The sequence below is a fragment of the Candidatus Amarolinea aalborgensis genome (assembly GCF_900491745.1).
GTDB lineage: Bacteria > Chloroflexota > Anaerolineae > SSC4 > Amarolineaceae > Amarolinea > Amarolinea aalborgensis.
This window is the reverse complement of sequence record NZ_UETR01000010.1, coordinates 1-115,343: the sequence shown is the minus strand read 5'-3', so window position 1 is coordinate 115,343 and position 115,343 is coordinate 1. Positions and strand designations below refer to the sequence as shown.

Genomic DNA, 115,343 nt, shown 5'->3' with positions numbered 1-115,343 from the left:
GCGCGCACAATTTCTTCCACAAACAGAGGGTTGCCCTCGGCGCGCGCGAGAATCGCCGCGCTGAAACGCGCCGGCAGCCTGGCTGCGCCCAGGAGCTCCTCGACCAGCGCCAGGCTCTCGTGCGCGGGCAGCGGACGCAGGGCAATTTCGGTGGTGAGATGCGGATGGTCGGCCTCGGTTGCCTGCACAGTGCGCCAGGCTGGGCTCGCGCGATCAGGGCGCAGCGCGACCATGAACAGTACAGCCTCGCGCTCAGCCAGACTAAACAGATGGCCCAGCAGTTCCAACGAGGCGCTGTCGGCCCAATGCAGGTCATCCAAGACCAGGAGCAGCGGACGCTGACGCATCTGCTGCCGCCAGATCAGTTCGACCGCGGCAAAGAGCTGGCGCTTCAAGCCCTCGCCTTCCAGCGGCGGCTGCCCATCAGTCGCGGAAACGCCAAAGAGCGTCTCGATGGCCTGCTGCAGCAGCGCTGGGCTATCTGCGGCGAGTTGGGACACTGTGTCCGCGATGCGGGCGCGCGCTTCGGCCGGCTCGGTCTCGGCTGTGATGTCAAGGGCGCGGCGCATCAACCGCCGCACCAGGCCGTAGGCCTGCATGGATTCGTAAGATAAGGCCGCAATTTCGTAGCAGTTGGATGGCGCCTCCTGCCGCGCCTGCCAGGCCGCAATGGTCTCATGCAGCAGGCGGCTCTTGCCCAGGCCGGCCTCGCCGATCAACGCAACGATCGCGCCGCGGCCGGCCTGCACGGTTTCCACCCGATCAATCAGAGTCGCCAACTCCTGGCCGCGCCCGACCAGGGGAGACAGCACCTCCGGTGCGTTACGGTCGGCGCCGGCAACCGTGCGCCGGCTGAGCACTTGATAGGCGCGCACCGGTTGATCCTTGCCTTTGACCTGCACCTCGCCCAGGTCCTTGAACTCGAAGTGCGCGGCAACCAGCCGATAAGTCGCCTCCGCCACCTGCACCGTGCCTGGCGCGGCGGTCTGCTCCATACGCGCCGCCAGGTTGATGGCGTCCCCCAGGGCGGTGTACTCCACGCGCAGGTCCGAGCCGACCGCGCCCACCACCACGAGGCCAGTGTTGATGCCCACACGCGCATCCAAGTCAATGCCCCACTGGCGCTGAACCTTGTCACGCACGCCAGCCAGGCCGCGCAGAATCTCCAGGCCGGCCAGCACCGCGCGCTGCGGATCGTCCTCATGCGCAATCGGCGCGCCGAAAAAAGCCAGGATGCCGTCGCCCATCAGCCGGGCGACCATGCCTTCGTATTGATACACGGGACGGATCATGAGCTCGAACGCGCCGTTGATGACCTCGCTCCATTCCTCCGGGTCAAGCTCGGCGGCGGCGCGGGTCGAACCTTTGACATCGCAGAAGAGCATGGTGACGATGCGGCGCTCGCCCAACATGGCCCCACGCGCCTGCGCCGCTTCCAGCTTGGCTAACAGCTCTTTGGGAATGTACTGCTGCAAGGCTGGCTGCGCGGCCGTAGGAGTGGGCGCCGCCTCGACAGCCCTGGGCGACGCGGGGCTATCGGTCGAGCGTTCCCACGGCTGGGCCGAGGCGGACGGCCGCTCTAGCCACCAGGTGGCCTGGCTGCGCGGCGAGAGCGGCAGCCCGCAGTGATCGCAGTAGTTCGCGTTGGGTGGCGCGGCGGCGCCACAGCGCGGGCATTGACCGCTCAACAGCGCGCCGCACTGCCGGCAGAAATGCGCGCCGTCGCGGTTAGGAGTCTGGCAAATCGAACAAATCATGGTCAAGGTCGCTCTTTCATCACGGGGCCGCCAGGCGGACGCGTTTCAATTTCAGGGCGTAGCCCCAGAGGGGCTTGCACCTCGTAGCCGGATGGCCTTTGGCCTCCGGCGGGGTTGGTGGCCGCATGGCGTGCGCGCAACCAACGCCGCCCGACCGTGAACGGATCGGGCTACGAGGTGGAAGGCCCTATTGGGCCTGATAGCCCCAGAGGGGCTTGCACCTCGTAGCCGGATGCATTGCAGTTTCGGGGCGTAGCTCACGACGGCTTGGCAGAGGTTGCAGCAATTGCAATCGCCCGACCTGCCCCAGTTTGAAATTCACTTGCCGCCAGGCGGGCGCGGGCGCTGGTCAAGAAACCAGCGCGCAGCGTGGCATCCTGAAAACGGCCGGCAATTTGATCCACGAGCGCGCGGCCGGCCTCTCGTTTCTGGTGTGCCTCTGCGTGGCAGCCCATCTCGCTCAAAACCTGGGCGGCCCCGGCCTGCGCCTGCCAGGCAAAGGGCAGCATCTCCAGCTTCAGCGCTTCGGTCTCGGCGCGCTGGTACTCAAGCAGCGCTGGCTGGCGTTCGCCGCGGCCGGCATGGATGCGCGCGGTGCACAGGGCAATCAGCGGGTAGAGGTGAAGCATCCGGCGCTCCTCCGCATAGGCTCGCGCTTCCTGCGCCAACTTGAGCGCCTCATCCGCGCGGCCGCGACGGAGAGTCACCAGAGCCAGGCCGGCCAGGTGACGCGCACGCTCCAGGCGCATGAACATCGTGGGGACGTTCAAGCCTTTTTGGAACGACGTCTCGGCAATGTCCAGGTCGCCCAGGGTCATCGCGCAAAAACCCACGTCGGCCCAGGCCGTGCCGCCGCCGCCCATGGCGACCGGATTTTCCAACAGCCGCAGCGCGTGCAGATGAAACTGCGAAATCTGGTCGCTGAAATGCGGGCTGATCTCAAGGTACGTTGAGCCGAGCGAGCCTAACGGTTGGACGGTCATGAACGGCATGAACGGTTCCAGCGGCAGCGCGGCCTCCAACGAACGCTGCCCGTAGAGCAAGGCCTGCTCATACTCACCTTGCCAACGTGCGATCTCGGCCAACACCCAGTTGCCGTAGATCAACGCGCCCGATGAGTGGATGCGCTCGGCAATTTCCACCCCCTGGGTCACATGCTCGCGCGCCGAGTCGAACAGGCCGTCACGCAGCAGGCAAATGGGAAAGGTCGTGCAAAGCACCCAGGCTTCATGCTCGCGGTCGCCGATCTCCCGCGCCAACTGCAGCGCCAGCTGTCCCTTTTCCCAGGCTTCATCGAAGCGGGTTAGGAACGCCAGGCTGCTCGCCACATGCTCCAGCCCGGTGACGCGGTGCTCACGGCTGCCCAGGCGTTCGCCAATGGCCACCACTTCTTGCATGTGAGCCACCACGGCGTCGAAATCGGCCTTGGCGGTGCACATCTGGCAGCGGATGACCGCGCCTTCGGCCATGCCCGATGGCTCATCGTACTCATGCGCCAGGCGTTCGGCGCGCGCCAGGAATTGCTCAGCCTCAGGGAATTGACCCAGGCGCAGGGCGTAGACGCCCGCCAGCTTGTTGAGCGCGGAAACCTGCATGGCGACAGCGCCCTGCCTTTCGGCCCACGCCAGCATCGTACGATAGGTCTCTACAGCCTCTGGGAATTGGTTGGCAAAGGCAAGCGCGCCGCCCAGCCCCTCATACGCGCGGCCAATCAGATCGGTTTCTGCCACAGCCGCTTGCACGTCCAGCGCCCTGGTGAAGAACCCGATGGCTTCGGTGGTGGCGTATGAACGCGCGGCCCGATCGCCTGCCTGCACCAGGTAGGGCATGGCCGCGGCCGGCTGGCGCGCTTCCAGGAAGTGGCGGGCGATCTCGGCCGCCTGGTCGGGCAGTTGCAGACGCGCCAGGGCTTGGGCTGCGCGGCGATGGAGATCGCGGCGTTTGCTCAACAAGGAGGACTGGTACGCGGCCTCCTGCGTCAAAACATGCTTGAAGGCATAGATGCGCCGGGGCAGGCGGCTCTTCTCCTGCACCAGGTCGCGGCGCTGCAGCTCCAGAATGCCATCATCCAGCGCGTCTGGCGCGTCGAATAGCTCGGCCAGGACATCATGGGGAAACTCGCGTCCCAACACGGCTGCAGCCTGGGCAAGGTGGCGCGTCGTCTCATCCAGGCGGTCGAGGCGCGCGGTGATGACGCCGTTCAATGTATCGGGTACGGTCAGGTTGATAATCTCGCGCGTGGCCCGCCAATGACCATTGTCGCGCACCACCAACTGCGCGTCGAGCAGGGAACGAATGACTTCTTCGACAAAGAAAGGATTGCCTTCCGCCTTTTCCATGATGAGCTGCCGTACTTTCTCCGGCAAGTCCTCAACGTGCAAGAGGTTCGCCACCAGCGCACGCGATTGGCTTTGATCGAGCGGCTGCAGAGCCAGGGCCGTGTAGCGGCAGCTCGGATCACGCTGGACGGCTTCGTGAAAGCGCCAGGATGGTTCCTGGCGACGCGGCCGGAAGGCGACGAGGATCAAGATAGGCGCGGCCAGCGTCAAGGGCAGCAAGGATTGCAGCAGGTCTAACGAGGTGGGGTCAATCCAATGGACGTCGTCGAAAAACAATACGAGGGGCCGCTGCGCGGCCAGCCGCTCGAAATAGGCGGTGACGTGACCGAAGGTCAGACCGCGCAAGGTGGGTGGATCGAGGTATTTGACTCGTTCGGCGTGGTCGGCCGGCGGTTCGACGCCTAACAGCGTCGCGAAAAAGGGCGCCATTTCAGCGCCGCGGCCCGGAAAGAGGGCCTCGATGCGTGCAAGGATATTGCCATACCTCTGGGCGTCATTGGCGCCCAGCGCGCGGCTTGCAGGCTCAACGGAGAAGCCAGCGGCCAGCATGTCCACGAAGGGCGCGTAGGGCGTTGAAGTTTCGTAGGAGAGGGAGCGACCCTCGATCCACTGCACGGCCTGGTCTTGCGCTGCGGCCAGCGCATCACGTAATTCGGCCACCAGGCGCGATTTACCCAGGCCCGCCTCGCCCATCACCGAGATGATTTGACCGCGGCCGCTGGATAACGCGCGGCCGGCTGCGATCAGGCTTGCCAGTTCATCGTCGCGCGCGACCAGCGGCGACCGCAGTCCGGCGACGCCGCGCACAACGCCGAGACGTCCGGGCAACGTGCGTCGGCCCAGCACGCGATAAGCGGTGACCGGTTCGGTCCGCCCTTTGACCTCGAGGTCGTGCAGGACTTCCATGTCGAACAGCGGCGCGACCAGCCGGTGCGTCGCCTCGGCAACCTGCACCGTGCCGGGCTGCGCGGTTTGCTCCATGCGCGCGGCCAGATTGATGGCGTCGCCCAGCGCGGTGTATTCCATGCGCAGGTCGGAGCCAACCGCGCCCACGACCACCAGGCCGGTGTTGATGCCCACACGCACGTCCAATTCCACTCCCCAGCGCTGCCGAACCTGGGGGCGGTGCCGTTTGATCGCCTCGACGATGTCCAGGCCGGCCAGAATGGCGCGCTGCGGGTCATCCTCGTGCGCAATCGGCGCGCCGAAGAACGCCAACAGACCATCGCCCATCAACCGCGCCACCGTGCCTTCGTAACGGTAAACAGGCTGAATCATGTGCGTGAAGGCGCCGTTGATCAGCTCCGCCCACTCTTCGGGATCGAGCTGGCTGGCCGCGGCCGTTGAGCCTTTGACGTCGCAGAACAGCATCGTCACCACGCGGCGTTCGCCTTCCATGCCGGCGTTTTGCGCCGATTTCAGTTTCGCCAGCAGTTCCTTGGGGATGAACTGATCCAGGCGCGATCCAGGCGCAGCCGGTGGCGGCAACGCGGCCGGTGCAGGCTGCCCGGCCGGCGCATCGCCGACCCGAGTTCCGCAGTTCATGCAGAACTTGGCGCCGGCCGGCAGGGTCGCTCCGCAATGGCTGCATTTCAAGGCGAGGGGCGCGCCGCAATGGAAGCAGAATTTGGCGCCGGCCGGGTTGGCCGTTTGGCACGCAGGACAATTCACGCATCACCTCCTGGGATATGGGCCTTGCGGCGTTCAGCCGGCGCGACCCGCGTGCAAGGGAAAAGTCAAAGTGACAAACCAGCGCGGCGCCTGAGTGAGCAGATGGCCCTGTGCGTCGCTGAGGGGGCGACGCTGGTCAAGCGGCAGGTTTAGGATCGGCACCGCAATCATGCGATGCGCATGATTATCTTCATGTTGGGTCAAAGCGGCAAAACAGGTGGGGCAAAGGTAGAAAACATCCGATGAGTTCATCTCCACGGCTCCTTCGGTGCAAGCACCTCTCGTACATCTCAGCTCAGTATACGGCGCGCGCCTGCTGCTCTGCCAGCCCGAAAGATGCCCATTTCCTGTTCAGATTCAAAAAACCCTGCGGGGGCGTTGATTTCAAGACGCCCCCGTAGGGTCATGGATTAGCCTTTGTGCGGGTGAGACACCTACACTCCCAGGTGCTGCAATCCGGCGGATTGCGCTATAGGGTTATTTTCAAGTCAGGCCATCCGTGGCGATCCGTGTTCATCCGCGGCCTATCTCTACATTAACGCCGTTCGGGCACTGTGGTGATGACTGGCGTCGGGCTGATGATGCCCTGGTTCGGTTGACCCGGCGTAGGCGGCAAGTTGCGGCGCCAGACGCCGGCATCGTCACGACTGTAGCTGGTATCTGGATCAAGCGCCGGGAATGCGACGCTGTCAGCCACGCTGCGGTCCGGTCGCAGCAGGCGCACCATTCCGCCGCGATCGTTGAGCGCCAGGCCCGTGGTCTTGCGGAACAGAACCAGGTAGCCGCCAGCCGGCACATTGGCGGTCCGCGGCAGGCGGTAGCGAGCCGTATTACGCCCTGTGTCCAGGTACCAGCCGCTCAGGTTGACCGCGGTCGCGCCAGGGTTGAACAGCTCGATCCATTCGTCCTGGTCGTTGAGGCGCCCATCCTGGTTCCAGTCCACGCGCCGCGGTATCGCCAGCAGTTCATTGAGCCGGGCCGGCGGCGTGGGCGTCGCCGTTGGTGTAGGTGTGGGCGTACGCGTCGCCGTGGGCGGACGCGGGGTAGGCGTCTCCGTCGGCTCGACCGCAGTTGGCGTGTCCGTGGGCGGGCGCGGGGTAGGCGTGTCTGTCGGCTCGATCGCGGTTGGCGTGTCCGTGGGCGGGCGCGGGGTAGGCGTGTCCGTCGGCTCGACCGCGGTTGGCGTGTCCGTTGGCGCGACGGGTGTCGGGGTTTCCGTTGGCAGCGGCGTTGCGGTGCTCGTTGCCGTCGGGGTTTCGGTCGGCAGCCGCGTCGCGGTCGGCGTTTCGGTCGGCAGCGGCTGCGCCGTGGCGCTGGGCAACGGCGCCATCGTCGGGGTTTGGGTTGGCGGCGGCTCCACGGTCGCACTGGGCAGCGGCGCCATCGTCGGCGTGGGCGTGGGTGTTCGCCGCACCTCAATCGTAGTGCTTGGCAGGGGGCGCGGTGTAGGCGTACGCGTCGGCGTACTGGTGGGACGCCGCGTCGGCGTGGCGGTGGGACGCCGCGTCGGCGTGCTGGTGGGACGCCGCGTCGGCGTGGCGGTCGGCGGCGGCGTGCTGGTGGCGGTCGGCGGCGGCGTGCTGGTGGCGGTCGGCCGCGCCTCCCACCAAACGTTGATCAGGGCATCACCAGTGGCTTCATAGTATTCGACGCGCAAGGCATGGCTGCCCGCAGCCAGCGCATAATCCGCCGTGAGTTCGCGGCGGCTGCCGTCGCGCCACTCATTGATCAGAAACGCGCCATCCACGAACAGGCGTACGCCGTCATCCACCAGAGCATGGAAGCGATAAACGCCAGGCTCGAACTCCAGGTTGCGCGTCCAACGCACGGAGAAATTGTCGCTGGGCAGGCCAGGCGCGACCGCGCCGCTGGCCCAGTTGAAGTTGATACTGACATCGTTACGCACCAGGACCGGGTTGTCCATCAGGTCACGGTTGGCATAATACTCGCCGCGCCAGTAGGAAGGGGAGATGGTCGGTGTGGCCGTAGGCGCCGGCGGCACCGGCGTGAAGGTGCTGGTCGCCGGCGGACGGGTGGGCGTCGCCGTGATGACCCACGGCGTGGGCGTCGCCGTGATGACCCACGGCGTGGGCGTCGCGGTGATGATCCATGGTGTGGGCGTCGAGGTAATGACCCACGGCGTGGGCGTCGCCGTGGCAGTCGTCAGGGGCGGCGGGCCGGTCAGCGTCGGCGCCGCGGTTGGGGTCTCCGTGCTCATAGTCGTTTCCACACGCCACACAATGGAGACGCGCTCGCCGGTGGCCTGCGATTGGGCCACAATCAGGACGCTGGGCAGGCTGGCCCAGGGCATTTCATTCGGGAAGATGAAGGCTGCCAGGAAACGGCCATCATCCTGTACGGTGGCGACCGCCAGGGCCTTGTCCGGGATGCCGCTTTGATCAGGCAGCGGATTTTGCAGGCGAACGAATACGGTGTCGCCTGCGCGCCAGCGCGCGCCGCGCAGGGCAATGCCCGTGCCCGGCGCGCCCGCCCCGGGTTCAATGGTCAACAGCGGCACGGCCGTTGAGGTGGGCTGAACGGTGGGCGTGGGGCTGGGGCGCAGGCGATCACGCAGCGTGGTGCAGCCGGTCAGGCTCAGCGCCAACAGCAAGACGCAGATCCACGGCGCCCAGGAGAAGCGGGAGCATATCTGAAACCTTGCGACGACACGGCTTGCAGAGGCTGGCCTAACGATTTGTGACTCTGGCAGATTCCAACGCATCTTTCCCCCTCCTACCGGTTTGGCGCATGGCAGACGCCGCGGGCTGGCTCTCGCGGCATGCGCACGTCGGTTTTCACTGATGGGACGGATGACCGGCGCGACAAGTTCCCATCGGAATGGGAGGCCCGGGCGCGCCTCAAGCCGGCTCATTTGCCGCGCGGCGGCAACATGCTAGAATCTCGAGGTCGAAGCATTTGTTCTGGAAATTGCCATGAATGAGACCAATTTCGTCAAGCCAAAGGTATACCCATGCTGCCAGCCATCACGCTGACTTCCTGCCAGGCGCCGATTGCCGATGCCCTCGTCGAAGGTGTGGCGGCTTTGCTGCGCGCGCGGCTGGGGCTGACAGTGCACTGCGAGCTGCAAATCCCCTGGCAGGCGCGCGAGGATCGCCTGCAAACCGGGGAGATTCAGGCGGGCTGGATTTGCGGCGCGCCCTATGTGCAGATGATAGATCAAACGCACGCGCCGCTGATCCTGCTGGCCGCGCCAGTCATGGCGGCGCCGCGCTATCTCGACCGCCCGATCTACTTCTCCGACGTGGTGGTGCGCGCCGATCGGCCCTATGCGACGTTCGCCGATCTGCGCGGCGCGGTGTGGACGTACAACGAGCCGCACTCCCATTCGGGATACCATGTCGTGCGCTATCATCTGGCAACCCTGGGCGAAACCAGCGCTTTTTTCGGCCGCGTCTTCGCGTCTGGCGCGCACCAGCGCTCCCTGGCGTTGATCCTTTCCGGAGCGGCGGACGCATCGGCCATTGACAGCACAGTCCTGGACATGCTTACTGCCCAGGAACCGGCCCTGGCTGCGCAGCTGCGCATCATTACCACGCTCGGCCCCAGCCCCATGCCGCCGTGGGTCGTCCACCAGTCCGTTCCACGCGCCCTGCGCCGGGCCATGACCGACGCCCTGATCACCATGCACGCCGATGCCCTGGGCCAAACCATCCTGCGGCAGGCATCCGTGGCGCGCTTTGCCGCCGTCAGCGACAGCGACTACGATCCGATTCGGGCCATGCTGCGCCACGCCGGCCAGCTCCCATTGTGATTTACACAGGCGCCAAGTAGCGCAATCCGGCGGATTGCGTTACAATAGCGCCAGGAGAGCAACCATGAACCATCCAGAGCAAGACGACAGCCAGGCGACAGACGTCGGCGCGGCGGAGTCTCACCAGTCAGGAGAGCTGCGGGATCGCGAGTCTGACGCATTAGTTTTGGTAGCCGAAACGGCTGGTGAACTTACAGCCGAGGTGATCCAGGGTAGACTGGAGAGCGCAGGCATCCCATCGGCTTTACAATATGAAAGCATGGGCACCAGTCTCTTCCCCGTGCCCAGCGTCCCCCTGGGCCGAGTGCGCGTGGTGGTGCCGCGCGACTTCGCCGATGACGCGTTTGCCCTTCTGAGCACCGAGTTTAGCCTGGACGATACGTTCAGCGAGGAAGAGGATGTCAGTGCCGACGCGACCGACGCCGGCTGAGCGACTGGCCGATGCGGCCCAACGCATCAACCGCCATCCCTACCTCACCGCGCTCGCCCTGGGCATCGGCGCGTTCGCGCTTTACCTGGCAACGCTGACCCCCAGTATTCCACCCACCGACAGCGGTGAGTTGATCCTGGCTGCCTGGTTGCCCGGGGTGGCGCATGCGCCAGGTTTTCCCTTGTGGGTCGTGCTGGGCTGGCTGACCAGTCATTTGCTGCCGGTAGGCAGCGTGCCTCAGCGCCTCAACGCCATGTCAGCCTGGTGGGGCGCGGCCGCCGTGGTCATGACTTACCTGCTTCTGCGCGCGGCGCTGCTGAGCGCGCCGCCAGAAGCCAGAGATCAGAAGCCGGGAATCAATGGCGATCTCCGCGTTTCTGGTCTCTGGCTTCCGGCGGTGTGGATTGCCGTCGCGGTCACGATCCTCTTTGCGGTCTCGCGCACGCTCTGGTCATGGAGCGTCGTGGCCGAAGTCTACAGCCTGCATGTTTTCCTGGTCGCGACCATTCTATGGCTCTTGCTGGTCTGGCGCCAGCGTGTACAGCAGGGCGAGTTGGCCGGGCCGCGCGCAGCCGGGCGCTGGCTCATCCTGGCCGCGCTGATCTACGGCCTGGCCCTGGGCAATCACAACCTCACGATCGGCCTGCTGGCCCCCGCCATCCTCTTTTGGCTGTGGATCAACCGCCGCGGTCTGAGCGGGTCGCTGATCGTGCTCAGTGCGCTGGCGCTGGCCCTGGGCGCGCTGATCTACCTCTATTTGCCCTGGCGCGCAGCGCAGGATCCGCTGCTGAATTGGGGCGATCCGCACAACCTGGAGCGCCTGTGGTGGCATGTGACCGGCAAGCAGTACCGCGTCAATTTGTTCAGCGGCACGCCGGCCAGCATGGCGCGGGAGCTGGGCGCGGGCTTGCTCCTGTGGGCGCAGCAGTTCACGCCGCTGGCGGTCCCGCTGCTGCTCGGCGGCGTGTGGGCGCTGTGGCGCCGCGACCGCGCCCTGACAGTCTTTACGCTGCTCATTGCGATTTTCGGCGTCAGCTATGCGGTGATCTACGAAATCGCCGACGATCGCGACGCCTACTACCTGGCTTCCTTCCTGGTGTCCACGCTGTGGCTGGCCGCGGCCTGGCGCTGGCTGAGCGCCTGGGCGATGGGGACGGCGCAGCCCGCAGCCAAAGACAGCGACGCCGCGCGGCTGCACCCAAGCGCCCGCGCCACGGCCGCTCCCAATCGCCCAAAGACCAGTCGCCCCGCACCTGCGCGTGGGGGACGGAGCGCGGATGTGCGCCCCGCGGCGTCCGATGCAGAACGCGCGGCGCGGATGGCGCCGCCGCCGGTCGCCTGGCGCCGCGCCATCCTGGTCAGTCTGCTGGTCTTGCCCTTGCTCACCCTGGCCTGGAATTGGCGCGAGGACGATCATCGCCATTACACCTATCCAACGACCTATGCACAGAACGCGCTGGACGAGGCCGGGCCTAATGGCTTGATCCTGACCGGCGACTGGCAGTTGGTCGCGCCGCTGCTGACGCTGCAGTTCGTGAACCAGCAGCGCCCGGATGTGGCTGTGGTGGATGTGCTGCTTTTCCAGAACCGGCCGTGGTATCACCGCCAGATCGAACTGACGCAACCAACGCTGCTGGCCCCCGTGGCCGCGGAACATGAAGCCTTTCTGGCTAAGCTGCGTCAGTTCGAGTCTGATCAACTGGCAGCCGGCGACACGGAGATCGAACAGCGCTACACCGCGCTGTGGCGGGCGCTGGTGGCGTCCGCACTCGCCACGCGCCCCGTTTACGCCACACCCGATGCCCTCGGGCATTTGCGCCAGTTCGGTGTTGACCTGAGCAGCCAGGCGCTGCCGGGCGGGATCCTCTTGCGCGTGCTGCCCCAGGCGCCCACGCAGCCGCCGGCCCTGGCGCCGCTGACCTGGAACGTGACGCCGTTTCTGGAAGCCACGGCCACCGGGCGCTTCCTGGATGAGCCGGCGCGCAAGATTCGCCGCGCCCACGCCATCATGGCGGTCAACCGGGGCACGTTCCACGCGCGCGCCAACCTCTCGGCGGAGGCGCTGTCCGACCTGCAGTTGGCAACCCACATTGACCCCACCTACACCCTGGCCTACGTGCTGCTGGCCGAGGCCCAGCAAGGCCAGGGCGACGTCGCCGGCGCGCGACGCTCCTTGCAGGCTGCCTTGACCCTAGAGCCGGACAACGTGCAGGTTCAGCAGCGCCTGGCGGCCTTGAAGTAAACGCGACGTGGAGAGAAGAGTGATGAAAATTGATGTGGTTTTGTCGTATGAGCATGGTTTGCAGGACGCAGGCGTTGCCGCGCGCACGGCCGAAGACCTGGGTTTCGATGGCCTGTGGACGGCCGAGACGCAGCATGATGCTTTCTTGCCGCTGGTCCTGGCCGCCGAGCACACGCAGCGCATCGAGATGGGAACGGCCATCGCGGTTGCATTTTCGCGCAGCCCCGCGGAGCTGGCCTACACGGCGTGGGATTTGCAGGCGCTTTCGCACGGGCGCTTCATCCTGGGCCTGGGCACGCAGGTCAAAGCGCACATCGAACGCCGCTTCGGGATGACATGGGATTCACCCACGGCGCGGCTGCGTGAGATGATCCTGGGCATGCGCGCGCTGTGGAACTGCTGGCAGACGGGCGCGCGCCTCAATTTTCGGGGCGAATACTACAAACTGACCTTAATGTCGCCTTTCTTCAATCCCGGCCCGATTGAGCACCCCCGCATCCCGATCTACATTGCCGGCGTCAACAAGGGGTTGTGTCAACTGGCGGGTGAGCTGTGCGAAGGTTTTCATGTCCATCCGTTTCACACCGTCAAGTACCTGCAAGAGGTCACGCTGCCTAACATCGCCATCGGCCTGGAGCGGAGCGGGCGCGCGCGCGGCGACATCAGCCTCTCCAGCTCGATCTTCGTCATTACCGGCCCGGATGCTGAGGCGATGGCCGCCGCCCGCCAGGCGACGCGTTCGCAGATCGCCTTCTATGCGTCCACGCCCAGTTACCACAGCGTGATGGAAATACACGGCTGGCTGGACACCGCGGAAAAGTTGGGGATGCTGGCTGCGCGCCAGCAGTGGCAGGAAATGGCCGCGCTGGTGACGGATGAGATGCTGGATGTCTTCGCGGTGAGCGGCGCGCCGGATGAGCTGGCCGGCCGGATTCAGCAGCGCTATGCCGGCCTGCTCGACCGCATCAATTACTACGTGCCGTTTGTCCCCGGACAGCAGGATGCCTATTGGCGCGGCGTGGCAGACGCGTTTCATCAACTCTGAATTCTGAATGTCAAACCCATCACCATTCCTCATTCAGCGTTCCTCATTCAGCGTTCCTCATTCAGCGTTCAGCATTCAGCGTTCAGCATTTCCGCTTGACCCCCCATGACGTGTCTGATACAATACCGCTCATGGCAAACCACGCAGTCACGAATCCATCCTTCCAACGCATCGGCATCTTGCATCACCCCAAGAAACCGGAGGCGCTTCCGCTGGCCGAGCAAATCGCCGGGGTGCTGCAGCGCCAGGGGTGCCAACCATCGCTCTTTTCGGCCTGGGAAGAACAAGAAATCAGCGCTCATGTGCAGGAGCTCGATCTGCTCGTCACCCTGGGCGGCGACGGCACCATGCTGCGCGCCGCGCGCCTGGGCGCGCGTTTCCACGTGCCCATGATCGGCGTCAAGCTGGGACGCCTGGGTTTTCTAGCCGAAATTCAGCCTGAGCACTGGAACGAGCCGATAGAGCAGCTGCTGGCCGGCAACTACTGGGTTGAAGAACGCATGATGCTTGATGTCTCGGTCAAACACGACGCCAACGACAACCCGCACGATCATCACTACGAAGCGCTGAACGACGCCGTGGTCAGCCGCGGCAGCCTGGCGCGCATCGTGCGCATCGCCACCTCGCTTGATGAGGGCTACGTCACGACCTTTGCCGCCGACGGCCTGATCGTGGCTACGGCTACCGGCTGCACCGGCTACGCCCTCGCCGCCGGCGGGCCGATTCTGCCCCCGGAATTGAAGAACATCCTGCTTGTGCCCATTGCTCCCCATCTTAGCTTCGATCGGCCGATTGTGATGGCGCAGGGAGCGACGGTCAACATGCAGGTCTTCACCGATCATCAGGCCATTCTAACGGTGGATGGGCAGTTCGAGATTGACCTGCGTAACGGGGACATTGTCATGGTCACCTCCAGTCCCAATGTGGCGCGTTTCATCCGCCTGCGGGCGCGTAGCTATTTCTACAAGACGCTGCTCGATCGGCTGAAGTGGAATGTGTAAGTATTATGGGCAATGTGCAAAGTATCGAGTGCGGCAGGAATAGGATGAGCAGTAACGAGTTTCAAGCTGAGTCATAGCAAGGCAGATGATAAAAGGTGAAATGAGTGATGGAGACAGTGGCAGAGAAATTGGCGCGTGCTTCGGCCGCGGCGCGGGTGGGAGAGGGAGATCAGGCGCGCCGGTTGTACGAAGAGGCCCTGGCCGAAGCGCCGGGCAACGTCGAAGCGTGGCTGGGGCTGGCTGGCGTGGTCAGCAGCGCCGAGGACAAGCGCACCTGCTTCATGCAGGCGCTGCGCCTTGACCCGGCCAATGCCGAAGCGCTGGCCGGCATAGACCTCCTGCGCAGGCGCAGCCAAATTCCTGTCAAGCGCGATACGCAGGTTGAGGAGCCGTCTTCCGATGCCGGCCTGGGCCGCTTGATTGCACAGGCCAATCAACGCCTGGCGCCCGTCGCGGCCGCAGTCGGCTCTCAGAGCGCGCCAGCAGTCGTTGAGGCGGACGCGGAAGAGCGGATCTTCTGCACCAACCATCCCCGCGTGGAAACCATGCTGCGCTGTAACAAGTGCAACCGCCCCATGTGCGTAAATTGTGTGCGGCTGACCGATGTGGGGTATCGCTGCAAGGAGTGCATCGCGGGACAGCAGGCAGTCTACTTCAATGCGGAATCGCTCGACTATCCGATTGCGTTTGGCGTCGGCTTCATCGTGTGCGCCATTGCTTCGCCCCTGGCTGGACTTCTGCTGGGGGGCATGGGCTTCTTTGGCCTCTGGATTGCCGTCTTGATCGGTACGGCCGCCGGGAGCGCCCTGGCCGGGTTGATTCGCCGCGCCATCAATCGCCGGCGCGGCCGCTACTTGTGGGCGGTCGCTTTCGGCGGGATTTTGCTCGGCGTGCTCGTGGGCAACGCAACCGTTTTCTTGTTTACCGGCATCTTCCCCCTCTTCAGTCTGGTCACGCTGATCTTCATCGGCCTGGCCTTGAGCACGACCTACGCGCAGCTGCGTTAGCCGCCGGTTGCCTGACCGGCGTGGTCAGAAGGTGATATGGAGATGACATGTTGGGATTCGATCCGGCCATGACATTCGTAGCAACCACACACACGAATGGCGCCTCTGCTCGCCTACCCGACGGTGCGGGAATCGCGGTGGAGGCGATTGGCCTGCGCAAAACGTACGGACCGCTGGAAGCGGTTAAAGGCGTCAATCTGCAGGTGCGTGAAGGCGAGATCATGGGCTTCCTGGGGCCGAATGGCGCGGGCAAGACCACCACGATCAAAATGCTGACCGGTCTCTTGACTCCAACCGCCGGCACCGCGCGCATCTGCGGCTACAACATTCAGGCCCAGCCCATCCAGGCCAAATCGTGCATTGGCTACGTGCCAGACACGCCCAACCTGTACGGCAAGCTCAACGCCTGGGAATTTCTACGCTTCATGGGCCGCCTCTACCGGGTGCCATCGGCGCAGTTAGAGACGCGCGCCGCGGAGCTGCTCAAGCTCTTCGACCTGGAAGAGGCCGCGGGCGATTTACTCGAAGGCTACAGCCACGGCATGCAGCAGAAGATGGCTCTGGCGGGCGCGCTCATCCACAACCCGCAGGTGCTCTTCCTGGATGAGCCGACCGTGGGGCTGGATCCCAAGTCGGCGCGGCTGATCAAGGCCCTGCTGCGGCAAATTGCCGACCGCGGCAACGCTGTCTTTTTCTCCACGCACATCCTGGAAATTGCCGAACGCATGTGTGACCGAGTTGCCATCATCAACAAGGGCGAAATCATCGCTGTGGGCACGATGGAGGAGCTGCGCGCCGGCGGCGCCAGCGGCTCCCTGGAGGACATCTTCCTCGGCCTGACCGGCGGCGCGGATTACGAGGAACTGGCGGCTGTGCTCTCGTAACGCTCACGGGACACAAGAAGAGAAAAGATGATTGCTGATACCGTCCTGCTGCTGCAACTGCGCTGGCAGTTGAACTGGAACAACTGGCGCAAACGCACGCGTTGGCGCAAAATTCTGACGCTCATTGGCATCCTGTGGCTCACAGCCAGCCTGGGCGGCTTCTCCGGCTTGATCGGCTGGGGCAGCGCGGCGGCGGTGCGCCGCTTCCTCGGCGCCGGCCTGGAAGCGCTCGTCCCCGGCCTGATCTTGACAGCCGCCGCGCTGATCTTGCTCATCAGCGCGTTTAGCATCGCCCTGGGCAGCCTCTTTTTCAGCAACGACCTGGAACTGCTGATGGTCGCGCCGGTCAATCGGCGGGCCGTTTTTGTCTCCAAGCTGCTCGACGGCATCGCCTGGTATTACGGAATTCTACTCATCACGGCCGTGCCGGGCCTTTTCGCTTACGGTTGGCGTTTGGGCTACCAGGCCTGGTACTTCTTCTTTGCGTTATTCACCCTGCTGGGCGCGCCGTTGCTCACCACGGGCATTGGCGCGCTGGCCGTGATGCTGGTGGCGCGTTTCGCCCCGGCGCACCGGGTGCGCGAAGTCCTCGGCTTCGTTGCGGCCATCTTCGGCCTCAGTTGCAGCCTGCTCGGCCAAACCTCGCGCCTGTGGGTCGAGCGTTTTGCGCAGTTTGAATCCAACCCGCAGGCCTTGCTGGCGGCCGTCGAACGTCTGACGGCCGTGCCGTTGCCCACGCTGGTCGCCGGTCGCGGCCTGGTCGCCGCCGGCTATGGGCGGATCGGCGCCAGCCTGCTCGACCTGGCCCTTTTTCTGCTCATCACCTTCGGCTTTTTTGCCCTGTGCGTGGTGTTGGCCGATCGCCTGTACACCAGCGGCTGGACGCGCATGCAAAGCGCTGGCTCGGCGCGACGCAGCGCGCGCGACCGCGCCCGCGCCCGACGCGGCGGCGCGCTGGTCACCGCGCCTAGCCTGCTGACGATCGCGCTCAAAGATTGGCGCGTCATCCCACGCGACCTGCGCAACTTCGCCCAAATGCTCTCGCCTCTGCTCCTGGTGCCCTTTATCTACCTCAACATCGTGACTAACAGCGGCCCTCGCGACCGCGCCAATCTCAGCCAGATGCTTGGCCGCCTTGAAGGCGACGGCGCGTTGACTCTGGCCCAAGTCGCCCTCGCCGGCAGCGTCCTTTTCATCGCCTCCCTCGTCTTCACGCGCGTCGCGCTGACCAGCATCAGCATGGAAGGCAAATCGTGGTGGCTGCTCAAAGCAGCGCCGCTCAGCAGTTGGGAGCTGCTGCGCGGCAAATTCCTGTCTGCATATCTCCCCCTTGCCGGCCTGGACATCCTGCTCATGCTGGGCGCAGCGGTCTGGCGTCATTTTAGCATCGTCGCCTTCATCTACACGACCGTTGGCACCTTGATCCTGGGCGTGGGCGTGATCGCGATTTGCGTGGGGTTGAGCGTGCCCTGGGCGCGGCTCGATTGGGATGACCCCCGTCGCATGAGCTCTGGCTGGGGCGGCCTCATCGCGTTCATCGTCCAGTCTCTCTACGCGCTCGTGGGACTGGCTTTTCTGGCCCTACCCGCGCTGGCGGCTATCTGGCTCCCCGATTGGACGCTGGCTGCCTGGCTGATCGGCCCAGCCGGCGCGCTCGTGTTGACCTTTGCTGTTGGCTTTCCCATTTTCAGCTTCGGCGCTCATCGCCTGGCGCGCGTGGGGGAGAGTTAGAACCGTGTAGAAAGCTCATATATGCGTGTCTTGCCGTTTCTCTTCTTGCGCCCGGTTCACTTGCTGCGCACCTACCGGCTTGCCAACCTGCAGCCAGATATGCTGGCCGGACTGACCATCGCGGTGGTGCTGCTTCCCCAAGCCATTGTTTTTTCACTCTTGGCCGGCCTGCCGCCGCAAATGGGAATCTACACAGCCGTCGCCGCCGGCATCGTGGGCGCGCTCTGGGGATCCTCAAGCCACCTCAACACCGGGCCAACCAACTCCGCCTCCGTGCTTGTGCTTTCGATCTTGGCTCCGCTGGCCGCGCCGGGCACGCCGCCCTTCATGGCCGCCGCCGGCATGTTGGCGGTCATGGCCGGCATTTTACGCATCGCCATGGGCCTGGCGCGGCTGGGCATCCTGGTGAACTTCGTTTCCGACTCCGTCATTGTCGGCTTTACGGCCGGCGCCGGGGTGCTCGTTGCCGTGGGCGAGGTGCGCCACCTCCTGCGTCTCGATTTTAGCGCCTCAGGCCTGCTGGATAACCTGGTCAAACTGGCGCAGACCGTGTCGCAGGCGCATCCGGCGAGCATGGCGCTTGGCCTGGGCGCGGCTGGCCTCATCCTGGGCCTCAAGCGGCTCGATCGGCGTCTGCCTGGCCCGCTCATTGCCCTCTTGATGGCAGGCGCCGCGGTGGCCTTGTTCAACCTGGCAGCCAATGGCGTCAAGATCATCGGTCAAATGCCGGGCGGATTTCCGCCGCTGGCCCGACTGCCGCTGCTCGACCTGGATCTGATCGGGCACCTCTCCACCGGCGCTCTCGCGATTGCGGCCATCGGCCTGGTTGAAGCCACCTCCATTGCGCGCTCCATCGCCAGCCAGAGCGGCGAGCGTCTCAACAGCAACCAGGAATTCGTGGGCCAGGGTATGGCGAACATTGCCGCCGGCCTCTTTTCCGGCTATCCCGCCTCCGGCTCGTTCAACCGCTCCGCACTGAACCTGGAAGCGAAGGCGCGCTCCCCCATGTCCAATGTCTTTGGCAGCTTGTTCGTATTGATCGCCACGCTGGCGCTCGGCCCGCTGGTAGCTTTCGTGCCGCGCGCCGCCCTGGCCGGCGTGCTGATCGTCGGCGCCTACGGCATGATTGATCGCAAGGAGATGCAGCGCATCTGGCGCGGCGCGCGCGGCGATACACTCATCATGATTGTGACGCTGTCGGCCACCCTTCTGCTGCCGCTGCAGTTTGCCGTCCTTTCGGGCATCCTGATGTCGCTGGCCTACTATCTCTTGAAGACCAGTATGCCGCAGGTGCGGTCTGTCGTGCCGGATGAACACTTCCGCCATTGGATTTTCCAGCCCGACAAGCCCGTGTGTCCGCAGTTGGGTGTGGTGGACATCTTGGGCGATCTCTACTTTGGCGCGGCCAGTCATATCGAGGAATCGGTGCGGGCTTTACAGGCGCAGCACCCAACCCAGCGTTACCTCATGCTGCGCATGCAGAGCGTGGATCACTGTGACATCAGCGGCATCCATGCGCTGGAGAGCATCCTACGCCTCTACCGGGAGCGCGGCGGCGATGTCTACTTCACGCGGGTGCGCGAGTCGGTGTTGAAGCTGATGAAATCTACCGCTTTCTTCCGTGATGTGGGCGCCGATCATTTCCTGGGTGAAGACAATGCGGTGGAGCATCTCTTCTACCACGTGCTCGACCCCGCCATCTGCATCTATGAGAGCGATGTGCGCGTCTTTCGCGAATGTCAGAATTTACCGCGGCCGGAGTACGGCGTGCCCATTGTTCTGCACACCGACATGCCAGCCGGCCTGTTGACGGAGATCGAGCCGCGCGCCCTGTGGGATCGTCTGCGGGGCCAGGCGCCCCCCGTCGTGGTGGATGTGCGCCAACCGCGTGAGTTCAAGCGGGGGCACATTGCCCAGGCGCAAAACATCCCGCTGGTTGATCTCTTGACGCAGCCGCTGACCCTGCCGCATGACCGCTTGATCGTCCTGGCCTGCCGCGCGGGGCGGCGCAGCGCACGCGCAACCTACGCCTTGCACAACCAAGGCTACAATAACTGCGCGGTGCTCCAGGGCGGGATGCAGGCCTGGGAAGACGCCGGGCTGCTCGAAGCGGTTGATTAGACTTCGGAAGTCTGCGAGACTTCCGAAGTCTTGTTGAAGTCTCAGCGAAAGGTCTTACACATGGCAAATACACCCTCCATGGTCAAAGTCGCCACCTCGCGCAACCTGGGCTTGGATCTGATTCGCGCCACCGAAGCCGCGGCCTTGGCGGCCGGGCGCTACGTAGGCCTTGATCACACCGACGAGGCGGATCAAACGGCTGGTGAAGCGATGCATCATGTCCTCAATTCGCTGGACATGGACGGTTACATCGTTATTGGTGAAGAACTGAAGCTAGGCCTGCATTCGGCGTTTGACACGGGCGCGCGTATTGGCACTGGCAACGGCCCCATGCTCGATGTCGTCACCGATCCGATCGAGGGGCGCAGCCTGCTGGAGTCGGGACGGTCGGGGGCCATCTCGGTCTGCGCCGTGGCCCCGGTGGGCAGCATGTGGGCGCCGCAGCGAGCGGTTTACATGGAAAAGATCATCGTAGATGCAGAGGTGGCGCCGGCGCTGGTGCCTGAATGTATGGATGCGCCTGCGGCCTGGACGCTGGCGTTGGTCGCGCGGCTCAAGAAAAAGGATATTCACGACCTGGTGGTCTTCGTCCTCGATCGGCCGCGCCATGCCGAGCTGGTGGATGAAATTCGCCGCGCGGGCGCGCGTGTCATGCTGCGCGCGGCCGGCGATGTGGCGGGCGCGCTGCTGGTGGTGACCACCCATGGTCGCGCCGATATTCTGATGGGCATTGGCGGGGTTTCCGAAGGCATCATGGCGGCTTGTGCGGTGCGCGCCCTGGGCGGTGGGATGCTGGGACGCCTGGCGCCGCAAACCGACGCCGAACGCCAGGCGGTGGACGCGGCCGGCCTCAGCACACGCCGCATCCTCACCGCACGCGAGATCATCACCAGCGACAATATCTTCTTTGCCGCCACCGGCATTACCGATGGCCCGCTCCTGTCTGGCGTGCGCTATACGGGCAAACGCGCCGAGACCCATTCGTTGATTCTACGCGGCGAAACCGGCACGCGGCGTCTGATTTACGCCGAACACGTGCTGCGCTAATCCCATCAACCAAACACGCGGAGGATTTCCAACTCATCGTGGAACTGTATTTGATCCGTCATGCCCAGTCCACCAACAACGCCTTGCTCGACCAGACTGCGCGCGTGGAAGACCCGCGGCTGACCGAGATGGGCTGGCAGCAAGCGCGGCGCCTGGCGGATTTTCTAACCGCGCAGCGTCTCCCTGCGGCCGCGGCGCGCGAGGGCAATGAATTCAATCAGCAAGGCTACGCCTTCACGCGCCTGCTCGTCAGCCCCATGACGCGCGCGCTGCAAACCGCGCAGGTGCTGGCCGACGCGCTGGCGCTGACGCCAGAAGTGTGGACCGACACGTTCGAGGTGGGCGGCGTCTACCTGGACTATGGCGCGCCCGTCGGCGAGGTGGGGCTGCCTGGCCGCGCCCGCGCCGATCTGCAGGCTGAATTTCCGCGCGCGCGGCTGTCGGATGACATCGGCGCGGAGGGCTGGTGGGGGCGCGACCGCGAGACCAGGCCAGAGAGCTTGCAGCGCGCGCGGCGGGTTGTGGCGCGCCTGGCCGCCCTGGCCAACCATGACGAGTGCATTTGCCTGGTGACGCACGGCGCGTTCAGCGACCGCCTGATCAAAGCCTATTGCCAGCAACCGTTGGATGGTGTATCTTATTTCCTGGTCAACACGGCCATCTCGCGCCTGGATGTGCCGCCCGCGGGGCGCATCGTGGTTCGCTACCTCAACCGCTGCATGCACTTGCCCGCGGATATGATTACGTGAAAGAGCCGTGTACCTGTGGTATACTTGGAATAGAAAATTTCGTGGCCGCGACAGCCGGCAACGGCGCGCGCCAGAGCCTGACGCCCAGGGTAGGGGAGAAATGACACGATGACAACAATTCCTAGACGCATCGGGGTGTTGACCAGCGGCGGCGACGCCCCCGGTATGAATGCAGCGGTCCGCGCGGTAACGCGTGCGGCGCTGGAGCGCGGCGCGGAGGTTTACGCGATTTACGAAGGCTACCAGGGCATGGTGGATGGCGGAGACCGCATTCGCCCGCTCACGTGGGATTCAGTGGGCGGCATCCTGCAGAAGGGCGGCACCATGATCGGCACGGCGCGCTGCCCTGCGTTTCGGACGCGCGAGGGGCGCCGCCAGGCTGCGCGCAACCTGGTGCGCTTTGGCATTGATGGCCTGGTGGTCATTGGCGGGGATGGGAGCTTGACTGGCGCCAATCAATTCCGCCAGGAATGGCCCGAATTGTTGGCCGAGTTGGTCAAGACCGATGAGATCAGCGCGGACAAGGCCGAGCGCTTCAAACACCTGGCAATCGTGGGCCTGGTCGGCTCGATTGACAATGACATGTACGGCACGGACATGACCATCGGCGCCGACACGGCCTTACGCCGCATTACCGACGCGATTGATGCCATTTCCAGCACCGCAGCCAGTCATCAGCGCACCTTCGTCGTCGAGGTGATGGGGCGTCACTGCGGCTACCTGGCGTTGATGGGAACGATTGCGGGAGGCGCCGATTTTGTCCTGATCCCAGAAAGCCCGCCCGACGTGGATAACTGGGAAGACAGCATGTGCGCGCTGATGAAAAGCGGCCGCGAGGCAGGTCGCCGTGACAGCATCGTCATTGTGGCCGAAGGCGCACAGGATCGCAACGGCAAGCCGATCAGCGCAGACTACGTCAGGCAAGTGTTGGAGGAGCGCCTGGGCGAAGATGCGCGCGTCACCATCCTGGGCCACGTGCAGCGCGGCGGATCGCCCACCGCGTTCGATCGCAACCTGGCGACGCTGACCGGGTTTGCGGCCGTGGACGAGGTGCTGGCCATGACGTCAGCGAGCGAACCGCAGGTGATTGGTATCCGCGGCAACCGCATCAACAAAGCGCCGCTGATGCACTGCGTCAAGCAGACGCGGGCCGTGGCCGAAGCCATCGCGGATAAGGACTTCGATCGGGCGATGGATCTGCGCGGGGGAAGTTTCAAGGACTCCTTTCGCATCCTGCGCACGGTCGTGCGCGCGCTGCCGCATCCGCCGCAGCCCAATCAGCGCCGTCTGCGCCTGGCGATGCTGCACGGCGGCGGGCCGGCGCCCGGTATGAACACCGCCATCCGCGCGGCCCTGCGCTTGGGGCTGGATAAAGGGCACATCATGCTGGGTGTGGATCAAGGCTTCGAGGGGCTGATGGCGGGTAAGCTGCGCGAGATGAATTGGATGAGCGCGAACGGCTGGGTGAGCCTGGGCGGCGCGGAACTAGGCACCAATCGCAAGGTGCCGTCCGGTCGCGATCTGTACGCCATCGCACGCACGATTGAGGAGCACAAGCTCGACGGCCTGCTCATGGTCGGCGGCTGGTCTGGTTACCAAGCAGCCTTCAAGCTGGTCAGCGAGCGTAAGAACTATCCCTCGTTCAACATTCCAATCGTCTGTATGCCGGCGAGTATTGACAACGACCTGCCTGGCTCTGAGCTCAGCATCGGCGCGGACACCGCGCTGAACAACATCATCGAAGCGGTGGACAAAATCAAACAGACGGCTGTGGCTTATCGGCGCTGCTTCGTGGTGGAAGTCATGGGGCGCTACTGCGGCTACCTGGCGCTGCTCAGCGGGCTGGCTACGGGCGCAGAGCGGGTCTATCTGCATGAGGAAAGCGTCACCCTGGGCGACTTGGAAAAGGACCTGGCCTATCTGCGCAATGGATTTGAGAAAGGCAAACGCCTGGGCCTACTCATCCGCAACGAATTGGCGCACCAGGTGTACACCACAGGCGTGATGTGCGCGCTGTTGGAGGCCGAAGGCAGAGGGTTGTACGATGTGCGCCAGGCCATCTTGGGCCATTTGCAGCAGGGCGGCGGGCCTACGCCGTTTGATCGCATCCAGGCGACGCGCCTGGCCGCTCGCTGCATCGAATGGCTGATCAGCGAGGCCGAAAATGCGGAACCTGGCGCGGCCTTCATTGGCCTGGAGGCGGGTCAGGTGCGTTTTCACGACCTGATTGATCTGCCGCGCATGGCCGATGATCCGTTCCAGCGCCCCAAGGAACAATGGTGGATGAACCTGCGCCCGATCGTACGCGTCCTTTCGCAGCCCGGCCCGAGCCAGGCGCCCGGTCAACCGGTGAAGGGCGAGTTCTGAGAGCGGAGCCCATGCCGCCCAAATCCAGTTCGCCGGCAGGGTGGCATGGTCTCCCGCTCAGCGGCGCTCGACGACCAGTAGATGCGACAGTCCAAAGCCGCGCGCGGGCGAATTTTCCAGCGCATAGGTGACGCGGCGCAAAAGACGTCCCAGTCCGGGGCGACGCGCGCTCAGCTTGTCGTAGCCGGGGTAGATTTGGCTGTGATAGACCACGCGCACGGGCAGGCCATCGAACAGACGGCGCAGGCCGGCTGCGGTATACGCACGCACATGCGGCGCCAGGCGGTTGCGCAGAGGGTCAGGCAGGTAATTGATGAGCGGGGTGTTGCCAAAATGGTAGCGGCCTCGCCAGTAATGGCCGTGGGTCTCGAACGGGTAAAGGCGGTTGGGCGCAAAAATGACGGCGCGGCCGCCTGACTTGAGCACGCGCACCATCTCCGCCGCGGCCAGGCGGTCGTCCTGCACATGCTCCAGCACTTCATGCGAGAGGACCACATCGAAGGTGCGGTCGCGATAGGGCAAATACTCACACGCGCCCACATGCAGATTGGACGTGATACGGCTGCCTTCACGGATTCGCTCTTCTTCGATGTCAAGCCCAATGACCTGGTCAGCCAACGCCTGCAGCTTGCGCACGTAAGCGCCGATGCCGCAGCCATCCACCAGCACCTGCGCGCCGTCCAGCGCGGCCCACTGCCGGATCATGTCGAGGCGCCGATCTTGCCCAAAACGCCAAACCAGCGACGGCACACCGCGGTCGGCGGCCCTGTCGTACAGCGTCGTCGTGTGTTCCATGCTCATCTACCTTCTGTGTGCGGCCAAATGACCCCGGCGTCAGCCGCTGCCTGTGGTGTCACTTCTTGATCTTGAACAACGAAAACAATTCGTCGCTTGAACCTGCCTGTGACATGTCTGTCATCATTATCCAAATATCTACCTTGATGTCCTTCAGATAAGTCGTGTACTCCCTGATCGCACAGGCTGCGCCAATGCACCGCGTGGTGGATACAAGGTAATAAGTATCTCCAAACTTCTGGAGGCTATAGTTTTGAAAAGGTTCGTGATAATCGCTTAGTTTCCCAAGTGCATCTTTTTGACCAATGTACCTTGCCACATCTGGGTAATCGCCTTCAAAGCATCGAAGCCTTATTGGACATCTCGCCAAGAACTGGCTTATGGACTCTTGCGAGAAGAACTGAATCTCATGGAAATACGGCGGCTCTGCCGGAAAATATGAATCATGTGAAGGGCTGATCACTAACGTCTGGCTGAAGTTATACGAGACAAATGATCCTCTGCGATTTGGTTCTTCATTCTTGACCAGCGCATAGTTGAATGGAATGGATACTATGATTGGAATTTCAGGAATCTCAAACAATTCGGTCGTGACCTTGCTCACGCTGGTTGGAACAGGTGTTGCGGGCGAAGCAAATGTGACGGTCGGCCACGGTGTTGGTGATGGTGTATAAGATGGCGTCGGCCTTAGAGTTGGCGTCGCTGGTATCAACGTTCGCGTTAGTTGCAGTGAAGCAAGTGGCGACTCCAAGGGTGATTCGGCTGACTGTGGCGTTGAGCCGCATGCTACGACCACGAATGACAACGCAAACAAGGCTACAAGGCGTTTCATAGATTAACCTGCATCGGCGCTGTCTGAAGAGACGGCTCAACAACGCCCTAATACGCGCGCTCCTCGCGGTGCCCAAAACCGAGCGTGTTATCAATCAGGCGCATCCAGTCGGTCTCAATCACGTAGAAACGACTGTTCGCCAGCGGGCCAGCCAGTTCCAGCGCCCCATCGGTCGCGCCTCCCTGCGCGGTCGCGACGAACGGATACTTGGTCAAGTACGCCGCAATGGCCTGATCTTCCTCGGCGCCGGGCGCGGCCAGGCGCGCGCGGCCTTCCAACTGCAGGCCGCGAATCTGGCGCCATTCTTGCCCGTCCTGGTAGATGGCCGCGGCGATGCTTGGCTGGTTGTCAAGCGCCAGGCAGTGATTCGAGGTTGGGTTGGAGATGAAATAGAGGCGCAGCGCGGCGTCCCCGTCATCGTCAGTCCCCCACGTGTGCGCAAAAAACAGCGGCGCGGCCTGCGGCCCTTCCGGCGTCCACGTCGCCAGGGTCAGGGTGGTGTGCGCCTGCAGAAACTCGTCAATCCGTTCTTCAAATGACGTTGCCATGAGCATCTCCTGCCCAACCGGGCATCATTCAGACCGTGGCGCGGCGGGCGGGCGCCGATCGTCCTTGGCCGCCTCGCGCATGCCTTGCCAGTGGTAGTACAGTTCATTTTCCAGTCCCACGCGGGCCAGGATGCGGCCCACGGTGCCATTGACGATGTCATCCACGGTTTGCGGCCGGCTGTAGAAGGCAGGCACGGGCGGGAAGATCACACAGCCGATCTCAGCGGCCTGCGCCATCAAGCGCAGATGCCCCACATGCAGCGGCGTCTCGCGCACAACCAGGACAACCGGCCGCCCCTCTTTGAGTTGCACATCCGCCGCGCGCGTCAACAGGTCGGCGTCGTAGGAATTGGCAATGGCCGACAGCGTCTTGATGCTGCACGGGGCAATGATCATGCCGGCCGTGGTGAACGAACCGCTGGCAATCGCCGCGCCAATGTCGCCAGGCCGGTAGACCGTGTGCGCCAGCGCTTCGACATCCTTCGGGTCCCAGTCGGTCTCCTGCGCGATGGTCATGCGCGCCGAGGGACTCAGCACCAGGTGCGTTTCGATGTCCGGCGCCGCGTGCAAAATCTCCAACAGGCGAATGCCGTAGATTTGGCCGCTGGCGCCACTCAAACCGACAATGATCCGTTTCAAGGCCACACTACACCTCGCCCACGTGCAGCGCCACAGTGCCGAGCATCAGGGTTTGGTAGCGTACGCGGCGCAGCCCCACCGACTCCATGATCCCTTGCAGCGCCTGCGGCAGCGGGAAAGCGAGCGTCGAATGAGGCAGGTAGGTGTACGCCTGCGGCTGACCGCTGAGCAGGCTGCCGATCAACGGCACCAGGCGGAAAAAATAGAGACCGAACAGGTCACGCCAGACGGGCGCCTGCGGACGTGTGATTTCCAGGCACACGACGCGGCCGCCCGGTTTGACCACGCGGCGCTGCTCGGCAAACGCGCGCGCGATGTCGGTGACATTGCGCATCAAAAAGCCGGAACAGACCGCGTCGAAAGTGGCATCGGCAAACGGCAGGCTGAGGGTGTCGGCGTCGGCGAAGCGCAGGCGTGAACCATGCACATCGAGCAGCCCTTCGCGGTAGGCTTTACGCTGCCCCACGATCATCATCTCATGCGTAAAATCAACGCCGGTGACGCGCACATCCGGGCGCAGGCGCATGGCCTCGAAGCCAATGTCGCCGGTGCCGGTCGCAACATCCAGCAGGTGGCCGCCGCTGGGCAAATGGCATTGCTTGACAATCAGACGGCGCCACCGCTGATCCTGACCGCCGGTCATCACGCGGTTCATCACATCATAGCGCCCGGCAATCGCAGCGAACATTTGGTTGACGTAGGTCGGCTTTTGCTCCAGGTCGGGCAAGATCGCCGGCGTCGCCATTACATCTATAGGCTTGGTCATGAGCGGGATTGTACCACAGGGAACGATGGGTTCACAAACCATGCGGCCGTAAAGCGAAAATTGACACGCGGTTGAATATATGCTATAAGCATGATAACAATTGAATAGTACTGATGCTCTTATCCAGAGAGGCTGAGGGACCGGCCCTATGAAGCCTCGGCAACCAGACCACTGGTAGGTAGACACGAGCCATGATACGAGTCGCCAATGATGGACGACGCGCATCGTGACCCACCCGTCACCAGCCAGGTTATGGTGCCAAATCCGGCAGATGTAATCTGGAAGATGAGAGGCAGTGGCTGACGCGGCGCCATTCCTCCTCACTTCGAGGAGGATTTTTTTGTTCTCGTCGCTCAGTCGTGCAACGACGCATGCCCTCTTGTCCATATGCCGAGAGGGTTTTTGTTACCCCAAGCTGGCGGGGTACCTGTGAGCAGCGGCGCTCGCCCAAGCATCAGTGCAGTCGGTCTGAACGGCGGCCTGCGCAACCACCGGGAAGACAGTATGAGCCAAATCAACCACCATGCACAGGAGATCCAAACGATGTCAAGCGATAGCAGCAGCCGCGCCTTGGGATTCACCACGCGCCAATTGCACGCCGGACTGGCGCCCGATCCGACCACGGGCGCACGCGCCTTGCCGATTTACCAGACCTCGTCGTACCAGTTCCGCGACGTAGATCACGCCGCGCGCCTCTTTGCCCTGGAAGAGATGGGCAATATCTACACACGCATCATGAATCCCACCACCGATGTCTTCGAGCGTCGCATCGCCGATCTAGAAGGCGGCGTGGGCGCGCTCGCGTTCAGCTCCGGTCAGGCCGCGGAGACGGCCGCTATTCTCACGCTGTGCGAGGCCGGCGACCATGTGGTCAGCAGCAGCACGCTGTACGGCGGCACCTATTCCCTGTTTGCACACACCCTGCGCAAGCTGGGCATCGAGTTTACCTTCGTGGATGCCTCCGACCCGGAAAACTTCCGCCGCGCCGTGCGCGCCAACACGAAGCTCTTCTACGGCGAAACTCTGGGCAATCCCCAAATTGACGTCTTCCCGTTCGAAGAAGTGTCCGCCATCGCGCACGAGGTAGGGATACCGCTGGTCATTGACAGCACCTTCGCCACGCCGTACCTGTGCCGTCCCTTCGATTGGGGCGCAGATATAGTCGTCCATTCCTCCACCAAGTTCATCGGTGGTCATGGCACCAGCATCGGCGGCGTCCTGGTGGACAGCGGCCGCTTCGACTGGGGCGCCAGCGGTCGTTTTCCCAACTTCACCGAGCCGGATCCGAGCTACCACGGCCTCGTCTTCAACAACCTGGCCCCAGCCGCCTACATCCTCAAGGCGCGCTTGCACGTGCTGCGTGACATGGGCGCCTGCCAGGCGCCGTTCAACGCGTGGCTCTTTGTGCAGGGGCTGGAAACCCTCAGCCTGCGTCTGGAGCGTCATGTCGCCAACGCGCAGGCGGTGGCTGAATACCTGCAAGGCCATCCCAAGGTCAGTTGGGTCAACTACCCGGGTCTGCCCAGCCATCCCTCGTATGAACGGGCCAAGCGTTATCTGCCTAAAGGCCCCGGCGCTATCCTGGGTTTTGGCATCCAGGGCGGCCGCGAGGCGGGGCGGCGCTTCATTAACAGCCTGCAGCTATTCTCGCACCTGGCGAACGTGGGCGACGCCAAATCGCTTGCCATTCATCCGGCCACCACGACCCATCAGCAGCTCAGCGACGCGGAACAGCGCGCGGCTGGCGTCACGCCTGACTTCGTGCGCCTGAGCGTGGGCATCGAAGACCTCGATGACCTGCTGTGGGACCTGGACCAGGCCCTGGCGGCCGCGTAAGAGGATCAACCTGGCCGGTTGGGCGGGCGTCCGACGCTCGCTCAACCGGCCCGGCCGTATGCAGGCAACCGGCCATGGACAAATCAACCGGAAGCGTGGGCATCGTCCACACGCAAACCTTTACCTTTGCTGAGCCGCCGCACGAGCTGCCGCTGGAGAGCGGCGTGCGCCTGGGGCCGATCACGCTGGCGTACGAGACGTACGGCGCTTTGAACGCGTCGCACACCAACGCCGTCCTCGTGCTGCACGCGTTGAGCGGCGATGCGCACGCGGCCGGTCTTTTGGACACGGCGGAGGGCCGCGTGGGCTGGTGGGACGACTGCATCGGGCCAGGCAAGGCCTTTGACACCGATCGCCTGTTCGTGATCTGCTCCAATGTTCTGGGCGGCTGCATGGGATCCACGGGGCCGGCGTCCATCAATCCGGCGACGGGGCGCCCGTATGGCCTGGAATTCCCGGTCATTACGATCAAGGACATGGTCGAGGCGCAGCGCCATCTGCTCGATCATCTCGGCATCGAACGCCTGCTGGCGGTGGCGGGCGGCTCTATGGGCGGTATGCAGGCGCTGCAATGGGCCGCCAGTTACCCAGAGCGTATCCGCGCCTGTATTCCGCTTGCAACCACGGCGCGTCTATCCCCGCAGACGATTGCGCTGAGCGAGGTGGGGCGACAGGCCATTTACCGCGACCCGGCCTGGCGTCATGGCGATTACTACAACGGCCCGCGACCTGACGCGGGCCTGGCCTTGGCGCGCATGATCGGCCACATCACCTATCTCAGCGATCAATCCATGCAGCAGAAATTCGGTCGGCGCCTGCAATCGCGTCAGCACTACGGCTACGACTTTGCCACCGAGTTTGCCGTGGAGAGCTACCTGGCGCACAACGGAGATGCCTTCACGCGGCGCTTCGATGCCAACACCTATCTGTATGTCACGAAAGCGATGGACTATTTCGATCTGACCGTCAACGGCGCCGGGGTCAGCCGATCGCTGGCCGATGCCTTCAGCGGCGCCAGGGACGTCTATTTTTTGGTCGTCTCGTTCAAGTCTGACTGGCTCTACCCCTCGTACCAGTCGCAGGAGATCGTCAGGGCGCTGACGCAGGTGGGCGCGGACGTCACCTCGTGCGACATCGAGTCTAGCTGGGGTCACGATGCCTTCTTGCTTGAAGTGGACACGATGACGCACCTGCTGCGCGATTTTTTGCACCGCGTCGAACGGGAATAAGGGGGTTCTTGCATCATGGCTATCCATCTACCGTCTCTTGATTCGCTGCATGTGGGACGTTATGCGCAGAATCCAGGCCAGGAGGCCGGCAGTCTTGGTGAAATCCCTGCGCTGCGCAGGGACCTGCGCGCGATTGCTGATTTCATCACGCCTGGCAGTCGCGTCTTCGACATCGGCTGCGGCAATGGGGACTTGCTGGCTTTTCTCAAAACAGAGCGCCAGGTGATTGGCCGTGGGCTGGAGCTGTCCGAAAGCGGCGTGCTGACCTGTGTGCGCCGTGGGCTGAGCGTGCGCCAGGGGAATCTGGAGGCTTGCCTGCCCGACTATCCTGACCGCGCGTTCGATTACGTCGTTTTGAGCCAGACGATGCCCTTCGTGGATGATCCCGCGCGCACGCTGGCTGAGATTCTGCGCGTGGGCGAGCGCGGCCTGGTCAGTTTTGCGAACTGGGGCCACTGGCGTTACCGCGTCAACCTGCTGCTGACCGGGCGCATGCCCACGGCGCCGACCGATGGTCTTCCCTGGGCCTCGCCGCGCGCCCGCGCCTTGACGATTCGTGATTTCCAGGACTTCTGCGCCAGCCAGGGGATACGCGTCCTGCGCGCGCAGTTCCTGGACGGCCAGCGATTGCTGACAACCGCCTGGGCGAGCAATCTGCTGGCGACGGTGGCCGTGTTCGAACTGGCGCGGAAGAAGGATTAAGGATTGCAGTTTAGAGATTCCCAGTCACTGCTAAGGCTGCCAGGAGCATAGACAGGATTTACAGGATTGGCAGGATAGTCGGTTCTTCATGCGGATTGTTTTGCATACGCTGGGGAAAAATCATGTTCATCCTGTCAATCCTGTCCAAGTTATAGAGAGGTGGAGAAGAAGATTATGTTAGTCATGAAATTTGGCGGCACATCGGTGGGCGGCGCTGAAGCCTTTGCGCAGGTGGCGAAGATCGTGGCGGCCGCGCGGGCGCAGGACGCGCAGGTGGTTGTCGTGACATCGGCCATGAGCGGAGTCACCAACACCTTGATCGCAGCGGCGCGGGCGGCTGCCGTTGGCCAGGAAGAAGCCTACCGCGAGGCGCGGCTCTCACTCCTGGTCAAGCACCAGGTCGTGGCGGGCCAACTGGTGGCCGATGGGGTCGAACGCGCGGCGCTCGGCCGCCTGTTCGATGAGCGCCTGCGCAGCTTCGAGCGGCTTTGTCGCAGCATCGCGGTCCTGGGCGAACTGACCAGCCGCGGGCTGGATGTTGTCTCCGGTCTGGGCGAACGCCTGGCCGCGCCGCTGCTGGCCGCTGTGCTGCGTGCGCATGGCGTGCATGCCGAAGCCGTAGATGCCACCGAAGTGCTCGTCACCGACGGCAATTTTGGCAATGCCAGTCCTCTGCTGGCAGAAACGCGGGCGCACAGCCAGGAGCGCCTGCTTCCACTGCTCGAAGGCGGCGTAGTGCCGGTTGTCACCGGGTTCATCGGCGCCACGGTCGAGGGCATCCCAACGACGTTGGGCCGCGGCGGTTCTGATTACTCAGCCGCGATCTTGGGCGCCGTGCTTGACGCGAACGAAGTGCAAATTTGGACCGATGTGGATGGCGTGCTCACCGCGGACCCGCGCATCGTGCCCACGGCCCGCACCCTGCCGGAGCTTTCCTACAGCGAAGCGGCCGAGCTGTCCTATTTTGGCGCTAAGGTGCTGCATCCCAAGACCATTCTGCCCGCCATCGAACGCGAAATTCCGCTGCGGGTGCTCAACACCTTCAACCCAGAGCATCCCGGCACACGCATCGTCAAAGAACTGTCGCAAGTCGGGCACAGCATCGGCACAGTCAAGGCGATCACGGCGATCAAAAACTTGACGCTGATCAATGTGGCCGGCAAGGGAATGATGGGCGTGCCGGGCATCGCCGCGCGCACCTTTGCCGCGGTGGCTCGCACCGGCGCCAACGTACTGATGATCTCACAGTCGTCGTCGGAACAAAGCATCACCTTCGTGGTGCCGCAGAGCGATTCACCGGCTGTGCTGTCGAGTCTGCGTCATGACCTGGGGAGCGAGCTGCAGCATCATTGGGTGGACGCCATCAGCGGCCGCGATGATATCGTCATCGTAGCGGTGGTCGGCTCAGAGATGGCCGGCACCCCCGGCATTGCGGCGCGCGTGTTTGGCGCGCTGGGCGACGCCGGCATCAACGTCGTGGCGATTGCCCAGGGTTCATCCGAGGTCAACATCTCGTTGGTGGTGATGCAGGGCGACGCCGACACCGCGGTGCGCCGCATTCACGATGCGTTTCACCTGGACAAGTTAGGCGCGGCCTCGTAGCTGGTCAAGGTTCAGCGGATGGGTCGGCAGCGGCGGCTAATCTGCTCACAGCAGATTGAGCGGATCTACATCCACATGCCATCCGGGGGGCAGTGAGAGGGGACGCACGATGGCAGCGGGGTCATGACCGCGCCCGCGCAGCAGGATATGCCAACGGTAGCGATAACGCAAACGGGCAAAGAAACAGGGCGCAGGCCCAATCACGCCCACGTCGCTCATCCCCAGCCGGCTGATCTCAGCTTGAATCAGGCGCGCCACCCGCTGCGTCTCGGTTTCGGCGCGCTCAGCATTGCTGTGGCTATACACCAGCCGCACCAGCCGCGTCAGCGGCGGGTAGTCCAACTGGCGGCGATAATCCAACTCGCGCCGGAAGAAGCTGACATAATCATGCTGACTAGCTGCCTGCACCGTGTAATGGTCGGGCGTGTACGTCTGGATAATCACCCGGCCCTCGCGCGCGCTGCGGCCGGCGCGCCCCGCGACCTGCATCAACACCTGGAAGGTGTGCTCGGCGGCGCGCAGGTCCGGCAAGTACAGCCCCACATCGGCGCTGATCACGCCGACCAGCGTCACCATCGGGAGATCGAGGCCCTTGGCAATCATTTGGGTGCCGATGAGCACATTGGCTTGATGCGTGCTGAAACGCTCCAGGATGTCCGCGTGCGCGCCTTTGTGCTGCGTCGTGTCACGGTCCCAGCGCAAGGGGCGCGCCTGGGGAAACAGGTCACGCACCTCCTGTTCGATGCGCTGCGTGCCTGCGCCCAGGTAGCGGATACGCACGGAACCGCAGGCCGGGCAGGTCGTGGGCACAGGCCGGCGGCGGTTGCACTGATGGCAGAGTAGGAAAGGCGTCATGGGACGCTGCCCCCCAGGCGGCGCTGATTCCAACAGGATTGGCTGTTCCGCCTCGGCCAGGGGGCCATGATAGGTCATTGGCAGCTCGCAGCGGCTGCACTTCTCCACATAGCCGCAGTCACGGCACATTACCACGGTTGCGTTGCCGCGACGATTGAGGAACAGAATGGCCTGCTCACCTGCGTCCAGGGTTTGGCGCAGCGCGTCTTGCAGGGCGCGGCTCAGAACGCTGCGGTTGCCCGCGCGCAGTTCCTGGCGCAAATCCACCACGCTGACCTCGGGCAGCTCAATGGTCAGCGGGCCAGCATCCGGCGTGACCGCGGCCACCTGGTGTCCCATCACGCGACTCGGCATTGCCAGGAGCTGCAGTTGACCACGCTGAGCCGCGTAAAACGTTTCCAGCGAAGGGGTGGCGCTGCCCAGAATGACCGTGGCCCCGGTCAGCTGCGCCAGGCGCAGCGCAACCGCGCGGGCCTGATAGCGAGGCTGCCGCTCGTGCTCTTTGTAGCTGCTGTCATGCTCCTCGTCCACGATGATGACGCCCAGGTTGGGCAGCGGCGCGAAGAGCGCCGAGCGCGGACCAATCACCACCCGCAGTTCACCCCGACGCATCCTCCGCCAGGCGTCGAAGCGCTCCCCAGGAGACAAATCGCTGTGCCAGACGGCAATTTGATTGGGAAAGCGCACCGCGAACCGGTTGATCGTCTGCGGCGTGAGCGCGATTTCTGGCACCAGGACGATGGCCTGTTTCCCGTGCGCCAGCGCCGTGGCAATCGCGCGCAGGTAGATTTCGGTCTTGCCGCTGCCGGTCACCCCGAACAAAAGGAAGAAGCGACCCGCCGCACGGGCTGCCGCGTCGGTCGGTTGATCCACGCCCAGGGTGGCTTCGATGGCTTCCCAGGCGTTCTGTTGTTCGGCCGTCAACAGCGGCGGGCTTTGCTGCTCGAAGGTGCGGCCGGCCAACGGATCGCGCATCACCTCCACCTGCTCCAGCGCGATCAAGCCTGCGGCGGCCAATTCGCGCACGGTGGGTGCATCAACGTCTGCTTCGGCCTGCACGCGGCCGATCCATAACGGCTCGCCAGCCTCCTGCAGCGCCGTCAGCACGCGTTGGTATTTTTCACCCCCGCGCAGACCGACCAGATGGGCGTTGACCTCCGCGGGCGGTAGATTCAACGTCACCAGCCGCGCAGCCGCTTCGGGGCCAGGCGCGATGCTGATCCAGCCGCGCGCGGCCAGGGCTTGCAGCGGCCCCGCGCCGCACCCAGCCAGCTTTTGTAGCGCGTCCATCGTCAGCGCAGGCGGCGTTTGCCGCGCCAGCATCGCCAGGGCATCGGCCTGCTTGCTGCGGCGCCCCAATGTGGGCAACATCTGGCCGATGGTCGCGGCGTCGGCCAGCAGGCGCACCCAGGGCTGCATCTGCGGCCGCACCGTGGGCGAGGTCACCGCGCTGCGCCGGGTGAGCAGACCACGCTGAAGCAGCGGCTGCAGGACGCGGCTCTGGCCCCAGGCCGGATTTTCCTTCTTCAGCACGCGCTGCGCGGCGTCGCTGCGCTGCAAGCGCAGCAGCAGGCTGCGCTGCTCCGCGCTCAAGTCATCGGGCAGCGGCCCGGCGCCCTGGCGGGCCAGCACGACATCCACGCGCTGGGCGACGCCGGCCGGCAGCATCACAAAGAGGCAATCGCGCAGCGGCGCCAGGTAGCGCTGGCTCATCCAGCGCGCCAACTCCAGGTGGGCCGGCGACAGCACCGGCTCCGCCGCGGCCAGCTCATCCAGTGGGCGCAGGGTCACGCCGGGCGGCGCGGCTGCGGCCAGGCCAACGACGATGCCTTGTAAGCGCCGACCGCTGAACGGCGCCCACACCAGGTGTCCTGGCTCAATCTGCCCTTGCCAGAGCGGCGGAATCTCGTAGCTGAAGATATCGCTCGACGCGTCGTAACCGCCCGCGCGGCTGACCGGGGTGTTGACCACGACTTCAGCCACCGGGGAGACGGTCGCCGTGGCAGACGGACCAGCCGCCTTGAGGTCAGCGTGAGGCTCGGCCATGATCAGTCTTGCTCCTCGCCCAGCAGCTCGATCTCCCGCTTGAAAATGCGGCGCAGGATCGCAATCGTCGTGGCATAGGTGGCATCCACGCCGAAATAGGAGAGGCTCTTGGAGAGCAGTTGATGGCGGCGGCTGTAAGGCGTGTCTGACGCATAGTGCAGCACGCCGATGTCGTAGGGCGCGTTGATGAACAGATTGACGAGTTCATTTTGCGGGTAACGCTGCGGGTAAATGTCTTCATACAAAGCGCTCAAGTAAGGCCCGGTCTCCATCTCGATGTCGGTGTAACCCTCACGGTAGAAGATACCCATGAACTCACGGTTTTGCAGGAAAGTCCCGCGTACGGTGATGGCCTTCTGATTGTCGAAGACGCTGCCAAACAAGAGATAGGGCGCGATATCGGCCGCCGTGAAGATGTTTTTGAACAAGAAGGTGTTGCGCGAGTGCTCGTCGTAGACCACGTTGGGAATCATCACATCGCCGACGCGGCCATTCAGCGTAGCGGCTTTGCCCATGAAATAAGCGCCGCGCAGCACCGGCACGTTGCTGGCTACCTGGGCCAGGATGTGATAGGCTGCCATGCCCAACGGATAGTCAATGTTGATGATGATCGCATCGCTCTGCCGCAGCCGCTGCAGGTGGGGCATCTGCAGGCGCAAATCACAGCGCGCCGGGTCAATTCGGCTCAGTTCAATAATGTGACTTGACACATCGAGATACGCGGGGGTGCTGATCGTGCTGACGCCTGACTCGATCTCGGCCTGCCGATACTCCGCCACGCGCTGGCTTTGCCCAGGCTCTCCCAGGTAATGACGCTGGAGGTAATAGAGCAGGTTCTGCAGGCGTCCCGGGGAGCCAAGAGCCAGGGCAGCCTGCGCTTCGGGCCACAAGTTTTCTGGATTGTTCGCCTCCAGGAAGGTCAGGAGCTCGGCTTGATGTTGGCTGGCATAGCCGCACAAGGCGTTGGGAAAGCTGTGGGTATTGCTGGAAACGAAATAGACGGGGCGCCCGGCCAACGCGGCCGCATCGAGATGCCCCTGGCTGGCTTCGGCGGTGCGATCCTCGATGGTGCGCCACCAGCCTTGCACGGCCTTGCGATAGTGGGTGTGCGAGCCGGCCAGCAGATCAACGAACAGGTTCATCTCATACTGGCCTATCTGTTCCAGGCGTTCGGCCAGACTAGCGCCCCAGGCGCTTGCCAGTTTCTCCAAATCCTCGCTGCTCATCTCCAGAATCTCTTGCAGCGCCTCTCGCTCCACATCGCCCAGCGGCTTGCCCTGCACGTGGTGCTGTTTGATGCTCTGTAGGAGCACCGAATTGCGCAGGCGCATGTGCATCTTGTTCCATTCGATTTGGAAAGCGGTCAGGATTGGAATCAGGTCATCAATGTCCGAGACGCTGGCGATGAAGCAAGCCAGGTTTTCGTGGTCATCATAGAACATGCGGCGCCGCCGCGCAGGCGCGCGCACCAGGCGCCAGGTTTCCACCGAACCGTAGCCGCGGCGGGCAAAGACCTCTTCTGATTGGCCGAGCAGGACATAGCGTACGTGCACGATTTCCGGCGGCAGACGCAGCCAGGCGTAGAGAAACGCCGAAATGTCAGGCTCCATTTCCGAGGCCCTGAAGTGCAGGCTGGAATTCATGCCGATGTGGGCTTCTTCCAATGAACGCACGCGGATGGCGCCGCTGCTGCGCAGCAGAGAATAATAGGTGCGCAGGTACAGTTCGATGCCTTCACTGGTGGCAAATGGGACAGCGCGATCCATGCAGTAATCCTTTCTTCTGAGTCCCGGAGTCCCGAAATTGTTCGGGGCAGGCTCTGGACTCCCGAACGTGTTCGGGACAGGCCCAGAGCCAAAGGGGTGGGCGTCAGTCTATTTTAGCACACCCCGCCAGCCCGCCAGGGGCTAGGAAGCCCCTGGCTACCAAATGCAAGGCTCTCTGGGCCTCCGGAGCAGCCCTGCAGGGGCTTCCACGTCGTAGCCAGATGGCTTTAGCCTCTGGCGAGTCTGCCGAAAGCGGTGCACGGGGCGTCGCCGTTGCGATGCGGCGACGCAGTCGGCGTTGCGATGCGGCGACGCAGTCGGCGTCGGAGACGCCTTCTGAAAAAAAGTGACCCCACCACAGCCAAAGCGCCGGCGGCTACGCCTCGCGGCTCGTGGCGCCTTCCAGGTACGCGGTCATGCCGCGCTCTTTGAGCATCTCAGTGATCTTCTTGACCTCTTGCGCACGCTCCCGCGGGCAGATGAGCAGGGCGTCTGCGGTGTCAACGACGATCATGTGGTGCAAACCGATCGCGGCAATCAGGCGATGTTCGCTAAAAACAAAGCTGTCGTGCGTGTCGAGCAGGATGTGAGGGCCTTGCACCACGTTGCCCTGCTCGTTCGCCGGCAGCTCATCGGCGAGCGCGGCCCAACTGCCGACATCGTTCCAACCAATGTCCACCGGCAGCACGACCGTGTCACGCGCGCCCTCCATGACGCCAAAATCAATCGTTTCGCTGCGAATCTGCATCCAGACCTGGGCGTACGTGGCTTGCTCATCCGGCCGGCCCAGGGACGCGGCGATGGCGGCCAACTGCGCACTCAGCTCCGGCATTTGGCGGGCGATCTCATCCAGGATGCTGTCCGCGCGCCAGATGAACATGCCGCTGTTCCAAGAAAAATGGCCGCTTTCTACAAAGCGCGCGGCGGTTTCATGGTTGGGCTTTTCCGTGAAACGCAAGACGCGATAGACGGTCATGCCGTCAAGCGTGACCAGTTCCGGCCCTCGCTCCACATAGCCGTAGCCGGTTTCGGGGTAAGCCGGCGTGATGCCCAGGGTGACGAGGCGCCCTGGCGTATTAGCCACCTGCGCGGCCGCGGCAATGGCGCGGCGGAAGGTTTCCTTGCGCCCAATCAAGTGATCGGCGGTGAGAATCGCCATGATGGCGTTGGGGTCACGCTGGCGCAGAAGCGCCGCGGCCAGCCCAATTGCGGGCGCCGTCCCCCGCCCGACCGGCTCGCCAATGACGTTGGCCCGCGGCAGGGCTGGCGCTTGTTCACACACCAGATCTACATAGCTTTCGTTCGTGATGACCAGCACGCGCTCAGCCGGGATCAACGGCGCAATGCGGGTGTAGGCTTCCTGCAGCATCGTCCCGTCGCCGGTCAAATCAAGGAATTGCTTGGGATGGGCCTTGCGGCTGCGGGGCCACAGGCGGGTGCCGCCGCCGCCCGCCAGGATGACGGCGTACAGATGTTCGTTGCGGTGCATGGGCAAAGACCTCTCTGTCTTGGCGCAACCAGGGCGATTTGTGCAGCCCGGCGTTGCGTATGGGCCAGTATAGCACGGTTGGCGTCCCAATTCCAAATACGCTGTTTCTTGACAAGCCCTCATCGGTATGCTACGCTTTTTTAGCTAACAGGCTAGCCAAGTTCTGGATCGAGCCAATTGGCGTCGCCGTCACGGGAGAATTCAAAAGCCATGAACTTAACGAAATGAGCGGATCATCAGCGAGCGCTACCACGAAATCGTTATTGCGTGGAGGCAAGAGGAAGATAAGCGGCACCATCGCTAAAGTCAGAATCACCATTGATCCCGATTTCAGGCCCTTCGTCCCTGTGCTCATTCCCGACCTGGATGCCGTAAGAGCGTTAGCTGAACAGATTCACCGGCGAAACGAATACTGGCAGGGCGAAGCGTTCGGCTGGGATGTCGAGTATCATCCATCCCGACCGGAGCCGCCGCCGCACTCGAAGATGTTGTTTACACCCGCGGATTTTTGGATGGGGGATGCGACCATTTGGGGATTCTCCATGATGTGGGAGGATGGCGATGACAAGCCCCCCGTGGAAACGGTGTCTGATTGGAACATCGTCGCGGAAATTCAACCTGCCTAACCCTGGTTGGTACTCACTTTGCGTCCTTCCGCCTCTGCGTCTTTGCGTTAAAACATCTTCAGGTCAGTACGGCATCCAACAGCGCCAGCGTCAACTGCCGCGTGCTGAGCGTGCTATCCACGGTTTCCTGGTTGGGGCCAACGCAGGCCGGGCAGCCGCCCTGGCAGCCGCAGGCCATGACCAGGTCACGCGCCGCGTGCAGCAGCGCGGTGTGCAGTTCGAACAGCCGCGCGGCAAAGCCGATACCGCCGGGGATGCGGTCATACAGCGTAATCGTCGGCAGTCCGTTGTGCTGGCTCTTGATGTCGTAGGTCACGCCCAGATCGCGCGGGTCGCACATGAGGTGCAGCGGCGCCACGTTGACCAGCGCATAGGCCAGGCCAGCCAGGCCGCTGCGCACATGCACCAGCGTCTCGACGCGGCGATGGCAGGTCCGGCAGAGGGTGGTCAAGTTTTCCAGGCGGTTGGCTTCCAGGTAGGCCTGGTTGCCTGACGGCGGCGGGCCAGGCGCATAGCCGAAAGTGCGAAAGGGCATGATGTGATGCACATCGTGCTGGCGCTCAGGCGCCTCGGCCGCGCCGCAGACCGTGCAGCGGTAGCCGTCACGCGCGCGCACGCGATCCCGCTGTTCCTGCCAATTGGGGCCGTAGTCCAGTATCGGCTCGCCCCACCAGAGGCCCTGGCTGCGCAGGCTCTCGATCGTTTCCTCAGGCAGACTGAGCCAGTAGGCGGTGGTGTCCATGCTCTGCTCAGGCAGATCAATGACGCCCGTACCCAGCGTTTCCTGCGTATACAGCCTAACCTTGCGATAGGTCGTCGGCTTCGTGGTCACGGTGATGTCGCCATGACAGCGCAGCGTGGTGGGCAGGCGTTCTTGCTGTTCCTCACGCTGCACCAGCACCGTCGTCGTGCTGCTGGCTTCCGTGTAATACTCCAGGCTGGCAGGCTGCACATAGGCTTTGCCCGCCGGCCAGTCCAGCCGCGTCACCAGGTAACTGCTGCCTTCGTGCAAGTAAATGGCCCCTTCGTGCAGCAGCAGCGGCGCGCTGAAACGGTCGAGCACGCCGATGACCGGCGCGGCGGCGTCAGGCTCGGCGGCCGCGTCATCCGCCGCAACCACGATAGTCACGGTGTCATTGCCGGCTGCGCGCAGCGAGACGCTGAGCGACGGCTGGTTCTGGCTCATCCAGTGCCAGGCATCGCCGCTGTGATGCAGCCGCCCCTGCTGCGCCAGGTAGGCCAGCAGTTCCTGCGTGTAGGCCACCTGGCCGAAGGTTTCATCGTTGGCGAACGGCAGCTCGAAAGCTGCGCACTGCAGATGATTCAAGAGAATAACCAGGTTGTCAGGGTTGATGTAGGCGCGTTCCGGGCTGGTTTCAAAGAAGTAGCGCGGGTGGTTGATGACATATTGGTCAAGCGCGCCGGAGCTGGCGATGAGAATCGAGGCGGCAACGCCCTGGCGGCGGCCGGCGCGGCCCATCTGCTGCCAGGCGCTGGCAATCGTGCCCGGAAAGCCGGTCAACACGGCCGCGCCCAGTTGGCCGATGTCCACGCCCAGTTCCAGCGCGTTGGTCGCCACCACCGCACGCACCTGGCCGTTGCGCAGACCGGCTTCGATGGCGCGGCGCTCGGCGGGCAGGTAACCGCCGCGATAGCCGCGCACGGCATCCGGTTCAACCTGGCGCCAGGCCGCGCCAGGCTGCCGCTGCGCCGTGGGTAAGGGCCGCTGCACGCGACGGCGTAGATAGGTCAGCAGGAGCTCGGTGGTCAGCCGGCTGCGGGCAAAGACGATCGTCTGCACCCGGTGCGCCAGGAACGCGGCCGCGACGCGGTCGGCTTCGAGCACGCTGGAGCGGCGCAGACCCAGCGCGCGATCCACGACGGGCGGATTGTACAACACGACGTGGCGCGCGCCTTGCGGCGCGCCGTCACGCGCAATCAGGCGCACCGGCGCGGCGATCAGCTGCTCGGCCAGTTCCTGCGGATTGCCAATCGTGGCGGAGGTGCAGATGAACTGCGGCGCGCTGCCGTAGAACTGGCAAATGCGCTGCACGCGGCGCAGCACATTCGCGACATGGCTGCCGAACACGCCGCGGTAGGTGTGCAGTTCATCGAGCACGATGAAGCGCAGTTGGGCAAACCAGGCGGCCCACTGCGGATGGTTGGGCAAGATGCCGGTGTGCAGCATGTCGGGATTGGTCAACAGAATGCGCGCCCGGCTGCGGATGGCGCGCCGCTGGCCGCGCGGGGTGTCGCCATCGTAAGTGCTGGCGCTGATCGGGCTGCGCGCCAGCCCAACTGCCGCGGCCTGATGGCCGGGTTCTGGCGGCGTCTCGTTGACTGCGGCCAGGAAGACATCCAGTTCAGCCAACTGATCCTGGGCCAGAGCTTTGGTGGGGAAGAGGTACAGCGCGCGCGCCTGGGGCTGGCGCAGCAAGGTATCGAGCACGGGCAAGTTGTAGCAGAGAGTTTTCCCTGAGGCGGTCGCGGTGACAATGACCGGGTTTTCCCCGCGCTGCGCGGCGTCTACCGCCTCGGCCTGGTGGCTGTACAACGCACGAACCCCTCGCTGTTGAAGGGCTTGAACCAGGCGCGGCTCAAGGTTGGGCGGAAACGGCTTGAACATGCCGCCGCGCGCGGGAATTTCCTGCCACGCCGTGACATGACGCATAAAATCTGCATCCTGGCGCAGGTCAATCAGGCACTCCTCGATGCTCATGGGGCTGGCGGATTGGAGGCCGCGCCGCCCATGACCGGCTGGGGCACGGGGGTCGCCGGTTGGATATGCGGCATGGTGTAGAGGCGCGTGTTGAGCTGGATTTGCGCGGCGTTCTGCGCGGTGACGCCGTTGGGCACATCAATGATGCCGTTGGCCCAGAGAAGGAAGTTGACCACCCGCCAATACTGCTCAGGCGTCAAATCGCCGGGCGCGGAGAAGGGCATGGCGTGCGACACGTACGCGTAGAGCGCTTGCGCGTCGGCAAAACGGCGCAGCGCATTGGGGGACACCACGGCCGGCGCGTAGTTGTTGGGCAGATAGAAGCCATCTTCTGGGTGATCTCGGCCGTGGCACTTGGCCGATGAGCAATTCTGGTGCTCTGCGTCCCAGGAGGCGCGCCAGGCCGCGGTCAAGCCTTGGCCCACATCACCATGACAGGTGGAGCAGCGCTGGGCGTAGACCTGGACGCCGGTTTGACCGGCGGGCGTGGGGGAGCCGGCAAAGCGGTACGGCGTCACGCCGGGCGCCTGGGCCAGCCAGGCTGCCACCGCGATGCCGGCTACGATGGCAAGCAAGAGAAAAGCGATGAGACTTATTTTCATAGTTGATGCGTTCAGGCAGAAACGATGATCACGCAGGCAGTCAGAAAGATAGACAGGATTTGCAGGATTCTCGGCGCCGATGGGATGCACCCAACGAGTCGAGAATCCTATTCATCCTGTCAATCCTGTTCAACAAAAAGCCCGGCTGTCACCGCCGGGCTTGATGGACAAGGCTGCCATGACCGCGTCACGGCGTTGGATGTTAGCTGGTGCCCTTCAGGCGTGGGTCGAGCGCGTCGCGCAGGCCGTCGCCCAGGAAGTTGAAGGCGAACATCGTGATCGCCAGGGCCATGGCGGGGAAGATGGCCTGATTCGGATAGGTGCGCAGGATGCGCGACCCGTCAGAGATCATCACCCCCCAGGATGGCGTTGGCGGATTGACCCCCAGACCGATAAAGGAAAGGAAAGCTTCCAGGCTGATGTAACCCGGAATGGCCAGGCTTTCGGCCACGATCAAGGGACCGAGAATGTTGGGCAGGATGTGGCGGAACATGATGCGCACATTGCCGGCGCCGATCGTCCGTGCAGCCTCGATGTACTCTTTCTCGCGCTGCGATAACACCTGGCCGCGCGACAGGCGGGCCATGGTTTCCCAGGCGGTCAGACCAAGGCCCATGAAGATGAACAAGACGCCGCCCGTCGCCGCATCGAGCTGGCTGATCGAGTAGCTAAAGGTGCCAGGCGCTGGTTTGGAAAGCGTCGAGCGGAAGAACGCCATCAGCAGGATGATGAACAGAATCTGGGGGAAGGCGTAGAGCACGTCCACGATGCGCATCATGAAGTTGTCGACGCGGCCGCCGAGGAAGCCGGCAATGCTGCCAAAAACCACGCCGATGATCAAACTGACGAGGGGACCAATGAACGCCACGGTCAGCGAGATGCGCGAGCCGTACACGATGCGACTAAAGAGATCGCGGCCCAGGTCATCGGCGCCCAAGGGGTATTGGTTGCTGTATTTAGCGTACGGCTTCATCGTGGTGAAGACAGCCGGCACCCAACCTGGGACTTTGTTGTTATCAACCGGGATCTGCACCTCGAACGACTTGACTGCAATGATCGGCGCCAGGATGGAAACCAAGACAATAATGAGAATGATCGTCCCGCCAATCACGGCGGCGCGGTTGCGCAGCAGCCGGCGAAAGGCCTCTCCCCAGAGGCTGTCGCCTTTGCGGGCCAGGTTCACCGAGACAGGCGGTGGTGCGGTGCTACTTGAGACAGTCATATGGGCCTTCCTTGTTTATGTATAGCGAATGCGTGGATCCAGGAACCCGTAGAGGATATCTACGAGCAGATTAGCCACCACCAACAGGATAGCGTAGAGCAGAATGGTTCCCATAATCACCGGGTAATCGCGGTTGGTGATGCTGGAAACGAAGTACTTGCCCATGCCAGGGATGCCAAACACCGTCTCCGTGACAAAGGTGCCGGTGACCAGGCCAGCAAACATGGGGCCAAGCACCGTCACCACCGGAATGAGGGAGTTCTTCAAGGCGTGACGCGTGATGACCGTCCGTTCTGCGAGGCCTTTCGCGCGCGCGGTGCGAATGTAATCCTCACGCACCACCTGCAGCAGGCTGGCGCGCGTCAGGCGGGCGATAATGGCCGAGCTGCCGAGGCCCAAGGCCACGGAAGGCATGAGCGCGTAGCGGAAGAAATCCGGCCCGATATTGGACGGGAGGAAGCCCAGCACGTAGGGCGGTTTGGCGCCCCAGCCGGTGGGCGGCAGCCATTTGAGCGAGACGCCAAAAATCCAGATCAGGATCGGCCCCAAGACGATGACCGGCACCGAGACACCAAAGATAGCAACGCCCATGCCAAGATAATCAAAGAAGGTGTTCTGTTTGAGCGCGGCGATGATGCCAAGCGGCATACCGATGATCATCGCGATCAGAAGCGCCATGACCCCCAACTGCGCGGAGACGGGGAACTGATCGCGAAAAACGTCGTTGACCGTGCGGCTGCGCGAGGTGAACGATGGCCCAAAATTCATCCACTTCAGCCACAGCTTGTCGCCCACCTTGATGTTGACCATCGCGTCGTCCAGCAGCGAAACGCCGGGCGGTGTACTGGACAAGTGTGGAATCACGATCGCGGCCAGGTAATCAACGTACTGCCTCCACAGGGGCGCAGTGAGGTTATAGCGCTTGTTCAGGATCTCCTGGATTTCCTTGGGCACGGTCTTTTCTTTATCAAAAGGCCCCCCCGGCACCGCGTGCATGAGGGTAAAGGTGATGCCTGAAATGACGATCAGCGTGACCACCATCCAGATCAAGCGACGCGCAATATACCGTCCCATAGACCTCCTCCTTCGCTAAGTCATGACCTTTTCTGCTCGCAGGCGGTCTGCGACCGCCGTCTCTCCCAACAGGCGGCTGGGTGTATGACCCTGCCGGAGCGAATCACTTTCAGCGTGCAATCGTGTCTGCGTAAGTCAATGTCCGGTCGTGTCATCCTGACTGCGCAGAAACCAGGCTGTTTCATCGCAGTCAGCGTGACGCCACGGGGACCGGGTGGGGGGAAGGTCAACTTCCTCCCACCCGGGAATCGGAGCTTGCGGCATCTTAGTCTCACAGAGAGCTTAGACTACCGCCAGCAGCCCTTTACTTGGTGACGTCCCACTTCTCCAGCGCTTCGTGACCGGAGACGGAGAAGGTGCGCTGCACGTACGGCTTGGTGACCGTGTTGCGCGTGTACCAGTAGATCGGCGCAATCGCCGCATCGGTGTTGACCAGAATATCCTCAGCCTGCGCGTACAGGTCAACACGCTTGGCCGGATCCTGCTCGACAGCCGCCTGCTTCACGAGCTCTTCGAACTTATCGTTCATCCAGCTGATGCCGCCGCCTTCGGTTGGATTGGCGGAGCCGCCCTTGGCAAACACTTCACGATCGAAGTTGTTGGCGTCTGCGTAGTCCATGCACCAGCCGAGGCGGTAGATCTGAGGCGTGCCCTTGACGTCGCGGATCGTCTTCAAGAAGACCTTCCACTCCTGGTTGGCCAGCTTGACATCAATACCGAGATTGGTCTTCCACATCTGCTGGATCGCTTCTGCAATCTTCTGGTGACCTGAGGAGGTGTTGAACATCAGGGTGATGTCCAGCTTGTCCTTGGTCAGGCCCTTCTCGGCCAGGTAGGCGTCGAGGTCCTTGTTGGCTGCGGCGACATCGAACTTGATGCCCAGGTCTGGGTGATCCTTCATCGTCGGCGCGCCAGCGATGCCTGGATAGGCAAACCACTGCGCCGGCTGTTGGCCGCCCTTGAGCACGTTGTCAATCAGGCCCTGGCGATCAATCGCAGCAGAGAGGGCGCGGCGGACGCGTGCGTCATCCACGAATGGGGCCTGGGTGTTGAACCCGTAGTAGTAGGTGCAGGTGTTCGGCGCGACCACAAGCTCCTTAGAAAGGGTCGGATCGGCCTTGACACGATCCAGATCGGTGGAAGGCACACCGGTGGCATCCAGGTTGCCCGCTTCGTACTCGGCGAAGGCCGCCTGCTCATCCAACATGGTGAAGGTCACTTCATCCAGCTTGGCCTGCGGCGTCTCTTCGGTTCCGGGCCAGAAGGGGTTCTTGACGATCGTCATCGTGGAGTCATGGATCCAGCTCTTGAGCGTGAAGGGGCCATAGCTCTGGAAGAAGCCAGGCTCGGTCCAGCGCTCGCCGCGGGCGTCGGTGCAGTCGTCGCCTTCGATGATCCACTTGGGTTGGGCATGCGCCACCCACAGGCCGGCGATGGCGGCGTTGTAGGCCGCCGGCTCGTTGAAGTCAATCTTCAACGTATAGGTGTCAACCACGGTCACGCCTACCTTCGCCGTATCGGTCACGGTGCCGCTGTTGAAGTCGCCAGCGCCGGCGATCACGAAGTTCAGCACGTAGGCATAGTCTGACGCGGTCTTCGGATTGAGTGTGCGCAGGATGCCGTACTGGAAGTCATAGGCGTTGACCATGCGATCGGCGCCGTTGCAGTCCTGCACCTTAACCACGGCGTTCTTGCCGCCGTCGTACTTCACCCACGGCACATCGTTGCGCAGGGAGAAGGTGTAGGTCTTGCCATCGGCAGAAATGTCCCACTTGGTCGCCATGCCGGGCTTCAACAGCGACGTCACTTCGTTCTGGCGGGTCAGACCGACGGTCGTCGCATCAACCACCTGCACAGAGGATGTGTCAGTGGAGATGGCCGGGTCAATCGTCGGCACGTCGCCCGCGCCAAAGTTGATGCGCACCATCTTGGGGCCGGCCGGCTTGGGTTCCGGCGTCGCGACGACCACGACGGTCTTCTCGACTTCTTTGACAACTTCCTTGGTTACTTCAACCACCACGGTCTCTTTGACCGGCGTCGGCGCGGCGCCGCCGCAGGCCGACAGTACCAAACTAGCAACAACCAGGACTGCGAGCAATACAGTCCACTTTGTCGAACGCATGAGTATCTCCTCCTAATAGGGAATACAGAAAAATCGTCGCGCATCACAACCATATTCCGTAATGCGCGTGGCGCTATGTTCAACGCAGCGTGCCAGGCCGTATGAACTAGCAAACGAAAGCCACAGGCCGCAATCACCCCCTTTCGTCATCGAATTACTGGCGGCAGTCATTTAGTAGAGATGGCAGGCCGTGTAATGGTCGCTGCCAACGCTCTTGAACTCTGGTTCCACCTGGCGGCATTTATCCATCACCCGCGGACAGCGGGTGGAGAAGTAGCAGCCCGTGGGTGGATTAGCCGGGCTGGGCACATCGCCCTTCAGAATGATGCGCTTGCGTTTTTCTTCCGCCCGTGGGTCGGGGATCGGTACGGCGGAGAGAAGCGCCTGCGTGTACGGGTGCAGCGGGTTGCGATACAGTTCCGTGCGCTCCGTCAACTCCACGATCTTGCCCAGGTACATGACGGCCACGCGGTTGCTGATGTGGCGCACCATGGACAGGTCATGGGCAATGAAGAGATAGGTGAGGCCGAACTTGGCCTGCAGGTCTTCGAGCAGATTGACAATCTGCGCCTGAATCGAAACGTCCAACGCAGAGATCGGCTCGTCGCACACAATGAACTTCGGGTTGATGGCCAGGGAACGGGCCACGCCGATGCGCTGACGCTGACCGCCCGAAAACTCGTGCGGATAGCGGTTGACGAAATAGGGGTTGAGGCCGACGATCTGCAGCAGTTCCGCCACGCGGTCGCGGCGGCTCTGCTTGTCGCCCATATTGTGCACGTCCAACGGCTCGCCCACGATGTTGCCCACGGTCATGCGTGGATTCAAGGAGGCGTAGGGATCCTGGAAGATCATCTGCATTTGGCGGCGTTGGTGGCGCATCTCCGTGCCGTTGAGTAAGGTGAGGTCCTTATCCTCGAAGAAGACGTGGCCGGCCGTGGGGCGGTAGAGCTGTAGGATCGAGCGCCCGGTCGTGGATTTTCCGCAGCCGCTTTCGCCCACCAGGCCCAGGGTTTCGCCGCGCTTGATGCTAAAAGTCAAGCCATCAACCGCCCTGATCGCGCCCACCTGTTTCTGGAAAAGAATACCCTGGGTGATGGGGAAGTGCATCTTCAGCCCTTCGACGCGCAGGATATAATCGTCTGACTTTACTGAACCGTTCGTACTCATGGCCGCGCTCCTCCGGTGGTGACGTCTACCCAACAGGCCGCCCTGTGCGCCGGGCCAACCGGCTCCATGGGGGGGTTTTCTGTTTCGCACTTGCTGATCTTATAGTCACAACGCGCCGCGAAGGGGCAGCCCGCCGGCAAAGCAACCAGGTCGGGCGGAAAACCTTCGATTGATTTCAGGCGCACCGGCTTGTCTTCGTCCAGGCGGGGCAATGAACCGAGCAAGCCCAAAGTATAGGGATGGCGTGGGTTGTCATACAGATCACGCACGGCCGCCTCTTCCACGATGAACCCGGCGTACATCACGATCACCCGTTCAGCCATGCCGGCGACAACCCCCAGGTCGTGGGTGATCCAGATGACCGCCATGCCAATTTCATCTTTCAGGCGCTGCACCAGGTCCACAATCTGCGCTTGAATGGTCACATCGAGCGCCGTGGTCGGTTCGTCAGCAATGAGCAGCTGTGGGTTGCACGACAGCCCCATCGCAATCATCACACGCTGGCGCATACCGCCAGAAAATTGGTGTGGGTAATCGTCGAGGCGATCAGCAGCCCCGGGAATGCCGACCAGTTCCAGGAGCTCCACACTGCGCTTGCGCGCCTGTTCCTTGTTCATGCCCAGGTGGAGAATGAGCGCTTCGCCGATCTGGAAGCCGATAGTGAGCACCGGATTGAGCGATGTCATCGGATCCTGAAAGATCATGGCAATGCGATTGCCACGAATCTGCCGCAGCTCGTCCGGCTCGAGTTTGAGCAGGTCGCGGCCGTCAAAAATCACCTCACCGGCCACAACCTTGCCGGGGGGCGAGGGAATGAGCCGCGTCAATGACATGACGCCAACGCTCTTACCGCAGCCGCTTTCTCCGACGATCGCCAGGGTTTCCCCTTCATTGAGAGAATACGTAATGCCATTGACGGCCTTGACAATGCCATCTTTCGTGAAAAACTGTGTATACAGTCCACGAACATCAAGCAGGACTCCCATGGGCGCCTCCGTGGTTGGGCATAGTGGAAGGATGAACAATGAACGAACATGAAACCATAAATGCTACCGGTTCAATCCTTTCGCATCAGGTGTCAAGACGGGACATAAACCATACTGGAACGCATTACCTGGAACTAACGCCGGCCCGGACCATCTTGGAGAAAATTTGGGGTCACTGAACGATGGCCTTCACATGGTCGTGACGATCATGAACCGACCAACAAACCGGCGCAATACGAACACCTATAGTTGGCGAGAGTTTAACACATCCATTGATGCTTGTCAAAGCGCCGCTGATAAGGTTCAGAACTCTTTACCGTTTCTTCATGACATTTTCATGTGACCAGATGATCACGCCTTGTCGCCTTGCCCGAATGACCTGGCGCGGGTAAAATCGAACTTGTCCCACGCTGATCCCAGCAAACCAACCTGGAAGCCGAGCAGCCATGAATCAACCATTCCCTTTTGCGTCCATTCGTTCACAGTTTCCGGCCCTTACCCAGCAAATGAACGATTTGCCGGTGATTTTCCTGGACAATCCGGGCGGCACGCAGACCCCGGCGGCCGTCATCGCCGCCATGAGCGATTATCTCGCTCACGACAACGCCAATCGCGGCGGCCCCTTTGCCACCAGCCAGCGCAGCGATGCCATCATCGAAGAGGCGCACGCGGCTGTCGCCGATCTCCTCCACGCGACCTCGCCTGACGAAATCATCTTTGGCCCCAACATGACAACCCTGACCTTCAGTATTAGTCGCGCGCTGGGGCGCGATTGGGGGCCAGGCGATGAGATCATCGTAACCCGGCTGGATCATGACGCTAACATCACGCCGTGGGTGATGATGGCGGCCGACCGCGGCGTCACCGTGCGCTGGGCCGACTTCAACCCGGACGATTGCACCCTGGATATGGAAGGCCTGCATGGGCTGCTCAATGAACGCACCCGGCTGCTCGCCGTGGGCTACGCGTCCAACGCCACCGGCACCATCAACGATGTCGCCACCCTGACGCGCTGGGCGCACGAGGTGGGCGCGCTCATTTTCGTGGATGCCGTGCAGTGTGCGCCGCACGGCCCGCTGGACGTGCAGGCCCTCGGCTGCGATCTGTTGGCTTGTTCGGCGTACAAGTTCTTTGGGCCACACCTGGGCATCCTCTACGGCCGTTATGACCTGCTCGATCGCCTGACTGCTTACAAGGTGCGGCCGGCCAAGAACAAGCCGCCGCATAAATTCGAAACCGGCACTCAAAACCACGAAGGCATTGCCGGCGCCCTGGCCGCCGTCAACTACCTGGCCCAACTCGGTCAGGCCGACGCTGGCTCTTCCGGCTCGCGGCGCCAGCAATTGCAGGCCGGCATGGAGGCCATCCAACGCTATGACCAGGTCTTGAATGCGGCCATTTTGACCGAGATGGAGGGATTGCCCGGCGTCACTGTCCACGGCATTACCGACCCTGACCGCTTGCACTGGCGCGTGCCCACCGTTTCCTTCACCGTGGCTGGGCAGCATCCGGCCGCCATTGCGGCAGCGTTGGCGGAGCGCGGCATTTTCGTTTGGCATGGCAACTATTACGCCCTGGCCGTTACCGAGCGCCTGGGCCTCGAAGAACAAGGCGGCATGGTGCGCGTCGGCGCTGTGCATTACAACACTCTGGATGAAATTGCCCGGCTGGGCGCCGCGCTGCGCCAGATCTTGCATGCGCCGACACATTAGCAGACGGCAAGGCAGGCGCCACCGATCAGGCGTCCGGCGCCGACTACAGCCGCCGAATGAATTCGGGCCGAAAGGGCGTTCCGCCGCAAGGTCGGCCGCCGCCGACCAGCATCGCGTCCACGCTTGCCCTGAGCCTTCGGCGAGCGGCTCGACTGAGCTCGCCGAAGGCTCAGTCGAACGCTTGTCGAAGGGCCGTTGGGCTCCCGGCGGAACGCCCGTCAGGTGCGATTTCAATCGCTCTGCGTCGGCGCGCCGCCTGGGCAGTACTTTGTGCTATGTAAAGTGGGAGAGAAACATGAGCGTACAACGCCCCAAACTGCGCCCCATAGATGCGCGCCCCTTCGTGCAGTATGGGCAGCCGCAGCTCTACCTGCGGGATCCTCTGCAGCTCAGCGATAAGGTGGTCATTCTCCCCCGGCATCTTGGGCCGCTCCTGATGCTGTGCGATGGCACGCGTGAGGCGCAGACCCTGCGCGCGGATCTCCTGCTGCGCTTTGGCTTACCGGTCAGCACAGACACCGTGGCGCGTGTGCTTGGCGCGCTGGATGAAGCCTTGCTGCTGGACAATGATCGCTTTGTCCAGGCGCACAGTCGTCGCCTGCAAGACTACCGCGCCGCGCCCTTCCGCCCGCCGGCCTTGGCCGGCCAGTCCTATCCAGCCGCCGCGCGCGAGCTGTTTCGTCTCCTCAACGATTACCTGGAAGGCGCCAGCGAGGTCGAGCCGGCGCCCCAGCCCGGCCGCGGGCTGCTCAGCCCGCACATTGACTATCCCCGCGGCGGACCTGTCTACGCCCAGGTGTGGAAGCGCGCGACGGAAACGGCCCGCAGCGCCGATCTCGTGATCCTGTTTGGCACGGATCACTTCAGCGATCGGCTGATCAATCTGACGCGCCAGCACTACGCCACCCCCTACGGCGTGCTGCCCACCGATCAAACGATCGTGGATGAGTTGGCCCAGGTCATTGGCCCCGACCTGGCCTTTGGCGGCGAACTGCGCCACCGCACGGAACACTCGCTGGAACTGGTGCTGGTATGGCTCCATCACCTGCGCGTCGGGAAACCAGTCGCCGTCGTGCCCATTCTCACTGGCTCATTTGCCCCCTTTGTCCACGGAGGTCGGCGGCCCCAGGATGATCCTACCCTGGACGCAGTGCTCGCTACGCTGCGCCGCGCCGCGGCTGGGCGGCGCACGATCGTCGTGGCCTCCGGCGATCTGGCGCACATCGGCCCGGCGTTTGGCGGCGATCCGGTAGACGCTGACGGACGCCGCGCGTTGCAGGCGGCCGATACGGAGTTGATGCATTGGATGGGACAGGGCGATGCCGAAGGCTTCTTCGACGCCATTCGCCGCGTACGCGATGGCAACAACGTCTGCGGCGTCTCGCCCATCTATCTTACGCTGCGCTATTTGCAGGCCACAGGTGGGGAAGCGTTTGGCTACGATCAATGCCCGGCCGATGACCAGGGAACATCGCTGGTGTCGGTGTGCGGCATGACGTTTGCCTGATGGGCGGCTTACGGCGTTGGCTGTTTCCTGAGCGTTGAGGAGAAGAGAGGCAGGACGCAGATAAACGCAGCCTGCGCACGCAGATTTAGCAATACTGCTGGATAGCAAATGGAGCCTGTGGGGCGACGGTTGCAGCACGTGCTGCGCTGGGGCCTTTATTCGGTCTTATCTGCGTTTTTCTGCGTGTATCTGCGTCCTACTTCAGAACCTCGTCAACGGTAATGCTGTTTCTTGAGCCAGCGGTAGTTCGACAGACACGGTCGTGCCTGCGCCAACTGAGCTGTCAAGGTGCAGCCAGCCGCCGTGAATTTCGGCCAGGCGCTTGGCAATGATCAAGCCGAGGCCAACGCCGCGGCGCTCGAACGTTTGCCGATCGAACTGCACGTAAGCGCCAATATCTGCCATCTGCTGAGGGGTCATGCCTCGGCCTTGATCGCGGATGGTCAGCCTCAATCGGTTGGCGATGATCTCGGCCGTTACGTTGACCGGCGTGCCAGGCGCCGAATACTTGAAAGCATTGTCAATCAGCTCTTCACACAGTTTGCGGAAGTAGACGCCTGATATCGCCGCCGCACAATCAACGGCCATCACCTCAAGGTCGTGACTGCGCGCAGCGGATTGCGCTTTGCTGACCAAGACTGCCCGCAGCACATTATCCACGCCCGTCGTCCGTTCCTGGCGCAGCGCCATCACCTGGGCGGCGTCGGCGGCCAGAAGCTCCAAGCGGGCATAGATCATAAAATTATCGAGAAGATGCTGCAGCCGCGTGGTTGAGTCATAGATCGCGCGCCCCATTTCCGCCAGTTCGGTCAGTTCCAGGATGTTGCTCTGGGTGCTAATCAACTCCGAAAAGCCCAAGATACCGGTCAGGGCGGTGCGCAGTTCATGCGGCAGCGCCAGGTTGATCGAGGCGCGCAAATCTCTCAATTGGCGTTCTGCCTGCTGCAACAGATCCGCGCGGCGCTGCAGACGAGCGCTGATCGCTTGCAGCAGGTCAAGGCGGCGAAATGGTTTGGCGATATAGTCATCCGCGCCCAATTCCATGCCCTGACGCACATCCGCGCGGTCCACCTTGGCCGTGAGAAAGATCAGGGGAATGGCGTTCGTCCTGGCGTCCTGGCGTAGCGCGCGCAAGATGGCGTAGCCATCCAGTTCTGGCAGCATGATGTCACACAGAATCAGATCGGGCTGTTGGCGCTGAGCCGCTTCCAACCCCACGCGGCCGTTGTCGGCGCCGATGCCGACGTAGCCGCCAGAGTCGAGAATCTGCAGGATATTGGCGCGGACCGCGGTCTCATCTTCGATCACCAAAACTGTCTTCACCAGTTACACTCCTGGCACGGCCGGCTGCGGCAGTATGATCGTGAATGTCGCGCCGCCGCCATCGGCGCTGGCGACCTCGATGTAACCCGCGTGCACATCAACGGCTTTCTTGGCGATGGCCAGTCCAAGCCCGGTGCCGGCCACGCTGCCCACGTTGCGTCCCCGATGGAAAACATCGAAGAGACGGTCGCGGTCCTCAGTCGGAATACCGATGCCCTGATCGCTGATCGCAAACGCAATCTGGTGCTCGGCATAGTCAATCAACAGCCGGATCGGGCCGCCCTGGGGCGAGTATTTGATTGCGTTGGACAAAAGATTGCCCAGGGCCTGGTGCAGCAGCTTTTCGTCAGCCCAAATCGGGCGCGGCGCGCCAGCGGTCTCCAGACTAATCTCCTGGTTGGCGCGGGCATGGACGCGGCCTTCTTCGATCAAATCTCGGCACCAGGCTACCGCATCGAACCAGCGCGGGTTCAATTCCAGCTTGCCGGCGTCCGCGCGTCCTAGCACCAGGATGCTGTTCAGCATCTCCGTTATGTCGAGCACGGCTTGTTGAATTCGGTGCAGGTGTTCCCGTTTCTTGTCAGGCGGCCACTCCTGCAGGTAATACTCCAACAGCTCGGCCGAGGACAGAATCGTGCTCAAGGGGGTGCGAAATTCGTGCGACGTCATGGAGACAAAGCGCGATTTCAGTTCGCTCAGTTCCTTCTCGTGCGCCAACGCACGTCGGATGTCTTCCTCGGCCTGCTTACGTTCGGTCACGTCCACGGCCAGGCCAATCGTGCCCACAATCTGATTGTGAGCATCGCGCAGAGGCTCGATCCGAATGTCGAGATAGCGCTCGTCATGGCGACGTTCGTAACGAGTTGATTCGCCCCCCAGCGCGTGGTGATGCTGGTCAGCGGCCAGTTGGCTGATTTCGGCAGCCGAGACCGATAAGGTCAACTGCGCGTCCTCTGCGCTGAGCAGCGGAGTTCGTGTATTCGTGGAACGCTGCAGCCCAGCGCCCATCGCCGAACTGAGATGCAGATTGGCATCAGTCGTCCACACGATGGCTGGCATCTGCTCCAGGATGAGCCGCAGTTTGATTTCACTGGCGCGTTGTGCGGCTTCGGCCCGCCGGCGTTCGCCAATCTCCGCCAGCAGCTGTTCATTCATGCGCTGCAGCTCGGCCGTGCGCGCGGCCACCCGCAGCTCAAGTTCGTTGGTGTACTGCTGCACCTGGTCATACAGTTGCGCGTTGGCAATGGCGGTGGCGGCCTGGTCGGCCAGGCCGCGCAAGAGGGTCAATTCGTCCTCGCTGAGTGGGCGCGACTTGTTCATCACATGGATGACTCCGATCAGCTGCCCCTCGCGCAACATACTGCTGCCGACCAGAAAACGGATACCGCAGTCAACAAAAAGCGCCGCGTTGGCTAAGTCCGAAGCGGCCGTGATGTCAGTCATAATGAAGTCGCCGTGCCGGTTATCGGCGCTTCGTTGATACACGGCGTAGGGTATGGGGACGCAGCGTTCTCGAAACTCAGGCGGCAGTCCGTAGTCGGCCATGAGCGTGAACACCTGGCGATGTTCATCATACAAGGTGACGGTTGCGCCGTCGGCATTCAAGGCGTGCGCCGCCTCCTGAGAGACAGTCTCCAACACCGCCTTCAGATTGAGTTGCGCGTTCAGGCGCTCTGCCACCCGCACCAAGGCCTCGGCGCGCGCGGCTGTGCGGTGGACGCGTTCCTGCGCTTCTTTGCGTTCGGTAATATCGCGGCCCACCGACTGGATTTCGAGCAAGCGCCCCTCGCGATCAAAGATCGCGTGGTCTGTCCAGTGCTGCCAACGGATGGCAGCATCCGGCGCGATCACCTGGTGTTCATAGGCGATCAGCGGATTGGTTGGCGTCAACTGCGCCAGGTGCCGATCAACGCAATGGTGCTCATCCGCGGGGATCGAGGTCTTGAAACTGCAGCCAATCAACTCCGCCGGCGTCTTGCCGAAGTAGCGGGCATAGGCTTCATTGACAAAGGTGAGTGTACAGTCGGGCAGGAAGCGGCAGATCAGCTCGGTTTGATCCTCAACGATGGCCCGATAACGCGCTTCGCTGAGCCGCTGCGCGTCTTGCGCCTGCTTCTGCGCGGTGATGTCGCGGCTCATCCCGACCAAACCGGTGATTCGCCCGTGCTCGTCGCGCAGAGGGACTTTGGTGGTGGAATTCCAACGCCGTTCTCCAGTGCTCAAATTGATCACCGGCTCCTCGCGGCCAATCAAAGGCAGCCCGGTGTGCAGGACCGTGCGCTCATCGGCCAGATAGGCAGAGGCTAACTCAGGCGGAAAGATGGAAGCATCGGTCTGACCCAGCAGGTCTTGCTGGGAATGCGCGCCTAGCAGATGCAGATGGGCGGGGTTATTGAACACAAAGCGGCTGTTCAGGTCTTTGACATAGATGTAATCGGGCAGATTGGCGATGATCGTGCGTAATAGATTGTTCTCGTCGGTCAGCCTTCTGAGGATTGACCCCACATCTTGGTCCCCATCTCCGTTCGCTGGCGTAAGGCTGTCCGCCTGGGCCAGGTCATCTGCGTCGTGTCGCATCATGCTCATCTCCGCGCCTGGTGAAGCTGCTGGCTTGCGCTATTTTACCAGAGTTCGACGCCGCGCGTAAGTCAGACCCCGACGTCCGGTGCAGGCTGGCGCCCTCCGACTTGCCCTATATCGCTAAACTGGATGATGGTGAGGTAATGGGCGATGCCCATCGTTCACCTGAGCGCTCCGGTCTCCGGTCTCCGATCTCCGCTCAATCGCCCATTCTTGCTTCCAAGAACGCCGCCACTTCCGCCGCGGAGGGCAGCGAGGATTGCGCGCCTGGTCGAGTTACGGCCAACGCGGCCACGGCATTGGCAAAGCGCACAGCGGTCGCCAGCGGCTGGCCCTGCGCCAGGGCCACGGCCAGGCCGCCGTTGAACGCGTCGCCGGCTGCCACGGTGTCCACCGCCGGCACGCGGAAGCTGGGCACGGTGAAAGCCGCATCTGCCACGGTTTTCACCAGGGCGCCGGCTGCGCCGAGCGTAACGACAACGGTCTTGACTCCCAGGCTTTGCAGGCGCGCGGCCGCAGCCGCCGGAGCCGCGTCAGCCGGCAGACCAGAGACCAGCAAGGCCTCGCGTTCGTTGGGGGTCAAGACATCCACCAGGGTCAACAAGGAGGCGGGTAAAGGCTGCGCCGGCGCCGGGTTGAGGATGACCTTGACGCCGGCCGCGTGCGCCAGGCGCGCCGCGCTGAGCACGGTGGTCAGCGGCGTTTCCAGTTGCAGCAGCAGCACGTCCGCCGCCTGGATGACCGGCGCCGCGGCTTCGATATCCGCCGTCGTCAGGCGCAGGTTGGCGCCTGCTGCCACGGCAATCATGTTTTCACCGCTGGCGCCTACGAAAATCAAGGCGACACCCGAAGGCGCCCCGGCAACCACCCGCATTCGGCTGGTATCCATACCCTCGCGGGCATACTGCGCCAGGGAGGCCGCGCCAAAGTCGTCATCGCCCACGCAGCCTACCAGGGTGACCGCGGCGCCCAGGCGCGCGGCGGCCACGGCTTGATTGGCGCCCTTGCCGCCCTGCGCCGTGAGCAGATCGCCGCCCAGCAGCGTCTCGCCTGGCTTGGGCAGCGCAGGCAGCGTCACCACCAGGTCTGTATTACTGCTGCCAACAACCACAATCCGTGGCGCCATCATCCTCTCCCTTGTCCCAGCCAAGTATACACCGTGAATAATGGTGGGTCAAGAGGCATGGAGGGAAGAGGGAAGGAGGGAAGGAGGGAAGGAGGGAACGTCTCGTTTTTCATCGTTGGTTGCGAGCGGAGCACGTTACGAGGTCAGTTGATCCCAGCGCGTAGTCGCTGATATGCTTCAGCGGCCAACCCGGTCGTGACGACTTTCCGAAACGCAGGGTCGTTCATGAAACGCACGAAGATGTTCTCATTATGATCCATACGTTCCACGAAGAGAGTTTCCAACAAGTTCTTGAAGACCAGTTCAAATTTGTCGCTTGGATTGACCGCCGCCGCCTGTTGCAGCCTGGCGTCGCGCACGGCAACTTCCACGATCTGGTCGAAAAACAATTGGTCAGCCTGATTGAAATCGGTGCCGAACTGCTCGTTCACGAGGGCGATTAGGCGCGAAAGTAAGATCGGCTGCTCGTGGACTAGGCCGCTTCCCACTTCCGAGGGGCCATCAAGGCGAGGTGCGTAACCTTCTCGCAAATCAATCGAGCCTTCGCTGATCTTCTGCAGGCGGTAATATTCCAGCCGCACATCCTCGTCGAACTTGTAGGCCGGACCGCTACGCCGTCGCGGTAGTTTGGCGCCGAGATGGCGCAGAAAAACGTATAGCCGCTCCAGGTCCGAGTCCTGGTAGGGAATGATTTGGCTGAGGAAGCCGTAGAGGTTACGAAAGGCCTGCTGCTTGCCGCGCCAAAGCTCAGCCTCAGCTTCATCATTCTCCTGAAGTACGGTAAAGCGCTGCACCGCCGGATCCAGTGCGGCGTTCATGGCCTGGTGATCAGCGGCGGTTTGTCGCTCCCTGGGAGCGAAGTAAACTGCACAGAATCGCTGCACCTCCTCTGCCAGGTAGATGCCTGATGCGTCCAACTCGGCCTGGATCTGGTACAGGCGCGCCGGGTCTACCGCCGCGCCCATCTCGGCGCCCTCGTAGTAAACCTTGAAGGCCTCACGAATCTCGGTGGGGTCATTGACGAAATCGAGGACGAAGGTATCTTCCTTGAGCGGATGGGTGCGATTGAGCCGCGAGAGCGTTTGCACGGCCTGGATGCCAGCCAACCGCTTGTCCACATACATCGTGTGCAGGAGCGGCTGGTCGAAGCCGGTCTGATACTTCTCGGCTACGAGCAGCACCTGATACTCCGTGGTGGCGAACTTCTCAGGCAGTTCCTTCTCACGAATGCCGTGGTTCATGCCCTCTTCGGTGTAGATCACGTCGGGCAGCTTGTCGTCCGGCACCGTGCCGGAGAAGGCCACCAGCGTCTTGATGGCGTAGCCTTTCTCCTGAATATAGCGATCGAAACTCTGCTTGTAGCGCACGGCCGCGAGTCGCGAGTCCGTCACCACCATCGCCTTCGCCCGTCCGCCGATCTTGTGCCGCGTGACTGCCTGGAAATGCTCCACCATCACCTCGGTCTTCTGGGCGATGTTGTGCGGGTGCAACTTCATGAAGCGCGCCAGGGCGCGCGCCGCCTGTTTGCGCTCGACGTTAGGGTCATCCTCGCATGCCTTGAGCAGTTTGTAGTAAGTGGCGTAAGTGGTGTAGTGCTTCAGCACGTCGAGGATGAAGCCTTCCTCGATGGCCTGGCGCATGGTGTAGCGATGGGTCGGCTCCCCATTTTCCGCGAAGACGGCGAAGGTCTTATACTTGGGCGTGGCGGTGAAGGCGAAGAAACTCAGGTTGGCCTGACGGCCGCGTTTGGCCATGCTGCGGAAGAGCTCTGCTATGTCGTCCAGGCCTTCTTCGGCCGCCTGCTGCTGGGCCGCCCGGCGCAACTCTTCGCCGCCCAGCACTTCTTTGAGGTCCGCGGCGCTCTCGCCGCCCTGGGAGCTGTGCGCCTCGTCAATGATCACCGCACAGCGCCGCGTTGGCAGCGCGCCGGCGCTCTGCTCGCCCCGCTCCTCGGCCATTTTGAGCAACTGCTTGGAGACGAAAGGGAATTTCTGCAAGGTGGTGATGATGACAGGCACCGCGCTCTCCAGCGCCTCGGCCAGTTGGCGCGAGCTTTCATCAATCTTCTGCACCACGCCGCGCTTGTGCTCGAACTGGTAGATAGTGTCTTGCAGCTGCTGGTCGAGCACGATGCGGTCCGTCACCACGATCACGCTGTCGAAGACGCGGCGGTTGGCCGCGTCGTGCAGGGATGCCAGACGGTGGGCCAGCCAGCCGATGGTGTTGCTCTTGCCGCTGCCCGCCGAGTGCTCGACCAGGTAGTTGTGTCCCACACCCTGGGTGCGGGCGGCCTCCACCAGGGTGCGCACGGCCTGAAGCTGGTGATAACGGGGAAAGACCAATGTCTCCGTTTTGACCTTGCGGCCCTGATCGTCGCGTTTTTCGTCAACTTGCAGATGGATGAAGCGCGCCAGCAGGTCGAGGAAGCTGTCCCGCTGCAAGACCTCCTCCCACAGATACGCCGTGCGGTAGGTGCGGCCCGCCGGGTCGGGTAGGTTGCCGGCGCCGCCGTCGCAGCCGCGGTTGAAGGGCAGGAAATGGGTCGCCGGGCCGGCCAGCCGCGTGGTCATGAAGACCGCCTCGGTATCCACGGCAAAGTGCACCAGGGTGCGCCGCTTGAACTCGAAGATTGTCTCGCGTGGGTCGCGATCCTGCTGGTATTGTCGGCGCGCATGTTCCATCGTCTGGCCAGTGAACGGGTTCTTGAGCTCGAGAGTAGCGACAGGAACGCCGTTGAGGCTGAGGGTGACATCCACTGATTTCTCGGAGCGCGGCGAGAAGTGAAGCTGGCGCGTGATGCCGAGACGGTTGGCGGCGTAGCGCGCTTCCAGTTCCGGGTTAAGCGCATGCGCGGCCTTAAAGAAAGCCACGCGCAACGTGCGGCCGTAGCACTTGAAGCCGTGGCGCAGGGTCGCCAGGGAGCCGTTGGCGTCCATCCACTTGCACAGGTCGTCGAGGATCTGCTCGCCGGTTTTGTCGCCGTGCAGCGCCTCGAGTTTGGCCCATTCCTTGGGCTGGGTCTCGCGGATGAAGGTCAGCGCCATCTGGGGGAAGATGGCCCGCGTGCGATCGAAGCCGACTCGATCTACGGCCACGTAACCATGGGCGAGGAGGTGGGTTTCGATGGCCGTCTCAAAGGCAGCTTCGGATGTGCGCTCGTCGGACATCACAGGCTCCTGAGACGTTCGAGCAACACGTTGGCGTGCGGACACACGGCTTCGATGGTGGCCGGGGTCAGGCTGGCAAGCAGATCGAACGATACATCGCCTTTCCGGTAGACCTGTTTGCACTCCGCCGTCGCTTTGGCCAGAGCATCGTACACCGTTTGCTTGGGCACCGCTTCCAGCGCGGGCCACGCACGGAAGGGTGTGTTGGAGAAGTGCGGGCCAAAGTATTGACGTAGCGCAGCTTGATCGGCCAGGAACCAGGTTTCCATGACCTGCACCATCAGGAAGGCCTGGTCATCGCCTGCGCCAGGCGGCCGGTCCCAGCCGTCGCGGGCCTTTAGGTGCTGCCAGGAGGTGTGGCCTTCCGTGATAGGCGCTTCCGCGTCTACCAGCAAAAGCGGGATGTCCGATGAGCGGGTTTTGAGTGCGATGCGGAAGCTATCGAAAGCCTCTTGCCGTCCGCCGCACGGTTCCACGCCCGGCCGGTTCTTGACGCCGGCCGCCTCGAAGAACTTGGCGAAGGCCCGGCGGCACTGCGACTGCTGCGCGCGTCGCGGACCCGCGCCCTCCACGTAGAGTTTCGCCGTCACCATCGGTTGCCTCCGATTTCACCCATGCTCCACAACTGGCCGAGAGTGTACTTCTCCAACCAATCCTTCAGTTGATCGGCATCCAGCCGTCGAAACTGCGACTCGCCGTCCACCTTCTCACAGACGATGACACTATCCGGTTGGCGCGTAAGCGCATCTACCAGGACGTCGCTGTGCGTCGTGACCACGAGTTGTGTGCGTTCCGATGCAGCGACGAGGAGCTTCGCCACCTGCGGGATAATGTCCGGATGCAACCCCAGCTCCGGCTCCTCAATCGCAATCAGTGGGGGCGGGTCAGGATGCAGCAAAATAGCCAACAGACAGAGGTAGCGCAGCGTGCCATCCGAGAGACGCGTGGCAGGAATCTCGCGTCCGCCGCGTTCCTCCAAGAAAAGCAGAACATTCCCACCATCGATCTGGAAATTCACGTCCTCGACGCCTTCGTAAAGCTCACGCAACGCCTCGATCAGATCTGGCTTGATGCGTGAGCGAATCTTCGAAAGAACCAGGGCCAGATTTTCGCCTCCATCAACCAGGAAATCTGACCGGCCGTGGGTGCTCTGCTCGCGGCGCAAGGGTGCAGTTGGACCGAAGGTCCAGCTGCGGAACAATCGGATTTGCTCGTAGCGCTCTTGCAGCCACCCCAAGGCTGGGTACCGTTCTGGATCTCGAATCTGTGAAAGCACTGACTGCTCTGGTTTGACATTCTCACGCCGCAGTTGCCGTTCCATAGCTTGAGCCTGCGGTTCGCCTAGCACAGGATTGCCACGTTGGAAGCGATAAAAGACATAGGGGTTGGTGCGGCCGGGGTTGGGTTTTTCATTCTCGATCCACTCATCGACCACTTCAAATCGGCCGCTGTGGTCAGCCATAACCAAGCCATGGCGCAAGGGTTGGCGCGCGCCCACGTATTCGATGATGGCTTCTATCGTCGCCTCCGGCACGGCGGACGCAGGTTTCCACAGCCACTCTCTGACGCCGCCCATTTCCTTCACCGGCGCGGGAAGATTGGTCGGCGCAGCCTTCAACAGCGCGAGCACTTCCAGGAAATTAGATTTGCCGGAGCCGTTTGGTCCGATGAGTGCGTTCAGGTTGCCTAATGGCAGGGTCATGCCCTCCGGCCCAAAGGACAACAGACCAGAAACTTTGAGTTCCTTGATTAGCATGACACCTCTCCTTTTCTTCGTTAAGTACTGCGTCTTGCAACATATCAATCTGCCCCATCACTGCCGCGGCGATGAGCGCGGCGCTCCTTGAGCAAGGCGATGCTGCGCCCGGTCGTTGCGACCAGCGCTTCCAGCCGGGCCGTCTCGGCCGCGATGTGCGCGACGATGGCGCACATTCCGGTTCTGATTTTGGGCATAGCGTCAAATACCCATCAAATAAGAATCCACCAGTTCTCGCCATCAAAACACTATATCTAGTGGTTTGGGCGCTAACCAACCCCATATCTGGGGGGCAACGATCAACCCCATCAAATAACCGTCAAATAACCAACCCTGCTGCGCTCCCGCCCGGGAAAACACATCGCTTGTCACAGCTCGCCGACGCCGACATCCTGTCGCTGATTGACTCATTCGCCGTATTACGCGGCTTCCGAAATCTGCATCCGTCCCGTCACCGCCGCAGCGATGAGCGCGGCGCGGCGCTCCTTGAGCAGAGCGATGCTGCGCTTGGTCGCCGCCGCCAACGCATCCAGCCGGGCCGTCTCCGCCGCGATGTGGGCGACGATGGCGCGCTGCTCTTCATCTGGAGGAACAAGGATTGGCAATTCCTTGATGTTCGTCCCTGAAATTGACGCCAAATTCGTGGACTGTTTCGCTCGACTCTCAAAATAAGCCTTTGCGGTATCAGTCGAGGTCCATGCGTCGAGCCATTCGGACCGGATGAGCTTGGGGCGGACTGCAAAGACATGGTTCTGGTGGAGGCAAGGGTTAATCTCGCCGAGCCAAATGCAACCTCGCCCTAGTTTGTCTGCGTCACCACCTTCATTCATCAAAACATCGCCAGATTGCAGTAGGCAAGACTTAGCTTCATTCTCTGGGACAAGCACTGTGGTGATCTCAGAGAGATCAAGGTAGCCATCCTGAACATTAGCTACTCTCAAGTATGGGTATTCGGCTGTATCTGCTGCTCCGTAGTTTTTTCCAAGCGCCAGACCACCCTGCACATCGGCAACGAACTTCAGCCGAGTAACTTCCCAATGCGCCGGCACCTCCCCCAACCATGGCAGCCCCGACTCGCGCAGGGGCACATCCGAATTGAGGCCACGCGTGACGGCGCGGGTGATCAGCGCTCGTCGCTTCTCCGCCAGCAACGTCAACAGCCGCTCCTTGGCCGCGACCAGGGCATCTATCTGAGCGGTCTCGCGGTCGAGGTAGTTGGCGATGGCGCGTTGTTCATCAAATGGTGGATAGGCGACCCGCAAATTGAAATAGGCGTCCGTGTCGAGGTTTTGTATCCCTGTAGTTTGCTTAATGGCTGGGATATTGAGGCGTCCTGCATAGAGTGCAGCATGCTCGTACGACCAATACCGCGAATGCATTCCGGCGGCAACTACCATCCGTCCGATGAAATTCGAGCAGATGGCGTCATAGCGTTGGTCGAAATACACGACACAACCTACGGGCTGGTTGTCGCCACCGCCTGACTTCTCGATGAGCATATCTCCAGGATGCAGCAGTCGGTTAACTCGGTCCTTGATCTCAACAGCCCGCCGCGTCGGCGGATCGTTCGCTACTTTGAAGTGAGTTCGATCAAAATCTGCAACGCGGACACAAATGATGTCGTCGATGCCGTTAGGCTCATCTCCCCATACGCCATTAAATAGTCCGGCGATTGACCATTTCAACCGGTCAATGCTCCAATGCGACGGGACACCATCGAGCCATATCGCTTCGCTTGACGCGCTGCGTCCATCACCAGTCACTCAGTCACCTCCCGCAGCAGCCGCTCTTGGTCATGCGCGCCTCCCGCGGCGACATCAACGCGCCAGCCGGCGCGCGGTTCTGCGAAATCTTGTGCTCCCAACTGTCGAATTTCGGTCTTGACTTGTGCCATTTTATCGCTTATACTCTGGAAAGATGCCCTGCTGCGAGCGAACGTCGGCGCCATGCCGTGTGTGAGAGGACTGGTTTCCTCGAACCTAGCCCGTCAGAGGGTTTTTTCTTGCCCGGAAAGGGCGGCTTGGGTCTCACTCACTCCGTCACCTCCCGCAGCAGCCGCAGAATCTCCTCCTCGGCCTGCTTCAGATCGGCGTCAATCTCCTCCAGCGGCCGCGGCGCGGTGTACCTGTAGAAGTGCCGGTTGAAGTTGATCTCGTAGCCCACCTTGTCCTTGCCCCGATCCATCCAGGCGTCGGGCACGTGAGGCAGCACCTCGCGGGTGAAGTAGGCGGCGATGTCATCGGTGAGCGGGACGTTCTCGAAGTCGCGCAGGTCGGGGTCAGGTTCGACGCCCTCACCCCCGGCCCCTCTCCCGGAGGGCGAGGGGAGTCTGACCGGCGCGGCGGCGGGATCCTTAACAGTGAAGACGCTGCGGAAGAGTTTCTGTTCGGGGGCTTTCCAGCGCGCGCCGCGTCCTCGCAGGAGCAGCTCGATGGTGGCCCAGGTCACATCCCAATCGGTCTTTGGCTCGCGGCCGAGCGTCTCGTCAATAGCATCCAGATCGTTGCCCAGTTCCGGGCAGGTTTTAAGGAAGCGGGTTTTCGCAGCGCCCGTCATCCGGCAGCACAGGCGCAGCGGCCGCTCGACGGTGACGCGGGTATAACCGAAGTCGGCATTGTCGAATATCTTTGAGGTCTCGCTATCCTCGAAACGACCGTATAGCCGGACGATCTCGCCGATCTGGTCGCGGCCATCCTCTTTCTCGCCGATCTTGCGCCGCTTGTCGCCCAGGCTGCGGCGCATGGGGACATAAAACTCACGCGCGTCCAGCAGTTGGATTTTCCCCTTGCGCCGCGGCTCTTTGCGATTCGTCACGATCCAGACGTAGGTGCCGATGCCGGTGTTGTAAAACATCTGCTCCGGCAGGGCGATGACCGCCTCCAGCCAGTCGTTCTCGATGATCCACTTACGGATGTCGCTCTCGCCTGATCCCGCGCCCCCGGTGAAGAGGGGCGAGCCGCTGAAGACGATCGCCAGCCGCGAGCCGTATTTCTGCTGGTCAGGCAGCAGGGGCTCGAACTTGCTGATCATGTGCTGCAGGAAGAGCAGTGCGCCGTCGTTGACGCGCGGCAGCCCCGCGCCAAAGCGACCGCCGTAGCCCAGCTTATCATGCTCGCGCTCGATCTCGCGCTGCTGCTTCTTCCAATCCACGCCGAAGGGCGGGTTGGCCAGCAGATAGTCGTAACGCTCGCCGCTGAACTGGTCGTCGGTGAAACTGTCGCCGAAACGCACGTTGTCGCCGCCGCCGTTGTGGTCCACCTGCTTCATCAGCATGTCCGAGGCCGCGGTGGCAAAAGCGCGCTTGTTGTAATCCTGGCCGTAGACGTAAAGCCGGGCCGCCGCGTGGTGCTCGCGCAGGTAGTTCTGCGCTTCGGCCAGCATGCCGCCGGTGCCACAGGCCGGGTCCAGCAGCTTGCGCACGGTGCCGGGCGTTGCCAGGAGTTGATCATCGTTGATGAACAGGATGCTCACCATCAATCGGATCACCTCGCGCGGGGTGAAGTGGTCGCCGGCGGTCTCGTTAGCCAGCTCGTTGAAGCGGCGGATCAGGTTCTCGAAGATCAGCCCCATCTGCTCGTTGGGTACGACGTTCGGGTGCAGGTCCACGTCGCAGAACTTGGAGACGACCAGGTAGAGGATGTTCGCCTCGCGCAGCTTCTCGATTTCGGCCTCGAACTCGAAAAAGTCGAAGATGGTGCGCACGTTGGCCGAAAAACCCTTGATGTAGCTGACCAAATGCTTGTCAATATGGTCGGGGTCGCCCTTGAGCTTCTCGAAATCCAGGGGCGAGTGGTTGTGGAAGCGCTGCCCGGCCGCGCGGTTGAGGAGCAGATCGAGGGCGTCGTCGTTCAGCTTGCCGCCCGTGCGCCGGCTGTGCTCGGCCAGCACCTGGGCCTTGGTTGGCGCCAGCACACAGTCGAAGCGGCGCAGTACGGTCATGGGCAGCATGACGCGTTCGTACTGCGGCGGCCGGTAAGGTCCGCGCAGCAGATCGGCAATCTGCCAGATCAGGTTGGCGAAGTAGGTATGGTCAGGCATCAATCACCTAAGCGGTTCGCTGACAAACCGTATGGTCTCGTCCGCCAACACGTAACCAGGATCAAAGGAGAAGCCGGTGCAGGCAGGCGGCATCATTCGTCAAGCAGAACCGACGATGCGGCAGACGGATGTTCAGTCATTTTAACGCCATCTGCCCGCGCTGGCAAGAAAGTCGCTGCGGTTCAGGAAGCTACCCGCTTGTCAAATATCAAAAATTACGCTACAGTATGGTCATCAAGCAAGGAGAACCAACCATGAACACCGTCAAGATTGCCAATCCGCCTGTTGCGCAGCCCGCGCGGCCATCGCCTCCCAGTGTCATGGCTCCACTGGGAAGCCGTAAGGCGCCCAAGGCCGAAATCTATTATCCCGAATCGGATGGTAAACCTATGGGTGAAACTGACTGGCACATTTCTGTTATCATCTACCTGCGTGAAGCATTGCGTTACGCCTTTCGCGCCGATGAGCAAGTCTATGTTGCCGCAGACATGCTGTTCTATTATGTCGAAGGGAAGCCGCGCATCTTCAAAGTCCCAGACGTATTCGTGGTGAAGGGCATTGCCCGCTACGATCGCCGCATCTACAAGTTGTGGGAGGAGCAAGTTGCGCCCTGCGTTATTTTTGAAATCACGTCACGCGACACACGCGATGAGGATGTAGGCGCGAAGCGCGTCCTGTACGAACAGCTGGGCGTCAAGGAGTATTTCCTGTTCGATCCGTTGGGTGAATACCTGCAACCATCCCTGCAAGGGTTCCGTTTGGAAGGTCATTTCTATGCACCGATCCCCCTGCTTGCAGACGGTACGTTGGTAAGCGCCGAGCTGGGGTTGATCTTGCGCCCCGATAAGACGATGCTGCGCCTGGTTGATCCGTCAACACGTCTCGTTATTCCCACAGCAACCGAAGCCATGATGCAAGCCCAAGTCCAAGCGCAGCGCGCGCAGGCTGAGGCGCAGCGCGCGGACCACGCAGAAGCCGAACTGGCAGGCCTGCGCGCGCAGCTGGCCCGTTTGCAAGCGCAAGCACGGGGTGCGGCTGATGCTTCACCTGACCACAAGACTGGCTGAAAGCCACGCTGTTATCGTAGAGATGACTCGATAGAAAAACCAGCAGCTAAAGCCTAAATTCCGTGGGGCATGGAGAATCGCTGATGAGCCTGCTTGTGTCTTGCGCCAAATGTGGCAGGCTAGTATAATCTCGCCCTATGATGAGCACCAGGCCGCGCATCCTTGCCACGTCACCCGCCACATTTGTGGTGATTCCAACCTACAATGAGGCCACCAATCTGCCGGCCATCGTCGCAGCCCTCTTTGCGTTGGCGGTTGATAATCTGCATATCGTCGTGGTGGACGACAACTCGCCCGATCACACCGGGGAGGTGGCCGACCGGCTGCAACAGACCCACCCCCGCCATCTGCACGTCATCCACCGGCCAGGCAAGCAGGGACTCGGCTCCGCGTATCGCGCGGGCTTTCGTTACGCGCTCGACCAGGGCGCAGAGCTGATCGTGCAGATGGACGCCGACTTTTCCCATTCACCCACCTACCTGACAGAATTCTTGCGCACCATCAAGGGCTGTGATGTGGTGGTCGGTTCACGTTACGTCAGCGGCGGTCGCCTCGATCGCCATTGGAGTTGGTGGCGTCATCTGCTGAGCTGGTGGGCCAACGCCATTTACGCACGGGTGATCCTGGGGCTGCACGTCAAGGACGCCACCGCGGGCTTCAAGTGCTGGCGACGCGCCACCCTGGAAGCCATTCTGACCTATCCCATCCGCAGCAATGGTTATGTCTTCCAGGTGGAGATGGCCTACCTGGCCGAGCGTCTCGGTTTTCGCGCGCTGGAGATTCCCATCTATTTCGAAGACCGCCGCGCCGGACACTCCAAGATGTCGAACTCGGTCAAGATTGAAGCGGCCTGGCGCACCTGGCTCCTGCGTTGGCGTTATCGTAACGTCCGCCCGCTGCCTCAACCTGCCTCCACGCGGCCAGCTGCACTCCAGGCAACCGGCGACACGCCTGATCGCCGATGAAAAAGGCCCTTGCTGCGCGGCTGCGCCGCCTGGCCGGACCGCTGCTCATCTTACTTCTGCTGCCGCTGCTGTGGTTTGCGCCGGTTTTATTCAGCGGCCGCACGCTGCTGCCGCTTGACAGTCTCTATACGTTCGAGCCTTGGCGCAGTCTTGCGGCTGCCCACGGCGTCACAACGCCGTACAACGGCTTGATCAGCGACTTGGTGCTGGAGAATCTGGTCTGGAAGACATTCATCCGCCAGTCGCTCGCCAGCGGACAGCTGCCGCTCTGGAATCCGTATCTCTTCAGCGGGGCGCCGTTCCTGGCTGCCGGCCAACATTCGGCGCTCTATCCGCTGAGCCTGCTCTTCTACATCCTGCCACTGCCGCAGGCCTACGACTGGTTCACGGCGCTGCAACTGGCATTGACCGGCCTCAACGTCTACATCCTGGCTCGCGTGCTGCGGCGCTCGCGCGTGGCGGCCACCCTGGCCGGCATCACCTTTGCCTTCAGCGCGTTCAGCATTGCCAGCGTCGTCTTCACCATGATCCTGGCCGCGGCGGCGTGGCTGCCGCTGCTGCTGGCGATCATCGAAAAGGTGATTCAGAAACAGACGGAAAAGGGCAATGTCCCCTTCTCGCCGGTCCCTTACATCACGGGCGGCGCGCTCATCCTCGGCATCCAGGTGCTGGCCGGTCACATCGAGATTACCTATTACACGCTGTTGGTCATGGCCTTTTTTGCGCTCTGGCGGCTGCTGACCATGCAGCGCGCGCTGGGCGCGTGGCGTCCCGTGCTGCGACTGGGCGCATGGCTGATCGTCATGGCGGCGGCCGGCCTGGCGTTGGCTGCGGTGCAACTGTGGCCCCTGGTCGAGCTGGTGCGCAGCAGCTTCCGTGAAGGCTCCGCCTCCTATGCCCAGGTCGTTGGCTGGGCCTGGCCGCTGCGCCAATTGATCACCTTCTTGCTGCCCGATTTCTTCGGCAATCCCACGCACCACGGCTACACCGACCTGTGGGCGCGCACCTGGCAGGCAACGCCCACCATCTTCTGGGGCGTCAAGAATTATGTCGAAGGCGCCAATTATGTCGGCGTGCTGCCAGTGGTCATGGCGGGCATCGGCATGTGGGTCTACGGCCGGCGCGCGCGCCATCCCGCGGCGCGCCCGGTGGATGCCGCCCCGTCCGCACCCGGCCGCGTCGGCCGTTCAGCCGTCCTATTCTTTGCCGTGCTGGCCTTGCTTTCCCTGGCCTTTGCCTTTGGTACGCCGCTCTATGCCATCCTTTTCTACGGCCTGCCCGGTTATCGCCAATTGCACTCCGCGTTTCGGTGGGTCTTCCCACTGACCTTGAGCCTGGCCGTGCTCGCCGCGTTTGGCCTGGACGCGCTGCGTGCGGGGATCGGTCGGCGCTGGCTGACGCGGCTGGCCTGGCTGCTGCTGTTGACCGGCCTGGGCCTGGCGGCGGCGGTCGGCCTCAGCCTGGTGTGGCCCGGCCCGTTCCTGGCCCTCAGCGCGGGTCTGTTGGCCAGGGCTGATCTGGCGCGCGCAGCCTTTGCCGACCGCGCCGCCTTTTGGAGCTACCAGGCGCCCAACCTGCTCAAACTGGCGCTGGCCCTCGTCGCCGCCGGCGCAGTCTTGCGCTGGAGTCAACGGAGCGAGCAACCAGATTCCGCGCAGAAACCTGGCTTCTGGCGCGGCCGCTGGCCGCTGCTGGCGCTGGCGATCGCGGCGCTCGATTTATGGCTGGCGACGGGAACCTTCAACCCCGCCGTAGACCCGGCGCTGCTGGCGGTGGAGCCGCCGGCCATCCGCGTCCTCAAGGCGCAGGCCAGCCAGGAGCTGGGGCGCATCACCTCGTTGGAAGGTGAGACCACCTCCAAGACCCTCAATGCCAACCTGGGCTGGTTGATGGGCCTGCAAGATGTGCGCGGCTACGATTCGATCATCTTGCGCCAATACGTGCAGTACATGCAGGCCATCGAGCCGCAGGGCCAACTGCTCTACAATCGCATCTCGCCCTTCTACGACCCCGCCTCCCTGAACGATCCGCGCACGCAGCTGCTCGGCGTGCGTTGGGTGATCACCGAGCTGCCGCTCAATCTCCCGGGCTGGACGCTGATCTACGAGTCTTCCTCCGACCCGGTCAAGGTCTATCGCAACGAAAATGCCTTTCCACGCGCCTTTATCGCGGCCACAGTCGAGCTGGCCGCGCCTGATCAGGTGCTGTCACGCCTGGCCGAGGTCAATCTGCGCCAGACGGTTGTGGTGGACGATCCTGCTGCGCTAAGCGCCGCGCCCACGGCCGTTACTCCTGCGGCGGAGCCTGCCGCGGCGCCTGTCATTACCAGCTACCAGCCCAACGAGGTTTTCATTGACGTGGACCTGGCCTCGCCCGGCTGGCTGGTGTTGACCGACGCCTATTTCAGCGGGTGGAAGGCGTATACGCGGCCGCAGGGCGGCGCTTCAGAGGACGAACAGGCCCTGACCATCTGGCGCGCGGATGGCAATTTCCGCACGGTGCATCTGGAGGCCGGCAAGCAGACGGTGCGCTTCAAGTATGCGCCGCTGTCGCTGCAGTTGGGCCTGTACACCAGTTTCCTGGCGTTCATGGCCTTGTTCCTGCTGCTCGGCTGGTGGGCATGGGGGCGCTACTACCGCGGCGACCGTGAGTCGCACGAGGTCTCGCGCGTGGCCAAGAACAGCCTGGTGCCGATGGGGTTGGCGCTGCTCAACAAAGGGATTGATTTCGCCTTTGCGCTGGTGCGCCTGCGCATCCTCAGTCCGGCCGGCGAGGGCAGCTACACCTTTGCGATCGGCTTCTACGTCATCTTCGAGATTCTCGTGCGTTTCGGCCTGGGCACCCTGCTCACGCGCGAGGTGGCGCGCGACCGTACGCAGGCCAATCGTTATCTGCTCAATGTCACCGTGCTGCGCGGCTGGCTGTGGCTGGCGTCGCTACCCATCCTGGCCGCGGTCATGCTTGCCTATGGAGCCTGGGGCGGGCTGACGCGTGAAGAGGGGTTGGCGATCGGCTGTTTTGCCCTGGCGTTGCTCTTCGCCGCCATCGCCGACGGCATTAGCGCGGTGTTCAATGCGTTCGAGCAGATGGAGTATCCCTCAGGCATCTCGTCGGCGATTGCGTTGAGCAAGGTGGCGCTGGGCGCGCTGGTGCTGCTGCCGCCGCTCTCTTGGGGTTTCGTGGGCCTGGCCGGCGTCTCGGTGGTCATGAACCTGGTGCAGGTCTTCTGGCTGCTGGCCCTCATGCGCAGCAAGCTGCCGTTGGCGCCGGCCACGCGCCGCGACCTCGATCCGGCCTTGCAGCGCCGCATGGTGACCGATTCGCTGCCGCTGATGCTCAATCACCTGCTGGCGCACATCTTCTTTCGCCTCGACGTTTGGATTCTCAAGCCGCTGGCGGGTGCGGTTGCGGTGGGGCTGTACGGGGCAGCTTACAAGTACATTGACGGCCTCAACGTCATTCCTTCGTATTTCACGCTGGCGATCTTCCCCTTGATGTCGCGCTATGCGCAGGCCGATCAAGGCAACGGCGGGCGCACCACACTGCTGCGTTCCTACGTCGTGGCGCTGCGCCTACTCGGCCTGGTCAGCCTGCCCATCGCCATCATGGTGACCTTCATCGCCACGCCGTTGATCGCTATCCTGGGCGGTGCGGGCTATTTGCCGGGCGCAGCCGTCGCGCTGCAACTGCTCATCTGGTCCATTCCGATCGGCTTCACCAACAGCGTCACCCAGTATGTGCTGATTGCGGTGGACCAGCAGCGTTTCCTGACGCGGGCTTTCATCATTGGCGTGATCTTCAATGTCGCGGCCAATTTGATCCTCATTCCGCGCTTCAGCTTCTACGCCGCGGCCGCCATCACCGGCCTGTCAGAATTGGCGCTGTGCATTCCTTTCATGCTCAGCGTTCATCGGCACGTGGGGCCCCTGCCGTGGGGGCAAATTGCCGGCCGGCCGCTGTTGGCCGGACTCGGCATGGCCGCGACGCTGGCCGGCGCGCAGGCGCTTGACTTGCCCCTGGTGGTAGAGATCATCCTGGGCGCGCTGGCCTACGTTGTGATTCTGATCCTCAGCGGCGCCTTCAACGACCCTGACATGCAGACCGTGCGGCGGGCTTTACCCTTTGGCCGCGCAAGGGCTGCAGATGGGGAGCCGTCGTGAGGATGTCGCGCGGCGTGGATCAGCAGTAGCCTTGCTCCCAGCCAGGGCAGGGTTTGGGCGATGGGGATGGCGAATATCCAGCGCATCGGCGCCGTGAACCTGACCGATCATTCTCGCCAGCGCGCAGCGCGCACGATGCAGCCGACTCTTCACCGCGCTCACCGTGGAGGCGGTCGCCGCGGCAATTTCCTCATAAGACAAGTTGTACCAGTAACGCATCACCAGCACGCTGCGGTCTTGTGCAGAGAGGGCGTTCAGCAGCGCCTGAATGTCGCCTTCTTGCTCGCGGCGCATGGCGCTCTCCTCGGGTGTGGGGGCCGGGCTGCGCCAGGCCGCGGTGTCCAAGGCCGGTTCGTCGTCTAACGAGAGCCAATCCAGCCGCCGGCGGCGCAAGCGGTCAATGCAGTGGTGATGGGCAATCGAGAACAACCAGGTCTTGAACGGCCGCGCGGGGTCGTAGCTGTCCAGCCGTGAATAGGCGCGCAGGAAAGCCTCTTGCGCTGCCTCTTCAGCGTCGTGGGGATTGCCCAGGATGCGATAGCACAGATTAAAGATCGGCGCCTGGTAAGCCTCAACCAGGGGGGAGAAGGCGCGGCAGTCGCCGCTGCGGGCGCGCTCGATGGCGGCAGGATCGGAATCGCCGGACAGGATGGAAAGCATCGCGTAATCCCTTCTCTTGGCAGCCTATGTGGAGCCGTTGGCCGTAGGCTCTCTGGCTGATAGCAGCGTTTTGAGCACAGCCAGGGCTTCCTCGGGGAGCGCGCCTTTGTAGACGAACGTGGCATTGAGTCGCTGAGCCATGACGATGTCATCGGCGTTCACACTCATCAAGGCCAGGCGGACGCCGGTTGAGCGCTCGAACAGGGCTGTGATATCTGCCGTGGTCAGGCCAGGCAGATGACAGTCCAACAGCAGTGCATCAGGTTTGAGCGCAGCCAATTGGCGCTCCAGCGAGACGCGATCCCAGGCTTCGCCCGCGCAATCTACTGCCAATTTGTGCTCGAGCAGCAGCATGAGCGCTTGACGGGTGCGGGAGTCGGCGTCAGCAATCAGGATGTGTGTCATGTGTCACCTCGCTCACGCACGCTGCCAAACCAGCGGCGGCGTCGGCTGTTTCTCCCAGGGGAGCGGACCGCTCACCTCCCAGATGCTGACTTCAGCGTCAATGGTGCTTTCGCCCAGGGCGCGAGCGACCGAGATGCGGTGGTGGCCGTCCTCCACGAAGTAGCGGTCGCCCACGCGCACCAGGTTGACCGGAGGCAGCGGGATGTATTGGCTGCGGGTCATCGCCACGCTGACCCAGCGGTCACGCAAACGGTCGTCCAAAGGATGAAAGTGGCGATCGAAGTCGTTGGCGCGGCCCATACTGCCGCAGATTTGGCTCAAGCTGACGCCCTGGATGCCGCCGTAGCGCCGATGGCGCACCTGATTGGTGGGGATAACGTCCAGGTCGAGCAGACGCCAGGAACAACGGCGAAAAACGCTTTTGACCCGTTCAATCGTGCCGCGCAGCCGGGCTGCGTTGAACATCTGGATTGCGCTTTGGAGCAAGGCAACATGGCTGTTGACGATGGGACGTGCGGTGAAGTAAAAATCGCAACCCGGAGGGTGGACCTCGAACATGGCGTTACTCCTTTTCCAGATGCAGGATTGCTATCTGTGCAAAGTATACGCCTGTTCATGCGGCGCTGCCCCCGCCGCGGGGAGAGTATCGGACTGGTCAAGTGGATAGGAGGGGTGGAACCTGAAACGTGACAACGTGACAACGTGACAACGTGACAACGTCCTAACGCCTCACACCATCCTTCGCTGTATCGCTAACGTCACCGCCGACACGCGATTGTCCACACCCAACTTGCCCAGGATGTTGCTGATGTGATACTTGACGGTGGAAAGACTGACGACCAACCGCTCAGCGATTTCGGCATTGTTCAAGCCCTCGACCATCAGCTTGAGCACTTCGCGCTCGCGTTCGGTCAGGGATTCAGGCTCCTGCGCCTGCTGGTTGGCGCGCACCAACGCCTGGGCGGCTTCGGATGAGAGAGTCATCTTGCCCGCCTTGGCCGACCTGATGGCTGCGGCCAGCTCGCGGGCGGTGACGTTTTTCATCAGATAACCGATCGCACCCGCGCGCAGCGCGTTCTGCACCAGTTCATCTTCTTGGAAGCTGGTCAGCGCGACGATTTGAATCGCGGGGTGCTGACGTTTGATGGCCTGGGTGGCGGCGATGCCATCCATCACCGGCATCATCAAGTCCATCAGGATGACATCTGGCTGCAGGAGGCCTGCGCGCGCCACGGCCTGTTGACCGTTCTCCGCCTCTCCCACCAGCTCCAAATCGGAGTTGACGCTGAGGAAAGCGCTCAGGCCAGAGCGCACAACCGCATGGTCGTCAACGAGCATGACACGAATTTTATTGTTCATGATCTTTCCTTATCCCACACCACCGACACCTGTGTCCCTTCCCCCGGCTCACTGTAAACGCTCAATTTTGCGCCGATGGCTTCGGCCCGTTCGCGCATGATGCGCAGGCCCAGGTGGTCGGCAGCCACCCCGTTGGGGTCGAAGCCTGCGCCGTCATCGGCCACGGTCAGGCGTACCGGCTCTCCCAGGCGCAAGGTGACCACCGCCTGCGTGGCCCTGGCGTGCTTGACCACGTTGTTGAGCGCCTCCTGGGCGATGCGGTACAGCCCCACCTGCACGTCGGGAGGCAACCGACGCTCGCCCTCCGCGCTGAGCTGCACCACGATGCGCGACCGGCCCACCATCGCCTCGGTCAGTTGTCGCAGCAGGGTGGCCAATGGGACTTCCGTCAGCGCGTTGGGTCGCAGTTCCACCAGCAGGGTGCGCATCTCGGCCAACGCGCCGCGCGTGAGTTGGCGCAGCTCCTCCAACCGGCGCCGGCCCTCGGCCGGATTCATGTCCCACAGGTCGGGGATCACCTCAGCGATCAGGGTGGTTGAAAAGAGGGTCTGCGTAACCGCGTCGTGCAGATCGCGGGCCAGACGGGTGCGCTCAGCGGCGACGGCGTCCAAGGCGGCCTTCGCCCGCAGCCGTTCGTTGGCCGCATTCAGCTCCTCGGTGCGCTCGGCAATGCGCTGCTCGAGCTGGCGGCGGTGCTCGGTCGCCTGATTGGCCAGCCGTTCGGCGGCGCGCTTTTGAGCGTCAATGTCGTTAATGAGGCCTACCAGGTAGAGTGGTTTGCCATCCGGGCCGCGCACCAGGCTCATCGAAATCTGCGCCCAAAACACTTCGCCGCCCTTACGCATGTAACGGCGTTCAGTGATGTAGTGGCTGGTCTCGCCGGAGAGCAGCTGCTGGAACTGCTCGGTGGAGGAGGCGAAATCGTCTGGATAGGTCACCAGCGCGGGGCTTTGTCCGATCAACTCCTCGCGTTCATAGCCGAGCATCGCACAAATCGCCGGATTGGCATCAACCACGACGCGGTCGAGCGACATCAACCCCATGCCCACGGCTGAGTTCTCGAACATGGCGCGGAAACGGGCTTCCGACTCGGCCAGCGTCTGCTGCGATTTCTTCTCCTCGTTGATGTCCTCGATCATGCCGACAATGTACTGTGGCTGGCCCTGCTTATCGCGCACCAGCGCGAAGTTGATTCGGCCCCAAAACTGGCTGCCATCCCGACGAAGGTAACGTTTTTCGATCAGGTACTGATCGCGCCTGCCCGCGACCAGATCCAGGAACAACTCCCGATCTATGAGGCGATCTTCCTCGAAAACCATGTCCGAAGGATTGGTGCGGTATATCTCCTCTGGACTGTAGCCGGTGATGCGCGTCGCGGTGGGATTGACCTGCACAATGCGGCGGTCGAGGGTCATCATGGCAATGCCTACGGCCGCGTTGTCGAACACAGCCTTGAAGCGCGCCTCAGAGGCGCGCAGCTCCTCCAGGGCGCGCTTGCGCTCGTCAATATCCTCCGCAATGACGACCAGGTAAAGCACCCGGCCAGCGGCATCTCGCACCGGGGAGATGCTCTGGCGCATCCAGTGGATGCGGCCGTCTCCATGGACGTAGCGCTTTTCGACCTGGTACGCCTTGCGCTCCCCGGCCAGGACTTCCGCAAACTCCCGGCGGCCCACATCCCGATCTTCGGGGTATGTGATGCTCTGGCCGCCCAGCGCTATAAGCTCAGACTCGCTGCGCGCGGAAAGCTCCTGCAGCACCGGGTTGACGGCTAACACCCGGCCATCTGGGGCGATGATGCTGATGCCGATGGCCGCATTCTTGAAGATCGCCTCGAAGCGCGCCTCCGATTCCGCCAATATCGCGTCTTTACGCTTCTGCTCGTCAATGTCCTCCACCATGCCCACCAGGTAGGATGGCTGACCCTGGGCATCGCGCACCAGGGAGAGGGTCAGCCGCGCCCAAAAAATCTCGCCATTCTTGCGCACGTAGCGCCGCTCGACGCTGTAGTAGCCACGCTGACCGGCCAGCATCTCGGCGAAACGATCCATGCCCACCCCAGCGTCGGGCAGATAGACGTTGTCGCGGTCGTTGCGCTGTCGCAATTCCTCCTCGGTGTAGCCGGACATCCGACAGACCGCCGCGTTGGCGGCCAGGATGTCCCCCTCCAGCGACAGCAGGCCTATGCCGATGGCGGAGCTTTCGAACGCCGCGCGGAAGCGCTCCTCCAGCTGCTGGCGCTCGGCCTCGCGCTGCTGCAGGGCGTCAGCCATGCGGTCAAAGGCCTGCGCCAAATCTTGCACCTCGCCCAACCCGCGCACTGCAGAGGCGCGCGCGCTCAGGTCGCCGCTCTGCACGCGCTGCACCGCGGCCATCAGGTCGGCGAGAGGACGCAGAAAGAGACGCTCGCTGCCCTGCCAGGCCAACGCCAACGCGATCATCAGCACCAACCCCATGAACCCCAGCTCCCACAGCGACCAGGCGCCGAAAATCTGCAGCGCCAACACGGGGAGGATGGTCAGCAGCGCCAGCAGTAAGAGCCGGCCCCGCACACTGTTGAGAAAACCGCGCATGGCGAACATCTAGTGCTCCTGATTGTTCGGTATCAAAGGCGCCGCGGGCGCGCACGCAGCCGGGGTGAAGAGGAGCATGATCAATCGGAGGCAAGCACGTCTGAATGGCATGATGGGTCTCTTGCAGAGATTGCAGTCGGGGGAGCGAACCCACAGATTGTAGCAGGGAGGGCGAAGAGCGTCTAATCTGGACCGCCTACTTCCCCTTTTGACGGATATATGCGCTCACATCCACGTTGTAAACCACGTCTTCGAGCGTGAACACGGCCCAGGGCCGGCCCTGATCCAGCCAGGTGGCGGAGCCGGTTGCGCTGAGCGGCGTGCCTTCGATGGCGGGGCCTGGCACGCTGCGGGTGATCCACAGGATCTTCTTGGCCTGGTCGCCCGCATCCCGGTAACGCATCGCCTCCATGCTGTCTAGCAGGCCCGTTTCAGGGTTGAAGCGCATGACGAAATTCTCTGGCTGGTCGCCAAAGGGGACAAACAGCAGAGCGGTGCGGTCGTCAACCGCCTGCCAGCGCGCGCGGCCGTCGGTGAGCCAAATGGCTGGGAACCAGTTCGCCTCCGCCCAGACCGCCAGGTTGGCGCCCTGGTTGATGCTGGCGTCGTTGTCATAGGTCGCGAACGGCAGCTCGAACAGACTTGCCCCGTCAATGTAGCGCTCGTTCACCCTGGCGATGGGCAGCCCGAACCAGGTCGCTTCGAAATAGTGGCGGTAGTCCTTGCCCGTGTTGTGGATGAAGATGAAGCGGGCCGGCAGCGTGACGCCAATGGTCATCTTCGCCCGTCCCTTAATGACGACCGTCTCGATGACCGGAACCTGGTCGCCGTACACCGTCCGGTAGAATCGCTCCACTGGGGCCGGCAGACCGGCGGGCAGGGGCGCGGTCTTCAGCGCGGGCGTTCTTTCCGCGTGAGGTGGAAACGGGCTCGGCCGCACCTGCAAGCCTAGCCAGCCGAGAGCGACAATCGCCGCCAGGACAACAACAACCCACAACCAGATCCTCATACGACTCAGCCTCCTTATTTTTCCTGCGGTTGAGGTGATTGGCCGCAGTATAGACCCTTCGTCGCAAAAACTCCCCCCGCCACAGGGGGAGTTCGCGCCTGGTCAAGTGGATAGGTAGAGAGCTGAGGAGGCTGCGGGTGGGCTTATTGATTGGGCGCCCGCCTACGAGGGGAGCTCAGCCACCAGCTGGTCGAGACACTGCGCGACGCGCCGGGCATCCACCGCCGTGTGGCAGAAACTGGTGGCCACGGTCAGCACCCCTTGAAATGTGCTGAGCGCCAGGAAGAAGCCCGGCGGGTAGAGCACCGGGCCAACGCCGTAGGCGTCGGTCACGGGCGCGTCGCCGAAGTCCACCCCGGCCGGATCGAGCACACCCATGTTCGAGAAGAACGGGTGCGTCTTGCCGGTCTTCGCGCCAGACATGGCGGAGACCGCCAGGCGCTGCGCGAGGACATATGGCAGCGCCAGCGCCGCTTCCAGCGCCAACGCCTGACCCAAGCCGGGCAAGCCTGCGCTTGCGGCGCTGCGCGCGGCGTGGACCTGCGCCAGCGCAGCCTCGAAAGTCGCTCCAGGCTCGCGGGTGATGGTAGGATAGATCGAGGCGGCCAGGTTGCAGATCCCGGCCGCCCTGCCGCCGGGCAGATAGCGCCGCAGGTTGACCGGCTCTTGCACGGGCAACGGCACGCTGGCCGACGGGTCAAGCACATCGAACAGCGCCCGGTAAAACGCAGTCAACAGCACGTCGGAGAAGGAAACGCCGCGATCATGTGCATAGGCGCCGATAGCCTTCACTCGATCCATAGGCACCCGGCGGATAAGCAGCGTCCGGCCGGTCAGATCGTTACTCTGCGCCGGGAAGCCCCAAGCGGGCGTTGGGATCGCACTGTGCCGCAACGCGGCCAGCAGCGCGGGGGGCGCGATGCGCCGAAAGACCTGCCCCAGGCCGCGCGCGCCTGTCAGGTTGGCGCGGGGTACATAGCCTGGATCAGCGCCCAGGGCGCGATAGGTGGCTGCCAACAGCCCGGCGTACTCGATCACTCCACCTCCATCGGCTACCGCGTGGTTGAGTTTGACGCACAGCAGGTCATCAGCGCCGCGGAATAACCGCGCCTGCGCCTGCGGCCCTGCCGCCAGGTCGAGGGGCGTCACGATGTAGTGCGCCAGCGCGGCCTCAGGATCAGCCGGCGTCTCGATGGGGCAGTGATCCCGCTCGTCCAAGCCAGGCAGACGGGTCCAAAACGGCCGCCAGGGATGGACGACAAAGCGACAGCCGAGCACCGGCTCCGCGTCCAGGGTGAGCCGGACTGCCCGCGCCAACCGCGGCGCATCAATGCGGCCGGCAAAGCGAATCACGCAGTGCAGCTGCTGATCGGCAGCAGCCAGAACGAGATGCTCCAGCCGGTCCATCGCCACCGATGGCAAGCGCGGCGGGATTTCATGGCAGGCAGGTGATGCAGGCGGTGCGGCTTTCATCCCGAAACCCTTCCTCTGCTCATGCTAGACAAGTGCGATCAAAACCCGAACAGAAAGCGCACGAAATCAATCAGCCAGTGAAACGCGATGGCGGTCTCCAGGTTGCGCCGGAGCTGCAGCAGCGCCATCGGCAGCCCGAAGAGCAGGCTGGTGGCCGCCAGCATCGCCAGGCCCATGGGCGGATTCTGCAGAAACAGATCCGGCAGGTGGTTCAGGCTGTGCGGCACGACGGCGAGGGCGACGGCGGCCGCGGTGACCCAACGTCGCGACGGGCTGGCGCGGAGCAGATACAGGCACAGGGCCAGGACGAAGAAGCGGAAGATGATCTCCTCGTGAGTGGCTGGGCTAAGCGCCTCGAACGCGCTGGCGAAGACGTTCTGGAAGCGAACTGCGCCGGCGTTGAGGTAGAAGTAGAGATTATTGAGGGCCGCCAGCGGCAGCGCCACCAGCGCGCCGAAGGCCAGGCTGCGGCCGATGGCGGCCAGCGGCGGCCGGAACGCCGGGACGGCGCCCGCGGCCAGGTCGCGGAACAGCGCGGTCCCGCCCGTGAAGCAGAGCCAGACTGCCGCCCCCTCCAGCCCGCTCCACAGCGGGCTGGGATCGTGCTGCGCGTGCGACAGCCCGCTGACCGCCGCCAGGGCCAGCCCCGTCAGGGCCGCGGCTAGTGTCAGGTTGCGCCGCTTCAGGATCAGCACAATGCCGGCGGTCGCGGCCAGCGCCATCTGCGACCAATCCCAGATGCGGGTCATGTGATTGGTGTTGCCGAGCGGCAAGATGAGGTTGGACGCGTACAACGCCGCATAGATCAGCGCGATGGCGGCGACGCCGAGCCAGCCGGCGTTGAGCCGGCGCGGAAGGGTGATCGTTGCTTGTGTGATCATGATTTCAACTCCAAAGGGCGCCAGCCCACTGCTTAATCTGGCCCCAGTCGCGATGGTCCGCTTCGACCGCCTTGACCATCTTGGCAATGACCTTGTCGAGGAACGAGAGGCGACTGAAGTCCATCTTGCCCTCGAAGTAGACCGCTTCGGCGGTGTTCAGCAGCGGCCGAACGGCGTTGAGGTAGGCGGCGCGGGCGGTTCGGCTGGTCTCGTCGTCGCCGGTGTTGAGCATGTGCACGGTGAAGAGCGCGACAGGCAGGCTGTTCAGCGCGGCCTGGTTGGCCTTGACGAAATCCACCGCCTCAGGCAGCCAGGCGCCCATACGGATGGCGCTGCCCAGCACGACCGCGGCGTAACCGTCCAGCTTTGGCTTTTCCTTCAGCAGCTTCACATCCACAGTGCAGCCGCGGGCGGCCAGGGTTTCGGCGATGGCGGCCGCGATCTCGGCCGTGGCGCCGGCGCGGGTGGCGTAGGTGACGAGGACAGGCTTGTTCATGGTTTTCATTTCTTGTTCCTTGTGATTACTTGGCGGCCGCCAGTCTCCTCGCGCGCCGCTGCATGATCCGGAGAATGATAATGGTGATGACGGGAGACATCCACCAGGCCGTAATAATGGCAACGAAGTCAACCCACGCCAGCGGAATAGACAGCAGGAATGCGGTCGGGCCGACCGACAGCAACACCCGACGGGTGCGGATGAAGGCATCGCTCACTTCCGGTCTGAGCAGGCGGCGCTCGTGGGAGGCGTACCACCAGATGGCATTCATGGAGAAGCCCGTGAAGGCCATTGCCGCCGCGTAGACTGCCGGGCCGATAGGCAGGTAGTAGTATTGCCCCAGCAGCCCGGCAACAAAAGGCATGAGGGCAATCGAGAGCAGAAAGAGCATATTGAGCGCGGCCAGCCGGCCGTCCATGCGGGCCATGCAGTTGAAGTAGCGGTGATGGGAACTCCAGTATACGCCGATAACCAGGAAGCTGATGAGGAAGCTCAGGAAGCGGGGGGTGAGCGCGGCCAGGGCCTGCAGGAGCTGCGGTGAAGTGGCCGCTTCTCCCAGTTCGGGCAGCTTCAAGTCCACGGTCAGCAGGGTAATTGCGATCGCCATCACCGCGTCGCTGAAAAAGACCAGGCGCTCCAATCCGAGGTCTGGGTGTTCCTGTTCAACTGGGCGATGTTTCAGCGGCATGGCGGTTCAACTCCTGATCAGGCCACATGGGTACTGCGTAATTCCAGTATAGCCAAAGGAAAGAACAAACTCCCCCGTCGCTGGGAGGGGGATGGTGATGGTCAATAGCTGGAATGTGACTGTCGTCCCCGTGATGGTTGGTGGTTGTGTAGCCGTTGGCGCGGGCATCGCCGTCGGCTGGAACTCGCCGGGGATGGCCCGCGTCATGGCGATGAAGACCTCTGGCGTGGGGGTGGCCGGTTCGATCGTGGCGACCGTCGTTGCCAGAGCCAACGCGTCAGTTGACTGGCCGGTTGGGGCTTTCCCTGTGATGTTAATGCAAGAGACCCAGGTCATGGCTACGAAGATGAACAGGGTCAAGAGCAAGGCTCGTTTCTTCATGGTCGGATCTCTTTCTAGCTCACCATAGAGTTGCCAACTCGCGGGCGCTATGCCCACGTCAAAGCCCAGACACTAACCCCGTCGACCGCCAGCAGCACTGCGAACATGCCGACCAGCGGCCACTGGCCAAGTTGGGCGAAGTAGCCAGGGCTGACGACTGCGGTGTAAGCCACCAGCCCCGCGGCGAACAGGGCCAGCTTCTTGCCCTAGACTGCACCGCGCAGCAGGGCAATCCCGCCAGTCAGCAGACTGAACGCCGTAGCGAACTCCGCCGCCAGGTGAAAGGCGACGCGGATCGGTTCCGTTCGCAGCTCGGGTACGGCGCCCATGGCCAGGAAGAAGCCCCACTGGCCAGGAAGAAGCCCCACTGGCCAAACATCAGGAGGCCAAGGAGGATCGAGTACCACGCGGAGTGTCTCATCTTTGCATACCTTCAGGGTTGGCATCTGACCCCGGTCAGTTGCCAACCCTCTGCCTCAGCGCGCCACCAGGTAATGCGCCAGCGAGTTGACGACCTTGGCCCCGATCAGCGCGACCATGGCGATCAACGCCTGCGACGGGCCGGCGATGAGGGGCAGCTTGAAGCCGAAGAAGGCGGCGCCCGCCACGACCAGGATCGCCGCACCGAGGATATAGCCGACGATGGCGAGCGGGTGCGTCCACTGGCCGGCCGCGCCCACGTAGCCCAGGCCGCCCTGCGCGCACATGGCAAAACCCAACACGAGCACAATCGCCACGCTGACCTTCGGGTTGGCGAGCAGCGGCAGGTTGTTGCCTCGCAGCGCGAGGAACGTGACGAGGGCGATCAAGGCCGCCAGGATCAGAATGGTCGGGTTGATGACCGTTGAGAGGGACATAGTTTTCATTGTTTCTCCTTGTTTCTCCTTACGTCCGTACGAATTGATCGTAGTATAGACCCACCCCACCAGAAGCTCCCCCGCCGCCGGGGGAGTTCGGGACTGGTCATCTGGACAGGTTATGCACCAGTCGTGTCGTTGCCCACAGTACGTCCTCGCGTAGGATCAGGCGCACCGTCGTCGGCTCTTCGAAGATGGGGCTGTGCACCGACTGCTCGAAGGTGCAGAAGCCTTTCCCTGCTCTCCTCAGCGCATCGAGATGACAAGTGATGACAAGCGAGTTGTCAAGTCTTGCAGAGTGACTTTGAGATTTGTTCTCTCTATAATGGCTCTTGAAGAATGCGCCCAAGCGAGTTCACAGTCGTTCAGATAGCTCAGCGAAGGCAGCCGCAGCAACGGATGGCTTCGGTTCATGATAGCACACGGAACACGCTGAGGCAGGATTGGGTTGAAGATTTACACAGGGAACTGTGAAATTGTGCAGCGTGATGAAAGGAAAATGGCAATGTCAACACTAATCGTCGTAGGATTCAAGAAGGACATGTTCCGGGCTTCGGGCGTGCTGAACGAACTCGTGGACATGAACTATGGCTGGACCATTGATCTGGATGACGCCGTCGCCGCCTATCGCGACTATAACGGCAAACTGCGGATTGATTCCAGCTACCAGATGACGACGGGCGAAGGAGCTGCCTTCGGCGGCTTGTTCGGCTCGTTGATCGGGCTTACGTTAGGCGCGATTGCGGCGCCGGTGACCGCAGGCGCCAGCGCCGTGGCGGCGGGCGTCGTCGCGGCCGGGGCCGCGGGTGGGGCGCTCGGCGCGGCGGGCGGAGCCCTGGATGCCAGGTGGTGGAAAGACGACTTTGGCATCCCGGAGGATTTTGTCCAAGAGATCGGCGCGCAGGTGCAGCCTGGCGACTCGGCAATCTTTGCGCTGCTGCGCTCGGCCGATCCCGCCCTGGTCGCAGCGCAGTTTGGCAGCTATGGCGGCGTCGTGCTGTCAACCACGCTTACGCCGGAGCAATCGAAAAAAGTGGAAGAGATTCTGAACGGCCAGAAGTCATCTCAGTAGATGCAGTTTCCCCGTTTCCAGGGAGTCTGTGGCCCCCGACCGCCGGTCACAGGCCGGCTAGAAGCGCAAGGCAAGATGCTTTCGGCGGGATGCGATTGGCATCCCGCCCGACAAATAACAATTTTACGGAGGTCTTGTATGTTGGACGTATTGACTCAGAAGTGGTGGGCGGTGGCGTTGCGCGGTATTCTCGCCATCCTGTTTGGCATCGTAGCGTTGACGTACCCCGGCATGACGCTGGTATCGCTGGCGTTGATCATTGGCGCGTACGCGTTTGTGGATGGCGTGTTCGCCATCGTGAGCGCATTTGGACACCCTGGGCGCGAAGCCGTCTGGTATGTGCTCGACGGCATCCTCGGGATGGCCGTCGGCCTGGCGACCTTCTTCTTCCCAGGCATTACCGCCCAGGCGTTGATCTTTCTCGTCGGCATGTGGGCAATCATGACGGGCGTCTTCGAGGTGATTGCCGGCTTCGAACTGCCCATCAAGCGGGACTGGATGTTGGTGATCGCCGGCATTGCCTCGATCATCTTTGGGGTGCTCGTGTTTGTCTATCCCGGAACCGGCGCACTGGCGATCGTGGGGTTGATTGGGATTTATGCCCTGGTGTTTGGGGTCAGCATGCTCGTGTTCGGCATCCGCCTGCGCGGTCTGCGCAGCAGCCTGGCGGCCCAACCGGCATGATGTTATCTGAGTGAGTGACAGAACAAATCAAATTAAGGAGATACGAAAATGGCTACGATATTCGAGAAGATGGAGGAGCAGATGCTCCTGGATCAGGCGGCGTTCGACGTGGATATGAAGCACCTGCAGGCAGACTGGGCGCAGGCGAGCGAGGAAACCAAGGCCGCACTCAAGGCGAAAAAGGAAGAACGGAAGGCGAAGGCCCAGGCAGCCCAGGCCAAGGCCAAGGCGGAATTGGAGCGCTTGCACAACGAGACCGATGCCAAGATCAACGCGCTGAAGGATCAGTTGAAGCAGGCCAGCGACAGCCGCAAGGCTGAGATCGAGAAGCACATCGCCGAGCTCAAGGCCGCATACGAAGCGCGCAAGGCCGAACTCGACCAGCGGCTCGCCGAGCTCGAGGCCGAGGACGAAGCGTGGTTGGCCGAGATCGAGCAGGGTCTCGCCAAGCTCGAGGCCGAGGACCAGGCGTGGATGGCCGAACTTGAGGCCGAGGGCGCAGCCTACGACGCGGAGATCGAGAAGCGCGCCGCCGAGTTGAAGGCCGAGCGGGAAGCGCGGCGGGCGGAGAATCAGAAGCGCATCGCCGAGCGCAAGGCCGAGCAAGAAGCGCGCAAGGCCAAACTGGCGCAGGCCGGCGCCCTCATCAAAGAAGCGCTGCGGCCCTAAGGTCTGAAGGCGCACCGTCATCGGCGGGGCATGGCGAACCCTTTGAGCTTTTCAAAGCCGCCTGGGTTCTCCATGCCCCCTTGATTTGCGGCGTGACCGGCAGCAATGCGCAAGAATGCTAAACCAGCCGCCGCAGGCCCGGAAAAACTATTTACGGGGAAAAGGACAGGAACAATCACAACAGGTCTGCAGTTCATGCGTCCGACCTGCGCGCTGAGATAAGTGCGGGTTCGTTCAAGCAAATGAAAGGAGCACGTGAGATGTTGATCGCTATGCACACGGAAGTAGAGTGCATTGATGGGATGGCTGGCCATTGCAGCCACGTCATCGTGGAGCCGAAAGAGTTGAAGGTAACGCACCTGGTCATCGGTGCAAACGAGCGCCCCCCAAGGCCTCAGCGGCCGCCGCGCCTGGTGGTTGAGGAAACCGAAAAGGAGATAATGCTCAAAAGGCCGCGCCTGGTGGTCGAAGAAAATCGGGACCCCGCATCACCGAGGCCGCCGCGCCTGGTCGTTGAGGAAGAGGAGCGTCGGGTAACGCTCACGGCGCCGCGCCTTGAGGTTGAGGAGGACGAGTCTTGGGATACCCAGCGTCTTGTGCCGTGGGATAGGGTGGCCGACGCCACCATCCAAGGGATCACCCTGGACTGCACGGAGCAAGAACTCGCCGCCATGCAAGATTTCATCGAACGCCATTACGTGCGGGTGGCCGTGCCAGACTATCGCAATGGCTCCGAACTGATGCTGCTCGGCGGCAAAATGCCCGAGGAGATCAAGTGGGCGCCGGTGGAGGAGGAACGGGTTCCAGAGAATGAGTTCGCGCTCAGCCGCCGCACGCGCGTGGAAGCGACCGATGGCGAGGTGGGCCGGCTAGGCCCACTGGAGGTTGAGCCAGGCAGCGGGCGCATCACCCACCTGGTGCTGAACAACGGACAACCGTGGGACCGGAAGGGCGTGGCGGTGCCTGCGTCTTTCGTCGAGCGACTCGGAGAAGGAACGGTTCACCTGAAGCTTGACCGGCAGAGTGTGAAAGCGCTGCCAGGGTTGTAAAGGGATAGCGGATTGCTGCAGCATCAGGCCAGGCTGCTGCCCTCACCGCGCCAGATCGGATCGCGCAGGATCAGGGAGGCGGCGACTGCCAGCGTCGCGATCCCATAGACGCCGATAAAGAACGAGAAGGCGCTGTCGTGCGGCGTGAAGCCCACCACGATGATGAAGGCTGCGACCTGGTTTGTGAGCGCATGCAGGAAGGAAGCCAGCAGGACGCTGCTCGACTTGAGCACGGCGTAGCTCAGCACGATGCCCAAGCCCGTTGTGTACAGTGTCATCAGCGCCAGCCCAAGCAACGGGTGGCCCGGATAGTTGTAGCCCATCAGAATGAGCGGCCAGTGCCAGGCGCCCCAGATCACCCCGAGCAGGAGCACGCCGCGCACTCGACCCAGTTTGAACAGCTCGCTCTGCAAGTATCCTCGCCAGCCGTACTCCTCGCCGAAGGTAATGACCAGGCCCAGGATCGGCCCTAGCAGCACGGTTTGCAGCGCGCCCACGATCAGCATGGCAGTGGCATCCAACCCTGGCACGGAGGGCAGGGGTGTCAGCCGGCTCCCACCCAGGCCAGTGACGGCGTTCAGCGCGGCCTGCAGGACGAACCAGGCGACAATGGCCAGCCCGAAGCTCAGCCAGTACTGCCAGTTGCCCCCCGCCAACCCGACCTGGGCCATCGCCTCGCGGCCGGCTGCGGCACGCAACGCCACGAGAAGCAGCAAGCCCAGGAAGGAGAAAACCAGGGGGATCAGGGAGGTCGCCATCTTGAGCGCCGGCTGGTCCGGGGCCAGCCACACGCCTAGCGCGCCCAGCGCATAGACCACTGTCAGCGCCAGGAAGTAGTAGTAGAACCAGCGTCCGCGGCCAGCCCGCCGGTCGCGATGGATCGGGCTTTCGCGGAAGAAGAACAAGCCCAACACGATGGCGCTGAACGCAGGCAGCAACATCTGGAGCTGCAGGATGGTGGTTACCCCGGCAGTGGCGAGGCCGCCGCGCAGGTAAAGGGCCAGATCGAGCAGCCAAGTGAGGCCAAAAGTGAGGCCGAGGAAAGCGCCAACATGTCGCCAGTTTGGCTGAAGAGGGGTATCGGCAAAGGTATCGGTCGTGCCGATGGTGGATTGGTTCATAGCGACCTCCGAGCGAAACAAAATGCGAACTGAATGTACCCGTATCCTGACAAAAATCAGGCGCGAATTCCCCCGTCGTGAGGCGAGTCCGCGCCTGGTCAAACGGCCAGGCGTGGACAGCGCGCTATGGGGCAACTCGCATGGACTGCATCAGCGCGGCTTCATGCCGAACAGAAATCGCAGCAGGTTGACCGGCCGGATCACGAGCCAGTACAAGCCGAGGCAGAGGGGCAGGGAGATCAGCGCAATGATGGCCCACTTGGCCAAGTCAGGCACGGCCCAGCGCACGACGAAGGAGCCCACGGTCAGCAGCACTGTCTGGTGCAGCACATAGAATGGCAACACCGCTTCGTTGGCGCTCGCCAGGAAAGGATGGCCGAAGCGTAGGTGTTGCGCGGCCAGGCCCAGGATCGCCAGCACCCAACACCAGGCGCACAACCCATACAAGGCGAAGAGCGCCGTGTGGTGCGCCGTGCCGAAACGCGGCTCGCCTGCAGCCGTGTACCAGGCGAACAGCCCGAGGGTCAACCCGGCGGCAGCGGCCAGGGAGGCCCAACGCCCGCGGCGCACGCGTTCGTACAACGGGTCATGTGAAACGAGGACGAAGCCGTTCAGAAAGATCGGCAGGTAGCCGAGCAGGCTCCAACCGCCGAAGTAACGACCACCCAGGATGCTGTTAGGGGACGGCAAGGCAACCAATGCCATGATCGGCAGCGCCAGCAGGTAGACGGCGCCGGGCGCGGCCAGCCGGCCGCCCAACCAGGCCAACACCGCCCGCCCTGCGCCCTGGCGGAGCCAGAGAAAGATCGGCAGGAGGATGAGGCTGAAGATGAACAGCATCTCCAGATACCACAAGTGCAACCCCATCCAGGCAAAGTTCCCGCCAAAGCCATACCAGCCGTCGAAGTAATGGGGCAAGAACTGCCAGAAGGTTCCGGTGAACTGGTGATGGGTCGTGCGCTCCAGGTAAACCTGCCACGCTACATGGGTGAAGACGCCCACCGCCAGGGGCGCGAGTAGGCGCAGCGCCCGATCCTTGAGAAACGCCCCGCCGCTGCGATTGCGCAGCGCATAAAAGGTGCTGGCCCCCGAAATGGTGAACAGCAGCGGCATCATCCAGACGATCACCAGCGCGGCAGCGATTTCAGGGCCGGATAGGTGGTGGGGTTCTTGACTGCCAGTCCGGTGGGTCGAAGCGCACTGTGAAAGAGAAAGACCGCCGCAATCGCTAACACCCGCAGCCAGTCCAGCCGAACCGCCGCCGAAGGGGTTGTCGTGGTCGCCATGTCGCGCCTTCCTCTCACCCTTCGCGCAGGTAGAACGCCTGATCAGCACCACCGTGCCCATGCCGATGAGGATCATGGGGCCGAAGAGGTTCCAGGGAATGTCGGCCGGTCAATAGCGGGATGGCGAAGAAAATCGCGGTACAACCGCCCCTTCCCGATAGCGGTTGCGGAAGACCAGGCCGCGCCGATGGCGATGCCCAGCACAACCATGATGCCAGGCCACCACCAGCCGGTGAGAAGCAGGATGCCGATGCCGATCAGGAGCAGACCAGCGGTGATGGGGTTGCAGTACGTTGCCTATCCATGAAATACCTCCTTGCGTTTGGCAGCGATAGATCCAGTTGCATGGCACCAGTATCGCGTCCGACAAACAGAAACCCCCCGTCGCAGGGAGTTCGCCCTGGTCAGAATGGATAGGATTGGCGGGCCCATTGCCCCAGCGGCACGCTCAGCCAGGTACAGATAGCGCTTCCCGGCGTTATGCTGTAGGCGCGCTCGATGCCGTGCGACTCGCCCAGGTGGCTGTCGTACAGAAAGAGATTGCCCTCCGCCTCGAACCGGCTTGGACTTCCAACACAGGCCGGCGGCGGCGCAGGTGAGCCAGCATGGCGGCGCTGTAGTCCCACGGCGATAGGTCCAGCCCAGTTCCCGCAGCGCCCGCGCCAGGTCAGTGTTGTCGGGCAGGATGCACTCGCTCGGATACTGCTCCAACGGCGTGTCCGGCCCGCAGCTCTGGTCGAAGAAGGCGGCCAATCGGCCGCCTCGGCTAACAGGACCGGCAGCCGGCCAGCGTCTCGACGAGGTCGGTGGAAGTAGAACGTATCCACGGAGACGACTACATCGAAGCTGGCGGGCGAAAAATCCAGACGGGACATATCCATCACGCGGAAGTCCAACCGGTCGCGCTTCGACTGGTGCGCCACGTGCGCGATGGCCTGCGGGATGAAGTCAATGCCGGTGACGTGCGCCAGTCTCGTCGGAGAGGTACTCGGCGATCATGCCGTTGCGCAGCCCAGGTCGAGCACGCGAGTGCCGCGGTGATCTCGGATACTTTGATCAGATGGTCGAGGTCCGGCAGGTCGGCAAAACCGTGCTGGCAGCAGGTTGCGGTGACAAGCGCGGCGCAATACTCGCGTTCGTACTGCTCGCCACCGCCTGATAAAACGAGTGCAGAAGTCAGACATGTCTTCCTCATTGCTTTGGCCAACCGCCATAGCATGAACAGGTCGTCGCCGACAAGCACTTTTGCCCCTTTAGCGGCTGAAACGAATGCTGAGCCAGCAGCGCTTGGACGTATGCGATGTGCGTGGGCAGAAGATGTCGAAATCGCCTGCGACTTGTCGTTCATAAGGCGCCTGATCGTTGGCCGGGCGGCGACTGCTGCGTGGTGAAGGCGAACGCCGGCCGGCGCCAGCACGCGCCGCCTCTGCGAAGGTCGTCCAGGTCGCCCATGAAGTGCAGCACGCCGCAGCAGACCACGTGCGCGAAACCGCTCGTCGGATACGGCCAGGGCTTGTTGCCAAGTCTGCAGGGTCAGATCAGCGGCAAACCCTGGCCCGCATCTGCCAGCATGGCGGCGAGAAGTCCATGCCGTGGATCTCCAGCCCGGCTTTGGCGAAGAGCTGCGCCGACAGGCCGCTGCCAATGCCGGCATCCAGCAGCCGCTGGCCGGGCTGGACGTATTCATAGCAAAGCCCGAACAGCACGTCGGCCACGTGGCAGCCGTAGGCCTGCACCTGTTGATCATAATCGGCCGCATACGCGTCGTGTAGGGCAGCGTTCATGATCAGCGCCCCTGCGTCTGCGCCAGCACGGTGTTGACCATCACCTCCACAAAACGGTCCGACTCTGACACCCAAGGCGTGTGCCCCGAATGCTCGAACCAGACGATTTCCTTGTGCGGCGCGTCGAGGACGGCGAAGTACTGTTCGGTCAGCACGGTCGGCGCGTTGACGTCGTGGCGGCCGATCAGGAAGTAGACCGGGACGGCGAGCTTCGTGGCCTGCTGGCGGAAATCCACGTCCCAGAGCTGGGGATAGACCACATCCAGCGTTTCCAGCACGCCGCGGAACCAACTGACCTTGTCGTACAGCCCGTATTCGGGCGCGGCCAGGTCGCGGAAGGTGTTGGCGCCGTTGTCGGCGATGGCCGGGTTGGCGTTCATATAGTTGAAGGTGTCCATCAGGAACGCGGCTTCCTGCCAGGCCACGTTTTTGCCGTAATAGGGCGGCGGGCCTTGCCGGGTCAGCGTCTCAATCTTCTTCGCATCCCCGCGCTCCCGCGCCCAGTTCAGGGCGAAGTCGTAGCACATCCGGTCATTTTCCAGGAAGGCGACCATCTGGCCCGTGCCGACGAAGGCGTGAAACAGCTCCGGGTGGCGTTGGACGAGCATGACGCCCAGCGCGCTGCCCCACGACTCGCCCAGGACGTAGACCTTGTCCTGGCCGAAACGTTCCCGCAGCAGCAGCACCAGGGCGCGGGCGTCCGCGATGTAACGCTCCGGCGTGATGGTGGAACGGTCTACGGCGTCGAACGACTTGCCCGCGCCGGGCTGCTCCCAGTTGACGACGACGAAATGCTCCTCCAGCCCCCCGAGTGCGTAGCGCGCGGTCGCCAGTTGGCTGCCGCCCGGCCCACCAGCCAGGAAGAGCAGCACCGGCTTGGAGGTATCCTTGCCGCGGATCGAAACCCACTGCCGGCTGCCGTTGAGCGTGACCTGCTCCAGCGTGGCGATGCTGCCGGGCAGCGGCTTGCCCTGCGCATCGGTGATGGGCGGAGTCTTGGCGAAAGCCTGCGACGCGCCGACCGCCAAGACCCCCACCAGGAGCAGACCCGCCAGCGAGGCTGCGGCGCCCTTCCAGGCGGGCTGAAGGCGGAAGAACAGAACGAGCAGCGCCATTTCGGCAGCGGCCAGCGGGATCCACGCCCAGGCGGGCACGGCGGTCGCGGGCGGCAGCAGGATCACCGGTAGGCACAGAAGCAGGCTGATGACGAAAGCCAGCACGCTGACGAGCAAGGATAGAATCCGTTTGAGAAGGGTCGGCGTTGAGGTCATGATTGTCCCTCTGACTCATTTTTGTCAGTCATGGCGGAACTCCTCATATGATGTGGCGGCGATCTGAGCTGGCAGCTCCGGCCCACAGTCGCATGATCGCGCATGGCAACGCAGAACTCCCCCGCCGTGAGGGGAGTTTGGGACTGGTCAAGTGGATAGGTCGAGGACGTGGCGTTGTTGTGATCCTAGATCAGCCGCCAGCCGGGACAGAGCCTCGACAGGAAGAGCCGTGATCTGCCGGTCAAGCGCATACTGGTGCTTTCCCGGATAGACCACCCAAAGATGCTCGAGCCCGAGATCATGCAAGGCGACATACATGGAGCGACTGGCGCCGGGCGCATCCGCATACTTGATCTCGAACCCATATGGCTTGCCCCGTACACGGACCAGCAGGTCCAGCTCGGCCCCGCCGTGGGTGGCCCAGAAGTAGGCATCGCGCATGTCCAGCAGCCGGATGATCTGCTCGATGACGAAACCTTCCCATGAGGCGCCCAGTTTCGGATGGGACTGCACGTCTGTCAGTGTGCCCAGTTGCAGCAGCCCATGCAAGATGCCGGAATCGCGGATGTACACTTTGGGCGCCTTGACCTGGCGCTTGCCGATGTTCTCGAACCACGGCGGCAGTACGCGCACCACATAGGCGCCGGCCAGAATGTCCAGATAGCGTCGTGCGGTGACTTCGGAGGCACCCAGTGAGCGAGCGAATTCGGCTGCGTTCCAAAGCTGCCCATGATAGTGGGCGACCATAGTCCAGAAGCGGCGCAGGGTTTCGGCAGGGATGGTGATGCCCAGCTGGGGGATGTCTCGCTCCAGGAAGGTACGCGTGAATGCCTCACGCCAGGCCAGACTGGCCGCATCGTCGTCCGCCAGGAAGGCGCGCGGAAACCCGCCGCGCAGCCAGAGCCGGTCACGTTGGGTGGCATCTACCTCGGTCAGGTCGAAACCAGCCAGATCCACGAAGCCGATGCGACCGGCCAGGGATTCTGATGCCCCGTGCACGAGCTGCGGCGAGGCCGAGCCGAGCAGCAGAAAGCGTGCAGGGTTGTGTGGGCGGTCCGCCAGCACCCGAAGCAACGGAAAAAGCTCAGGCCGCCGCTGCGCCTCATCAACCATCACCAGCCCGGACAGGTTTTCCAACACCGTCAGCGGGGCGGAGAGCCGGCGCGCGTCCACCGGATTTTCCAAGTCGAAGTACGTGGCTGGCTGCTGGTCGGCGATCATCCGCGCCACCGTTGTCTTGCCGCATTGGCGCGGCCCCAACAGAGCGGCAATAGGGTGAATCGCCAGCGCAGCCTGGACTTGGGCGATGACAGCAGGTCTTGAGATAAGCATGAAGCTATTATATCCTTGAAAATCCAAATGTCAACTTTGGATTTTCAAGGATCATGTGCGGGAGATGCGTGGATGGGTTCAGCCCGCCACGATCTCCCGCACCACGTCTACCACCTCGACCAGCTTCGCCACGCTCACCTTGTCAATCGTGTCGGCTTGGAAATGGGCCAGGTTGAACGCGCCGGCCGAGCTGAAGGCCAGCGCTGGGACGCCGCGGAAGGAGAAGGTCGAGTGGTTGCTCTGCGGCCACGGCTCCACCCACTGCACCGCGGGGCAGTGCGCGACGATCGCTTCGATCCGGCCGGCCTGCTCCGGTGACACGTTGAACGCGGCGACCGTGTTGCGCCCGGCCACATAGCCCGCGCCGTCCATGTTGATCGCCAGGGAGATGTCGGCGAAGGACGCCTCGCCTGCGCGGCGCACGTACTCGTCATCGCCGATCGGCAGGTATTCCTCGCCGTCGAAGGCGATGAACTCCAGATCGAACGGCAGCGCTATCTCGCGGAGCGCCTCGGCCAGCGCCAGCAGCACAGCGACCCCGCCCGCGTTGTCCAGCGCGCCGGGGGTGTTGATGCGCGTGTCGAAGTGCGCCATCAGCACAACCTTCCTGGCGGGCGCGTCGGCTGGCCGGACGCCGGGTTTGCGGGCCACGATGTTGCGCGCGGTCGCGGAGAACTTTGCGCACTCCAGCCGCAGATGGAGTGGGCCGGGCCGGGCCAGGATGCGTTCGATGGTCGCCAGAGGCGCGGTGGCTGCGGGGAGATCCAGTTCCCAGTCGGCGGTGAACTGCTCGTATTGGGGCGTGGCCGGCGGCGGGGCCAGCAGCGCGGCCGGTCGTTTGCCTTCCAGCGCGGCGATGATAGCGTCGTCGCGCTCCCCGCGCAGGAACCACGACTTGGCCGACAGCGGCTCGGCCACCAGCTCGCCGTGCAGCAGCGCGATCTTACCGGTCAGGTCGGCCGCAGCCAGCTCGTCCAGCGTGGACGCGGGGACGGCCGCCGCGGTCACATCGCACGCGGGCGAGAACGCGTTGGCCTGGACCGGCAGCGGATCGCCCGCGCTGCTCAGCCACGCGCCCCGGCAGTCCCAGCCGGTGCAGGGGTAGGGCTGCTCTTCCACGGCCAGGCCCAGGGCGCGAAAAGCGTCTCGAATATAGTCGGCCGCGGCCTCGTTGGCCGGCGAGCCGATGGGCCGGCAGCCGAGCTCGACGGCCAGTCTGCGCAGGTGGCGGGTCAGTTGGGCGTGCATGAAGCCTGACCTCAATAGCTGACCACCGGCATCTGCCGGATGTACTTGTCTGCGCGTAACTCCTTCAGCACAAAATCGGCGCCGTCAGCGCGGGCGACGTGCATACCGGAGTCTTTGCCCAGGTAGCCGACGCGGTACTTGCCCGTGCCCGGCCCATCGGTCAGCCGCGGGAAGCGAACGATGGTCCAATCCAGGTCGCTGCCGCGGATCACCGCCACATTGGCGGCCGAGTCGCGCAGAACTGCGCCGGCCAGGAGCGTCAGCAGCCCCTTCATCAGGTGATCCACCAGCGTGGGCCGATCCTGCGGATCGCGCACACCTGCGCCCGTGGTGGAGATCAACCGGCGCACGCCGTGCTGCCGCATTGCCGCAACGATGTTCCTGGCCGCGGTCTCCATCATGCCCGGCACGGGCGGCCGTGATGGCCCCAGCGCGCTGATCACCGCATCTTGCCCTGCGACCGCGCGTGCGACGGCGGCCGCGTCCGTCGCGTCCCCCTGGCACAGGGTCAAGTTGGCATGCTGCAAGTCCAGCCTGGCCGGGTTGCGCACAAAAGCGGTGACAACATCCCCCGCCGCCAACGCTTGCTCCACGATATTGATGCCCGTTCCGCCCGATGCGCCGAAAACAACGATTTTCATGCTTCCTCCAAAATCAGGGTGTCCAGATAGGCGGCCACGATGCGCAGCGGCGTAGCGCTATGCTGCGTGCGGCTCAGGATGATGCCGCCTTCGATGGCCGCGGTGATGAATGTGGCCTGCTCGGCGGCGCGGGCTGGCGCCGCGCCGCGGGCCAAGAGATACTTCTCGAAGGCGGCGATCAGCAGCGCATAGGCCGCGCGGCATGCCAGGTTGATGCGCTCGCTCGTGGTCGCCGTCTCCATCGCCACCGCGGTGAGCGGGCTGCCCGCCGCATAACCGCTGGCTTCCACGCTCTCGGCGATGCGCTGCACGAACGCCCCCAGGCCGATCTCCGCCAGGTGCTCCTCGATACGCGCGGCAACTGTCCGTGCGCCCTCCAACACGGCCTCGCTGACGAGTTGGTCTTTGCCATCGGGAAAGTAGTAGTAAAGCGATCCCTTCGGCGCGCCGCTCTCGCGGATGATCTCGTTCAACCCGGTCGCGTGGCAGCCCTGTTTCTCTAACAGGGCGCTCGTAGTGTGGAGGATTTGGTCGCGTGCGGCGGTCATCAGCATGTCCTTCTTGACAAAGTCGTCGAATGGCGAGATTATACCAACTGGTCTATATATCTGTCAAGCGTGAAGAGCGAAGCAATGGCGGACACCATCCTGGTCACCGGCGCGTTGGGGAATGTGGGCAGCGCGGTCGTGCAAGCGCTATCCGCCGCGGGATACGCGCCGCGGGCGGCGGATCTGAGCGTGACGCAGCTGCGCGCACGGCACGGCGAGATGGTCGAGGCGGTCGCGCTCGATCAGACACGGCGTGGGATGTCGGCGTTCGTGACCGGCGAGGTTGCACGCCTGTTGGGCCGGCCGCCGATCAGCCTGCGCCAGTTCGCGGCGGATTATCGCGCGGTTTGGCAGCCGCAGTGGCTTTTCAAGGGGTGGCCGCGACGGGCCTGGTTGCGGCTGTCCGCCACGCGACCCACACGCCGGCCAGCAGCGCCGCATCCAGCAGCACGCGCACCGCGATGGGCGGCTGGGCGAAGGTGAAGACCAGGATTACCCCAACGGCCGCCACAGCCACAGCCACAGCCACAGCCGCGATCCACGGCCGGCGAGCGACGAAGAGCACGGCCGCGGCCAGGCCCGCCAGCAGCGCCACGACCCAGAGGGCAATCTCGACCGCCTCCTGGTAGCGCGGCTCGACCCACCCCTCGGCATGGGCCTTGATGCCGTGCATCATGCGCTGCTCCATGATGAACGCGCCATTGCCGATGAAAAAGGAGACGACCGGGTTGTCGCCGACCCCCATCGGCTGGATGCGGATGCGGTTGACCAGCCGTGTGGCGCGCCCGTCGGCCGTGGGCGCGATCTGCCAGAGCCAGGTCCAGCCCATCACGTTGGGGTTGGCCGAGCTCGCCAGCAGCCAACGGCCCGGCGCGAACCCTTCCCACTTGAGTGTGCCCTGGATGATCTCCTCCCCAGGCTGCGGGTTTTGCCATTCGGGGTGGATGGCGTTGGCGTTGGTGTAGTTCACCGCATAGTCGGCCGCGCCGGTCAGCGCGCCGATGCGATCCTCGATGAAGGTGAAGCTGTAGAACGCGCCGCGCGTGTCGCCCATCTGCGCCAGCCAGGGCCATACCTGGTCGGGCGGCGCGTTGATCGTGCGGGCGTTGGTCCAACTGATCATCGGCGCAGAGAGCTGCGCGTCGCCGGGCAGCGCCAGGGCCGCCTCGGCCGGCGTTGCGCCCCAGCGCGGCATCTGAGCCATAAAGAGGGCGAACCCCCCGGCCAGCGTCAGGGCCAGCACGACCAGGCCGGCGAACAAACGGAACAAACGAGTGCGTAGTGACATGCGATCCTCCGAGTTGAAAGATGAGGAGTCAGGCAATCCTTATTATCGGACATGCCTCCCGTTGGCGAACGTGTATGGGACAGGCTGGCCACCGTGCGGCTTCATGCCGAACAGGAACCGCAGCAGGTTGACCGGCCGGATCACGAACCAGTACAGGCCGAGGTAGAGGGGCAGGGAAATCAGTGCGATGAGCGCCCACTTCGCCAGGTCAGGCATGGCCCAGCGTACGATGAGGAAGGCCCCGCCGCTGCGATTGCGCAGCGCATAGAAGGTGCTGGCCCCTGAGATGGTGAACAGCAGCATCATCCAGACGACCACCAGCGGCAGCGATTTCCAGAGCCGGATAGGTGGGTGGGTTCTTGACGTGCCAGTCCGGTGGGTCGAAGCGCCGCTTACGTGAAGAGAAAGACCGCCCGCAATCGCTAACACCCGGCATGCCAGTCCAGCTGAACCGCCGCCGCAGGGTGTCGTGGTCGCCATGCGCGCCTTCCCACCTCGGGTAGAAGCCTTGATCAGCACACCAGCCCATGCCGATGAGGGATCTAATGAAGATGATTCCAGGGAAGTCGGCCGTGTCAATGCGGGATAGCGAAGAAGACGCGCCACAACCGCTCCCGATAAGCAGTGCGGAAGACCAGCCTGCCGATGGCAATGCCCAGCACAACCATTGATGCCACCACCAGCGAACGCGGACGCCGATCGACGAGCAGACCAGCGGTGATAGGCGAGTACGTTGCTTCCAGATGCCTCTCTGTGAAATAGAATCCAGTTGCGATGATGCCGTATCGTCCAATAAACAGGCATTCCATCGAAGGAGTTCGCGCCTGGTCAAGTCGATAGATGTTAGCGATCAGGATGCCCATGAGTGATGCCAGCGCTCCGCGTTGCGTGGCGCGTCGATGCGGCGACCGCCCAGGGGCTTTCAAAAGATTGCCTCCGCCCGAACCACCTGGCTCTCAATGGCCGGCGGCCGGATCAAGGTCAACCTCTTCATCCCCAGCTCCCGCCCAGGATTCAGCGAAGCGCACAAGTCATCAGCTCATTTTCCAGGAAGGCACCATCTGCCCGGTGCCGGACGAAGCGTGAATAGTTCGCAGGCTGGACACTGACGCCCAGCGCTGTTCCGACTCGCCCAGGGATGACCTGTCCGGCCGAACTCTGCACAGCAGCACCAACGCGGCGTCGATATAGCGCTCCGCGTCATGATGGTCGCCGTCAAGGCGTCGAACCACTTGCGAGCCGGGCGTCCAGTGACCGAAACGAAACGTCCTCAGCCCCGAAAGTGCGTCGCCGTTAGCGCCCCGCGCCGAGGAAAGCGTAACGGCTTGAGGTACCGCCGCGATCGAAAACCCTGTTTTGGTAAGAGCAGAAGGCCACCCGGCTGAGAAATGGCAGTGAAATCTATGAGAAATTCCATTAGGGAGGCGAAAGCCGACGAGCCAGGTTGCGGAGGAAGGATAAGACGCGGTAGATTTGCGCTATCCAGATTCAGGATGCCTACTCAACACAAAACATCTCGTGGATTTGCTCGCGAACTGAAATACGGCGACATCCCAGTTGCGGAAAGGCTGGACCTGGCGAGCCGAGCGTACCGCGCAGTTCCGAGCGATCCGGTGTCGGCCCAGCAAAGTCACGAACCTGGCGAGAATGAAGGATCATTAAGCAGCGGCCACGGGCAAATTTACAAATGGTCTCAGCAAAGGTCCGGGGACGGGCGTTCGTCACTGGCGTAGCGCAATGCCGTGAACAGCGGAACGGCGGTGTCGATACGCTGGCGTTCGATCGTCGCAAGCTCATGGACTGGAGTCGCGGTATCAGGCTGGCGTACGGATGGTCAAAAGCCCCTGATGGTCAACTTTTCCCGTTCGTGCGCTATCGACGCAAAGCAAGAGTTTCTTGGACGGTCGCAGGTTTGATTCTTTGGCGGCGACCGCAAAGTCGGCTACGACAATCAAAACGGCCGTGTTTGAGATGCAAAGGGTACGCCGCTTCGAGCAGCGTACGTGGCGTTATCGCACATTAATCTCTTCGAGATCACTCGCCCCTGCGCAGGGCCCGAGGGAGGTGTCGAACATAACGTCGGTTTATCGGCGACTTCGTTCCCATCCCCAGGTGGCCTCGTTCAGCGACTACGCCTATTTGCTGGACAAGTGCCGCACCACCTGCGCGAGTGAAAGGCGAGCCAACCACGTCGGCGGGCGAGGTGCGAACCTTCTCGCCCACTGCCCGTGCGCGAGACTGGCGCAGGTAAGTGACGGCTCACAATGAGTGATTTTCGAAAACCACTGCTCGGCCTGGCACCAGAATAGCGCAAACGGTGGCGGCGACCATTTCGGATCAGATCTTGCATCACGACAAAGTGATTGCCAACCAGCCCGCTCTACGCCGCGAGCAGCATTTCGATCCTGCACATTCGCCCTCTGGCAACGTCGGCGCTCCGGCACGCAAACCCTTCGCCAGGGCGACATGGCCGGGCGCGAGCAACTCGAACAAGATGTACAGCAGTGGCCGAGGTCGCGGATAGCGAATTGTCCGATCTGCAACTGCATCGGATCATCCGGCCGACCTGATCGAACAGGCGGTAAGCCAGGCCTTGTTCCAACTGTGTCCATGTCAGGGTGAAGTTACGCCACCAGATACTGATCCAGATACGCCGCTCGAATTGACTGACAGTCCGGTTACGAGATCGGCCAACCCGTGAACTTGACATTGCTACAGTTTGTCCGAGGGAAGTGATGGAATCGCTCTTGCTTTGGAAAGCTTCAAACAGTTGCATCTCCCCACCTTTCGTGCGCAATTATCGCCCATTTGCTGAGTGGGCTCCCGTAACCTCCCAGTACGATCCCTCCGCCTGGCGAACAGGAAGTGAACGAAATCAACGTAAACGTGGAAATCATGCGCATCAAGGGCCGCTTTAGTGCTGAAGAACTGGCCATTTCGATTTCAGCAGTTCCCAACTGAACAGCAGCAGGTGTCGCCCAGCTCAGGGACTACATCCATGGGCCGACTCCATTCTGCTGCGTGGGCAATCGCTAGAAGACACGTTGCCTGGTCACTTGCGCCACCGTCGCCAGGAAGGTTCGCTTTCCAACGCCGCCGGTCTGGTTAATGACTTCGATTGAAGTCAGATCACATCGCTTAAGTTCTAACTGCACCAGAATGCCACCTGATCGTCCTGGACGAGTTATTCATTCCTTTCGACATCGGTGGTTGATTTTTTTTCTGTTCCGCCTTGATGAAAAGTGGCGCCATTGAGCCACCAACCGCACTTGCCGACTGACACAGGTCTTCGGCAATGAACGATGACCAGCGCACTCCTCGTCAAGACAGCCATTCCGTTTCTTGGTGAGTCACGTTTCGTGACATATGTCCTGGCAGTCACCGTCCCAACCAGGATTCTCTGCCGATCCATCAGAGGTTTGCACAACAACTTCTATCCACTCCACCCTACCTGGCTCAGGATCAGAAAAGGTTGTGCCATCGCCATCTAGCCCCAGTTCAGCACCGTCCGCCACCCGTCAATGTCAGATGAACCGGTTTGGGAATCCCAACACAGGCCGATTCCCACCGGCCGTGACGGTAGCCAGGAACGTAATCCGGCGATGGCGACGGACTGAGAAGCAGGCCAGCCTATTGTCATCCCTCCCCGCTTTTTTTAAAATCCGGTGGTTCTTTTACATTGCCAATGCCTTGATTTTCTTGCCACGGCTCGATTTTGTGCCGTGAAACGGGTGACCTGCGCCTGTTTTGCGCCATGGCCAGGTTTCATTTGCAAAACACCCACTGCCGGCTGCCGTTGAGCGTGACCTGCTCCAGCGTGGCGATGCTGCCGGGCAGCGGCTTGCCCTGCGCATCGGTGATGGCCGGAGTCTTGGCGAAAGCCTGCGACGCGCCGACCGCCAAGACCCCCACCAGGAGCAGACCCGCCAGCGAGGCTGCGGCGCCCTTCCAGGCGGGCTGAAGGCGGAAGAAGAGCACGAGCAGCGCCAGGTCGGCGGCAGCCAACGGGATCCAGGCCCAGGCAGGCACAGCGGTCGCGGGCGGCAGCAGGATCACCGGTAGGCACAGAAGCAGGCTGATGACGAAAGCCAGCAGCCCGGCGAAAAAGAACAAAATCCGCTTGGAAAGGGTATTCATGGTTGTTCCTCACTTGACTTGATTCATCAGCCGCTAGGGGACACCGCGCCCAGCGCCATGAAGAAGAAAATCACGACATCCATCCAGAAGTGAATGAACCAGGCCCAAAAGAACCCGCGTGTCTCCAACATGGCCTTGCCATTCAGCCAGCCGGGAATGAAGGCCATGACCATGCCAAGTGCGCCGTAGGGGACGCCGTAGTAATGGGAAATCCCAAAATAGGCAGCCGTCATCAACAGCGCGTGCGCTGGGCCAACCGGGCCTTCCAGCGCAGCCAGCCAGGGCGCGCGGTAGAGCATTTCTTCTCCGAAGGCATTGCTGGCCGCAAAAAGCAGCACAAAGGTCAGCAGCGGCGGTTCGACTGAGCTCGCCGAAGTCAGCGCCTGCGCCAGCGAGGCCAGCGCAGGCGGTCGGCCAAAGGCAAAGACGAACACGAGCAGCCCCAGGCACATCGCGCCGGCGATGGCCGGCCCCAGGATGCGCCAGGATGGCGGTCTGGTCAGAATGAGGGGAATGGGCTGCGCCGGAGCATCCAGGCGGCCTTTCACCAGGAAAAAGCGGTCGAAACGGCGAAACACAGCCAGCATCGCCAGGGTCATCAAGATGGCGGTCGTGATACGCGTGATCTGAACAAGGCCGACCTGCTGAACGAAGGGGCTGGCGGCGGCGAGCCAACTGCGATAGCTCAGCCCATCGAAGAACCGCGTCACTCCCCACTCCAGAGCGAACAGGGTCAACAGGACGCCAAAGAACAAGCGCAGCGAACGCAGGTTTTCCCAGAACAGACTGCCCACCAACAGTGTGCAGATCAGAACGAGTTTTGCCCCAAACAGCCAGTCAGGCAGGTGCCCCGTTAGTTCCTGAAACAGAATGTCGGGGAGCATGGAGACAAAGAGCATGACTGGCCAGGCGATCAGCGTCCGAAAATTGAGGACAGGTCTGGCAACGGCAACTGTCGAGTTCATCTTGAGCCTCCGCGTATGTTTGTCCCATGTTAAACCCGACGACAAAAAAACTCCCCCGTCGTGAGGGGAGTTGGAGACTGGTCATGTGGATAGGTTCTTCATCTCACGGGAATGACGTACGAGGTGGCCGCCCCTGCGCGCTGAACGCCAGACCCGCATGGCCTGTCACCCGGCAGCCTTACATGACGATCTTGAGATTCAGACGTAGGCCAGGTTGGGATCGCTGCGGATATAGGCAGGCTGTTGGCCCAGATAGGGAAGGGGAGAAAGTCCCTGCCAGCGGCGCAGGAGGTGGTAGGTGGGTGAGGTCAACAGTCTGCAAGCGTCAACGGCTGCGCGCCAGGCTGGCTGTCGAAGCTCTTGCATGGCCTCTGGCTCTGGAAGAAGGCCAAAGTCGGCGGCGCACAAACGAGCCAGGAAATCAACCTGATCGCCCAGGGTGTCTAGCGCCATGGGAGGATCAACGTCAGGGTATAAGGTCCCATCAATCTCCAACGTCATCAACAAACTCCTCGGCGAACCAATGCCGCAACTGCTCCGCATCGCTTCGGTCTGGCAGATTTGCGATTTGGGTCAATGGCCGCAGCAGGGCGATGCGTTCCAAGTGAATTTGCAGCGCCAGCCTGGCGCGCGTGGCGTCTGTGTCGCTACCTGAAAGCATCTGGCGCTGCCGCCAAAGCGCCCAACATTGGCTCGGCGTCGTTAATCCAGCACGGCAGGTCGCATAGATATCTCGAAAGTCGCGCGGCGCTCCACGTTCAACAAGCGCCACCATCTTGCTCGCAATCAAGTCGTCGAAGCTGTCCAGCAGCGAATTGGCCCAGGGGAGCGGCGTTGACGGCTGCAGTTGGGCCGACCGATGGGCGATTTGGAAGCTGAAGACCTTGTTTTTGTCCTCTACCAATTCGATGCTGACAACGTCTCCCCACGCACGCGAACCTGGCCGAGAGGCGCAAGCGCCTGCTTGACCACAGCGACTACCAGGCGTTGTTCCTCAGCCGTCGCCGAAAAAACCCACCATGCGCCGACGTCATACGTTGGCCGATAATCGAGGTAATGCAGCAGGCCGAAGGCGCCGCCCAGCGATATCTTATCGCCCAGGCCAGCTTCGGAGATGGCCTTGAGGCAGAGATCGGCGTGTTTAGGGATGTGGCTTGGGCGCTGAAAGTTCATCGTCTGGCCTCGTTCGTCTCGTTGGGTCACCCCACGGAGCAATTGTACCCCGGTTGATATGAAGGTGCAAAACGATGATGGCGTGCCCGCCCCTGAGCGCGTCCTGGACCGCACGCCTACTGGTGTCGGGCGATGTTGGTCGAGCGCAAATGTCGTTTGCCCACCAACCCCGCCGGAGGCCGGAGGCCATCCGGCTACGAGATGCAAGCCCCGCCGGGGCTGCACGCCCGCCGACCGACACCGCTGGGGGTGAGAGGCCGTCCGCCGACTGACACCGCCGGAGGCCGGAGGCCATCCGCCGACTGACACCGCCGGAGGCCGGAGGCCATCCGCCGACTGACACCGCCGGAGGCCGGAGGCCATCCGGCTACAAGATACAAGCCCCGATAGGGGCTCCCAGGCCAGTCAGGGCCTTCCACCTCGTAGCCCGATCCGTTCCACGGTCGGGCGGCGTTGGTTGAGCGCAGATGCCGTTCGCCGACCAACCCCGCCGGAGGCCGGAGGCCATCCGGCTACGAGATGCAAGCCCCTCCGGGGCTAATGCGGCGCGGATGATAGGGTCCCGGAGAGCCTGGTAGTCTGTCCATTCCACGGTCAGACGGGCGCTTGACGGTCGGCTGCCACTTACTCCAACCCATACTCCCGCCGCTCCTCCGGCGTCAACAATGGCGGGTCGCGTTGGATCAGGCGGCCTGCTTCTGTCAATAGGTCGTCAATGCTGGCAATCCATAGGCGGGCGGTTTTGTCATCACTGGCGGTGACGATCTTCTTGCCGTCCGGGCTGTACGCCGCCGACCTGATGCTGGCGGTGTGGCCGCGCAGCTGGCGCACCTCTAACCCCGTGACTGCATCCCAGATGCGAATGGTCTGGTCATCACTGGCGGTGACGATCTGCTTGCCGTCCGGGCTGTACGCCGCCGACCTGACGCTGGCGGTGTGGCCGCGCAGTTGGCGCACCTCTAACCCCGTGACTGCATCCCAGATGCGAATGGTCTGGTCATCACTGGCCGTGACGATCTGCTTGCCGCCCGGGCTGTACGCCGCCGACAAGACACTTGCGGTGTGACCGCTGAGCTGGCGCACTTCCTTTCCTGTCGTCGCATCCCAGATGCGGGCGGTTTGGTCACCGCTGGCGGTGACAATCTGTTGGCCGCCCGGGCTGTACGCCGCCGACAAGACACTTGCGGTGTGACCGCTGAGCTGGCGCACTTCCTTTCCTGTCGTCGCATCCCAGATGCGGGCGGTTTGGTCACCGCTGGCGGTGACAATCTGTTGGCCGTCCGGGCTGTACGCCGCCGACAAGACACTTGCGGTGTGACCGCTGAGCTGGCGCACTTCCTTTCCTGTCGTCGCATCCCAGATGCGGGCGGTTTGGTCGTCGCTAGCGGTGACGATGAACTTGCAGTCCGGGCTGCATGCTGCCGACCAGACACCGGCGGTATGGCCGGAGAGTTGGTGCACTGCCTTCTCCATGGCCGCGTCCCAAATACGCGCGGTCCCGTCGGTACTGCTGGTGACAATCTGTTTGCCATCCGGGCTGTAGGTCGCCGATAAGACGCCGTCGCTGTGGCCGCGGAGCTGGCGCACTTCCTGGTCCGGGGACACATTCCAGATACGAGCCGTATGGTCATAGCTTGCGGTTACAATGTGTTGACTGTCAGGACTATAGGCCGCCGACCAGACACTGCCGGTGTGGCCGCTGATCTGGCCCACTTTTTGTCCCGTGGCTGCATCCCAGATGCGAGCAGTCTGGTCATAACTTGCGGTGACAATCTGCTTACCGTCCGGACTGTAGGCCGCTGACAAGACACCCTCGGTGTGGCCACGCAGCTGGCGCACTTCCTGCCTTGTAGCTACGTCCCAGATGCGGGCAGTCTTGTCGTCGCTGGCGGTAACGATCTGCTTGCCGTTCGGGCTGTACGCCGCCGACCAAACCCTGGCAGCATGACCGCTGAGTTGGCTAACTTTTTTTCCAGTGGCCGCATTCCAGATGAAGGCAGTCTTGTCGTCACTGCCGGTAACGATGAATTTGCCATCCGGACTGTAAGCCGCCGATCCGACGCTCGCGGTATGACCGGTGAGCTGGTGCACCTCCTTTCCTGTCGCTGCGTCCCAGATGCGGGCGGTTTGGTCATCACTGGCGGTGACGATGAACTTGCTGTCCGGACTGTAGGCCGCCGACCTGACGCTGGCGGTGTGGCCACTGAGTTGACGCACTTCTTTTCCCGTCGTTGCATCCCAAATGCGCGCGGTCTGGTCAGCACTGGCGGTGACCATGAATTTGCCGTCTGGATTGTAGGCCGCCGACAAGACACCCTTGGTGTGGCCGCGGAGTGTAAGTACCTCTTTCCCTGTGGCCGCCTCCCAAACACGTGCGGTCTTGTCGTCACTGGCAGTAACGATCTGCTGGCTGTCCGAGCTGTAGGCCGCCGACAAGACACTTGCGGTGTGACCGCTGAGCTGGCGCACCTCCTCTCCTATGAGGGCATCCCAAATGCGGACAGTCCGGTCATCACTCGCGGTGACGATCTGTTCACCATTCGGACTGTAAACCGCCGACCTAATGCTCGCCGTATGGCCGCTGAGTTTGCGTACCTCGTTTCCTAAGACTGCATCCCAGATGCGGGCACTCCCGTCCGCGCTAGCGGTTACAATCTGCTGACCGTTGGGACTATAGGCCGCCGACCAGACGCTGCCGGTGTGACCGCCGATTTGGCGTACTGCCTGCCCCGTGGCCGCATCCCAGATGCGAGCAGTCTGGTCATAACTGGTGGTGACAATCTGCTTACCGTCCGGACTGTAGGCCGCTGACAAGACACCCTCGGTGTGGCCACGCAGCTGGCGCACTTCCTGCCTTGTAGCTACGTCCCAGATGCGGGCAGTCTTGTCGTCGCTGGCGGTAACGATCTGCTTGCCGTTCGGGCTGTACGCCGCCGACCAAACCCTGGCAGCATGACCGCTGAGTTGGCCAACTTTTTTTCCAGTGGCCGCATTCCAGATGAAGGCAGTCTTGTCGTCACTGCCGGTAACGATGAATTTGCCATCCGGACTGTAAGCCGCCGATCTGACGCTCGCGGTATGGCCAGTGAGTGGGCGCACCTCCTTTCCTGTCGCTGCGTCCCAGATGCGAGCGGCCATGTCATCACTGGCGGTGACGATGAACTTGCTGTCCGGACTGTAGGCCGCCGACCTGACGCTTTTGGTGTGGCCACTGAGTTGACGCACTTCGTGCCCAGTCATTGCGTCCCAGATACGAGCAGTTCCGTCGGCGCTAGTGGTTACGATCTCCTTGCCATTCGGGCTGTAGACTGCCGACAAAATACCCTCAGAGTGGCCGCTGAATTGGCGCATTGCCCGCCCCGTGGCTGCGTCCCAGATGCGGGCGGTCTGGTCGGCACTGGCGGTAACGATTTGCTGGCCATCTGGGCTGTAAGCCACTGACAAGACACCCTCGGTGTGACCGCTGAATTGACGCACTTCTTTTCCTGTCGCTGCGTCCCAGATGCGGGCGGTCTGGTCGGCACTGGCGGTTACGATCTGTTTGCCATCCGGACTGTAGGCTGCCGACCAGACACTGCCGGTATGGCCAGTGAGTGGGCGCACTTCCTGTCCCGTGGCTGCGTTCCAGATGCGGGCGGTCTGGTCCCAACTGGCAGTGACAATCTGCTGGCCATCCGGACTGTAGGCTGCCGACCAGACACTGCCGGTATGGCCAGTGAGTGGGCGCACTTCCTGCCCTGTGGCTGCGTTCCAGATGCGGGCGGTCTGGTCGGCACTGGCGGTTATGATCTGTTTGCCATCCGGACTGTAGGCTGCCGACCAGACACTGCCGGTATGGCCAATGAGTTGGCGCACTTCCTGTCCCGTGGCTGCGTCCCAGATGCGGGCCGTCATATCATCACTGGCGGTGACGATCTGTTCGCCATTCGGACTGTAGGCCGCCGACCTGACGCTGCCGGTATGGCCAATGAGTTGGCGCATTTCCTGCCCCGTGGCTGCGTCCCAGATGCGTACGCTCTGGTCGTCGCTGGCGGTTACGATCTGCTTGCCATTTGGACTGTAGGCCGCTGACAAAACGCCGTTGGTGTGTCCAGTGAGTTGGTGCACTTCCAGTCCCGTCTCTGCGTCCCAAATGCGGGCGGTCTGGTCGGCACTGGCGGTGACGATCTGTTTGCCATCCGGTCTGTAGGCTGCCGACAGGACGCTGGCGGCGTGACGATAACGCGGCAGGTTCATGCGCCACCCCGATCGTTGAGCGCGCATGATCGCAGCCTGGAGGGCGCTATCGGCGGACGGAGCCACGTACCCATCCGCTGGCCACGTAATGGAGACAGCTCGGCGTGCCAGCAATAGCGCCAATGATGGGTCGTAGATCGACTTGGCAAGCTCGACCTGGGAACTGGCTGCAAGTTCGCCGGGCCTTGGCGCGACGCGATTGCCGCACCGCCCTTTCCTTCTCGCTTTCCGCCTCGGCGGCCTTCTCGTCAGCTCGCTGCTTTTCAGCCACTGCTGTAGCCCTAGCCGCGCGCGCCTCGACCTCCCGAGTGGCGGCCAGGTTGGCATTGCCCATCGCAATGGCCCGTTCAGCATTGGCTGTGGCTTCTGCGTTCAGGGCACGCGCAGCTTGAGCCACAGCACTCTCCTCGGCTTTCCTCGCTTGGTGTTGCCCGGTCACGCCAAAGACGGCAGCGATGACAGCTACTACTGCTACTGTTACTGCTACTATCGCCAGCAGGCGCATGCGCCGACTCTGGCGCCGTTCGCGCTCTGCGGCTTCGTGCGCTTCGCGACAGGCGACCAGGAACTCTCGTTCGTAGTGCCCCAGTTCGTCCGAGTGACCGGCCGCCCACGCCTCGGCCTCGGCCAGCGCCGCCTCGCGCAACAGTAGGCCCGAGGAACGGCCCTGCTCATCCCACAGCGCGGCCTGGCGCTGCAACGCGCTCAAGTGTGCAGGAAACCACACCGCGTTGCTCGTCCGGATTGGCTCCACGAACCGGTCATGCACCAGCTCGATCCAGGTAGTGCCAGAGCGTATCTCCGAGCGCACAAGCCAATGGCTTTGCAGGCTGCGTACCATCGCGTTGGGTAGGCCACCGGTCTCCTCTTCATCCTGGCACACCAGCCCGCGCGTGCCGGCCTCGGTGATCAATTCCTCATCGAACCAAGTTCGCAGTTGCTGCTCGCTGACGCCGATCGCGGCCGAACCAGCCAGGACGTCCTGCAGCGTCGTCTCGTAGAACCGGCTCAACGCCTGGTTCACATCGCCTGCCTCAGCGAGATTATCAGCGCTGATCGGCCCGGGCGGACGGCCCGTGATGTTCTCCCACAACTGGTAGCAGACCACCTGGAGCTGCACTGGCTCGACGTACTGGCCGGTCACCGTCTCGGCCTGCCCTGGCACCCGCACCTGACACAGGTCGTTTCTGAGTGTCTCGGCGATACCCGGCGCAAAGGGCCGACCACCCAGCTCCCCGGGACTACGGATCGCCTCCAGCGCCGCGTCGACGCCCATGCGCTCCATATAGAAGCGGGCGCGCATCCGGTCTGCCAGCAGGGGCGCATAAGGTTCGATCGGCGCGATGTAGTCCTCGCGCAGCGCCAGCACCACCCACAGGTTGGGGTCGTCCAGCATGGCCCCGTTGAGCTGGCGAAAGAACTCGGCGCGCTCCGTCCACCGCCCTGGGTGGCCTGTGATCAGTTCCTCGAATTGGTCTATGATCAGCACGTACGGCTGAACCGGCGCCGCCCCATTTGCCGATGCTCCCGGCGGTGGGACAGCGGCCTCGCCGTAGGCGTAGTGTTGGCCGTCTTCGCTGCTCAACCGCGCCAGGAAGCGGGACAGCGTGAGCCCGGCGAAGCGGCCGGGATCCGTTTCGGTCTGCGCGATGCTGAGCATCAGGTTGAAGAGATAGACGTTGTCTATCCCCTCCACCCCTGCCAGAACCTCGCCGCCCACGCGGCCCACTGGCAGGACAGCGTAGCCAATCTCCCGCAATCCGGGGATCAGCCGGGTATTGATCAGCGAGCTTTTCCCCGCGCCGGACTGGGCGTAGAAGAGCACCAGCCGCTCGGACAGAACCCGCGCCAACAGGTCGCGGCCCTCACGCTCGCGGCCGAAGAAGAGATGGCGCTGCTCCTGCGAGAAGGTACGTGGGCCGACATACGGGTTGGTGGTGGGTTCAAGGATTGTATTCATTGTTGTAGCTCGCGTTGGCAGAAGGTTTCGATTTTCTCCCAGTAGACCTTATCGAAGCGGGCGTCCTTGCGCAGATAGTCTTCCAGGTAACGTTTCTCCTGCTCACTGGGTATCAGTTGGACGCAACAGTAGCGCTCGTAAAGGGTCACGGTGGGCATGGGCTTGATGAGCCCGCGGTAGAGGGCGCGGAAGGCCCAAGTGGCGAGACTGAAGCCCAGCAGCAGGAGTGCCGACGACTGCAACGCGCCCTTGACCACGTCGTGCACGGGGTCCACGCCCTGATCCTTGCCCCGGCCCTGGGAAACGGCCGTCAGGAAGTCCAGGTGGTCGTCTTCGGTCAGCACCAGCGAGTCTGGGTAGGCATCCAGCCCGAAGAGGTGATAAACCAGGGGCTCGTGCCGGCTGGGCTGATAGATTGGGGTTTGCCCGCTCGCGGCGAAGACCGACGGCACGTTGTCCAGCCCCGGGTGCCAGCGGCACACCTCGCTCTTCGGCTCCCTCCCTGCGCGACGCAGCGCCTCCTCGATAAAGGTGTATGGGCTGGTAGTCAGGTAGATGGGCAGCGGCAGGTTGGCCAGGATCAGCAGCGGGTCGTCCGCGCCGCGGTCGAGCCGCGGATAGCCCAGGCGACCGGCGAACTGGGAGACGGTGAGATTGGATGCCTCAGCCAGCAACTCTTCCATCAGCTCGACATCCATGCGTCCCTGCTTGGCCACTTCGAGGAGGTAACTTGCCACCTGGTCCAAGTAATCTTCCTTGAGCTTGCGATCCTTCCAGCTGGTGGTCAGGCTCTGGTACTTTGCCACCTTGTGCAGCTTGCCCGGATCGGGCATGGGATACCCACGTGGGCGGCGTAGCTGGCAACCAGCCGGTCGTGGCCCCCAAAAACCAGGTCATCCAGCGCCTCGCCGGCAATCACGGGCAAGAGGATTCCGCGCTGGATGAGTTGCGCCAGGCTCTGATCTTGCGCCCGCTCGCTTTGCGCCATCCCTGCGGCCGTCATGATTTTGACCATACGATCACACCTCCGTCGCCACGCTAAAGCCGCGCCAAACTTCGCAGCCGTTGACCCGGCTGTACGGTCATTCTATTCTGAGTATACCATGTGTGTCAAGGTGTCGTGTTCCGTCGCACGATCGTTATAGCTCGCGCAGCGATTTGATGGGCGCTCGGTAGCCGTGGTTGATCATGATGGCCAAATAGCGGTTGGCCTCGTCCGGGGTCAATTGCTGCGATGCCACGAGTTGTCGCAGCACACCGATGGTTACAGAAACCGGGACGCCCTCTCGCTGCGCCAGCCGGCGGGCCGCAAAGTCGTCGCTGAGAAAAGTCCAAGTGCGGCTGCGGGCCACGGGAAGGCATGCGGACTCCCCGGCATCCAGTTGAGCGCCGTAGCTGGCGCCAGACGCTGCTCCGCACTGGTCAACGCCGCCACACGCAGCCACCGCCAATCACAACGCGGCACCAGGCCCAAGTCCTCGCCCGACCTGAGCTCGGTCAGCACGACCGTCGTGGTAGCCGCGTCGTTTCCTAGCGTCACGTGAAGCAGGTCCGGCCTCTGAACGTGCGCGAAGTTGCTCAAAACCGTCGTGTCCAGGATGGCCATCGGCATGATTCAGGCTCGATCTCCGCCCTGCATGACCTCGTATTCCGCACGGGCTTCGTTGATGCTCAGCGGCCCCAGGCGCGTTGGCAGGCCCAGCCGACTGAAGCGCATCAGCAGGTCGAAGCGCTGGGTTCCCAACAGCGCGGCCGCCCGTCCCAGGCTGATGTCGCCATCGAGATACGCGACCATGATCACATCCCAGGCTTCTTGCGTATCACCCCCCGCGGCAGCCACTCGCTCCTGCACAGTTGCCTCAGTCAGACCGCGCGGGGCCATCTCAGGATTGCTCACGGGCGCTGGTGGCTGGCTGCGATAGCCTGCCACCGCACGCAGGAGATGGTAGTCCAGCGCATCCACCATCGCGACCTGCTCGGCGCCATAGCTCTCGATAAAAACAGCCTGGCCGCGGCGCGCCTGCTCGATGGCCTCACGCGTGCGTCGCGCCAGGTCGGTCCGCGAGATCGTCAAGGTCATCGTCATCCGCCTCCTGATTTGGAATATACGCACTGTGCGTATTTTACACAGGGTGTGTATGATCGGCAACTTCAACGCATGGAAGAAGCCATCGAATGGTAGTTCGCCGACCAACCCCGCCGGAGGCCAGAGGCCATCCGGCTACAAGATGCAAGCCCCTATTGGGGCTCCCAGGCCCGCCAGGGCCTTCCATTTCGTAGCCCAGTTCCTTCCACGATCGGGCGTTGTTGGTCGAGCGCAGATGCTATGCGTCATGCATCGCCACGCGCAACCCGCGCCAGGCGATCTTGCTGTCCGGCAGGGCGTTGCCGCGCGCACTGCTGCGCAGGTCGGCAAGCTGCGACTTGAACGAGCCGCCGCGGTGCACCAGGCGAGCCTGGGCGGGCAGATGATCCGGCGCCGTGATTTCCCGGCCATCGTCGGGCCGGTAAGGGTAGCCAAAATCGGGCTGCGCCGGCTGGCTGCCCCACAGGCTGCGCGTCCACTCCTGCACATTACCCAGCAGATCCTCGACGCCATACGCGCTGGCCCCGGCCGGATAGGCCATCACCGGCGTTGTACCGCTGCTCCCGGCGTTTACGCGCGCGGCGTCCAGGGTATCGCCCCACGGATACCTGTTGGTTGTCGCGACTTCAGCCGTACCCTGGCCCGCAGAACGGCTGAAGCTGTTACAGCCAGCCTTCTCCCACTCCGCTTCACTTGGTAACGTGTAGCCACGGCCAGTCTGCGCACTCAACCACGCGCAGAAGGCCAGGGCGTCATACCAGCTCACGTTGACGACAGGGTGATCGAGGCGATCAGGCGGCGGCTCGCGGTTGAACCACCCCTGGGGCGCGGGCTGAGCCTTGTTGTCCTTGATGAACGCAGCGTACTCTCGGTTGGTCACCGGGTACCTGCCAATGCGGAAGTCATGCAGGTCAACCGTGTGCTGCGGTCGCTCCCACGCCGGCAGGGTCGGGTCATCGCTGCCCATGGGGAACGGGCCGCCGCGAATTAGCACGGTCTCCGGCTCGAAGGGCTTGCGCGGCGGCGCCCGATCGCCATCCTGTTCAGGCTTCGGCCGGGCCTGCCGCACCAGCGTGTTGAAGTCTACGCCCAGCGCCTCGTTGGACAGGCGGTTCAGCAGCTCGATGATCTCGGAACGCTCGCTGCGGCGATTCTCGTTGTCGCCGTAACGGCGCGTTCGCTCGATGTTTTCTTGCAGGCGCTGTTGATAAACCAGGGCGTCGGCCGCTGAGGCCTGGTCGCGCCCCAGCCGTTCGAGCAGGACATCCAGGGCGATCAGATAGGGTTCATACAGGTCGGCGGTCATGATGGCGCCCTCCGGGCTGACCAGAAGATCACCTTATCGCAGCCAATAGACGCGCGCGTCATAGGGCCGCAGCGTCAGTTGATGGATGTCTTCGGCCGTATCAACTGCATAGTTGCTGATGAGCAAATCCTGTTCACCAAAGGAGATATCGCTCGGCAGTGCAAAGACTGGCGTGTGCGCGCTGAAGTTCAGCACGACCAGCAGCCGGTCGTCATGCCAGGTGCGCGTGAAGGCATAAATCTGCGGATGGGCCTCCAGGATCAGGTCGTACGCGCCGTAGACGATGATCGGGTGCGCCTTGCGCAGCCGGATCAATTGCTGGTAGTAGTAGAAGATAGAGTCGGGATCTGCCAGGGCTTGCTTGGCGTTGATCTCGGTGTAGTTGGGGTTGACTTTGATCCAGGGTGTGCCAGTGGTGAAGCCGGCATGCGCGTGATCGTCCCATTGGAACGGGGTGCGGGCATTGTCGCGGCCTTTGGCGTGGATCAACGCCAAGACGGCCTGCGGGTCATGGCCCTCGTTCACGACATATTCCTGGTACATGTTGAGCGTTTCGATATCCCGGTAGTCGGCGATCGTCTCGAACGCGACGTTGGTCATGCCGATTTCTTCGCCTTGGTAGATGTAGGGCGTACCCTGCTGCATGTGCAGGAAGGTGGCGAGCAGCTTGGCCGACTCGACCCGGCAGCGACGGTCGTCGCCGAAGCGCGAAAGCGAACGCGGCTGATCGTGATTGGAGAGATAGAGGCTGTTCCAGCCGCGACCTTCCAGGCCCTTCTGCCAGCGGCTCATGACGCGTTTCAAGTCCAGGAGATTCCACGGCTTAAGGTCCCACTTCCCCGAACCAGCCGGGTTCTCGTCAAGACCCATGTGCTCGAACTGGAAGACCATGCTGAGCGCGCCGGTCTCCTCGTTCGTGATCTCACTCGCTCGCTCCGGGCTTGCCCCCGGCGTCTCGCCCACGGTGAGGATGTCGTAATGGGACAGCACTTCCTGCTTCATCTCATCCAGGAACTCCAGCAGCCGCGGGCCGTGGAGGAAATACTGGCTGCCGTACTGATAGCGGTCACGGCTGACGGCCGGCGCATCCGGCAGGCCCGGCGCCTTCGAGATCATATTGATCACATCCATGCGGAAGCCATCAATGCCCTTGTCCAACCACCAACGCATCATGGCGAACACATCCCTGCGCACCGCGGGGTTCTCCCAGTTCAGGTCTGGCTGCTTCTTGGAGAAGAGGTGCAGATAGTATTCACCGGTTGCGGCGTCGTATTGCCAGGCAGAGCCGCTGAAGTGGGACACCCAGTTGTTCGGTTCACGGCCGTCCTTGCCGCGACGCCAGATGTAATAGTCGCGGTAGGGGTTGTCCACGGACTTGCGGGACTCGACAAACCAGGGGTGTTCGTCCGACGTATGGTTGACGACCAGGTCCATCACCAGTTTGATGCCGCGCTGATGCATCCCGGCCAGCATCTCCTCCCAGTCGGCCAGGGTGCCGAATTCATCCATGATGTT

At 62.8% G+C, this 115,343-nt stretch carries 93 protein-coding genes, 1 pseudogene and 1 riboswitch (1 of these 95 running past the window's edge); of the genes and pseudogenes, 26 read left to right on the top strand and 68 right to left on the bottom strand.

Annotated elements, in window-relative coordinates; all coding sequences use genetic code 11:
* The 4 genes from ACPQ6D_RS14410 to ACPQ6D_RS14395 form a co-directional block, all read right to left on the bottom strand.
* On the bottom strand, positions 1 to 1,757 hold the 5' portion of the coding sequence (locus ACPQ6D_RS14410; protein ID WP_423225038.1) for an adenylate/guanylate cyclase domain-containing protein. It extends 1,990 nt beyond the left edge of the window; only the first 1,757 of its 3,747 coding nucleotides appear in the window; its start codon is at positions 1,755 to 1,757; the stop codon falls past the left edge of the window.
* A 257-nt stretch (positions 1,758 to 2,014) separates the two neighbouring features.
* Positions 2,015 to 5,767, bottom strand: a complete 3,753-nt coding sequence (locus tag ACPQ6D_RS14405; protein WP_423225037.1) for an adenylate/guanylate cyclase domain-containing protein — start codon at positions 5,765 to 5,767, stop codon at positions 2,015 to 2,017.
* Between the two features lie 33 nt (positions 5,768 to 5,800).
* Positions 5,801 to 6,019, bottom strand: coding sequence for a hypothetical protein (locus ACPQ6D_RS14400; protein ID WP_423225036.1), 219 nt, complete (start codon positions 6,017 to 6,019; stop codon positions 5,801 to 5,803).
* 283 nt (positions 6,020 to 6,302) lie between these two features.
* Positions 6,303 to 8,378, bottom strand: a complete 2,076-nt coding sequence (locus ACPQ6D_RS14395) for a PA14 domain-containing protein (RefSeq protein WP_423225035.1) — start codon at positions 8,376 to 8,378, stop codon at positions 6,303 to 6,305.
* A gap of 360 nt (positions 8,379 to 8,738) precedes the next feature.
* On the opposite strand from ACPQ6D_RS14395, the gene ACPQ6D_RS14390 reads away from it, so the two are divergent.
* From ACPQ6D_RS14390 to ACPQ6D_RS14335, 12 genes are all read left to right on the top strand, one after another.
* Entirely contained in the window at positions 8,739 to 9,539 is an 801-nt protein-coding gene (locus ACPQ6D_RS14390; RefSeq protein ID WP_423225034.1) for a phosphate/phosphite/phosphonate ABC transporter substrate-binding protein, read from the top strand.
* Positions 9,540 to 9,603: 64 nt separating this feature from the next.
* Positions 9,604 to 9,969, top strand: a complete 366-nt coding sequence (locus tag ACPQ6D_RS14385; protein WP_423225033.1) for a putative signal transducing protein — start codon at positions 9,604 to 9,606, stop codon at positions 9,967 to 9,969.
* The gene (locus ACPQ6D_RS14380; protein WP_423225032.1) at positions 9,938 to 12,211 is read left to right on the top strand and encodes a protein O-mannosyl-transferase family; all 2,274 of its coding nucleotides are present in this window, start codon (positions 9,938 to 9,940) and stop codon (positions 12,209 to 12,211) included. The genes ACPQ6D_RS14385 and ACPQ6D_RS14380 overlap by 32 nt, the downstream gene beginning before the upstream one ends.
* A 22-nt stretch (positions 12,212 to 12,233) precedes the next feature.
* A complete protein-coding gene (locus ACPQ6D_RS14375) occupies positions 12,234 to 13,256 on the top strand; it encodes a TIGR03617 family F420-dependent LLM class oxidoreductase (protein ID WP_423225062.1) in 1,023 nt (340 codons plus the stop codon).
* A 131-nt stretch (positions 13,257 to 13,387) separates the two neighbouring features.
* On the top strand, positions 13,388 to 14,257 hold the full coding sequence (locus ACPQ6D_RS14370) for an NAD(+)/NADH kinase (RefSeq protein ID WP_423225031.1): 870 nt from the start codon (positions 13,388 to 13,390) through the stop codon (positions 14,255 to 14,257).
* 107 nt (positions 14,258 to 14,364) lie between these two features.
* On the top strand, positions 14,365 to 15,264 hold the full coding sequence (locus tag ACPQ6D_RS14365) for a tetratricopeptide repeat protein (protein ID WP_423225030.1): 900 nt from the start codon (positions 14,365 to 14,367) through the stop codon (positions 15,262 to 15,264).
* A gap of 47 nt (positions 15,265 to 15,311) precedes the next feature.
* Positions 15,312 to 16,148 (top strand): ABC transporter ATP-binding protein, encoded by an 837-nt coding sequence (locus ACPQ6D_RS14360; protein ID WP_423225029.1) that lies wholly within the window; start codon positions 15,312 to 15,314, stop codon positions 16,146 to 16,148.
* 27 nt (positions 16,149 to 16,175) lie between these two features.
* Positions 16,176 to 17,879, top strand: coding sequence for a putative ABC transporter permease subunit (locus ACPQ6D_RS14355; protein WP_423225028.1), 1,704 nt, complete (start codon positions 16,176 to 16,178; stop codon positions 17,877 to 17,879).
* 21 nt (positions 17,880 to 17,900) lie between these two features.
* Positions 17,901 to 20,000 carry a SulP family inorganic anion transporter gene (locus ACPQ6D_RS14350; RefSeq protein WP_423225027.1) on the top strand — a complete coding sequence of 700 codons (2,100 nt, stop codon included), beginning with the start codon at positions 17,901 to 17,903 and terminating at the stop codon, positions 19,998 to 20,000.
* A 60-nt stretch (positions 20,001 to 20,060) separates the two neighbouring features.
* Complete coding sequence (locus ACPQ6D_RS14345; protein ID WP_423225026.1) at positions 20,061 to 21,047, top strand: fructose-bisphosphatase class II family protein; 987 nt, start codon at positions 20,061 to 20,063, stop codon at positions 21,045 to 21,047.
* A gap of 38 nt (positions 21,048 to 21,085) precedes the next feature.
* Positions 21,086 to 21,796, top strand: coding sequence for a histidine phosphatase family protein (locus tag ACPQ6D_RS14340; RefSeq protein WP_423225025.1), 711 nt, complete (start codon positions 21,086 to 21,088; stop codon positions 21,794 to 21,796).
* Positions 21,797 to 21,904: 108 nt separating this feature from the next.
* Positions 21,905 to 24,163 (top strand): 6-phosphofructokinase, encoded by a 2,259-nt coding sequence (locus ACPQ6D_RS14335; protein WP_423225024.1) that lies wholly within the window; start codon positions 21,905 to 21,907, stop codon positions 24,161 to 24,163.
* A gap of 57 nt (positions 24,164 to 24,220) precedes the next feature.
* Here ACPQ6D_RS14335 and ACPQ6D_RS14330 read toward each other — a convergent pair whose 3' ends face one another.
* The 5 genes from ACPQ6D_RS14330 to ACPQ6D_RS14310 are packed head-to-tail and all read right to left on the bottom strand — an operon-like array spanning position 24,221 to position 27,743.
* Entirely contained in the window at positions 24,221 to 24,958 is a 738-nt protein-coding gene (locus ACPQ6D_RS14330; protein ID WP_423225023.1) for a class I SAM-dependent methyltransferase, read from the bottom strand.
* A 58-nt stretch (positions 24,959 to 25,016) separates the two neighbouring features.
* Entirely contained in the window at positions 25,017 to 25,790 is a 774-nt protein-coding gene (locus tag ACPQ6D_RS14325) for a hypothetical protein (protein ID WP_423225022.1), read from the bottom strand.
* Positions 25,791 to 25,837: 47 nt separating this feature from the next.
* Positions 25,838 to 26,338 carry a pyridoxamine 5'-phosphate oxidase family protein gene (locus tag ACPQ6D_RS14320; protein WP_423225021.1) on the bottom strand — a complete coding sequence of 167 codons (501 nt, stop codon included), beginning with the start codon at positions 26,336 to 26,338 and terminating at the stop codon, positions 25,838 to 25,840.
* 24 nt (positions 26,339 to 26,362) lie between these two features.
* The gene (locus ACPQ6D_RS14315; RefSeq protein ID WP_423225020.1) at positions 26,363 to 26,977 is read right to left on the bottom strand and encodes a UbiX family flavin prenyltransferase; all 615 of its coding nucleotides are present in this window, start codon (positions 26,975 to 26,977) and stop codon (positions 26,363 to 26,365) included.
* A gap of 7 nt (positions 26,978 to 26,984) precedes the next feature.
* A complete protein-coding gene (locus tag ACPQ6D_RS14310) occupies positions 26,985 to 27,743 on the bottom strand; it encodes a ubiquinone/menaquinone biosynthesis methyltransferase (RefSeq protein WP_423225019.1) in 759 nt (252 codons plus the stop codon).
* Between the two features lie 116 nt (positions 27,744 to 27,859).
* Positions 27,860 to 28,035, top strand: a riboswitch (SAM riboswitch).
* Positions 28,036 to 28,286: 251 nt separating this feature from the next.
* Between ACPQ6D_RS14310 and ACPQ6D_RS14305 the strand changes: the two genes are divergently transcribed.
* The 4 genes from ACPQ6D_RS14305 (at position 28,287) to ACPQ6D_RS14290 (ending at position 33,112) form a co-directional block, all read left to right on the top strand.
* Positions 28,287 to 29,579, top strand: a complete 1,293-nt coding sequence (locus tag ACPQ6D_RS14305; protein ID WP_423225018.1) for an O-acetylhomoserine aminocarboxypropyltransferase/cysteine synthase family protein — start codon at positions 28,287 to 28,289, stop codon at positions 29,577 to 29,579.
* A gap of 74 nt (positions 29,580 to 29,653) precedes the next feature.
* Positions 29,654 to 30,808 (top strand): homoserine O-acetyltransferase MetX, encoded by a 1,155-nt coding sequence (metX, locus tag ACPQ6D_RS14300; RefSeq protein ID WP_423225017.1) that lies wholly within the window; start codon positions 29,654 to 29,656, stop codon positions 30,806 to 30,808.
* Between the two features lie 15 nt (positions 30,809 to 30,823).
* Entirely contained in the window at positions 30,824 to 31,510 is a 687-nt protein-coding gene (gene metW, locus ACPQ6D_RS14295) for a methionine biosynthesis protein MetW (RefSeq protein WP_423225016.1), read from the top strand.
* Between the two features lie 174 nt (positions 31,511 to 31,684).
* Positions 31,685 to 33,112 (top strand): aspartate kinase, encoded by a 1,428-nt coding sequence (locus ACPQ6D_RS14290; protein WP_423225015.1) that lies wholly within the window; start codon positions 31,685 to 31,687, stop codon positions 33,110 to 33,112.
* 45 nt (positions 33,113 to 33,157) lie between these two features.
* Here ACPQ6D_RS14290 and priA read toward each other — a convergent pair whose 3' ends face one another.
* From priA to ACPQ6D_RS14275, 3 genes are all read right to left on the bottom strand, one after another.
* Positions 33,158 to 36,013, bottom strand: coding sequence for a replication restart helicase PriA (priA, locus tag ACPQ6D_RS14285; RefSeq protein WP_423225014.1), 2,856 nt, complete (start codon positions 36,011 to 36,013; stop codon positions 33,158 to 33,160).
* A gap of 2 nt (positions 36,014 to 36,015) precedes the next feature.
* Positions 36,016 to 37,779, bottom strand: a complete 1,764-nt coding sequence (locus ACPQ6D_RS14280) for a DUF6909 family protein (protein ID WP_423225013.1) — start codon at positions 37,777 to 37,779, stop codon at positions 36,016 to 36,018.
* Between the two features lie 376 nt (positions 37,780 to 38,155).
* Positions 38,156 to 39,268, bottom strand: coding sequence for a mannose-1-phosphate guanylyltransferase (locus ACPQ6D_RS14275; RefSeq protein WP_423225012.1), 1,113 nt, complete (start codon positions 39,266 to 39,268; stop codon positions 38,156 to 38,158).
* A gap of 59 nt (positions 39,269 to 39,327) precedes the next feature.
* Between ACPQ6D_RS14275 and ACPQ6D_RS14270 the strand changes: the two genes are divergently transcribed.
* Positions 39,328 to 39,894: a hypothetical protein gene (locus ACPQ6D_RS14270; protein ID WP_423225011.1), complete on the top strand. Its 567-nt coding sequence runs from the start codon at positions 39,328 to 39,330 to the stop codon at positions 39,892 to 39,894.
* Positions 39,895 to 39,952: 58 nt separating this feature from the next.
* Here the strand turns inward: ACPQ6D_RS14270 and ACPQ6D_RS14265 are convergent, their stop codons facing one another.
* The 7 genes from ACPQ6D_RS14265 to ACPQ6D_RS14235 form a co-directional block, all read right to left on the bottom strand.
* Positions 39,953 to 42,613, bottom strand: coding sequence for a DEAD/DEAH box helicase (locus ACPQ6D_RS14265; protein ID WP_423225010.1), 2,661 nt, complete (start codon positions 42,611 to 42,613; stop codon positions 39,953 to 39,955).
* On the bottom strand, positions 42,610 to 43,215 hold the full coding sequence (locus ACPQ6D_RS14260; RefSeq protein WP_423225009.1) for a c-type cytochrome: 606 nt from the start codon (positions 43,213 to 43,215) through the stop codon (positions 42,610 to 42,612). The genes ACPQ6D_RS14265 and ACPQ6D_RS14260 overlap by 4 nt, the downstream gene beginning before the upstream one ends.
* A gap of 202 nt (positions 43,216 to 43,417) precedes the next feature.
* Positions 43,418 to 44,437 carry an ABC transporter permease gene (locus ACPQ6D_RS14255; protein ID WP_423225008.1) on the bottom strand — a complete coding sequence of 340 codons (1,020 nt, stop codon included), beginning with the start codon at positions 44,435 to 44,437 and terminating at the stop codon, positions 43,418 to 43,420.
* 15 nt (positions 44,438 to 44,452) lie between these two features.
* Complete coding sequence (locus ACPQ6D_RS14250) at positions 44,453 to 45,511, bottom strand: ABC transporter permease (RefSeq protein ID WP_423225007.1); 1,059 nt, start codon at positions 45,509 to 45,511, stop codon at positions 44,453 to 44,455.
* 304 nt (positions 45,512 to 45,815) lie between these two features.
* On the bottom strand, positions 45,816 to 47,633 hold the full coding sequence (locus ACPQ6D_RS14245) for a peptide ABC transporter substrate-binding protein (RefSeq protein WP_423225006.1): 1,818 nt from the start codon (positions 47,631 to 47,633) through the stop codon (positions 45,816 to 45,818).
* A 171-nt stretch (positions 47,634 to 47,804) separates the two neighbouring features.
* A complete protein-coding gene (locus ACPQ6D_RS14240) occupies positions 47,805 to 48,803 on the bottom strand; it encodes an ABC transporter ATP-binding protein (RefSeq protein ID WP_423225005.1) in 999 nt (332 codons plus the stop codon).
* Positions 48,800 to 49,789 carry an ABC transporter ATP-binding protein gene (locus ACPQ6D_RS14235; protein ID WP_423225004.1) on the bottom strand — a complete coding sequence of 330 codons (990 nt, stop codon included), beginning with the start codon at positions 49,787 to 49,789 and terminating at the stop codon, positions 48,800 to 48,802. The genes ACPQ6D_RS14240 and ACPQ6D_RS14235 overlap by 4 nt, the downstream gene beginning before the upstream one ends.
* Positions 49,790 to 50,235: 446 nt before the next feature.
* Between ACPQ6D_RS14235 and ACPQ6D_RS14230 the strand changes: the two genes are divergently transcribed.
* Entirely contained in the window at positions 50,236 to 51,501 is a 1,266-nt protein-coding gene (locus ACPQ6D_RS14230) for a cysteine desulfurase-like protein (protein ID WP_423225003.1), read from the top strand.
* Positions 51,502 to 51,796: 295 nt separating this feature from the next.
* The gene (amrB, locus tag ACPQ6D_RS14225) at positions 51,797 to 53,008 is read left to right on the top strand and encodes an AmmeMemoRadiSam system protein B (RefSeq protein ID WP_423225002.1); all 1,212 of its coding nucleotides are present in this window, start codon (positions 51,797 to 51,799) and stop codon (positions 53,006 to 53,008) included.
* A 201-nt stretch (positions 53,009 to 53,209) separates the two neighbouring features.
* On the opposite strand, the gene ACPQ6D_RS14220 is transcribed toward amrB, so the two are convergent.
* The 9 genes from ACPQ6D_RS14220 to ACPQ6D_RS14180 all read right to left on the bottom strand — a co-directional run bounded on the left by ACPQ6D_RS14220 (position 53,210) and on the right by ACPQ6D_RS14180 (position 66,998).
* Positions 53,210 to 54,331 carry a hybrid sensor histidine kinase/response regulator gene (locus ACPQ6D_RS14220; RefSeq protein ID WP_423225001.1) on the bottom strand — a complete coding sequence of 374 codons (1,122 nt, stop codon included), beginning with the start codon at positions 54,329 to 54,331 and terminating at the stop codon, positions 53,210 to 53,212.
* A gap of 3 nt (positions 54,332 to 54,334) precedes the next feature.
* Positions 54,335 to 56,911, bottom strand: a complete 2,577-nt coding sequence (locus tag ACPQ6D_RS14215; protein WP_423225000.1) for a PAS domain-containing sensor histidine kinase — start codon at positions 56,909 to 56,911, stop codon at positions 54,335 to 54,337.
* A gap of 199 nt (positions 56,912 to 57,110) precedes the next feature.
* The gene (rbsK, locus tag ACPQ6D_RS14210) at positions 57,111 to 58,037 is read right to left on the bottom strand and encodes a ribokinase (protein ID WP_423225061.1); all 927 of its coding nucleotides are present in this window, start codon (positions 58,035 to 58,037) and stop codon (positions 57,111 to 57,113) included.
* Positions 58,038 to 58,180: 143 nt separating this feature from the next.
* Entirely contained in the window at positions 58,181 to 61,204 is a 3,024-nt protein-coding gene (locus ACPQ6D_RS14205) for a type I restriction endonuclease subunit R (RefSeq protein ID WP_423224999.1), read from the bottom strand.
* Positions 61,204 to 61,797, bottom strand: a complete 594-nt coding sequence (locus tag ACPQ6D_RS14200) for a DUF4276 family protein (protein ID WP_423224998.1) — start codon at positions 61,795 to 61,797, stop codon at positions 61,204 to 61,206. Before ACPQ6D_RS14200 ends, ACPQ6D_RS14205 begins: the two co-directional genes overlap by 1 nt.
* A complete protein-coding gene (locus ACPQ6D_RS14195) occupies positions 61,791 to 63,008 on the bottom strand; it encodes an AAA family ATPase (protein ID WP_423224997.1) in 1,218 nt (405 codons plus the stop codon). The genes ACPQ6D_RS14200 and ACPQ6D_RS14195 overlap by 7 nt, the downstream gene beginning before the upstream one ends.
* Positions 63,005 to 63,157 carry a hypothetical protein gene (locus tag ACPQ6D_RS14190; protein ID WP_423224996.1) on the bottom strand — a complete coding sequence of 51 codons (153 nt, stop codon included), beginning with the start codon at positions 63,155 to 63,157 and terminating at the stop codon, positions 63,005 to 63,007. Before ACPQ6D_RS14190 ends, ACPQ6D_RS14195 begins: the two co-directional genes overlap by 4 nt.
* A 222-nt stretch (positions 63,158 to 63,379) precedes the next feature.
* Positions 63,380 to 64,723: a restriction endonuclease subunit S gene (locus ACPQ6D_RS14185; protein ID WP_423224995.1), complete on the bottom strand. Its 1,344-nt coding sequence runs from the start codon at positions 64,721 to 64,723 to the stop codon at positions 63,380 to 63,382.
* A 268-nt stretch (positions 64,724 to 64,991) separates the two neighbouring features.
* Entirely contained in the window at positions 64,992 to 66,998 is a 2,007-nt protein-coding gene (locus ACPQ6D_RS14180) for a type I restriction-modification system subunit M (RefSeq protein WP_423224994.1), read from the bottom strand.
* A 254-nt stretch (positions 66,999 to 67,252) separates the two neighbouring features.
* Here ACPQ6D_RS14180 and ACPQ6D_RS14175 point away from each other — a divergent pair, with 254 nt between their 5' ends.
* From ACPQ6D_RS14175 to ACPQ6D_RS14165, 3 genes are all read left to right on the top strand, one after another.
* Positions 67,253 to 68,065: a Uma2 family endonuclease gene (locus tag ACPQ6D_RS14175; RefSeq protein ID WP_423224993.1), complete on the top strand. Its 813-nt coding sequence runs from the start codon at positions 67,253 to 67,255 to the stop codon at positions 68,063 to 68,065.
* Positions 68,066 to 68,202: 137 nt separating this feature from the next.
* Positions 68,203 to 69,030 (top strand): polyprenol monophosphomannose synthase, encoded by an 828-nt coding sequence (locus ACPQ6D_RS14170; protein WP_423224992.1) that lies wholly within the window; start codon positions 68,203 to 68,205, stop codon positions 69,028 to 69,030.
* Entirely contained in the window at positions 69,027 to 73,190 is a 4,164-nt protein-coding gene (locus ACPQ6D_RS14165; protein ID WP_423224991.1) for a flippase, read from the top strand. The genes ACPQ6D_RS14170 and ACPQ6D_RS14165 overlap by 4 nt, the downstream gene beginning before the upstream one ends.
* Here ACPQ6D_RS14165 and ACPQ6D_RS14160 read toward each other — a convergent pair.
* The 13 genes and pseudogenes from ACPQ6D_RS14160 to ACPQ6D_RS14100 all read right to left on the bottom strand — a co-directional run bounded on the left by ACPQ6D_RS14160 (position 73,146) and on the right by ACPQ6D_RS14100 (position 83,981).
* A complete protein-coding gene (locus tag ACPQ6D_RS14160; RefSeq protein WP_423224990.1) occupies positions 73,146 to 73,850 on the bottom strand; it encodes an RNA polymerase sigma factor in 705 nt (234 codons plus the stop codon). The two genes, ACPQ6D_RS14165 and ACPQ6D_RS14160, sit on opposite strands and share 45 nt — an antisense overlap.
* A 24-nt stretch (positions 73,851 to 73,874) precedes the next feature.
* A complete protein-coding gene (locus ACPQ6D_RS14155; RefSeq protein ID WP_423224989.1) occupies positions 73,875 to 74,255 on the bottom strand; it encodes a helix-turn-helix domain-containing protein in 381 nt (126 codons plus the stop codon).
* 12 nt (positions 74,256 to 74,267) lie between these two features.
* Complete coding sequence (locus tag ACPQ6D_RS14150; RefSeq protein ID WP_423224988.1) at positions 74,268 to 74,813, bottom strand: hypothetical protein; 546 nt, start codon at positions 74,811 to 74,813, stop codon at positions 74,268 to 74,270.
* A 171-nt stretch (positions 74,814 to 74,984) separates the two neighbouring features.
* Entirely contained in the window at positions 74,985 to 75,614 is a 630-nt protein-coding gene (locus tag ACPQ6D_RS14145; RefSeq protein WP_423224987.1) for a response regulator, read from the bottom strand.
* The gene (locus ACPQ6D_RS14140; RefSeq protein WP_423224986.1) at positions 75,611 to 78,196 is read right to left on the bottom strand and encodes a sensor histidine kinase; all 2,586 of its coding nucleotides are present in this window, start codon (positions 78,194 to 78,196) and stop codon (positions 75,611 to 75,613) included. The genes ACPQ6D_RS14145 and ACPQ6D_RS14140 overlap by 4 nt, the downstream gene beginning before the upstream one ends.
* A gap of 187 nt (positions 78,197 to 78,383) precedes the next feature.
* Positions 78,384 to 79,196 (bottom strand): DUF6544 family protein, encoded by an 813-nt coding sequence (locus ACPQ6D_RS14135; RefSeq protein WP_423224985.1) that lies wholly within the window; start codon positions 79,194 to 79,196, stop codon positions 78,384 to 78,386.
* A gap of 162 nt (positions 79,197 to 79,358) precedes the next feature.
* Complete coding sequence (locus ACPQ6D_RS14130) at positions 79,359 to 80,669, bottom strand: hypothetical protein (protein ID WP_423224984.1); 1,311 nt, start codon at positions 80,667 to 80,669, stop codon at positions 79,359 to 79,361.
* 38 nt (positions 80,670 to 80,707) lie between these two features.
* The gene (locus ACPQ6D_RS14125) at positions 80,708 to 81,550 is read right to left on the bottom strand and encodes a CPBP family glutamic-type intramembrane protease (protein ID WP_423224983.1); all 843 of its coding nucleotides are present in this window, start codon (positions 81,548 to 81,550) and stop codon (positions 80,708 to 80,710) included.
* A 4-nt stretch (positions 81,551 to 81,554) separates the two neighbouring features.
* Complete coding sequence (locus ACPQ6D_RS14120; RefSeq protein WP_423224982.1) at positions 81,555 to 82,055, bottom strand: flavodoxin domain-containing protein; 501 nt, start codon at positions 82,053 to 82,055, stop codon at positions 81,555 to 81,557.
* A 16-nt stretch (positions 82,056 to 82,071) separates the two neighbouring features.
* Positions 82,072 to 82,734 (bottom strand): TMEM175 family protein, encoded by a 663-nt coding sequence (locus ACPQ6D_RS14115; RefSeq protein ID WP_423224981.1) that lies wholly within the window; start codon positions 82,732 to 82,734, stop codon positions 82,072 to 82,074.
* Between the two features lie 6 nt (positions 82,735 to 82,740).
* A complete protein-coding gene (locus ACPQ6D_RS14110) occupies positions 82,741 to 83,115 on the bottom strand; it encodes a hypothetical protein (RefSeq protein ID WP_423224980.1) in 375 nt (124 codons plus the stop codon).
* 47 nt (positions 83,116 to 83,162) lie between these two features.
* Positions 83,163 to 83,483, bottom strand: a pseudogene (locus ACPQ6D_RS23795) (DUF8058 family membrane protein).
* Positions 83,484 to 83,591: 108 nt separating this feature from the next.
* Positions 83,592 to 83,981 (bottom strand): hypothetical protein, encoded by a 390-nt coding sequence (locus ACPQ6D_RS14100; protein WP_423224978.1) that lies wholly within the window; start codon positions 83,979 to 83,981, stop codon positions 83,592 to 83,594.
* Positions 83,982 to 84,477: 496 nt separating this feature from the next.
* Here ACPQ6D_RS14100 and ACPQ6D_RS14095 point away from each other — a divergent pair, with 496 nt between their 5' ends.
* The 4 genes from ACPQ6D_RS14095 (at position 84,478) to ACPQ6D_RS14080 (ending at position 87,446) form a co-directional block, all read left to right on the top strand.
* Positions 84,478 to 85,044 carry a DUF1269 domain-containing protein gene (locus ACPQ6D_RS14095; RefSeq protein WP_423224977.1) on the top strand — a complete coding sequence of 189 codons (567 nt, stop codon included), beginning with the start codon at positions 84,478 to 84,480 and terminating at the stop codon, positions 85,042 to 85,044.
* A gap of 138 nt (positions 85,045 to 85,182) precedes the next feature.
* On the top strand, positions 85,183 to 85,728 hold the full coding sequence (locus ACPQ6D_RS14090; protein WP_423224976.1) for an HdeD family acid-resistance protein: 546 nt from the start codon (positions 85,183 to 85,185) through the stop codon (positions 85,726 to 85,728).
* Positions 85,729 to 85,776: 48 nt separating this feature from the next.
* Positions 85,777 to 86,397 (top strand): hypothetical protein, encoded by a 621-nt coding sequence (locus ACPQ6D_RS14085; protein ID WP_423224975.1) that lies wholly within the window; start codon positions 85,777 to 85,779, stop codon positions 86,395 to 86,397.
* Between the two features lie 260 nt (positions 86,398 to 86,657).
* The gene (locus ACPQ6D_RS14080) at positions 86,658 to 87,446 is read left to right on the top strand and encodes a hypothetical protein (protein WP_423224974.1); all 789 of its coding nucleotides are present in this window, start codon (positions 86,658 to 86,660) and stop codon (positions 87,444 to 87,446) included.
* 23 nt (positions 87,447 to 87,469) lie between these two features.
* Here ACPQ6D_RS14080 and ACPQ6D_RS14075 read toward each other — a convergent pair whose 3' ends face one another.
* The 27 genes from ACPQ6D_RS14075 to ACPQ6D_RS13950 all read right to left on the bottom strand — a co-directional run.
* Positions 87,470 to 88,567: a CPBP family intramembrane glutamic endopeptidase gene (locus tag ACPQ6D_RS14075; RefSeq protein ID WP_423224973.1), complete on the bottom strand. Its 1,098-nt coding sequence runs from the start codon at positions 88,565 to 88,567 to the stop codon at positions 87,470 to 87,472.
* A gap of 150 nt (positions 88,568 to 88,717) precedes the next feature.
* Positions 88,718 to 89,683 carry an acyltransferase family protein gene (locus tag ACPQ6D_RS14070; RefSeq protein WP_423224972.1) on the bottom strand — a complete coding sequence of 322 codons (966 nt, stop codon included), beginning with the start codon at positions 89,681 to 89,683 and terminating at the stop codon, positions 88,718 to 88,720.
* Positions 89,684 to 89,691: 8 nt separating this feature from the next.
* On the bottom strand, positions 89,692 to 89,853 hold the full coding sequence (locus tag ACPQ6D_RS14065; protein ID WP_423224971.1) for a hypothetical protein: 162 nt from the start codon (positions 89,851 to 89,853) through the stop codon (positions 89,692 to 89,694).
* Between the two features lie 404 nt (positions 89,854 to 90,257).
* On the bottom strand, positions 90,258 to 90,824 hold the full coding sequence (locus ACPQ6D_RS14060; protein ID WP_423225060.1) for a class I SAM-dependent methyltransferase: 567 nt from the start codon (positions 90,822 to 90,824) through the stop codon (positions 90,258 to 90,260).
* 567 nt (positions 90,825 to 91,391) lie between these two features.
* Entirely contained in the window at positions 91,392 to 91,637 is a 246-nt protein-coding gene (locus ACPQ6D_RS14055) for a class I SAM-dependent methyltransferase (protein WP_423224970.1), read from the bottom strand.
* Between the two features lie 2 nt (positions 91,638 to 91,639).
* Positions 91,640 to 92,908, bottom strand: coding sequence for an alpha/beta fold hydrolase (locus ACPQ6D_RS14050; protein ID WP_423224969.1), 1,269 nt, complete (start codon positions 92,906 to 92,908; stop codon positions 91,640 to 91,642).
* A 147-nt stretch (positions 92,909 to 93,055) separates the two neighbouring features.
* On the bottom strand, positions 93,056 to 94,240 hold the full coding sequence (locus tag ACPQ6D_RS14045) for an ATP-binding protein (RefSeq protein ID WP_423224968.1): 1,185 nt from the start codon (positions 94,238 to 94,240) through the stop codon (positions 93,056 to 93,058).
* A 78-nt stretch (positions 94,241 to 94,318) separates the two neighbouring features.
* Positions 94,319 to 95,503 carry a M28 family peptidase gene (locus ACPQ6D_RS14040; protein ID WP_423224967.1) on the bottom strand — a complete coding sequence of 395 codons (1,185 nt, stop codon included), beginning with the start codon at positions 95,501 to 95,503 and terminating at the stop codon, positions 94,319 to 94,321.
* Positions 95,500 to 96,129 carry an NAD(P)-dependent oxidoreductase gene (locus ACPQ6D_RS14035; protein ID WP_423224966.1) on the bottom strand — a complete coding sequence of 210 codons (630 nt, stop codon included), beginning with the start codon at positions 96,127 to 96,129 and terminating at the stop codon, positions 95,500 to 95,502. The genes ACPQ6D_RS14040 and ACPQ6D_RS14035 overlap by 4 nt, the downstream gene beginning before the upstream one ends.
* Positions 96,126 to 96,677, bottom strand: coding sequence for a TetR/AcrR family transcriptional regulator (locus ACPQ6D_RS14030; protein ID WP_423224965.1), 552 nt, complete (start codon positions 96,675 to 96,677; stop codon positions 96,126 to 96,128). Before ACPQ6D_RS14030 ends, ACPQ6D_RS14035 begins: the two co-directional genes overlap by 4 nt.
* Positions 96,678 to 97,044: 367 nt before the next feature.
* Positions 97,045 to 97,965 (bottom strand): hypothetical protein, encoded by a 921-nt coding sequence (locus ACPQ6D_RS14025; RefSeq protein WP_423224964.1) that lies wholly within the window; start codon positions 97,963 to 97,965, stop codon positions 97,045 to 97,047.
* A gap of 42 nt (positions 97,966 to 98,007) precedes the next feature.
* Positions 98,008 to 98,445, bottom strand: coding sequence for a hypothetical protein (locus ACPQ6D_RS14020; protein ID WP_423224963.1), 438 nt, complete (start codon positions 98,443 to 98,445; stop codon positions 98,008 to 98,010).
* A gap of 95 nt (positions 98,446 to 98,540) precedes the next feature.
* A complete protein-coding gene (locus tag ACPQ6D_RS14015) occupies positions 98,541 to 98,828 on the bottom strand; it encodes a hypothetical protein (RefSeq protein ID WP_423224962.1) in 288 nt (95 codons plus the stop codon).
* Between the two features lie 2,902 nt (positions 98,829 to 101,730).
* Positions 101,731 to 102,102: a hypothetical protein gene (locus ACPQ6D_RS14010; protein WP_423224961.1), complete on the bottom strand. Its 372-nt coding sequence runs from the start codon at positions 102,100 to 102,102 to the stop codon at positions 101,731 to 101,733.
* A 26-nt stretch (positions 102,103 to 102,128) separates the two neighbouring features.
* Positions 102,129 to 103,067 carry a CPBP family intramembrane glutamic endopeptidase gene (locus ACPQ6D_RS14005; protein WP_423224960.1) on the bottom strand — a complete coding sequence of 313 codons (939 nt, stop codon included), beginning with the start codon at positions 103,065 to 103,067 and terminating at the stop codon, positions 102,129 to 102,131.
* A gap of 198 nt (positions 103,068 to 103,265) precedes the next feature.
* On the bottom strand, positions 103,266 to 103,568 hold the full coding sequence (locus ACPQ6D_RS14000; RefSeq protein ID WP_423224959.1) for a hypothetical protein: 303 nt from the start codon (positions 103,566 to 103,568) through the stop codon (positions 103,266 to 103,268).
* Positions 103,552 to 103,857, bottom strand: a complete 306-nt coding sequence (locus ACPQ6D_RS13995; protein WP_423224958.1) for a hypothetical protein — start codon at positions 103,855 to 103,857, stop codon at positions 103,552 to 103,554. The genes ACPQ6D_RS14000 and ACPQ6D_RS13995 overlap by 17 nt, the downstream gene beginning before the upstream one ends.
* Positions 103,858 to 103,964: 107 nt before the next feature.
* On the bottom strand, positions 103,965 to 104,240 hold the full coding sequence (locus ACPQ6D_RS13990; RefSeq protein WP_423224957.1) for a hypothetical protein: 276 nt from the start codon (positions 104,238 to 104,240) through the stop codon (positions 103,965 to 103,967).
* Between the two features lie 624 nt (positions 104,241 to 104,864).
* Positions 104,865 to 108,503 carry a hypothetical protein gene (locus ACPQ6D_RS13985; RefSeq protein ID WP_423224956.1) on the bottom strand — a complete coding sequence of 1,213 codons (3,639 nt, stop codon included), beginning with the start codon at positions 108,501 to 108,503 and terminating at the stop codon, positions 104,865 to 104,867.
* Between the two features lie 19 nt (positions 108,504 to 108,522).
* Complete coding sequence (locus tag ACPQ6D_RS13980) at positions 108,523 to 110,436, bottom strand: nSTAND1 domain-containing NTPase (protein WP_423224955.1); 1,914 nt, start codon at positions 110,434 to 110,436, stop codon at positions 108,523 to 108,525.
* Complete coding sequence (locus tag ACPQ6D_RS13975) at positions 110,433 to 111,242, bottom strand: SIR2 family protein (RefSeq protein ID WP_423224954.1); 810 nt, start codon at positions 111,240 to 111,242, stop codon at positions 110,433 to 110,435. Before ACPQ6D_RS13975 ends, ACPQ6D_RS13980 begins: the two co-directional genes overlap by 4 nt.
* Positions 111,221 to 111,451 carry a hypothetical protein gene (locus ACPQ6D_RS13970; RefSeq protein ID WP_423224953.1) on the bottom strand — a complete coding sequence of 77 codons (231 nt, stop codon included), beginning with the start codon at positions 111,449 to 111,451 and terminating at the stop codon, positions 111,221 to 111,223. The genes ACPQ6D_RS13975 and ACPQ6D_RS13970 overlap by 22 nt, the downstream gene beginning before the upstream one ends.
* A gap of 124 nt (positions 111,452 to 111,575) precedes the next feature.
* Positions 111,576 to 111,788 carry a PIN domain-containing protein gene (locus tag ACPQ6D_RS23790; RefSeq protein WP_479723008.1) on the bottom strand — a complete coding sequence of 71 codons (213 nt, stop codon included), beginning with the start codon at positions 111,786 to 111,788 and terminating at the stop codon, positions 111,576 to 111,578.
* Positions 111,701 to 112,048 (bottom strand): hypothetical protein, encoded by a 348-nt coding sequence (locus tag ACPQ6D_RS13965; protein ID WP_423224952.1) that lies wholly within the window; start codon positions 112,046 to 112,048, stop codon positions 111,701 to 111,703. Before ACPQ6D_RS13965 ends, ACPQ6D_RS23790 begins: the two co-directional genes overlap by 88 nt.
* Positions 112,049 to 112,051: 3 nt before the next feature.
* The gene (locus ACPQ6D_RS13960; protein WP_423224951.1) at positions 112,052 to 112,516 is read right to left on the bottom strand and encodes a hypothetical protein; all 465 of its coding nucleotides are present in this window, start codon (positions 112,514 to 112,516) and stop codon (positions 112,052 to 112,054) included.
* A 244-nt stretch (positions 112,517 to 112,760) separates the two neighbouring features.
* Positions 112,761 to 113,828 (bottom strand): formylglycine-generating enzyme family protein, encoded by a 1,068-nt coding sequence (locus ACPQ6D_RS13955; RefSeq protein WP_423224950.1) that lies wholly within the window; start codon positions 113,826 to 113,828, stop codon positions 112,761 to 112,763.
* Positions 113,829 to 113,861: 33 nt separating this feature from the next.
* Positions 113,862 to 115,343: glycoside hydrolase family 13 protein (locus ACPQ6D_RS13950; RefSeq protein ID WP_423224949.1), on the bottom strand; the 1,482-nt coding region annotated here is incomplete at its 5' end.

Excerpts from the sequence above, each read along its gene's own strand:
- ACPQ6D_RS14400 (WP_423225036.1), bottom strand. The coding sequence starts at position 6,019 with ATGAACTCATCGGATGTTTTCTACCTTTGCCCCACCTGTTTTGCCGCT.
- ACPQ6D_RS14390 (WP_423225034.1), top strand. The coding sequence starts at position 8,739 with ATGCTGCCAGCCATCACGCTGACTTCCTGCCAGGCGCCGATTGCCGAT.
- ACPQ6D_RS14385 (WP_423225033.1), top strand. The coding sequence starts at position 9,604 with ATGAACCATCCAGAGCAAGACGACAGCCAGGCGACAGACGTCGGCGCG.
- ACPQ6D_RS14380 (WP_423225032.1), top strand. The coding sequence starts at position 9,938 with ATGTCAGTGCCGACGCGACCGACGCCGGCTGAGCGACTGGCCGATGCG.
- ACPQ6D_RS14375 (WP_423225062.1), top strand. The coding sequence starts at position 12,234 with ATGAAAATTGATGTGGTTTTGTCGTATGAGCATGGTTTGCAGGACGCA.
- ACPQ6D_RS14370 (WP_423225031.1), top strand. The coding sequence starts at position 13,388 with ATGGCAAACCACGCAGTCACGAATCCATCCTTCCAACGCATCGGCATC.
- ACPQ6D_RS14365 (WP_423225030.1), top strand. The coding sequence starts at position 14,365 with ATGGAGACAGTGGCAGAGAAATTGGCGCGTGCTTCGGCCGCGGCGCGG.
- ACPQ6D_RS14360 (WP_423225029.1), top strand. The coding sequence starts at position 15,312 with ATGTTGGGATTCGATCCGGCCATGACATTCGTAGCAACCACACACACG.
- ACPQ6D_RS14355 (WP_423225028.1), top strand. The coding sequence starts at position 16,176 with ATGATTGCTGATACCGTCCTGCTGCTGCAACTGCGCTGGCAGTTGAAC.
- ACPQ6D_RS14350 (WP_423225027.1), top strand. The coding sequence starts at position 17,901 with ATGCGTGTCTTGCCGTTTCTCTTCTTGCGCCCGGTTCACTTGCTGCGC.
- ACPQ6D_RS14345 (WP_423225026.1), top strand. The coding sequence starts at position 20,061 with ATGGCAAATACACCCTCCATGGTCAAAGTCGCCACCTCGCGCAACCTG.
- ACPQ6D_RS14335 (WP_423225024.1), top strand. The coding sequence starts at position 21,905 with ATGACAACAATTCCTAGACGCATCGGGGTGTTGACCAGCGGCGGCGAC.
- ACPQ6D_RS14330 (WP_423225023.1), bottom strand. The coding sequence starts at position 24,958 with ATGGAACACACGACGACGCTGTACGACAGGGCCGCCGACCGCGGTGTG.
- ACPQ6D_RS14325 (WP_423225022.1), bottom strand. The coding sequence starts at position 25,790 with ATGAAACGCCTTGTAGCCTTGTTTGCGTTGTCATTCGTGGTCGTAGCA.
- ACPQ6D_RS14320 (WP_423225021.1), bottom strand. The coding sequence starts at position 26,338 with ATGGCAACGTCATTTGAAGAACGGATTGACGAGTTTCTGCAGGCGCAC.
- ACPQ6D_RS14310 (WP_423225019.1), bottom strand. The coding sequence starts at position 27,743 with ATGACCAAGCCTATAGATGTAATGGCGACGCCGGCGATCTTGCCCGAC.
- ACPQ6D_RS14305 (WP_423225018.1), top strand. The coding sequence starts at position 28,287 with ATGTCAAGCGATAGCAGCAGCCGCGCCTTGGGATTCACCACGCGCCAA.
- metX (WP_423225017.1), top strand. The coding sequence starts at position 29,654 with ATGGACAAATCAACCGGAAGCGTGGGCATCGTCCACACGCAAACCTTT.
- metW (WP_423225016.1), top strand. The coding sequence starts at position 30,824 with ATGGCTATCCATCTACCGTCTCTTGATTCGCTGCATGTGGGACGTTAT.
- ACPQ6D_RS14290 (WP_423225015.1), top strand. The coding sequence starts at position 31,685 with ATGTTAGTCATGAAATTTGGCGGCACATCGGTGGGCGGCGCTGAAGCC.
- priA (WP_423225014.1), bottom strand. The coding sequence starts at position 36,013 with ATGGCCGAGCCTCACGCTGACCTCAAGGCGGCTGGTCCGTCTGCCACG.
- ACPQ6D_RS14280 (WP_423225013.1), bottom strand. The coding sequence starts at position 37,779 with ATGGATCGCGCTGTCCCATTTGCCACCAGTGAAGGCATCGAACTGTAC.
- ACPQ6D_RS14275 (WP_423225012.1), bottom strand. The coding sequence starts at position 39,268 with ATGCACCGCAACGAACATCTGTACGCCGTCATCCTGGCGGGCGGCGGC.
- ACPQ6D_RS14270 (WP_423225011.1), top strand. The coding sequence starts at position 39,328 with ATGGGCCAGTATAGCACGGTTGGCGTCCCAATTCCAAATACGCTGTTT.
- ACPQ6D_RS14265 (WP_423225010.1), bottom strand. The coding sequence starts at position 42,613 with ATGAGCATCGAGGAGTGCCTGATTGACCTGCGCCAGGATGCAGATTTT.
- ACPQ6D_RS14260 (WP_423225009.1), bottom strand. The coding sequence starts at position 43,215 with ATGAAAATAAGTCTCATCGCTTTTCTCTTGCTTGCCATCGTAGCCGGC.
- ACPQ6D_RS14255 (WP_423225008.1), bottom strand. The coding sequence starts at position 44,437 with ATGACTGTCTCAAGTAGCACCGCACCACCGCCTGTCTCGGTGAACCTG.
- ACPQ6D_RS14250 (WP_423225007.1), bottom strand. The coding sequence starts at position 45,511 with ATGGGACGGTATATTGCGCGTCGCTTGATCTGGATGGTGGTCACGCTG.
- ACPQ6D_RS14245 (WP_423225006.1), bottom strand. The coding sequence starts at position 47,633 with ATGCGTTCGACAAAGTGGACTGTATTGCTCGCAGTCCTGGTTGTTGCT.
- ACPQ6D_RS14240 (WP_423225005.1), bottom strand. The coding sequence starts at position 48,803 with ATGAGTACGAACGGTTCAGTAAAGTCAGACGATTATATCCTGCGCGTC.
- ACPQ6D_RS14235 (WP_423225004.1), bottom strand. The coding sequence starts at position 49,789 with ATGGGAGTCCTGCTTGATGTTCGTGGACTGTATACACAGTTTTTCACG.
- ACPQ6D_RS14230 (WP_423225003.1), top strand. The coding sequence starts at position 50,236 with ATGAATCAACCATTCCCTTTTGCGTCCATTCGTTCACAGTTTCCGGCC.
- amrB (WP_423225002.1), top strand. The coding sequence starts at position 51,797 with ATGAGCGTACAACGCCCCAAACTGCGCCCCATAGATGCGCGCCCCTTC.
- ACPQ6D_RS14215 (WP_423225000.1), bottom strand. The coding sequence starts at position 56,911 with ATGATGCGACACGACGCAGATGACCTGGCCCAGGCGGACAGCCTTACG.
- rbsK (WP_423225061.1), bottom strand. The coding sequence starts at position 58,037 with ATGGCGCCACGGATTGTGGTTGTTGGCAGCAGTAATACAGACCTGGTG.
- ACPQ6D_RS14205 (WP_423224999.1), bottom strand. The coding sequence starts at position 61,204 with ATGTCCGACGAGCGCACATCCGAAGCTGCCTTTGAGACGGCCATCGAA.
- ACPQ6D_RS14200 (WP_423224998.1), bottom strand. The coding sequence starts at position 61,797 with ATGGTGACGGCGAAACTCTACGTGGAGGGCGCGGGTCCGCGACGCGCG.
- ACPQ6D_RS14190 (WP_423224996.1), bottom strand. The coding sequence starts at position 63,157 with ATGCCCAAAATCAGAACCGGAATGTGCGCCATCGTCGCGCACATCGCG.
- ACPQ6D_RS14180 (WP_423224994.1), bottom strand. The coding sequence starts at position 66,998 with ATGCCTGACCATACCTACTTCGCCAACCTGATCTGGCAGATTGCCGAT.
- ACPQ6D_RS14175 (WP_423224993.1), top strand. The coding sequence starts at position 67,253 with ATGAACACCGTCAAGATTGCCAATCCGCCTGTTGCGCAGCCCGCGCGG.
- ACPQ6D_RS14170 (WP_423224992.1), top strand. The coding sequence starts at position 68,203 with ATGATGAGCACCAGGCCGCGCATCCTTGCCACGTCACCCGCCACATTT.
- ACPQ6D_RS14165 (WP_423224991.1), top strand. The coding sequence starts at position 69,027 with ATGAAAAAGGCCCTTGCTGCGCGGCTGCGCCGCCTGGCCGGACCGCTG.
- ACPQ6D_RS14160 (WP_423224990.1), bottom strand. The coding sequence starts at position 73,850 with ATGCTTTCCATCCTGTCCGGCGATTCCGATCCTGCCGCCATCGAGCGC.
- ACPQ6D_RS14155 (WP_423224989.1), bottom strand. The coding sequence starts at position 74,255 with ATGACACACATCCTGATTGCTGACGCCGACTCCCGCACCCGTCAAGCG.
- ACPQ6D_RS14150 (WP_423224988.1), bottom strand. The coding sequence starts at position 74,813 with ATGTTCGAGGTCCACCCTCCGGGTTGCGATTTTTACTTCACCGCACGT.
- ACPQ6D_RS14145 (WP_423224987.1), bottom strand. The coding sequence starts at position 75,614 with ATGAACAATAAAATTCGTGTCATGCTCGTTGACGACCATGCGGTTGTG.
- ACPQ6D_RS14140 (WP_423224986.1), bottom strand. The coding sequence starts at position 78,196 with ATGTTCGCCATGCGCGGTTTTCTCAACAGTGTGCGGGGCCGGCTCTTA.
- ACPQ6D_RS14135 (WP_423224985.1), bottom strand. The coding sequence starts at position 79,196 with ATGAGGATCTGGTTGTGGGTTGTTGTTGTCCTGGCGGCGATTGTCGCT.
- ACPQ6D_RS14130 (WP_423224984.1), bottom strand. The coding sequence starts at position 80,669 with ATGAAAGCCGCACCGCCTGCATCACCTGCCTGCCATGAAATCCCGCCG.
- ACPQ6D_RS14125 (WP_423224983.1), bottom strand. The coding sequence starts at position 81,550 with ATGATCACACAAGCAACGATCACCCTTCCGCGCCGGCTCAACGCCGGC.
- ACPQ6D_RS14120 (WP_423224982.1), bottom strand. The coding sequence starts at position 82,055 with ATGAAAACCATGAACAAGCCTGTCCTCGTCACCTACGCCACCCGCGCC.
- ACPQ6D_RS14115 (WP_423224981.1), bottom strand. The coding sequence starts at position 82,734 with ATGCCGCTGAAACATCGCCCAGTTGAACAGGAACACCCAGACCTCGGA.
- ACPQ6D_RS14110 (WP_423224980.1), bottom strand. The coding sequence starts at position 83,115 with ATGAAGAAACGAGCCTTGCTCTTGACCCTGTTCATCTTCGTAGCCATG.
- ACPQ6D_RS14100 (WP_423224978.1), bottom strand. The coding sequence starts at position 83,981 with ATGAAAACTATGTCCCTCTCAACGGTCATCAACCCGACCATTCTGATC.
- ACPQ6D_RS14095 (WP_423224977.1), top strand. The coding sequence starts at position 84,478 with ATGTCAACACTAATCGTCGTAGGATTCAAGAAGGACATGTTCCGGGCT.
- ACPQ6D_RS14090 (WP_423224976.1), top strand. The coding sequence starts at position 85,183 with ATGTTGGACGTATTGACTCAGAAGTGGTGGGCGGTGGCGTTGCGCGGT.
- ACPQ6D_RS14085 (WP_423224975.1), top strand. The coding sequence starts at position 85,777 with ATGGCTACGATATTCGAGAAGATGGAGGAGCAGATGCTCCTGGATCAG.
- ACPQ6D_RS14080 (WP_423224974.1), top strand. The coding sequence starts at position 86,658 with ATGTTGATCGCTATGCACACGGAAGTAGAGTGCATTGATGGGATGGCT.
- ACPQ6D_RS14075 (WP_423224973.1), bottom strand. The coding sequence starts at position 88,567 with ATGAACCAATCCACCATCGGCACGACCGATACCTTTGCCGATACCCCT.
- ACPQ6D_RS14070 (WP_423224972.1), bottom strand. The coding sequence starts at position 89,683 with ATGATGCCGCTGCTGTTCACCATTTCGGGGGCCAGCACCTTTTATGCG.
- ACPQ6D_RS14065 (WP_423224971.1), bottom strand. The coding sequence starts at position 89,853 with ATGGCGACCACGACAACCCCTTCGGCGGCGGTTCGGCTGGACTGGCTG.
- ACPQ6D_RS14055 (WP_423224970.1), bottom strand. The coding sequence starts at position 91,637 with ATGAACGCTGCCCTACACGACGCGTATGCGGCCGATTATGATCAACAG.
- ACPQ6D_RS14050 (WP_423224969.1), bottom strand. The coding sequence starts at position 92,908 with ATGACCTCAACGCCGACCCTTCTCAAACGGATTCTATCCTTGCTCGTC.
- ACPQ6D_RS14045 (WP_423224968.1), bottom strand. The coding sequence starts at position 94,240 with ATGCTTATCTCAAGACCTGCTGTCATCGCCCAAGTCCAGGCTGCGCTG.
- ACPQ6D_RS14035 (WP_423224966.1), bottom strand. The coding sequence starts at position 96,129 with ATGAAAATCGTTGTTTTCGGCGCATCGGGCGGAACGGGCATCAATATC.
- ACPQ6D_RS14030 (WP_423224965.1), bottom strand. The coding sequence starts at position 96,677 with ATGACCGCCGCACGCGACCAAATCCTCCACACTACGAGCGCCCTGTTA.
- ACPQ6D_RS14025 (WP_423224964.1), bottom strand. The coding sequence starts at position 97,965 with ATGTCACTACGCACTCGTTTGTTCCGTTTGTTCGCCGGCCTGGTCGTG.
- ACPQ6D_RS14020 (WP_423224963.1), bottom strand. The coding sequence starts at position 98,445 with ATGGCGACCACGACACCCTGCGGCGGCGGTTCAGCTGGACTGGCATGC.
- ACPQ6D_RS14015 (WP_423224962.1), bottom strand. The coding sequence starts at position 98,828 with ATGGGCATCCTGATCGCTAACATCTATCGACTTGACCAGGCGCGAACT.
- ACPQ6D_RS14010 (WP_423224961.1), bottom strand. The coding sequence starts at position 102,102 with ATGAATACCCTTTCCAAGCGGATTTTGTTCTTTTTCGCCGGGCTGCTG.
- ACPQ6D_RS14005 (WP_423224960.1), bottom strand. The coding sequence starts at position 103,067 with ATGAACTCGACAGTTGCCGTTGCCAGACCTGTCCTCAATTTTCGGACG.
- ACPQ6D_RS14000 (WP_423224959.1), bottom strand. The coding sequence starts at position 103,568 with ATGACGTTGGAGATTGATGGGACCTTATACCCTGACGTTGATCCTCCC.
- ACPQ6D_RS13990 (WP_423224957.1), bottom strand. The coding sequence starts at position 104,240 with ATGAACTTTCAGCGCCCAAGCCACATCCCTAAACACGCCGATCTCTGC.
- ACPQ6D_RS13985 (WP_423224956.1), bottom strand. The coding sequence starts at position 108,503 with ATGCGCGCTCAACGATCGGGGTGGCGCATGAACCTGCCGCGTTATCGT.
- ACPQ6D_RS13980 (WP_423224955.1), bottom strand. The coding sequence starts at position 110,436 with ATGAATACAATCCTTGAACCCACCACCAACCCGTATGTCGGCCCACGT.
- ACPQ6D_RS13970 (WP_423224953.1), bottom strand. The coding sequence starts at position 111,451 with ATGGTCAAAATCATGACGGCCGCAGGGATGGCGCAAAGCGAGCGGGCG.
- ACPQ6D_RS13965 (WP_423224952.1), bottom strand. The coding sequence starts at position 112,048 with ATGCCGATGGCCATCCTGGACACGACGGTTTTGAGCAACTTCGCGCAC.
- ACPQ6D_RS13960 (WP_423224951.1), bottom strand. The coding sequence starts at position 112,516 with ATGACCTTGACGATCTCGCGGACCGACCTGGCGCGACGCACGCGTGAG.
- ACPQ6D_RS13955 (WP_423224950.1), bottom strand. The coding sequence starts at position 113,828 with ATGACCGCCGACCTGTATGAACCCTATCTGATCGCCCTGGATGTCCTG.